General features: G+C 66.2%; 111 protein-coding genes, 4 tRNA genes and 1 other RNA gene (2 of these 116 only partly in view). 79 read left to right on the top strand and 37 right to left on the bottom strand.

All coding sequences use genetic code 11. The features are described from left to right. Together C8J47_RS08980 and C8J47_RS08975 are read left to right on the top strand one after the other, a co-directional pair. Positions 1-491 carry the 3' portion of an SDR family NAD(P)-dependent oxidoreductase gene (locus C8J47_RS08980; protein WP_121885315.1) on the top strand. 280 nt of this gene lie to the left of the window's left edge, so only the last 491 of its 771 coding nucleotides appear in the window; its start codon lies off the left edge, out of view; the stop codon is at positions 489-491. Beyond that, a complete protein-coding gene (locus C8J47_RS08975; protein ID WP_121885314.1) occupies positions 484-834 on the top strand; it encodes a dihydroneopterin aldolase in 351 nt (116 codons plus the stop codon). The genes C8J47_RS08980 and C8J47_RS08975 overlap by 8 nt, the downstream gene beginning before the upstream one ends. 294 nt (positions 835-1,128) lie before the next feature. Here C8J47_RS08975 and leuA read toward each other — a convergent pair whose 3' ends face one another. Next, complete coding sequence (gene leuA / locus C8J47_RS08970; RefSeq protein WP_121885313.1) at positions 1,129-2,787, bottom strand: 2-isopropylmalate synthase; 1,659 nt, start codon at positions 2,785-2,787, stop codon at positions 1,129-1,131. Between the two features lie 260 nt (positions 2,788-3,047). Between leuA and C8J47_RS08965 the strand changes: the two genes are divergently transcribed. Beyond that, a complete protein-coding gene (locus C8J47_RS08965; RefSeq protein WP_121885312.1) occupies positions 3,048-3,386 on the top strand; it encodes a hypothetical protein in 339 nt (112 codons plus the stop codon). Between the two features lie 12 nt (positions 3,387-3,398). Here C8J47_RS08965 and C8J47_RS08960 read toward each other — a convergent pair whose 3' ends face one another. The 5 genes from C8J47_RS08960 to miaA form a co-directional block, all read right to left on the bottom strand. Then, positions 3,399-4,004, bottom strand: a complete 606-nt coding sequence (locus C8J47_RS08960; RefSeq protein ID WP_121885311.1) for a YceI family protein — start codon at positions 4,002-4,004, stop codon at positions 3,399-3,401. 610 nt (positions 4,005-4,614) lie between these two features. Further along, positions 4,615-5,634 (bottom strand): ketol-acid reductoisomerase, encoded by a 1,020-nt coding sequence (ilvC, locus tag C8J47_RS08955; protein ID WP_121885310.1) that lies wholly within the window; start codon positions 5,632-5,634, stop codon positions 4,615-4,617. Between the two features lie 101 nt (positions 5,635-5,735). Continuing rightward, the gene (gene ilvN / locus C8J47_RS08950) at positions 5,736-6,251 is read right to left on the bottom strand and encodes an acetolactate synthase small subunit (RefSeq protein ID WP_056048113.1); all 516 of its coding nucleotides are present in this window, start codon (positions 6,249-6,251) and stop codon (positions 5,736-5,738) included. 1 nt (position 6,252) lies between these two features. Then, positions 6,253-8,001 carry an acetolactate synthase 3 large subunit gene (locus C8J47_RS08945; protein ID WP_121885309.1) on the bottom strand — a complete coding sequence of 583 codons (1,749 nt, stop codon included), beginning with the start codon at positions 7,999-8,001 and terminating at the stop codon, positions 6,253-6,255. 82 nt (positions 8,002-8,083) lie between these two features. Then, entirely contained in the window at positions 8,084-9,031 is a 948-nt protein-coding gene (gene miaA / locus C8J47_RS08940; RefSeq protein WP_404969262.1) for a tRNA (adenosine(37)-N6)-dimethylallyltransferase MiaA, read from the bottom strand. Here miaA and serB point away from each other — a divergent pair. Further along, positions 9,024-9,905 (top strand): phosphoserine phosphatase SerB, encoded by an 882-nt coding sequence (gene serB, locus C8J47_RS08935; RefSeq protein WP_121885435.1) that lies wholly within the window; start codon positions 9,024-9,026, stop codon positions 9,903-9,905. The two genes, miaA and serB, sit on opposite strands and share 8 nt — an antisense overlap. 148 nt (positions 9,906-10,053) lie before the next feature. On the opposite strand, the gene C8J47_RS08930 is transcribed toward serB, so the two are convergent. Next, complete coding sequence (locus tag C8J47_RS08930; RefSeq protein ID WP_121885307.1) at positions 10,054-10,536, bottom strand: hypothetical protein; 483 nt, start codon at positions 10,534-10,536, stop codon at positions 10,054-10,056. 145 nt (positions 10,537-10,681) lie between these two features. Next, positions 10,682-11,761 carry an SPOR domain-containing protein gene (locus C8J47_RS08925; protein WP_310886122.1) on the bottom strand — a complete coding sequence of 360 codons (1,080 nt, stop codon included), beginning with the start codon at positions 11,759-11,761 and terminating at the stop codon, positions 10,682-10,684. Positions 11,762-11,946: 185 nt separating this feature from the next. Between C8J47_RS08925 and C8J47_RS08920 the strand changes: the two genes are divergently transcribed. The 3 genes from C8J47_RS08920 to C8J47_RS08910 are packed head-to-tail and all read left to right on the top strand — an operon-like array spanning position 11,947 to position 14,504. Further along, positions 11,947-12,651 carry a ParA family protein gene (locus C8J47_RS08920; protein WP_056048126.1) on the top strand — a complete coding sequence of 235 codons (705 nt, stop codon included), beginning with the start codon at positions 11,947-11,949 and terminating at the stop codon, positions 12,649-12,651. Between the two features lie 4 nt (positions 12,652-12,655). Beyond that, entirely contained in the window at positions 12,656-13,135 is a 480-nt protein-coding gene (locus tag C8J47_RS08915; protein WP_121885306.1) for a hypothetical protein, read from the top strand. Between the two features lie 16 nt (positions 13,136-13,151). Continuing rightward, positions 13,152-14,504, top strand: coding sequence for an SPOR domain-containing protein (locus C8J47_RS08910; protein WP_121885305.1), 1,353 nt, complete (start codon positions 13,152-13,154; stop codon positions 14,502-14,504). A gap of 150 nt (positions 14,505-14,654) precedes the next feature. Here the strand turns inward: C8J47_RS08910 and C8J47_RS08905 are convergent, their stop codons facing one another. The 4 genes from C8J47_RS08905 to C8J47_RS08890 all read right to left on the bottom strand — a co-directional run bounded on the left by C8J47_RS08905 (position 14,655) and on the right by C8J47_RS08890 (position 18,594). Further along, positions 14,655-15,875, bottom strand: coding sequence for a dihydroorotase family protein (locus C8J47_RS08905; RefSeq protein ID WP_121885304.1), 1,221 nt, complete (start codon positions 15,873-15,875; stop codon positions 14,655-14,657). Beyond that, a complete protein-coding gene (locus C8J47_RS08900; RefSeq protein WP_121885303.1) occupies positions 15,872-16,858 on the bottom strand; it encodes an aspartate carbamoyltransferase catalytic subunit in 987 nt (328 codons plus the stop codon). The genes C8J47_RS08905 and C8J47_RS08900 overlap by 4 nt, the downstream gene beginning before the upstream one ends. A gap of 165 nt (positions 16,859-17,023) precedes the next feature. Next, the gene (gene ruvX, locus C8J47_RS08895) at positions 17,024-17,491 is read right to left on the bottom strand and encodes a Holliday junction resolvase RuvX (RefSeq protein WP_121885302.1); all 468 of its coding nucleotides are present in this window, start codon (positions 17,489-17,491) and stop codon (positions 17,024-17,026) included. Next, entirely contained in the window at positions 17,488-18,594 is a 1,107-nt protein-coding gene (locus tag C8J47_RS08890; protein ID WP_121885433.1) for a DUF3089 domain-containing protein, read from the bottom strand. Before C8J47_RS08890 ends, ruvX begins: the two co-directional genes overlap by 4 nt. Positions 18,595-18,736: 142 nt before the next feature. On the opposite strand from C8J47_RS08890, the gene gatC reads away from it, so the two are divergent. From gatC to gatB, 3 genes are read left to right on the top strand one after another with little or no spacing between them, the layout of a single operon-like run. After that, positions 18,737-19,039, top strand: coding sequence for an Asp-tRNA(Asn)/Glu-tRNA(Gln) amidotransferase subunit GatC (gene gatC, locus C8J47_RS08885; RefSeq protein ID WP_056048145.1), 303 nt, complete (start codon positions 18,737-18,739; stop codon positions 19,037-19,039). After that, a complete protein-coding gene (gene gatA / locus C8J47_RS08880) occupies positions 19,039-20,523 on the top strand; it encodes an Asp-tRNA(Asn)/Glu-tRNA(Gln) amidotransferase subunit GatA (protein ID WP_121885301.1) in 1,485 nt (494 codons plus the stop codon). Before gatC ends, gatA begins: the two co-directional genes overlap by 1 nt. Before the next feature lies 1 nt (position 20,524). Further along, positions 20,525-22,006: an Asp-tRNA(Asn)/Glu-tRNA(Gln) amidotransferase subunit GatB gene (gene gatB / locus C8J47_RS08875; protein WP_121885300.1), complete on the top strand. Its 1,482-nt coding sequence runs from the start codon at positions 20,525-20,527 to the stop codon at positions 22,004-22,006. A 287-nt stretch (positions 22,007-22,293) separates the two neighbouring features. On the opposite strand, the gene C8J47_RS08870 is transcribed toward gatB, so the two are convergent. Continuing rightward, entirely contained in the window at positions 22,294-22,854 is a 561-nt protein-coding gene (locus C8J47_RS08870) for a TIGR02281 family clan AA aspartic protease (RefSeq protein WP_259467444.1), read from the bottom strand. 250 nt (positions 22,855-23,104) lie between these two features. On the opposite strand from C8J47_RS08870, the gene C8J47_RS08865 reads away from it, so the two are divergent. Then, positions 23,105-23,737, top strand: a complete 633-nt coding sequence (locus tag C8J47_RS08865; RefSeq protein WP_147454299.1) for a hypothetical protein — start codon at positions 23,105-23,107, stop codon at positions 23,735-23,737. Between the two features lie 3 nt (positions 23,738-23,740). Here C8J47_RS08865 and C8J47_RS08860 read toward each other — a convergent pair whose 3' ends face one another. Then, on the bottom strand, positions 23,741-23,959 hold the full coding sequence (locus C8J47_RS08860) for a hypothetical protein (RefSeq protein WP_121885297.1): 219 nt from the start codon (positions 23,957-23,959) through the stop codon (positions 23,741-23,743). A gap of 2 nt (positions 23,960-23,961) precedes the next feature. Further along, positions 23,962-24,117, bottom strand: coding sequence for a hypothetical protein (locus C8J47_RS19170; RefSeq protein ID WP_168371595.1), 156 nt, complete (start codon positions 24,115-24,117; stop codon positions 23,962-23,964). 121 nt (positions 24,118-24,238) lie between these two features. On the opposite strand from C8J47_RS19170, the gene C8J47_RS08855 reads away from it, so the two are divergent. The 9 genes from C8J47_RS08855 (at position 24,239) to C8J47_RS08815 (ending at position 32,386) form a co-directional block, all read left to right on the top strand. Next, positions 24,239-24,323 (top strand) — tRNA-Leu (locus C8J47_RS08855). A 68-nt stretch (positions 24,324-24,391) separates the two neighbouring features. Next, on the top strand, positions 24,392-26,047 hold the full coding sequence (gene tig, locus C8J47_RS08850; protein ID WP_121885296.1) for a trigger factor: 1,656 nt from the start codon (positions 24,392-24,394) through the stop codon (positions 26,045-26,047). Between the two features lie 270 nt (positions 26,048-26,317). Continuing rightward, the gene (locus C8J47_RS08845) at positions 26,318-27,244 is read left to right on the top strand and encodes a glycosyltransferase family 2 protein (RefSeq protein WP_060524405.1); all 927 of its coding nucleotides are present in this window, start codon (positions 26,318-26,320) and stop codon (positions 27,242-27,244) included. A gap of 232 nt (positions 27,245-27,476) precedes the next feature. Then, entirely contained in the window at positions 27,477-28,166 is a 690-nt protein-coding gene (locus C8J47_RS08840; RefSeq protein WP_056057974.1) for an ATP-dependent Clp protease proteolytic subunit, read from the top strand. Between the two features lie 123 nt (positions 28,167-28,289). Next, positions 28,290-29,555 carry an ATP-dependent Clp protease ATP-binding subunit ClpX gene (gene clpX / locus C8J47_RS08835; RefSeq protein ID WP_056048170.1) on the top strand — a complete coding sequence of 422 codons (1,266 nt, stop codon included), beginning with the start codon at positions 28,290-28,292 and terminating at the stop codon, positions 29,553-29,555. A gap of 152 nt (positions 29,556-29,707) precedes the next feature. Beyond that, a complete protein-coding gene (locus C8J47_RS08830; protein WP_121885295.1) occupies positions 29,708-30,205 on the top strand; it encodes a hypothetical protein in 498 nt (165 codons plus the stop codon). A 4-nt stretch (positions 30,206-30,209) separates the two neighbouring features. Beyond that, positions 30,210-30,629: a hypothetical protein gene (locus C8J47_RS08825; protein WP_147454298.1), complete on the top strand. Its 420-nt coding sequence runs from the start codon at positions 30,210-30,212 to the stop codon at positions 30,627-30,629. 103 nt (positions 30,630-30,732) lie between these two features. After that, positions 30,733-31,056: a hypothetical protein gene (locus tag C8J47_RS08820; RefSeq protein WP_121885293.1), complete on the top strand. Its 324-nt coding sequence runs from the start codon at positions 30,733-30,735 to the stop codon at positions 31,054-31,056. Between the two features lie 205 nt (positions 31,057-31,261). Further along, the gene (locus C8J47_RS08815; RefSeq protein WP_121885292.1) at positions 31,262-32,386 is read left to right on the top strand and encodes a calcium:proton antiporter; all 1,125 of its coding nucleotides are present in this window, start codon (positions 31,262-31,264) and stop codon (positions 32,384-32,386) included. Positions 32,387-32,388: 2 nt separating this feature from the next. Here the strand turns inward: C8J47_RS08815 and C8J47_RS08810 are convergent, their stop codons facing one another. The 3 genes from C8J47_RS08810 to C8J47_RS08800 are packed head-to-tail and all read right to left on the bottom strand — an operon-like array spanning position 32,389 to position 34,810. Next, positions 32,389-32,775, bottom strand: coding sequence for a cytochrome c family protein (locus C8J47_RS08810; RefSeq protein ID WP_121885291.1), 387 nt, complete (start codon positions 32,773-32,775; stop codon positions 32,389-32,391). Then, complete coding sequence (locus C8J47_RS08805; protein ID WP_259467443.1) at positions 32,772-33,026, bottom strand: hypothetical protein; 255 nt, start codon at positions 33,024-33,026, stop codon at positions 32,772-32,774. The genes C8J47_RS08810 and C8J47_RS08805 overlap by 4 nt, the downstream gene beginning before the upstream one ends. 59 nt (positions 33,027-33,085) lie before the next feature. Further along, on the bottom strand, positions 33,086-34,810 hold the full coding sequence (locus C8J47_RS08800) for a M1 family metallopeptidase (RefSeq protein WP_121885289.1): 1,725 nt from the start codon (positions 34,808-34,810) through the stop codon (positions 33,086-33,088). Between the two features lie 270 nt (positions 34,811-35,080). On the opposite strand from C8J47_RS08800, the gene lon reads away from it, so the two are divergent. The 7 genes from lon to C8J47_RS08765 all read left to right on the top strand — a co-directional run bounded on the left by lon (position 35,081) and on the right by C8J47_RS08765 (position 43,174). After that, entirely contained in the window at positions 35,081-37,474 is a 2,394-nt protein-coding gene (gene lon, locus C8J47_RS08795; protein ID WP_121885432.1) for an endopeptidase La, read from the top strand. Positions 37,475-37,598: 124 nt separating this feature from the next. Next, a complete protein-coding gene (locus tag C8J47_RS08790) occupies positions 37,599-37,871 on the top strand; it encodes an HU family DNA-binding protein (RefSeq protein WP_056048186.1) in 273 nt (90 codons plus the stop codon). 67 nt (positions 37,872-37,938) lie between these two features. Continuing rightward, positions 37,939-38,013, top strand: a tRNA-Val gene (locus C8J47_RS08785). Positions 38,014-38,294: 281 nt separating this feature from the next. Continuing rightward, complete coding sequence (locus C8J47_RS08780; RefSeq protein ID WP_121885288.1) at positions 38,295-38,933, top strand: CerR family C-terminal domain-containing protein; 639 nt, start codon at positions 38,295-38,297, stop codon at positions 38,931-38,933. Next, positions 38,930-40,093, top strand: coding sequence for an HlyD family secretion protein (locus C8J47_RS08775; protein ID WP_121885287.1), 1,164 nt, complete (start codon positions 38,930-38,932; stop codon positions 40,091-40,093). Before C8J47_RS08780 ends, C8J47_RS08775 begins: the two co-directional genes overlap by 4 nt. A 1-nt stretch (position 40,094) precedes the next feature. Continuing rightward, a complete protein-coding gene (locus tag C8J47_RS08770; RefSeq protein WP_107961914.1) occupies positions 40,095-41,711 on the top strand; it encodes a DHA2 family efflux MFS transporter permease subunit in 1,617 nt (538 codons plus the stop codon). Beyond that, entirely contained in the window at positions 41,711-43,174 is a 1,464-nt protein-coding gene (locus C8J47_RS08765) for an efflux transporter outer membrane subunit (RefSeq protein ID WP_121885286.1), read from the top strand. Before C8J47_RS08770 ends, C8J47_RS08765 begins: the two co-directional genes overlap by 1 nt. 308 nt (positions 43,175-43,482) lie before the next feature. On the opposite strand, the gene C8J47_RS08760 is transcribed toward C8J47_RS08765, so the two are convergent. Next, positions 43,483-43,818 (bottom strand): DUF6481 family protein, encoded by a 336-nt coding sequence (locus C8J47_RS08760; RefSeq protein ID WP_121885285.1) that lies wholly within the window; start codon positions 43,816-43,818, stop codon positions 43,483-43,485. A 309-nt stretch (positions 43,819-44,127) separates the two neighbouring features. Between C8J47_RS08760 and C8J47_RS08755 the strand changes: the two genes are divergently transcribed. After that, positions 44,128-45,756: a hypothetical protein gene (locus C8J47_RS08755; protein WP_121885284.1), complete on the top strand. Its 1,629-nt coding sequence runs from the start codon at positions 44,128-44,130 to the stop codon at positions 45,754-45,756. A 106-nt stretch (positions 45,757-45,862) separates the two neighbouring features. Then, positions 45,863-48,670 (top strand): TonB-dependent receptor domain-containing protein, encoded by a 2,808-nt coding sequence (locus C8J47_RS08750; protein WP_121885283.1) that lies wholly within the window; start codon positions 45,863-45,865, stop codon positions 48,668-48,670. Between the two features lie 268 nt (positions 48,671-48,938). Here C8J47_RS08750 and C8J47_RS08745 read toward each other — a convergent pair whose 3' ends face one another. Then, on the bottom strand, positions 48,939-49,595 hold the full coding sequence (locus C8J47_RS08745) for a 2OG-Fe(II) oxygenase (RefSeq protein WP_121885431.1): 657 nt from the start codon (positions 49,593-49,595) through the stop codon (positions 48,939-48,941). 159 nt (positions 49,596-49,754) lie between these two features. Here C8J47_RS08745 and C8J47_RS08740 point away from each other — a divergent pair, with 159 nt between their 5' ends. The 20 genes from C8J47_RS08740 (at position 49,755) to C8J47_RS08645 (ending at position 67,440) form a co-directional block, all read left to right on the top strand. Beyond that, positions 49,755-50,573, top strand: a complete 819-nt coding sequence (locus C8J47_RS08740; protein ID WP_121885282.1) for a type II secretion system protein N — start codon at positions 49,755-49,757, stop codon at positions 50,571-50,573. Next, positions 50,570-52,789, top strand: a complete 2,220-nt coding sequence (gene gspD / locus C8J47_RS08735) for a type II secretion system secretin GspD (RefSeq protein ID WP_121885281.1) — start codon at positions 50,570-50,572, stop codon at positions 52,787-52,789. Before C8J47_RS08740 ends, gspD begins: the two co-directional genes overlap by 4 nt. Then, positions 52,786-54,438: a GspE/PulE family protein gene (locus tag C8J47_RS08730; protein WP_121885280.1), complete on the top strand. Its 1,653-nt coding sequence runs from the start codon at positions 52,786-52,788 to the stop codon at positions 54,436-54,438. Before gspD ends, C8J47_RS08730 begins: the two co-directional genes overlap by 4 nt. Before the next feature lie 171 nt (positions 54,439-54,609). Continuing rightward, positions 54,610-55,836: a type II secretion system inner membrane protein GspF gene (gene gspF, locus C8J47_RS08725; RefSeq protein WP_121885429.1), complete on the top strand. Its 1,227-nt coding sequence runs from the start codon at positions 54,610-54,612 to the stop codon at positions 55,834-55,836. Positions 55,837-55,844: 8 nt separating this feature from the next. After that, complete coding sequence (gene gspG, locus C8J47_RS08720; protein WP_121885430.1) at positions 55,845-56,285, top strand: type II secretion system major pseudopilin GspG; 441 nt, start codon at positions 55,845-55,847, stop codon at positions 56,283-56,285. Positions 56,286-56,289: 4 nt separating this feature from the next. Next, complete coding sequence (locus tag C8J47_RS08715) at positions 56,290-56,775, top strand: GspH/FimT family pseudopilin (RefSeq protein ID WP_274599209.1); 486 nt, start codon at positions 56,290-56,292, stop codon at positions 56,773-56,775. Then, positions 56,765-57,136, top strand: coding sequence for a type II secretion system minor pseudopilin GspI (gene gspI, locus C8J47_RS08710; protein WP_121885278.1), 372 nt, complete (start codon positions 56,765-56,767; stop codon positions 57,134-57,136). Before C8J47_RS08715 ends, gspI begins: the two co-directional genes overlap by 11 nt. Continuing rightward, on the top strand, positions 57,133-57,819 hold the full coding sequence (gspJ, locus tag C8J47_RS08705; RefSeq protein WP_183129064.1) for a type II secretion system minor pseudopilin GspJ: 687 nt from the start codon (positions 57,133-57,135) through the stop codon (positions 57,817-57,819). Before gspI ends, gspJ begins: the two co-directional genes overlap by 4 nt. Next, entirely contained in the window at positions 57,806-58,804 is a 999-nt protein-coding gene (gspK, locus tag C8J47_RS08700) for a type II secretion system minor pseudopilin GspK (protein WP_259467442.1), read from the top strand. Before gspJ ends, gspK begins: the two co-directional genes overlap by 14 nt. Next, positions 58,801-59,886: a type II secretion system protein GspL gene (gene gspL, locus C8J47_RS08695; RefSeq protein ID WP_121885276.1), complete on the top strand. Its 1,086-nt coding sequence runs from the start codon at positions 58,801-58,803 to the stop codon at positions 59,884-59,886. The genes gspK and gspL overlap by 4 nt, the downstream gene beginning before the upstream one ends. Further along, positions 59,883-60,359, top strand: a complete 477-nt coding sequence (gene gspM, locus C8J47_RS08690) for a type II secretion system protein GspM (protein ID WP_056058034.1) — start codon at positions 59,883-59,885, stop codon at positions 60,357-60,359. Before gspL ends, gspM begins: the two co-directional genes overlap by 4 nt. Continuing rightward, positions 60,356-61,081, top strand: coding sequence for a type II secretion system protein N (gspN, locus tag C8J47_RS08685; RefSeq protein WP_121885275.1), 726 nt, complete (start codon positions 60,356-60,358; stop codon positions 61,079-61,081). Before gspM ends, gspN begins: the two co-directional genes overlap by 4 nt. A gap of 66 nt (positions 61,082-61,147) precedes the next feature. Beyond that, a tRNA-His gene (locus C8J47_RS08680) sits at positions 61,148-61,224 on the top strand. Positions 61,225-61,335: 111 nt separating this feature from the next. Next, entirely contained in the window at positions 61,336-62,385 is a 1,050-nt protein-coding gene (locus C8J47_RS08675) for a Glu/Leu/Phe/Val dehydrogenase dimerization domain-containing protein (RefSeq protein ID WP_121885274.1), read from the top strand. Positions 62,386-62,574: 189 nt separating this feature from the next. After that, on the top strand, positions 62,575-63,300 hold the full coding sequence (ccmC, locus tag C8J47_RS08670; protein ID WP_121885273.1) for a heme ABC transporter permease CcmC: 726 nt from the start codon (positions 62,575-62,577) through the stop codon (positions 63,298-63,300). 97 nt (positions 63,301-63,397) lie between these two features. Next, on the top strand, positions 63,398-63,844 hold the full coding sequence (gene ccmE / locus C8J47_RS08665) for a cytochrome c maturation protein CcmE (RefSeq protein WP_121885272.1): 447 nt from the start codon (positions 63,398-63,400) through the stop codon (positions 63,842-63,844). Continuing rightward, the gene (locus C8J47_RS08660) at positions 63,841-65,754 is read left to right on the top strand and encodes a heme lyase CcmF/NrfE family subunit (RefSeq protein WP_121885271.1); all 1,914 of its coding nucleotides are present in this window, start codon (positions 63,841-63,843) and stop codon (positions 65,752-65,754) included. Before ccmE ends, C8J47_RS08660 begins: the two co-directional genes overlap by 4 nt. Next, complete coding sequence (locus tag C8J47_RS08655) at positions 65,751-66,278, top strand: DsbE family thiol:disulfide interchange protein (protein WP_060524957.1); 528 nt, start codon at positions 65,751-65,753, stop codon at positions 66,276-66,278. The genes C8J47_RS08660 and C8J47_RS08655 overlap by 4 nt, the downstream gene beginning before the upstream one ends. A 137-nt stretch (positions 66,279-66,415) precedes the next feature. Continuing rightward, on the top strand, positions 66,416-66,796 hold the full coding sequence (locus tag C8J47_RS08650; RefSeq protein ID WP_121885270.1) for a cytochrome c-type biogenesis protein: 381 nt from the start codon (positions 66,416-66,418) through the stop codon (positions 66,794-66,796). Then, positions 66,796-67,440, top strand: a complete 645-nt coding sequence (locus C8J47_RS08645; RefSeq protein ID WP_121885269.1) for a hypothetical protein — start codon at positions 66,796-66,798, stop codon at positions 67,438-67,440. The genes C8J47_RS08650 and C8J47_RS08645 overlap by 1 nt, the downstream gene beginning before the upstream one ends. Positions 67,441-67,552: 112 nt before the next feature. Here C8J47_RS08645 and C8J47_RS08640 read toward each other — a convergent pair whose 3' ends face one another. Beyond that, the gene (locus tag C8J47_RS08640; protein ID WP_056058060.1) at positions 67,553-67,771 is read right to left on the bottom strand and encodes a DUF3072 domain-containing protein; all 219 of its coding nucleotides are present in this window, start codon (positions 67,769-67,771) and stop codon (positions 67,553-67,555) included. Positions 67,772-67,822: 51 nt separating this feature from the next. Beyond that, positions 67,823-68,929 carry an alanine dehydrogenase gene (gene ald / locus C8J47_RS08635; protein ID WP_056048250.1) on the bottom strand — a complete coding sequence of 369 codons (1,107 nt, stop codon included), beginning with the start codon at positions 68,927-68,929 and terminating at the stop codon, positions 67,823-67,825. Between the two features lie 127 nt (positions 68,930-69,056). On the opposite strand from ald, the gene C8J47_RS08630 reads away from it, so the two are divergent. The 6 genes from C8J47_RS08630 to C8J47_RS08605 all read left to right on the top strand — a co-directional run bounded on the left by C8J47_RS08630 (position 69,057) and on the right by C8J47_RS08605 (position 75,828). After that, positions 69,057-69,497 (top strand): Lrp/AsnC family transcriptional regulator, encoded by a 441-nt coding sequence (locus C8J47_RS08630; protein ID WP_056048254.1) that lies wholly within the window; start codon positions 69,057-69,059, stop codon positions 69,495-69,497. Positions 69,498-69,751: 254 nt separating this feature from the next. Next, positions 69,752-71,683 (top strand): potassium transporter Kup, encoded by a 1,932-nt coding sequence (locus tag C8J47_RS08625; RefSeq protein ID WP_404969261.1) that lies wholly within the window; start codon positions 69,752-69,754, stop codon positions 71,681-71,683. A gap of 143 nt (positions 71,684-71,826) precedes the next feature. Next, positions 71,827-72,348, top strand: coding sequence for a 2'-5' RNA ligase family protein (locus tag C8J47_RS08620; protein WP_121885268.1), 522 nt, complete (start codon positions 71,827-71,829; stop codon positions 72,346-72,348). A gap of 66 nt (positions 72,349-72,414) precedes the next feature. Further along, positions 72,415-72,491, top strand: a tRNA-Met gene (locus C8J47_RS08615). A 179-nt stretch (positions 72,492-72,670) separates the two neighbouring features. Beyond that, positions 72,671-75,043: an FdhF/YdeP family oxidoreductase gene (locus tag C8J47_RS08610; RefSeq protein ID WP_121885267.1), complete on the top strand. Its 2,373-nt coding sequence runs from the start codon at positions 72,671-72,673 to the stop codon at positions 75,041-75,043. After that, complete coding sequence (locus C8J47_RS08605) at positions 75,040-75,828, top strand: formate/nitrite transporter family protein (protein WP_121885266.1); 789 nt, start codon at positions 75,040-75,042, stop codon at positions 75,826-75,828. The genes C8J47_RS08610 and C8J47_RS08605 overlap by 4 nt, the downstream gene beginning before the upstream one ends. Before the next feature lie 31 nt (positions 75,829-75,859). Here C8J47_RS08605 and fdhD read toward each other — a convergent pair whose 3' ends face one another. From fdhD to C8J47_RS08590, 3 genes are read right to left on the bottom strand one after another with little or no spacing between them, the layout of a single operon-like run. Then, positions 75,860-76,651: a formate dehydrogenase accessory sulfurtransferase FdhD gene (gene fdhD / locus C8J47_RS08600; RefSeq protein ID WP_121885265.1), complete on the bottom strand. Its 792-nt coding sequence runs from the start codon at positions 76,649-76,651 to the stop codon at positions 75,860-75,862. After that, positions 76,648-77,133, bottom strand: a complete 486-nt coding sequence (locus C8J47_RS08595) for a molybdenum cofactor guanylyltransferase (RefSeq protein ID WP_259467459.1) — start codon at positions 77,131-77,133, stop codon at positions 76,648-76,650. Before C8J47_RS08595 ends, fdhD begins: the two co-directional genes overlap by 4 nt. Before the next feature lie 26 nt (positions 77,134-77,159). Continuing rightward, positions 77,160-79,448, bottom strand: a complete 2,289-nt coding sequence (locus C8J47_RS08590) for an FdhF/YdeP family oxidoreductase (RefSeq protein ID WP_121885425.1) — start codon at positions 79,446-79,448, stop codon at positions 77,160-77,162. A gap of 126 nt (positions 79,449-79,574) precedes the next feature. On the opposite strand from C8J47_RS08590, the gene trxB reads away from it, so the two are divergent. Continuing rightward, a complete protein-coding gene (gene trxB / locus C8J47_RS08585; RefSeq protein ID WP_121885264.1) occupies positions 79,575-80,543 on the top strand; it encodes a thioredoxin-disulfide reductase in 969 nt (322 codons plus the stop codon). A 103-nt stretch (positions 80,544-80,646) separates the two neighbouring features. Here the strand turns inward: trxB and C8J47_RS08580 are convergent, their stop codons facing one another. From C8J47_RS08580 to C8J47_RS08570, 3 genes are read right to left on the bottom strand one after another with little or no spacing between them, the layout of a single operon-like run. Beyond that, positions 80,647-81,423: a hydrolase 1, exosortase A system-associated gene (locus C8J47_RS08580; protein ID WP_121885263.1), complete on the bottom strand. Its 777-nt coding sequence runs from the start codon at positions 81,421-81,423 to the stop codon at positions 80,647-80,649. Next, entirely contained in the window at positions 81,411-82,088 is a 678-nt protein-coding gene (locus C8J47_RS08575) for a hypothetical protein (protein ID WP_121885262.1), read from the bottom strand. The genes C8J47_RS08580 and C8J47_RS08575 overlap by 13 nt, the downstream gene beginning before the upstream one ends. Before the next feature lie 29 nt (positions 82,089-82,117). Further along, entirely contained in the window at positions 82,118-82,396 is a 279-nt protein-coding gene (locus C8J47_RS08570; protein WP_093397165.1) for an acyl carrier protein, read from the bottom strand. A gap of 93 nt (positions 82,397-82,489) precedes the next feature. Between C8J47_RS08570 and C8J47_RS08565 the strand changes: the two genes are divergently transcribed. From C8J47_RS08565 to C8J47_RS08510, 12 genes are all read left to right on the top strand, one after another. Continuing rightward, a complete protein-coding gene (locus tag C8J47_RS08565; protein ID WP_183129053.1) occupies positions 82,490-84,127 on the top strand; it encodes an acyl-CoA ligase (AMP-forming), exosortase A system-associated in 1,638 nt (545 codons plus the stop codon). Then, entirely contained in the window at positions 84,124-85,350 is a 1,227-nt protein-coding gene (locus tag C8J47_RS08560) for a pyridoxal-dependent decarboxylase, exosortase A system-associated (RefSeq protein WP_121885261.1), read from the top strand. The genes C8J47_RS08565 and C8J47_RS08560 overlap by 4 nt, the downstream gene beginning before the upstream one ends. Before the next feature lie 139 nt (positions 85,351-85,489). Further along, positions 85,490-86,134, top strand: coding sequence for an XrtA/PEP-CTERM system exopolysaccharide export protein (locus C8J47_RS08555; RefSeq protein ID WP_060524577.1), 645 nt, complete (start codon positions 85,490-85,492; stop codon positions 86,132-86,134). An 11-nt stretch (positions 86,135-86,145) separates the two neighbouring features. After that, on the top strand, positions 86,146-87,669 hold the full coding sequence (locus tag C8J47_RS08550) for an XrtA system polysaccharide chain length determinant (RefSeq protein WP_121885260.1): 1,524 nt from the start codon (positions 86,146-86,148) through the stop codon (positions 87,667-87,669). A 6-nt stretch (positions 87,670-87,675) separates the two neighbouring features. Further along, the gene (locus tag C8J47_RS08545) at positions 87,676-88,713 is read left to right on the top strand and encodes an AAA family ATPase (RefSeq protein ID WP_121885259.1); all 1,038 of its coding nucleotides are present in this window, start codon (positions 87,676-87,678) and stop codon (positions 88,711-88,713) included. Next, the gene (locus tag C8J47_RS08540; RefSeq protein ID WP_259467441.1) at positions 88,710-90,422 is read left to right on the top strand and encodes a hypothetical protein; all 1,713 of its coding nucleotides are present in this window, start codon (positions 88,710-88,712) and stop codon (positions 90,420-90,422) included. Before C8J47_RS08545 ends, C8J47_RS08540 begins: the two co-directional genes overlap by 4 nt. Before the next feature lie 13 nt (positions 90,423-90,435). Beyond that, entirely contained in the window at positions 90,436-91,524 is a 1,089-nt protein-coding gene (locus C8J47_RS08535) for an ExeA family protein (protein ID WP_121885258.1), read from the top strand. Between the two features lie 16 nt (positions 91,525-91,540). Beyond that, positions 91,541-92,401 carry an XrtA system polysaccharide deacetylase gene (locus C8J47_RS08530; protein WP_259467440.1) on the top strand — a complete coding sequence of 287 codons (861 nt, stop codon included), beginning with the start codon at positions 91,541-91,543 and terminating at the stop codon, positions 92,399-92,401. Next, positions 92,398-93,438: a FemAB family XrtA/PEP-CTERM system-associated protein gene (locus C8J47_RS08525; protein WP_121885257.1), complete on the top strand. Its 1,041-nt coding sequence runs from the start codon at positions 92,398-92,400 to the stop codon at positions 93,436-93,438. The genes C8J47_RS08530 and C8J47_RS08525 overlap by 4 nt, the downstream gene beginning before the upstream one ends. Next, a complete protein-coding gene (locus C8J47_RS08520; RefSeq protein ID WP_121885256.1) occupies positions 93,435-94,718 on the top strand; it encodes a glycosyltransferase in 1,284 nt (427 codons plus the stop codon). The genes C8J47_RS08525 and C8J47_RS08520 overlap by 4 nt, the downstream gene beginning before the upstream one ends. Continuing rightward, complete coding sequence (gene xrtA / locus C8J47_RS08515; RefSeq protein WP_121885255.1) at positions 94,715-96,217, top strand: exosortase A; 1,503 nt, start codon at positions 94,715-94,717, stop codon at positions 96,215-96,217. Before C8J47_RS08520 ends, xrtA begins: the two co-directional genes overlap by 4 nt. After that, positions 96,218-98,104 carry an XrtA/PEP-CTERM system amidotransferase gene (locus tag C8J47_RS08510; protein WP_121885254.1) on the top strand — a complete coding sequence of 629 codons (1,887 nt, stop codon included), beginning with the start codon at positions 96,218-96,220 and terminating at the stop codon, positions 98,102-98,104. Between the two features lie 3 nt (positions 98,105-98,107). Here the strand turns inward: C8J47_RS08510 and C8J47_RS08505 are convergent, their stop codons facing one another. The 5 genes from C8J47_RS08505 to C8J47_RS08485 form a co-directional block, all read right to left on the bottom strand. Further along, positions 98,108-98,302 (bottom strand): hypothetical protein, encoded by a 195-nt coding sequence (locus tag C8J47_RS08505; RefSeq protein WP_121885253.1) that lies wholly within the window; start codon positions 98,300-98,302, stop codon positions 98,108-98,110. Between the two features lie 67 nt (positions 98,303-98,369). Then, positions 98,370-99,374: an alpha/beta hydrolase gene (locus C8J47_RS08500; protein WP_121885252.1), complete on the bottom strand. Its 1,005-nt coding sequence runs from the start codon at positions 99,372-99,374 to the stop codon at positions 98,370-98,372. A 74-nt stretch (positions 99,375-99,448) separates the two neighbouring features. Then, complete coding sequence (locus tag C8J47_RS08495; RefSeq protein WP_121885251.1) at positions 99,449-99,874, bottom strand: MAPEG family protein; 426 nt, start codon at positions 99,872-99,874, stop codon at positions 99,449-99,451. Between the two features lie 197 nt (positions 99,875-100,071). Continuing rightward, positions 100,072-101,133, bottom strand: coding sequence for a 1,9-bis(guanidino)-5-aza-nonane synthase (locus C8J47_RS08490; RefSeq protein ID WP_056048328.1), 1,062 nt, complete (start codon positions 101,131-101,133; stop codon positions 100,072-100,074). A 161-nt stretch (positions 101,134-101,294) separates the two neighbouring features. Continuing rightward, positions 101,295-102,530 carry a type III PLP-dependent enzyme gene (locus C8J47_RS08485; protein ID WP_121885250.1) on the bottom strand — a complete coding sequence of 412 codons (1,236 nt, stop codon included), beginning with the start codon at positions 102,528-102,530 and terminating at the stop codon, positions 101,295-101,297. Positions 102,531-102,667: 137 nt separating this feature from the next. Between C8J47_RS08485 and C8J47_RS08480 the strand changes: the two genes are divergently transcribed. After that, positions 102,668-103,630: a threonine/serine dehydratase gene (locus tag C8J47_RS08480; RefSeq protein WP_121885249.1), complete on the top strand. Its 963-nt coding sequence runs from the start codon at positions 102,668-102,670 to the stop codon at positions 103,628-103,630. Then, complete coding sequence (locus tag C8J47_RS08475) at positions 103,627-103,806, top strand: hypothetical protein (protein ID WP_121885248.1); 180 nt, start codon at positions 103,627-103,629, stop codon at positions 103,804-103,806. Before C8J47_RS08480 ends, C8J47_RS08475 begins: the two co-directional genes overlap by 4 nt. A 144-nt stretch (positions 103,807-103,950) precedes the next feature. Here the strand turns inward: C8J47_RS08475 and C8J47_RS08470 are convergent, their stop codons facing one another. Next, entirely contained in the window at positions 103,951-104,607 is a 657-nt protein-coding gene (locus C8J47_RS08470; RefSeq protein WP_056048342.1) for an alpha/beta hydrolase, read from the bottom strand. Between the two features lie 81 nt (positions 104,608-104,688). Between C8J47_RS08470 and C8J47_RS08465 the strand changes: the two genes are divergently transcribed. The 9 genes from C8J47_RS08465 to C8J47_RS08425 all read left to right on the top strand — a co-directional run bounded on the left by C8J47_RS08465 (position 104,689) and on the right by C8J47_RS08425 (position 110,699). Further along, positions 104,689-105,720 (top strand): cysteine desulfurase family protein, encoded by a 1,032-nt coding sequence (locus C8J47_RS08465; RefSeq protein WP_259467439.1) that lies wholly within the window; start codon positions 104,689-104,691, stop codon positions 105,718-105,720. After that, on the top strand, positions 105,717-106,802 hold the full coding sequence (locus C8J47_RS08460; RefSeq protein WP_121885247.1) for a cysteine desulfurase family protein: 1,086 nt from the start codon (positions 105,717-105,719) through the stop codon (positions 106,800-106,802). The genes C8J47_RS08465 and C8J47_RS08460 overlap by 4 nt, the downstream gene beginning before the upstream one ends. Next, a complete protein-coding gene (locus tag C8J47_RS08455) occupies positions 106,799-107,104 on the top strand; it encodes a 2Fe-2S iron-sulfur cluster-binding protein (RefSeq protein WP_404969260.1) in 306 nt (101 codons plus the stop codon). Before C8J47_RS08460 ends, C8J47_RS08455 begins: the two co-directional genes overlap by 4 nt. A 110-nt stretch (positions 107,105-107,214) precedes the next feature. Then, positions 107,215-107,535 carry a hypothetical protein gene (locus C8J47_RS08450; protein ID WP_121885245.1) on the top strand — a complete coding sequence of 107 codons (321 nt, stop codon included), beginning with the start codon at positions 107,215-107,217 and terminating at the stop codon, positions 107,533-107,535. A 94-nt stretch (positions 107,536-107,629) separates the two neighbouring features. Next, positions 107,630-107,869 carry a hypothetical protein gene (locus C8J47_RS08445; RefSeq protein WP_121885244.1) on the top strand — a complete coding sequence of 80 codons (240 nt, stop codon included), beginning with the start codon at positions 107,630-107,632 and terminating at the stop codon, positions 107,867-107,869. A gap of 57 nt (positions 107,870-107,926) precedes the next feature. Then, positions 107,927-108,022, top strand: an RNA gene (gene ffs, locus C8J47_RS08440) — signal recognition particle sRNA small type. A 339-nt stretch (positions 108,023-108,361) separates the two neighbouring features. After that, positions 108,362-110,056 carry a DNA polymerase III subunit gamma/tau gene (locus C8J47_RS08435; RefSeq protein ID WP_121885420.1) on the top strand — a complete coding sequence of 565 codons (1,695 nt, stop codon included), beginning with the start codon at positions 108,362-108,364 and terminating at the stop codon, positions 110,054-110,056. Further along, a complete protein-coding gene (locus C8J47_RS08430) occupies positions 110,053-110,376 on the top strand; it encodes a YbaB/EbfC family nucleoid-associated protein (RefSeq protein ID WP_121885243.1) in 324 nt (107 codons plus the stop codon). Before C8J47_RS08435 ends, C8J47_RS08430 begins: the two co-directional genes overlap by 4 nt. A gap of 80 nt (positions 110,377-110,456) precedes the next feature. After that, on the top strand, positions 110,457-110,699 hold the full coding sequence (locus tag C8J47_RS08425; RefSeq protein WP_121885242.1) for a hypothetical protein: 243 nt from the start codon (positions 110,457-110,459) through the stop codon (positions 110,697-110,699). Positions 110,700-110,799: 100 nt separating this feature from the next. Here the strand turns inward: C8J47_RS08425 and mtgA are convergent, their stop codons facing one another. The 3 genes in view from mtgA to rpoH are tightly spaced (at most 9 nt apart) and all read right to left on the bottom strand, a layout consistent with a single transcriptional unit that may run on beyond the window. Then, positions 110,800-111,471, bottom strand: coding sequence for a monofunctional biosynthetic peptidoglycan transglycosylase (gene mtgA / locus C8J47_RS08420; protein WP_121885241.1), 672 nt, complete (start codon positions 111,469-111,471; stop codon positions 110,800-110,802). A gap of 9 nt (positions 111,472-111,480) precedes the next feature. Then, positions 111,481-112,752, bottom strand: a complete 1,272-nt coding sequence (locus C8J47_RS08415; protein WP_121885240.1) for an NAD(P)/FAD-dependent oxidoreductase — start codon at positions 112,750-112,752, stop codon at positions 111,481-111,483. 1 nt (position 112,753) lies between these two features. Further along, on the bottom strand, positions 112,754-113,614 hold the 3' portion of the coding sequence (gene rpoH / locus C8J47_RS08410; protein ID WP_056048373.1) for an RNA polymerase sigma factor RpoH. Its footprint extends 42 nt past the window's final position; 861 of the gene's 903 nt are visible here — the last part of the coding sequence; the start codon falls outside the window, past its right edge; it ends in the stop codon at positions 112,754-112,756.

Genomic DNA, 113,614 nt, shown 5'->3' with positions numbered 1-113,614 from the left:
ATCGCCCGCCCACCGTCGATTCGGTGCTGTTCGCCGAGCTTGGCGCGATCAATTGCGGTGCGCCGGTGCTGCTCGCGTCGGCGCTCGCGTCGCAGGACGACGTCGCGGATGGCGCGGTGGTCAATGTGCTCGATCAGAAGGTGGCGAACCTCAATCCGGACTTCTTCTCGTACAGCTGCGGCAAGATCGCTCTGGAGGGGGCGACGACGATGCTGGCGCAGGCACTCGGGCCGCGCATCGCGGTCAACGCGGTGTCGCCGGGGCTGACCTTGCCGAGCGGGGACCAGAGCGAGGAGGAGTTCGCGGCCGTGGCGAGCGACAATCTGCTGCGGCGACCGGTCGGGGCGGAGGCGGTCGCGGATGCAGTGGCGTGGCTACTGACTGCTAAAGGCGTGACGGGGCAAAACCTGTTCGTGGATTGCGGGCAGCGGTTTCTAGCGCGCGATAGCGACGTGATGTTCGACCGGGATCTCGGGGGGCGACATGGCTGAGTTCACGACGATCCTCGATGGGCTCGAGGTCATGATGCGGCTCGGTATCCATCCGCACGAGGTGGCGCCGCAGCGGGTGGTCGTCTCGGTCGAGATGACGGTGATGTATCCAGGCCCGCTCGGCGAGGATGCGATCGGCGAAGTGCTCGACTATGATTTCGTCCGCACGGGGATTCGAGCGCTGACGGCGGAGCGCCCGTTCGCGTTGCAGGAGACGCTCTGCGAGGCGATCGCCGGGCTGTGCTTGGCGGATGCGCGAGTGAGGCGGGTCAAGGTCCGAACGGTGAAGGCCGATGTCTATCCTGACGCCCGCGTAGGTTGCGAGATCGCCCGCAACCGCTAATCCTCCCCGCACGCGGGGAGGGGGACCAGCGTAGCTGGTGGTGGGGGCGTGCCGCTGTTAAGCATGGGGAGGCCCCCCTCCACCCCCACGCAAGCGCGTGGCGGTCCCCCTCCCCGTGCCGTGGAGGATTACGTATGGCCGCCCTTCAACTTTGGTTGCGAAGGCGCCGCAAGTGATGCACTGCTCCCTCTCCCCTTCGGGGAGAGGGCTGGGGTGAGGGGTTGTTCCGGGCGGAGCACTGCTTGGCTGCCCCTCACCCCGACCCTCTCCCCGAAGGGGAGAGGGAGGTGCGTATCAGGCTCGGTTGGCGGCGGACAGCACCGCGCGGACTGAGGCGGTCGCTATGTCGGTGTCCATGCCGACGCCGAACACCGTCTTGCCCTCGGCGGTCCGACATTCGACGTACGCCGCAGCCTGTGCATCCGCGCCGTGGCCGATCGCGTGCTCGTTATAGTCCACGACGTCGAGCGTCGGTCCGGTCGACTCTGCGATCGCCGCAATCACGCCCGAGATCAGACCGTTGCCGCGTCCGGAGATCGACCGCTCCTCGCCGTCGATCGCCACCCGGCCGATGAAGACTCGCTGCCCCGAGGCGCCGCTCTCCTCATAGTCGCGCAACTCCACGCGGTCGTCCGCCTGAGGCATATATGTCCGCTCGAACAGGCCCCAGATGTCCGCGGCGTTCAGCTCGCGGCTGGTCTCGTCGGCATAGGCCTGGACGTGACGGCTGAAGTCCGCCTGCAATCGCTTGGGCAACTTCAAGCCCTTGTCCTGCTCGATCACCCAAGCGACGCCGCCCTTGCCGGATTGCGAGTTCACGCGGATCACCGCCTCGTAGCTGCGACCGAGATCGGCAGGGTCGATCGGCAGATACGGCACTTCCCACAGCGTGTCGTTCTTCGCCTCCTGCGCCGCGAAGCCCTTCTTGATCGCGTCCTGATGCGACCCCGAAAACGCGGTGAAGACCAGGTCGCCGGCATAGGGCGTGCGCGGGTGGACGGGGATGTTGGTGCAGTAATTGACCGTGTTCACGACGCCGTCGATGTCCGACAGGTCGAGCTTCGGATCGACGCCCTGCGTGTACATGTTGAGCGCGACGGTCACGAGATCGCAATTGCCGGTGCGCTCGCCATTGCCGAGCAGGCAGCCCTCGACGCGGTCCGCGCCGGCCATCATGCCGAGCTCCGCCGCCGCAACGCCGGTGCCGCGGTCGTTGTGCGTGTGCAGCGAGATCGCCACCGCATCACGGTTGCGGATGTTGCGGCCGAACCATTCGATCTGGTCGGCATAGATGTTCGGCGTTGCGCACTCGACGGTAGCAGGCAGGTTGAAGATGATCGGGTTGTCGGGCGTCGGCATCAGGACGTCCATCACCGCCTCGCAGACCTCGAGGCTGAAATCGAGTTCGGCGGTCGAGAACGTCTCCGGGCTGTATTCGAACTGCCAGCAGACGTTAGGCTGCTTGGCGGCTTCGTCGCGCAACACCTTCGCGCCATCCACGGCGATCTGCTTCACCTGCGCACGGTCCATGCCGAACACGATCTTGCGCCATGCCGGCGACACCGCGTTGTAGAGATGGACGATCGCAGTCTTCGCGCCGACCAGGCTGGCAAAGCTCGTCTCGATCAGGTCGCGGCGCGACTGGGTCAGCACCTGGATCGATACGTCGTCGGGGATGCGGCCGGTCTTCACGAGGCCGGAGATGAAGTCGAATTCGGTCGCACCCGCGCTCGGGAAACCGACCTCGATCTCCTTCAAGCCGACCTTGCACAGCAGGTCGAAGAACCGCGTCTTCTTCTCCGCGTCCATCGGGTCGATCAGCGCCTGGTTGCCGTCGCGCAGATCGGTCGAGAGCCAGCGCGGGGGCTTGACGATCGTCTTCGACGGCCATTGGCGGTCGGGCAGGTCGACTTGCGGGAAGGGACGGTATTTGGTCGATGGGTCGCGCAGCATGGCCAGTCTCTCGTGTCGTCGGGAGCGTTCGGGTCAGCCCTTAGGCGCGAGGCGCGGGGCATAGCCACCGCGCAAACGATCGGCGCGCCTAAGGGCGCGTAAGTCGAAGCAGCAGGAGGCGGCCGTGCGTCATTGGTCCAACCGCTATCGCCTGTGCTGCATCGTTGTCCAGCCAAAACGGATCAGCCTGCCGAATACACTGGATCGAGTGCATGATAGCATCTGCGTAGTCCGGTGATCAGCCGGATGGGGAGAGAGACATGACCAAGACGATCTACAGCATCGGATGCGTCCACGTCGAAACGGTAAAGAGTCTTCCGCCGACACTCAAAATAGAGGCCGATGGTTTCGTCAACACCAGCGGCTGGAAGAACCCGACCTTGTCGAAACACATTTACGTCACGCCACCAAAAGACGGCGTGCAAGGATATGACTTCGTCGCCGATGAGCCCGGCGGCATCGTAGCCCCAGTGCTGACGCCGGTAGAGACGGCCTACACCGATCAACAGGACGACTGGGTGACCGCGGTTGCGATCCATTCCGCCACGAACACGGTCACGGTCACGGTCACCCTGTCGGTTCCCGTGGCCGCGTCGTAGCGGGAAGCGCAATCAGTTCGCCGAGAACGCCGCGTTGATCGTGAGGTCGACCTTGTCCGACACGACCGGGGCGTAGGCGCCGAGGTTGAAGTCGCTGCGCTTGATCGAGGTCGTCGCGCGGAAGCCGAAGTTGAGCTTCTTGTTCATCGGGTTCGCGCCGGCGCCGATGAAGGTCGCCTGGAGCACGACGGGCTTGGTGACGCCCTTGAGCGTGAGGTCGCCGGTGATCGTCGCCTTGTCGCCGGTCGCGACGACCTTGGTCGAGACGAACTTGGCGGTCGGGTAGGTCGCGGCGTCGAAGAAGTCCTTCGACTTCAGATGGCCGGCGAACGGCGCTGCGGTGACCGAGAGCTGGTCGATCGCGAAGTTCACCTCGACCTTGGTCGCGTTCGGCTTGGCGGGATCGATCGTGATGCTGCCGCCCGATGCGCCGAGCTGCCCTTCGAGCATCGAGAAGCCCATGTGGTTGACGGCCCACGTGACCTGCGTGTGGTTGGGGTCGACCGCGTAGGTGCCGGCGGTCACGCGCGCCTTGACGGGCGCGCCGGGGATGCCTGCGGTCTGGGCCAGTACGGGCGCGGCGGTGAGGGCGAGGATGGTGGCTAGGACTAGGCGCATGCGGGGTCTCCTGTTTGACGCGCGATGCTGGCGGAGCGGAGGGGGCGCGTCAAATGCGGTTTTGCCAACGCTGCGTTTCGGTTTGCGTGCGCGCGGAAGTTCACGAAGTTCACGCTACCTACTCCCCGCAACGGGCTTCCGGCGAGGTCTGCACCAACGCCGAGTGGATCATGGGCCTACGCGCAGGGCCGGGAGCGCCTTGCGCTGGATGGAAGACGCGGGGGAGGGGAGTCGCGATGGGCATAAGGGAAGGATACACCGGCGGGGCGTGTAGGACAGCGCGGATTGCCCGAGTGGTTGGCGCCCCGGCCGGGGGGCTGGAGTAACAGGGTGGAGTGGGGGCGTGGCTGTGGATGTGGGGAGCGGGCCGGAAAGTTTGTGGCGAAGGAGCACTTACCCCAAAACGTCACCACCCCGGCTAAGGCCGGGGCCCAATGGGGGGGCGTTGGTAACGGAGGACAGTCCTACGTTACTACAGCCTTTCCAATTGGGCCCCGGCCTTCGCCGGGGTGGTCGCGCGCGCGGGAACGCCAGCCCGTCGGCCCCGGCGAAGCCGTGCCCTATGGGCAGGCTCCGTCGTGCCGGCCGCGCTCACGCGCGTTCGCTTCGCTCAGTTGCGCTCGCGATCCACCAAGGCATTCTTCCCGATCCAAGGCATCATCCCACGCAACTCCGACCCGATCTTCTCGATCGGATGCGCCAGCGCCTGCTTGCGCGCCGCCTTCAGCTCAGGCTGCCCAGCACGGTTGTCGAGGATGAAGTTCTTCACGAACCGGCCCGACTGGATGTCGGCCAGCACGCGCTTCATCTCGGCCTTGGTCTCCGCCGTGATGATCCGCGGGCCCGTCGTGATGTCGCCATACTCGGCGGTGTTCGAGATCGAATAGCGCATGTTGGCGATGCCGCCCTCATACAGCAGGTCGACGATCAGCTTGGTCTCGTGGAGGCACTCGAAATACGCCATCTCGGGCGCGTAGCCGGCTTCGACCAGCGTCTCGAACCCGGCCTGAATCAGGTGGGTGATGCCGCCGCACAGCACGGCCTGCTCGCCGAACAGGTCTGTCTCGCATTCCTCGCGGAAGTTGGTCTCGATGATCCCCGAGCGCCCGCCGCCGACGCCCGACGCGTAGGCGAGGGCGATGTCGTGCGCGTTGCCCGACTTGTCCTGGTCGATCGCGATCAGGCAGGGGACGCCGCCGCCCCGGACATATTCGCTGCGCACGGTGTGGCCGGGGCCCTTCGGCGCGATCATGATGACGTCGAGATCGGCGCGCGGCTCGATCAGGCCGAAATGCACGTTGAGGCCGTGTGCGAACGCAATCGTCGCACCCTGTTTGAGGTTGTCGTGCAGGTCGGCAGCGTAGATCGCCGCCTGATGCTCGTCGGGCGCGAGGATCATGACGATGTCGGCCCAGGCTGCGGCTTCCTTGTTCGACTTGACCGCGAAGCCTGCCTCGATCGCCTTCTTGGCGGTCGCCGAGCCCTCGCGGAGCGCGATCGCGACGTCCTTGACGCCAGAATCGCGGAGGTTCTGCGCGTGCGCATGGCCCTGCGAGCCGTAACCGACGATCGCGATCTTCTGGTCGGTGATGAGGTTCAGGTCGGCGTCGCGATCGTAATACACACGCATTGGAATGGTCCTTTCGATAAGGTGTGTCCCTCCGCGAAGGCGGAGGTCCAGGCTGGGCTCCCGCCTTCGCGGGAGAACAAAACTAAAAAAGCGGAGAAGTGTTAAGCCGGCTCTTTGCCGCGGGCGATCGCGACTATGCCGGTACGGGCGACTTCGATCAGACCGACTTCACCCATAAGTTCGACGAACTTGTCGATCTTGTCGATGCCGCCGGTGACCTCGAACACGAAACTCGACGTTGTCGCGTCGACGACGCGGGCCCGGTAGACGTCGGCGAGGCGCAACGCTTCGATCCGGTGGTCGCCGGTGCCGCGGACCTTCACCAGCGCGAGCTCGCGTTCGACGTGCGCGCCCTGTGCGGTGAGGTCGGTGACCTTGTGCACGGGCACGAGCCGGTCGAGCTGCGCGATGATCTGCTCCATCGTCGCCGGCGACGCGCTGGTTACGATCGTGATCCGGCTAACCGACTTGTCCGCGGTGATCTCCGACACCGTCAGGCTCTCGATATTATAGCCGCGCGCGGTGAACAGGCCGGCGATCCGGGCGAGGATGCCCGGTTCGTTGTCGACGATGACGGCGAGCGTGTGCCGCTCGGCCTTTTCCTGGGAAATGTGCATCTTAAACCAGCGCCTTCGCTTCGTCGTCCATCGTGCCGGACACTTCGTTCGCCTGCAGGATCATGTCGGTATGCGCCGCGCCCGACGGGATCATCGGGAAGCAATTCGTCAGCTGCGACACGCGGCAATCGACGATCACCGGGCCGCCATACGCCAGCATCTCCGCGATCCCGCTGTCGAGCTGATCGCGCGTCTCGATCAGGATGCCCTTCCAGCCATACGCCTCGCCGAGCTTCACGAAATCGGGCAGCGAATCCGAATAGCTCTCTGCATAGCGGCTCTCATAGGTGAGCTCCTGCCACTGGCGGACCATGCCCATATACTGGTTGTTGAGGATGAAGATCTTCACCGGCAACCGGTATTGCGACGCGGTGGCCAGCTCCTGGATGTTCATCTGGATCGACGCTTCGCCGGCGATGTCGATCACCAGCGCGTTCGGGTTGCCGAGCTGCGCGCCGATCGCGGCGGGCAGGCCGTACCCCATCGTGCCGAGACCACCGCTGGTCAGCCACTTGTTCGGCTTCTCGAACCCGAAATGCTGTGCCGCCCACATCTGGTGCTGGCCGACCTCGGTCGTGATGATCGGTGACTGGGCGTGCGTCGCATCGAACAGCGCCCGGATCGCGCGCTGCGGCATGATCTCGTTCGGGTCGTTCTCGGGGAAGTCGAGACACTTCACCGCGCGCCAGCCGGCGATCCGACGCTGCCAGTCGGTCGTATCGGGCTTCGGATGCTGGCGACTCTTCCAGATCCGCACCATGTCCTCGAGCGCATGGCCGACGTCCGCGATGATCCCGAGATCGACGCGCACGGTCTTGTTCACCGACGAGCGATCGATGTCGATATGCACCTTCCGCGAGTTCGGGCTGAACGCATCGAGCCGCCCCGTCACGCGGTCGTCGAAGCGCGAGCCGAGCGCGACGACGAGGTCGGCCTGGTTCATCGCCATGTTGGCCTCGTACGTGCCGTGCATCCCGAGCATGCCGAGCCACTGCGGCCCAGACGCGGGATAGGCGCCGAGGCCCATCAGCGTCGACGTCACCGGCGCGCCGGTGATGCGGACGAGTTCGCACAGCAGCTGGCTCGCGGCGGGCCCCGAGTTGATGATGCCGCCGCCGGTGTACAGGATCGGGCGTTCGGCCGCGGCGAGCATGTCGACGAGCTGCTCGATCTGCGACTGGTCGGCCTTCACCTGCGGGCGATAGGTCTTGTGCTGGATCGGCCCCGGCTTCTTGTAGCGCGCGGTCGCGACCTGCACGTCCTTGGGGATGTCGACGACCACCGGGCCCGGACGCCCCGAGGTGGCGATATGGAACGCCTCGTGGATCACGTCGCCCAGGCGGGCGGGATCCTTCACGAGGTAGTTGTGCTTCGAGCAGTGGCGCGTGATGCCGACGGTATCGGCCTCCTGGAACGCGTCGGTGCCGATCAGCGCGGTCGGCACCTGGCCGGTGATCACGACCATCGGGATCGAATCCATCAGCGCGTCGGTGATGCCGGTGACCGCGTTGGTCGCGCCGGGACCGGAGGTGACGAGCACCACGCCGGGCTTGCCGGTCGAGCGGGCGTACCCTTCCGCGGCATGCGTCGCCGCCTGTTCGTGGCGCACGAGGATGTGCTTGATCCGACCCGAGCGAAACAGCGCATCGTAGATCGGCAGCACGGCGCCACCCGGATAGCCGAAGACGACCTCCACACCGAGATCGCACAGCGCCTCGATCAGGATATCGGCTCCACTCTTCTCGGTCATTTCATATCATCCTTTGCGAGAACGCTGCCTTTAGCGTCTCGTGGAGGGGCCGGCTACCGATATAAAAGATGCGTGTCAAACATCATTTGAGCAATATAGTTTCAAATTGCTGCAAGCGCGTTGGCAGGTCAAGCGCTTCGGTGCGGGTCCATTCAGGCGGCGGCTGGTGTCGAAGCCACGTATATTGGCGCTTGGCGTAGCGCCGCGTGGCGAGCGATCCGGCGGCGATGGCGTCGGGTTTCGAGGTCTCGCCGCGGGCTAGGGCAGCGATCTCCGGGACGCCAATCGCGCGACGGATCGGTGCGTCCAGCGGGATGTCGGTGCGGGCGAGGAGCGCGGCGATCTCCTCGCGGCTGGTATCGGCCATCTCGGCGAAACGCTGGTCGATGCGCGCGTTGAGCCAGTCGCGGTCGGGGATCAGGATGAGCGCGCGGACGTCGATCGTATCGCCGATCCCGCCGACCTTCTCTGTCTGCCAGTCGGCAAGCGTGCGGCCGGTGCCGCGGACGACTTCGAGCGCGCGGGCGACGCGGGTGGTGTCGGCTGCGTTCAGTTTCTGGGCGGCCTGCTGGTCGAGTTGCGCGAGCGCGGCGTGCGCTTCGGCGACGGGGAGGGCGCGGACCTCCTCGCGAAGGGCCGGGTCGATCTCGGGAACAGGCGCGATACCGTCGAGCAAGGTGCGGATATAGAGCCCGGTCCCGCCAACCAGGATCGGCAGCTTCCCCTCCGCGAGCGTGTCTCGGATCGCCAGCGTCGCCTCGGTAGCCCAGCGCGCCGCGGAGTAGCCCGCATCGGCGGCGTCCACGTGACCGAAGAGCCGGTGCGGGGCGCTGGCCTCTTCTTCCGCCGACGGGCGCGCGGTGAGGATGCGGAGGTCGGCGTAGACCTGCGCGGAGTCTGCGTTGATGACGACGCCGTCGTGGCGCGCGGCGATGGCGAGCGCGAGCGCGGACTTGCCGCTCGCGGTCGGCCCTGCGATGAGCGCCACCTTCGGGAGAGCGCCCGTTGATTGGGAGATGGGTATGTTCACGGCAACGCTTATAGCCTCGGGCACGCTGACCGCAGGCGATATTTCGACCGCGATGGACCGCTTGCGCGACGCAGGCTGCGCACCGGGCGCGAGCGGCTGGATCGATGAGGGCGAGGCGGCCGACCTGATCTTCGGGATGGCGCCGGACGCGGCTCGGGTTGCGCTCGAGGGGGCATTCCCCGCCACTGACGTCGTCGTGCAATCGAGCCTGACGCGCACGAAGAAGCTGATCGTCGCCGACATGGACTCGACGATGATCACCGTCGAATGCATCGACGAACTCGCCGACTATGCCGGTATCAAGCCGCAGATCGCGGAGATCACCGAGCGCGCTATGCGCGGTGAACTCGATTTCGAGGCGGCGCTCGACGCCCGCGTGGCTCTGCTCAAGGGGCTGGCGGAAAGCGACATCGAACGCTGTCTGACCGAACGCGTGAAGATCATGCCGGGGGCGAAGGCTCTCGTGCGGACGATGCGGTCGCGGGGCGCTCTGGCGGTGCTGGTATCGGGCGGCTTCACGCGGTTTGCCGAGCCCGTGGCAAAAGAGATCGGCTTCGACCGTGCGATCGCCAACGTTCTGGAGATCGAGGGCGGAACGCTGACGGGGACGGTGACCAAGCCGATCGTTGGGTCGAATACCAAGCTGACGACGCTGCGTGCTGCGATCGCCGAGCGGGGGATTGTGGAGGAGGAGTCGCTCGCGGTCGGTGATGGCGCGAACGATCTGGCGATGATCGAGGCTGCGGGATTGGGTGTGGCCTACCACGCCAAGCCAATCGTCGCAGCGGCGGCGGCGGCTCGGATCGATCATGGCGACCTTACTGCGCTGCTCTATGCGCAGGGTATCGCGAAGCAGCACTGGGTTTTGGACTAGCCGTTCTTGCGATCCTCCCCCGCCAGGGGGAGGTGGTGCCGAAGGCGACGGAGGGGGCGGACACGGAACACTGGTTTCGCTTACCTCCCCCTCCGTCTGGCAAGTGCCAGCCACCTCCCCCTGGCGGGGGAGGATCAGAGGTGGCGCGTCAGCCCTTTGCCAACGGCGTACCGCTCGCGTTGCACACGTACGTCGCAAGCTCTTCGCGCAACGGCAAACCCTTGATCGGGCGCAGCGGACCGTCATGCGCCACGTTGGTCTCGACCAGCGCACGGTTCGGACCGACGCCGAGGACGTGGAACAGGCGCTTGCCGCAATCCGTCTCGGTGCGCGCATAAGCGACCTTACCCTCATGCTCCTGTCGCAGAATGGCGATGATGGTTCCGCCTACGGCCTTGCGCTCGCGCAACAGGAAGTGGCGCGACGTCGGATCGGAGGGGGTAGGGATCAGCCGGCCCTTGACCGTCAGCTGCTCGGGCTTGGGTACCGCCACCTCGGTCTCGGCAAGGTTGCGCAACGACACGCCGTTATCCACCATCGCGTCGGTATTATTAGTGGTAGGCTGCTCGCCAGAACACGCGGCCAACAGCGTTGCGCCGGCAAGTGCCAGCGCCAAGGTCTTCGAAATCATTCATCTAGCTCCCGGTCGATGTCGAAACGAAACGACCGGTTCGGCTATTTGATCCCTGCCGCCTCGCAGCGCACGTCTGCTAATGCGGCGGGTGGGCGCAATCTGAGGGCTGAGCCGCGGCACGCCGCGCCACGGCAGTGAAGGTTCAGGGCGCGACGATCACGCACGGCACACCCGCCGCCGAGCAAGCGCGCGTCGCATCCGCCTTGGAGGCAAAGCCGCCGGCCTGGAGCCGCGTCACCTTGCCGGCCTTGGCGTAGAAGGGCTGGGCTCCGCGAAGCTTGCCACGCACCTGGTTCCACAGCGTTTCCGCATTGCCCTGATCGCGGAACGCGCCGAGCTGGACCCGCCAGTTTCCGGTCGCGCGAACCACGGCAGGCTTGGGGGCAGCAGATTTGGTCGCGCTCCGCTTTGCAGCTTCCGATTTGGCCACCTCCGCCTTGGACGGCTTTGCCGGCAACGGCGCGGCGACGGGCTCGCGGACCGGAGCAGGCACACGCGCCGGCAACGAGCTGGCGGGCAGGTTCGCGGGCCGCGGCATGTCGGCGGGACGCGATGCAGGCACGGTGGCCACGCCGACCGTCGACCGCGGCGTCGGCGCCGCTGGCGACGCTTGCGCCTGCAACGCATAATGCTGCGCCAGCGCGGTGCCCTTTTCGCGGTCCGCCGGCGAGATATACTGGTCCATCTGCGTCAGAGTCTGCGAAGCGGACTGGAGCCCCGATGCCGAAGCGCGGCTCATCAACGCATAGGCGCGCGGATAATCCCGCGTCACGCCGTCGCCGTTGAACAGCATCGTCCCCAGCACGAGCTGCGTCCTGGGCTCACCGCGCGCCGCGGACTTCTCGAGCCACGGCAGCGCTTCGGTCTTCTTGCCCGACTGGAACAGCGCCAGACCGTAATTGTCCTCGGCCTGGAAGTGCCCATGCATCGCCGCCTTGCGGAACCAGCTTTCGGCCAGCGTCAGGTCGAGCGGCACGCCGCGACCGAGCTTGTACGCTTGCGCGAGATTGAACTGCGCATCGGCGTCGCCGGCGATCGCGAGCGGACGCCAGACGCCGACGGCACGTGCGAAATCGCCCTTCGCCCAGGCATCAACCCCGGACTTGACGTCGGCCCCAGCCGGCGCGGCCGCCGACACGCGATCCGCCGCCAGCATGCCCCCCGTCGCCAGCATGCTGGTCAGCACCACAGCACCCCAGAAACGTCCGTGCCCAGCCTTCATCGGTCTACCTCGTGTCAATATCGCACCACCATGCCGCCGTTCGTCCGGCAAGGGAAGGCGGGGCAGGAATTCTGCCCCGATCGCATCCATTTCGACTCCTAAATGCACCCATTATGACGTCGCGTTAACCTATTCTTATGCCCGCGCATGGCATTCCCTCGGTCGACAAAAGGGGTTCGGGGACTATGCGCGTTCTAGCGTTCGCATCGCAGAAAGGGGGATCGGGGAAGACGACCTTGACGGGCCATCTCGCGGTCCAGGCCGAGCGTGCCGGACACGGTCCCGTCGTCCTGATCGACATCGATCCGCAAGCGTCGCTGTCCGACTGGTGGAACGAGCGCGTCGCGGACGAGCCCGCCTTCGCGCAGACGACCGTCGCGCGCCTCGCCGCCGATCTCGAAATCCTCCGCCAGCAAGGCTTCAAGCTGGCGATGATCGACACCCCGCCGGCGATCACGATGGCGATCCAGAGCGTCATCCAGGTCGCCGAACTGATCGTCGTGCCGACCCGCCCCAGCCCGCACGATCTGCGTGCGGTCGGCGCGACGGTCGACATGTGCGCCCGCGCCGGCAAGCCGCTGATCTTCGTCGTCAACGCCGCCACGCCCAAGGCGCGGATCACCGCCGACGCCACTCTGGCGCTGTCGCAGCATGGCACGGTCGCTCCGGTCGTCATCCACCAGCGCACCGATTTCGCGGCCTCGATGATCGATGGCCGGACGGTCATGGAAGTCGACGCGAAGAGCCGCTCGACCGCCGAGATCGAAGCGTTGTGGACCTATGTCTGCGACCGGCTCGAGAAGAATTTCAGACGCACCGTCTTTGCAGTGCCGGCCGCCGCGGCAATCCGTCCCGCTGCCGGGGGCTTCGGCCGTCGGATCGTCGGGTGATGCGATGACCCAGCCCAAACCGATGGCATCGCTGTCCCCCTCGCTGCTGGCGCGCAAGGGTACCGCGCGGCCGGCCATGCGGACTCAGGACGTGACCGGCGCAGCACAGGCCGATGTCGGCGAGGATCTCGGCTGGAACGACCTGGGCGAGGGGCCGGACCGCGACGGGGTGCCGTCCGTGCTGATCGAACGCGACGCGCTCACGACCGAACTCGAACAGCGCACGGTCGCCGTGACACCGGTATCGCTTGCGGCCGCATCGCGGATCGGCCGCGAGGCGGCGGCAAAGACTAGCGTTACGAAGGCTGCGTTCACGTTGCGCCTCGATGCCGATCGGCACCTGAAACTCAGGCTGGCGAGTGCCGTCACCAAAACCTCTTCGCAGCAGCTGGTCATCCAGGCGCTCGACGAATTCCTGCGCCGCCTGCCCGAAGTCGATGCGCTCGTCGCGCAACTGCCGCGGGCAAAGCCCCGCAAACGTTAAAACAGGGATTTTCCCGATGAACACGCGTGCACTATTTCTTGGCGGCGTCTCCGCTCTGCTGCTCGGCGGAACGATGGTAGGCTGTGCGGCCAATGGCGGCGGCGTGGCATCGGCCGGCGATCGCAGCGCCGCGCTGGCGGCGAAGGCGGCGGCAAAGGGCGCTGCAAACGGTGCCGCGGGCGACGCGGGCAGGGCGCAGACCGCCTTGGCGAGCCGCAACGGACCGGCCGCGGTCGGCTATGCCGAACACGCGGTGGCGCTGATGCCGCAATCGGCCGCCTACCGGATGCTGCTGGGGCAGAGCTACCTCCAAGCCGGCCGTTTCACCTCTGCGGGCCACGCCTTCGCCGACACGCTTCAGCTATCACCGGCCAACGGAAAGGCCGCGCTGAACCTCGCCTTGTCGCAGATCGCGACGGGGGATTGGCAGGCGGCCCGGCGCACGCTGGACAGCAATGCAGCGATCATCCCGGCAAGCGACCGCGGGCTCGCGATGTCGCTGGCCGGCGACACGGCGGGCGGGATCGCCGTACTCACCGAAGTCGCGCGATCGCCGCAGACGAGCGCCAAGGTCCGCCAAAATCTCGGGCTGAGCCTCGCGCTGGCGGGGCAATGGCAATCGGCGCGCGTCGTCGCGGCGGCGGACATGGCGCCAGCGGATGTCGATGCGCGGCTCGAGCAATGGGCGACCTTTGCACAGCCCGCCAAGGCCTCGGATCAGGTCGCAAGCCTGCTCGGCGTGCGCGCGGCGGCGGATGGCGGTCAACCGGTCGCGCTGGCGCTGAACGCGCCTGTGCCAATGCTGCCCGGAGCGCCGGCTGCACCTGAACAGGCGCTTGCGGCGGTCGATTCGGTGGCGGTGGGGGCTCCGGTCGAGGTCGCTGCCGTACCAACCCCTGCGGCGGTTGCGGGTTTCTCGAAGGTGTCGTTCGGGCCGCGGCAGGAATTCGTCCAGGCCTTGCCGGCGATGATGCTTCGTCCGGCGGGTGGTCCGATCAAGGTCGCCGCAATGCCTGCTCCGTCGGGACGCGGCATGGCGAGCGCGGCCTATCAGGTGAAGGCGCCAGCCGCCGGCCATTGGTACGTGCAGCTCGGCGCGTTCGACAGCGCGGGCGTCGCGCGCGATGCATGGGGGCGTGCCGCCAAGCGGTTCGCGGTGCTCGCCGGCTACACGCCGAACGGCATGAATTTCAAAGCGGATGGCGAGGATTTCTACCGTCTGTCGGTCGGTGGGTTCAGCCGGTCTGCGGCGGATTCGATGTGTCGCCAGTACCGCGCGAAGGGCGGCGCGTGCTTCGTCCGGATGGGCGCGGGCGATGCGATGGCGCAATGGCTGCGGAAACCGGGGATGCAGCTGGCCGCGCGGTAAAGGCGGTGCCCATAGATCGACAACCACCCTGGCGAAGGCCGGGGCCCAAATGGAAAGGTTGGCGTAACGGCGGGTCGCTCTTAGTTGGCGACGTTCCCCAATTGGGCCCCGGCCTCCGCCGGGGTGGAACGGTTGGTTATCGATCCCGCGTTACAGAACCTCGCGGCCACCTTTCCACAATCGCAACACGCGGCCTTGCACCGGCAGACCATCGAACGGCGTATTCCCCGCCTCGGCCTCGAACGCCTCGCCGACGATCTGCCACGGCGCCAGTTGATCGAACAGCATCAGGTCGGCAGGCTTGCCCACCTCCAGCGTCCCCGTATCGAGCCCCAGCACCCGCGCCGGGTTGCTCGCCAGCAGCGCGAACAGCCGCTCCAGCGAGATGCGCTCGTCACGCACCAGCATCAGTGCGAGCGGGAGCAACGTCTCGGCCCCCGCCATCCCGCTGCTCGAGTCCGTAAACGGCAGCCGCTTTTCTTCCGGTCCGCGCGGCTCATGGCCCGAACAGAGCACGTCGATCGTGCTGTCTGCGATCGCCTCGAGTGCCGCGCGACGGTCGCTGTCCGCACGCAACGGCGGCGACAGCAGCGCGAACGAGCGGAAATCACTGACCGCGATCTCCGACAAATGCAGATGCGCGGGCGTGATGCCGCACGTGACGGCAACGCCGCGACGCTTCGCCGCGCGGATCAGGTCGAACCCGGACGCCGTCGTCACCTGGCGAATGTGGAGCCGCGCACCGGTATCCTCGGCGAGCATCAGGTCGCGCGCGATCGCCAGCGCCTCGGCCACCGCCGGTGCGGCGGGGAGGCCAAGCCGGGTCGCCGTCTCGCCCTCGGTTGCAACCGCGCCGGCGGTCAGCCCGCCGTCTTCGGCATGCGCGATCACCGTCACGTCGAGATCGCGCGCATAGGCGAGCACGCGCCGCATCACGCCGCTGTCGGCGATCCAGTGCTTGCCCGTGCCGACCGCCTTCGCGCCCGCCGACAGGCAGATCGCCATCTCGGCGAGGTCATGGCCTTCGAGGCCACGCGTTGCGGCGGCGATCGGGTGAATCCAGAGGTCGGGCTTGCCGATCAACGCGGCGCGCTGGACGATGCCGGGGTCGTCGAGCACCGGCGACTGGTCGGGCATCAGGCCGATCCGCACGATCCCGCCGGCGCGGAACGCGGCACGGTCGACCTTCGCCACGCCGAGATCGACGATCCCGGGCGCGACCGTCTTGCCGCCGCAATCGACGACCGTCGCATCGGCGGGAATATCGACGATTCCGGTCGCGACGATCACGCCGTCGCGGACCAGCAGATTGCCCTTCGTCACGCCGCCGACGGGGCAGGCGAGGGCCGCGTTGGTGAGCGCGAGGATCATGCCCAACCCTCCACGCCGCGCGCTCGTCGGGTCAGCACATCAAGGCACGCCATGCGGACCGCCACCCCCATCTCGACCTGCTCGGTGATCGCCGAGCGGGCGTGATCGGCAACCGCCGAGTCGATCTCGACGCTGCGGTTCATCGGGCCGGGGTGCATCACCAGCGCATCGGGCGCCGCCTTCGCCAACCGGTCGAGCGTCAGCCCGTAGCGCAGCCGATATTCCCGCGTGGAGGGGACGTAGGCGCCATCCATCCGCTCGTTCTGGAGCCGGAGCATCATCACTACGTCCGCACCCTCCAGGGCCTTGTCGAAATCGGTAAACGCCGTGACGCCCATCCGCTCGATCATCGGCGGCATCAGCGTGGAGGGCGCGCAGACGCGAACCTCGGCGGCAAGCGCGGTGAGCGCCAGGATGTTCGAGCGCGCGACGCGGCTGTGCAGCAGATCGCCACAGATCACGACGCGCTGCCCGGCGATCGCGCCCTTGCGACGGCGGATCGTCAAGGCGTCGAGCAGTGCCTGCGTCGGATGCTCGTGGCGCCCGTCGCCCGCGTTCAGCACCGGGCAGTCGACCTTGTCCGCGATCAACCGCACCGCGCCGCTCGACATATGGCGGATGACGATGACGTCGGCGCGCATCGCGTTGAGTGTCATCGCGGTATCGATCAGCGTCTCGCCCTTCTTCACGCTCGACTGCGCGGCGTGCATGTTGACGACGTCGGCGCCAAGCCGCTTGCCAGCGATCTCGAACGACAGGAGCGTGCGCGTGCTGTTTTCGAAAAACGCGTTGATCTGGGTAAGCCCTGCCAGTCGCTTGTCGGGTGTGGCATGCGTCCGGTTCGCGCCGACCCACGTCTCCGCCTCGTCGAGCAGGAACGCGATCTCGTGTGGCTGAAGCCCGTCGATGCCGGTGAGATGCCGGTGCGGAAAGACGGCGCCGCCTTCGATGAGGGCGGCGGGGCGGTGATCTGAGGTTCGCATTAAAGCTGCGGGATAGTGGCGCGCGGGGCGGGGGGCAAGCGCGGCGATGACGATACGTCTCGCCCGTCCCCTCCGTCATCCTGGGGTCGACCCAGGATCCAGAGCCTTAGCAGTGCGCCGTTCTTGGCTCTGGATCCTGACTTTCGTCAGGATGACGGGTGAGTATCAGATTTGCGCGGTGACCAGTGCGTCGATCGCGCCTTGGAGGATGTACGCCGCCGCCATCTTGTCGACGAGTTCGGCGCGTTTGGCGCGACTCGCGTCCTGTTCGATCAGCGTGCGGGTGACCGCGACGGTCGACCAGCGCTCGTCCTGAAGCAGGATCGGCAGGCCCATGTCCTTGAGGTTCTGCGCGAACGCGCGCGTCGATTGCGAGCGCGGGCTCTCGCTGCCGTCGAGGTTGATCGGCAGGCCAATGACGAGTCCGACGACCGCCTGCGCCTTGATGATCTCGGCGAGCGCGGCCTTGTCCTTCTGGAACTTGGTGCGGCGAATCAGGAGCGCGGGGCTCGCGAAGCTCCAGCCAGCGTCGCAGAGCGCGGTGCCGATCGTCTTGGTGCCGACGTCGAGACCGATCAGGCGTCCGCCTTTCGGGAGCGCATCGCGGAACTGCGCGGCGGAGAGCGTGATCATTTGAAAGCCTTCAGGCGGCGGTTGGCGTCGGCGCGGATGTTCGCCCAGAACAGGCTGTAGTCGTAGACGTGGTAATTGTTGCCGGGCAGCACGTACGGCCCGAGGTTCGGGCCCTCGCCGATCAGCAGGAAGCCGCGGTCGGCGCAGCGTGCGGGCACGCTGCCGATCGCGATCGTCGCGGTCGTCAGGTCGGCTGATGGTACGAGCGTGCCGAGGTTGGCGATGGCGGGTGCTGCGGCGTCGGCGGTGCCGGTCAGCGGGTTGGTGCAGACCATCGGCGTGCCCTTGCGCGGCTGGCCGTTGAAGCCGGTGGTCTGGTCGTACGCGTCGACGATCAGCGAGGGGTCGGCGGGCTCGGCGAAACTTTCCCACGACAGGATGCAGTTGGTCTGATCCGGTACGCGACATTCGGGGAGGCCCATCTTCGGCAGATCGGTTGTGCGCGAGACGGGCCAGCCGACGACATACGCCGCCACGATCCGTGCCTTCAGCTTCGGGTCGGTCGCGATGCGGTCGCGAAGCAGGCGGGTGAGATGCAATGCGCCCTGGCTATGCCCGGCGAGGATGATCGGGCGCTTCGGGCCGGCTTCCTTGAGGAAGCGGTCGAACGCCGCGGAGACGTCGCCGTATGCTAGCGCCAGCGCGCGTTCGCTGTCCGCGACGCTGGTCAGGAATGCACCGAACGTCGCCTGGCGGTAGCGTGGCGCCCAGATGTCGCCGGCCTCGTTGAACGCGCTGGCCTGCCCGCGCAGGAACAACTCCGCTCGCGCGTTGGTCTCGGGATCGTCGATCGGCGCGTTCCAGTGGTCGCGGTTGATGTACGACGTCGGGTGGATGAAGAAGATCGCCGCGCCCGTGCCGCGCTTGCCGGGCGTGTAGCCGGGGGGCGTCCAGAGTGCGGGATTGCCGGGCGCATTGGGCCGCGCGAGCCACATGATCTTCCGTGCGTAGATGTTGCGCGGGGCTTCGCGTTGCGCCTGGAACGTCTCGCTAGGGACCATCACCGCGCGCATCAACTGCGTGCCGAACAGGCGGTAGGCGAGCAGGGCGGCGATCGCGAGGACGATCATCGCGGCGACGAAATAGAGAAACTTGCGGGCCAAGCGGGACCTTCCGTGCAGGCGGTCCGGCTCCCGTGCCGTATGCGCGCCGCCGTTGCAATCGCGCACCTTCGTGTTCCCCCGCCTCCGCGGGGGAACACGAAGGGTGTTGCGCCGCCTGCGCGCCCGGTGCTAGCCGCAGCCCATGTCCGTAGATACTGCAACCGTGAAGCGGATCGCGAGCCTTGCGCGCATCGCGATCACCGACGAGGACGCCGCCCGCATGGCGCCGGAACTCGGAAACATCCTTGGCTGGATCGAGATGCTCGAAGAGGTCGACACGACCGGTATCGAGCCGATGACCGCCGTCATCCCCAACACGCTGCGGCTGCGCGACGACGTCGTCAACGCCGACCCGCTGACCGGCGGCGGGATCCGCGAGCAGGTCTTGGCCAATGCCCCGGTGGCAGAGCATGGTTTCTTCGCCGTGCCGAAGGTGATCGAATAATGACCGACCTCACAGATTTCGGGATCGCAGGCATCCGCGACGGCGTCCGCGATGGCAGCTTCAAGGCGCGCGAAGTTGCTGATGCATTCATCGTAAAGGTGAGCCAGGCCAAGGCGTTGAACGCGTTTCTTGTCGAGACGCCCGAGCACGCGATCGCCGCCGCCACTGCTGCCGACACCGCGCGCGCAGCCGGCGAGACGCTCAAGCCGCTGGCCGGCGTGCCGATCGGCATGAAGGACCTGTTCTGCACCAAGGGCGTCACCACGACCGCGGCGAGCCACATCCTCGAAGGCTTCACGCCGACCTACGAATCGACCGTCTCGCAGAACCTGTGGGACGCGGGCGCGGGGATGCTCGGCAAGCTGAACATGGACCAGTTCGCGATGGGCTCGTCGAACGAAACGTCAGCGTTCGGCAACGTGATCTCGCCTTGGAAGCGCAACGACGGCGGTAATGCTTCGCTAGCCCCCGGCGGGTCTTCGGGTGGCTCGTCGTCGGCAGTCGCCGCACGGCTTTGCCCCGGCGCGACTGGTACCGACACCGGCGGCTCGATCCGCCAGCCCGCCGCGTTCACCGGCATCTCCGGCATCAAGCCGACCTATGGCCGCTGCTCGCGCTGGGGGACGATCGCGTTCGCCTCGTCGCTCGACCAGGCGGGGCCGATGGCACGCGACGTCAAGGACTGCGCGATCCTGCTGGAGGCGATGGCCGGATTCGATTCGAAGGACGGCACCTCGTTGCAGCTCGACGTGCCGAAGTGGGAAGCGGGTTTGTCCGGCAATCTCAACGGCCTGCGCGTCGGTATTCCCAAGGAATATCGCGTCGACGGGATGCCCGAGGAGATCGAGGCGCTCTGGCAGCAGGGCATCGACTGGATGAAGGATGCCGGCGCGACGATCGTCGAGGTCTCGCTCCCGCACACCAAATACGCGCTGCCCGCTTATTACATCATCGCACCCGCCGAAGCGTCGTCGAACCTCGCGCGCTATGACGGCGTCCGCTACGGGATCCGCGACCTGCCGACGGGTGCCGGCTTGCAGGACATGTACGCCGCGACGCGCGCCGACGGTTTCGGCCCCGAGGTGAAGCGCCGCATCATGATCGGCACCTACGTGCTCTCGGCCGGTTTCTACGACGCGTATTACACGCAGGCGCAGAAAGTCCGGACGCTGATCGCGCGCGATTTCGCGCGGGCTTGGGAGACGTGCGACGTGCTGCTGACGCCGACCGCACCCTCGGCGGCGTTCGCGCTCGGCGAGAAGTCGGCCGATCCGATCGCGATGTATCTGAACGACGTCTTCACCGTGCCGTCTTCGCTCGCGGGGTTGCCGGCGATGTCGGTACCGGGTGGGCTCGACAAGCAGGGTCTGCCGCTCGGGCTTCAGATCATCGGCAAGCCGCTCGACGAGCAAGGCGTGCTGAACGCAGGGCTCGCGATCGAACAGCGAGCAGGATTTACCGCGCGACCAGAGGCTTGGTGGTAACATGAGCGATTACAGGATCCAGGGCGAAACCGGCGAGTGGGAGGTCGTGGTTGGCCTCGAAGTGCACGCGCAGGTGACGTCGAACGCCAAGCTCTTCTCAGGCGCGGCAACCGCGTTCGGCGCGGAGCCCAACACGCAGGTGTCGCTGGTCGACGCGGCGATGCCGGGCATGCTGCCGGTGCCGAACCGCGAGTGCATCCGCCAGGCGGTCCGCACCGGCATGGCGATCGAGGCGCAGATCAACAAATGGTCGCGGTTCGACCGGAAGAACTATTTCTACGCCGATCTGCCGCAGGGCTATCAGATCAGCCAGCTCTATCATCCGATCGTCGGTGAGGGCGCGATCGACATCAGCCTCGACGAGAAGAATCCGGATGCCGCGGGCAAGCGGATCGGCGTCGAGCGCATCCATGTCGAGCAGGATGCGGGCAAGCTGATGCACGACCAGCATCCGACCCAGTCGTATGTCGACCTCAACCGGTCGGGCGTCGCGCTGATGGAGATCGTGTCGAAGCCCGATCTGGCATCGCCAGCGGAAACAGGGGCTTACCTGCGAAAGCTGCGATCGATCCTGCGCTATGTAGGCTCGTGCGACGGCAACATGGAAGAGGGCTCGATGCGCGCCGACGTCAACGTCAGCGTGCGCAAGCCCGGCGACGAGCTCGGCACGCGGACCGAGACGAAGAACGTCAATTCGGTGCGCTTCGTGATGGCGGTGGTCGAGCAGGAGGCCAAGCGTCAGGTCGAGGTGCTCGAGGCCGGTGGCAAGATCCAGCAGGAGACGCGGCTCTACGATCCCGATCGCAACGAGACACGCTCGATGCGATCGAAGGAAGACGCGCATGATTACCGCTACTTCCCCGATCCCGATTTGTTGCCGCTGGTGCTCGACGACGCGTTCCTCGCCGAGTGCCGTGCGTCGTTGCCGGAGCTGCCGGATGCGAAGCGGGCTCGATACGAGGCGCTCGGGATTACCGCGTATCAGGCGACGGTGCTGACTGCCGAAGTCGAGGCGGCGCGGTGGTTCGATGCGTTGCTGGACGCGGGCGCGAAGCCGGCGGCGGCGGCGAACTGGACGACGTCGGAACTGTTCGGCGCGCTGAACCGGACCGGCAAGGACATCGAGAACTCGCCGGTGTCGCCGGCTCAGGCGGCGGAATTGCTGGGGCTGATCGCCGACGGCACACTGTCGGGTAGTCTCGCCAAGCAGGTGTTCGAGGTGATGCTCGAGACCGGCGACGGCGCGGCGAAGGTCGTCGAGGATCGCGGGTTGAAGCAGACCAGCGATACCGGCGCGATCGAGGCCGTGATCGCCGAGGTGATGGCGGCGAACGCGGACAAGGTTGCGGATTACCGCGGCGGCAAGGACAAGCTGTTCGGGTTCTTCGTCGGGCAGACGATGAAGGCGATGGGGGGGAAGGCTAACCCTGCTGTCGTGAATGAGGTGCTGAAGGGGATGCTCGGGGAGTCGGTGGCTTCCTAAGGCTACCGTCTTCCTCGCTCTCCCGCACCTACCGGTTTCCCGCCCATGTCCGTTCTCCCGCGATGGCGGGAGTCAAGGGTAACGAAACGCAGCGCTGCTTGATTCCTGGGCCCCCGCGTTCGCGAGGGAACTAGCAGAAGTGTAGTTCGCCCGCCTCCAACGCACCCACCCCGGCGAAGGCCGGGGCCCAATTGGGGGACGGTGATAACGGTGAGCAGCGCTTCGTTACTGCAACCTTTCCAATTGGGCCCCGGCCTTCGCCGGGGTGGTTGTGTATGGAGGCAGCCTTACGCGTCCACCTTCTGCGGATGATGCGGCACCAGGATCAGCGTGTTCTCCTCCACCCGCCACGACGCCAGCCGCGACAGGAAATTCATCCCCAGCACGTTCGTCTCGCCAAACGCCGGCGAAACCACCACCTGCAAATCCCGCGCAACGATCGCACCGAGGCGCAAGCTCGCGATCGTCCCCGTCTTCGCCGCGATCGACCCGTTGGCGGTCTGCAAAACCATCGGCACCACGCCGACCCGCGCGTCGATCCCCGCAGCGTCCGCCGTCTGTTCCGAAATCGCGGTGATCGTCGCGCCGCTATCGATCAGCAGGCGACGGCTGACCCCGTCGATCGTCGCGCGCGCCCAGAAATGGCCGTCCGGCGACATTCGGATACGGACCTCGCCACCGACCACCTGCTGGTCCTCGATATTGAGGAAACGGGCGATCTTGCCGACATACGGGTCGAACTGGCGCCGCTGGTCGACCGCGACGAACAGCAAGCCGACCAGCACGAGCGTCATGCCGATATTCACCAGCGTCCGCACGATCGGAATGCGCTGCGCGACGACGAGCACGACGACGGCGATGCCGAGTGCAACATACAGCGTGTGCGGTTGGCTGGGGTTGGGCAGCGTGAAGATCGACGGGTCCTGAAACAGAGGTGAATGCAGTATCTTAGCGTAGTCGCGGCAACCTGTATCGGTGCTGACCGACGCATGGGCGAACGATGCTCGAAAAAGGACCGATCCGAAACTGGCCGAATTGCCGTCCCCGCGGATTGCGCATGTAAGTCGAACGCGCTTCACTGAGACGGGGAGGCGGCAGATGGCGATCAGATGGAGAATAACGGTCGCGATCCTGACGCTCGTCATCGGTCAGGCGTCGGCTGCATCAAGCCGGTCGAGTGGCGAGCGGCGGCTTGCGGCGATGACGCCGGCGCAATTCCAGGCCCGAACGACGCTCCAGGACGACGCTCTGGACACCGTCGCGACGATCACCACGGCGAACGGGTTCGTCGAGCGAAAGCCGTTGCTGGGGCCCGCGCTCGATGATGTCTTTCTTCGGGCCTTTATCGACAAGACCACGGGCCGGGCCTCGTATCAGGCGTATGTCAGGATACGGTATCGCGACTATGGTTGGGCGAACTGGAATACAGCCAATTATGCAACGCCCGCGGGGCCGCGCGCAGTCGCGACGCAACGGATTGCGCGCGTGAGGGCATCATGTTCGAGGGGCTTTGCCTGCCTGAGGTCCGAGACCATCGGATTTGCGATCGCCGCGCCACTATTGAATGCTAATGCCAAACTGTATGCGGGTGAGGGAACACCGTCATGGCCATTCAAGATATCGGCGCAAAACGGCGGTGAACGCTCGTTCCTACTCTCGATGGCGGAAATCGCCGGTCTGTTGATGGCGGTCGATGCGTATCGCACCGACCACCATCTGCCGTCCTCGTGACGCTTACTGCGCGTCGTCGTCCTGGTTCTTGACGACACCACCGGTGCCACCGACGCCATCATGCAGGCCGCTGTCCGTGAACGTCTCGGGCTCGTCGCCGCCTTCGCCGCGCTCGACCGCGTCGGAGCGCGACTCAACCGCCTGTTCGATATCGCTGCGAGTGTCCTCGTCACGATCGTCGGGGAGCGTTTCGGGGTTCGTGCCGGAATGCGGATCGCTCACGCTCAAAACTCCGGCTGGACGGGTGCGGGATCGTTCGACGGCGTTCCAGGCGCTGGCACGTCGATGTCCGGCGCGGGCGGATTGAACTCGGGCGGCGGCGCGGTCGGCTCGACGGGCGACGTCGGGGTCGGGAATTCTGCCGGGGGTTGGGTAGCCATGATGTCTCTCCTTCTGGATGTTCAACGCCTGTAATCGAGCGCGGTTGCGTTGGGAGTTGCCTATGTGCTTGCCCCCGCATGCAACGTTGGTATAGACGCGCCCGCTACGGCGATGTCCTGTGCGGGCGTGGCGGAACTGGTAGACGCGCTTGGTTTAGGTCCAAGTATCGCAAGATGTGGGGGTTCGAGTCCCTTCGCCCGCACCAGCCCGCCGCGCAGGCGAGGCGACCGCCCGAAGAATTATCCTGAATGCTCTTTTAGACAAAGGCCGGACATGCAGACTGTCGAGACGTTGAACGAGGGCCTCAAGCGCGCCTTTACGCTCACCATCACCGCGAAGGATATCGATGCCAAGGTCGATGTCGAGCTGAAGCGCCTCGCGCCGCAGATGAAGATGCCGGGCTTCCGTCCGGGCAAGGTGCCGGCGAACCTCATCCGCAAGATGCACGGCCCGGCGCTGACGCAGGACGCGCTGAACGCGGCGATCCAGGAGAGCGTCCAGACGCTCGTCGCCGAGAAGCAGCTTCGCCCCGCGATGCAGCCTTCGGTCGAGCTCGAAGACGGCTATGATCTCGGCAAGGACGCCGTGGTCAAGGTCGAGATGGAGGTCCTCCCGCAGGTTCCGGCACCGGCGATCGACGGCCTGAAGCTCGAGCGCCTGACCGTGCCCGTCGCCGACGACGCTGTGACCGAGCAGCTCCAAAAGTTCGCCGACCAGCAGAAGAAGTGGGACGACGCGGCTGACGATTATGTCGCCAAGATGGGCGATCTCGTCACCGTCGACTTCGTCGGCAAGACCGCCGACGGCGTCGCGTTCGAGGGCGGCACGGGCACCGACATGGGCGTCGAGCTCGGTTCGGGGCGTCTCATCCCCGGCTTCGAGGATCAGCTCGTCGGCGTGAAGACCGGCGACGACAAGGTCCTGAACGTGACCTTCCCCGAGGAGTATCAGGAGAAGTCGCTCGCAGGCCAGCCGGCGACGTTCGACATCACCGTCAAGTCGGTGAAGACCGCGGGCGAGAGCAAGATCGACGAGGATCTGGCCAAGTCGCTCGGTCTCGAGAGCCTGGAGCAGCTCACGGGCCTGCTCAAGGGTCAGATCGAGCAGGAGCATAACGGTCTCACGCGCACGCACATGAAGCGCAAGCTGCTCGACCAGCTCGCCGAGGGGCATGACTTCGAAGTGCCGCCGTCGATGGTCGAGGCCGAGTTCAACCAGATCTGGTCGCAGCTCCAGCACGAAGCCACGCACGAGGCCGATCCCGAGGCCGCGATGGCCGAGATGGAAGGCGAGCGCGACGATTACCGCAAGATCGCCGAGCGTCGCGTGCGTCTGGGTCTGCTCCTGTCCGAGATCGGCCAGGCGAACGGCGTCGAGGTTTCGAACCAGGAAATGCAGCGTCTGCTCGCCCAGGCAGCGCAGCAATATCCCGCCGAGCAGCGCCAGCAGTTCATGCAGTACGTCCAGCAGGAGCCGATGGCGGCTGCCCAGCTGCGTGCGCCGCTGTACGAGGACAAGGTCGTCGACTTCCTGTTCGAGAAGGCCGAGATCACCGACCGCGAAGCCACGCGCGAGGAGCTGGAAGCCGCGATCGAGAGCGAGGACGGGTTCGCCAGCGGCACGCACACGCATGACCACGACAACCACAAGCCGAAGAAGAAGGCCGCGGCCAAGAAGGCCAAGCCAGCTTCGGACGAGGCTGCTTCGGATGACGCCGTGACGGACGAGGCACCGGCTTCGGACGCGACGGAAGAGGCCAAGCCTGCGAAGAAGGCGCCCGCCAAGAAGAAGGCGGCTCCGGTCGAAGCGGAGACGGCCGTGACGGAGTCGTCGCCGGTCGCTGCCGAGAACGCAGAGGGCACCGAAGCTGCCGACGCACCGGTGAAGAAGCCGCGCGCGAAGAAGGCTCCGACCAAGACCGAGGCGTAAGCTTCGCATCCGTCATGCCGGGCTCGTTCCGGCATCCACCGTTCCGCACACTTTCAACCCGGTGAGCATGTGGGACGGTGGACCCCGGGACAAGCCCGGGGTGACGGGTGGATGGGGATCGGTAAGGGATTGTTTCCCCGCGAAGGCGGGGACCCAGACTGGGCTCCCGCCTTCGCGGGAGAACAAGGAAGTGAAGAGGCGTCCGTGCCCGAGGTGTTCAGCCTGAAGGCGCCGTACGTCGATTGTGGCGTTTCAATGCAAGGGCAGGGCATGACCGAACCTAGAATCGCCGTCCTGCTCCCGTGCTACAACGAGGACGCTGCGATCGCGCAGACGATCGCGGGCTTCCGCGACGCGCTGCCGGGCGCCACGATCTACGTCTACGACAACAACAGCGCCGATCGCACGATCGAGGTCGCGCGTGCCGCCGGCGCCGTCGTCCGAACCGAGCGCATCCAGGGCAAGGGCGCGGTCGTCCGCCGCATGTTCGCCGACATCGATGCGGACATCTACGTCATGGCCGATGGCGACGCGACCTACGACGCCGCCTCCGCCCCGAATCTGGTGGCTCGCGTGCTCGACGAGCAGCTCGACATGGTCGTCGGCTCACGCATCAGCCAGGTCCAGGAATCCTACCGCCGCGGCCACCGCTTCGGCAACGCGCTGCTCACCGGTATGCTCGCCCGCCTGTTCGGCCGCAGCTTCACTGACATCCTCTCAGGGTACCGCGTCTTCTCGCGCCGGTTCGTGAAGAGCTTCCCGTCGCTGTCCGCCGGGTTCGAGATCGAGACCGAGATCAGCGTCCATGCGCTCGAACTCAAGATGCCGATCGGCGAGGTCGAGACGCCCTATTACGCGCGCCCCGAAGGCTCCGAATCGAAGCTCAGCACCTACGGCGACGGCTGGCGCATCCTCCGCACGATCATGACGCTCTACCGGATCGAGCGGCCGCTCTGGTTCTTCGGCGCGATCGGCAGCGTGTTCGGTCTGCTCGCATTGATCCTCGGTATCCCGCTGGTGTTGACCTATATCGAGATCCACCAGGTCCCCCGCTTCCCGACCGCGATCCTGATCACCGGCCTCGGCATCTTCGCCGCGCTCAACGTCTTCACCGGCCTGATCCTGGACACGGTCGTAAGAGGCCGCCGCGAAGTCCGCCGCCTGGCATACCTGGCCTACCCCGCCCCAGGCATCTGACTCCCTCGCCCCTCCGGGGAGAGGGCAGGAGGGGCCACCTGGCGACGGGAGGGTGAGGGGCGGTTGGCGGATCTCAACCGCCCCTCACCCTCCCACCCGTAAGCGCAGGCGGGCCCCTCCCTCTCCCCGGAGGGGCGAGGGTAAGCCGTCCCCATACGGCGATGCGAAGGGCTTGAACTCCCCTCTCGGACCGCCGATGTTAGCGGTTCACTGGGGCATAAGAGAGATTTCCATGCACAATCCGTTCGAGACCGGCGATTTCGCGAGCCCGTTGGCCAGCGCCGGGCTCGGCCTGCAGCAGACGCACGCAGGCCTGGTTCCCATCGTCATCGAGCAGTCGAACCGCGGCGAGCGTTCGTTCGACATCTTCTCGCGCCTGCTCCGCGAGCGCATCATCTTCGTGACCGGTGGCGTCGAGGACGGCATGGCCTCGCTGATCACCGCACAGCTGCTCTTCCTCGAGTCCGAGAACCCGAAGAAGGACATCTTCATGTACATCAACTCGCCGGGCGGTGTCGTCACGGCGGGCATGGCGATCCACGACACGATGCGGTATATCCGTCCACGCGTCGGCACCGTCTGCATCGGCCAGGCTGCGTCGATGGGCAGCTTCCTGCTCGCGAGCGGTGAGCCCGGCATGCGCGTCGCGATGACCAACGCGCGCATCATGATCCATCAGCCATCGGGTGGTGCACAGGGCATGGCCAGCGACATCGAAATCCAGGCTCGCGAGATCCTGCGTATTCGCAAGCGCATGAACGAACTGTATTCGCAGTATACCGGCCAGCCGATCGAAGAGATCGAGCGCCGGATGGACCGCGATACGTTCCTCGAAGCGAACGAAGCGAAGGATTTCGGGCTGATCGACGAGGTGTTCGACAAGCGTCCGGCGGTATCCGAGGATGCCCCCAAACCCGCTTGAACGACACTGGCATGGGGTGAATCGTAAACCCCGCCGGTTTATTTGATTGTAGGAACTCCGGGGTGCGTTACGGTAGCGGCCCCGGAAACGGCACGTGCACCGACATGCGCGAGAGGTGATTGAATGACGAAGCTGAGCGGTGGCGACTCGAAGAGCACCCTCTATTGCTCGTTCTGCGGGAAGTCGCAGCACGAGGTCCGCAAGTTGATCGCCGGGCCGACGGTCTTCATCTGCGACGAGTGCGTCGAGCTATGCAACGACATCATCCGTGAGGAGACGAAGTCTGCGCTGGTGTCCAAGAAGGACGGCGGCGTGCCGACTCCGCAGGAGATCTGCGATGTCCTCGACGATTATGTGATCGGTCAGAAGCGCGCCAAGCGCGTGCTGTCGGTAGCGGTGCACAATCACTACAAGCGGCTCAACCATGGCGCCAAGGGTGCCGATGTCGAACTGTCCAAGTCGAACATCCTGCTGGTCGGGCCGACCGGTTGCGGCAAGACGCTGCTCGCGCAGACGCTCGCGCGCATCCTCGACGTGCCATTCACGATGGCCGATGCGACGACGCTGACCGAAGCGGGTTACGTCGGCGAGGATGTCGAGAACATCATCCTCAAGTTGCTCCAGGCATCGGACTATAACGTCGAGCGGGCGCAGCGCGGGATCGTCTACATCGACGAGATCGACAAGATTTCGCGCAAGGCCGAGAACCCCTCGATCACGCGCGACGTGTCGGGCGAGGGCGTGCAGCAAGCGTTGCTGAAGCTGATGGAAGGCACCACAGCGTCGGTGCCGCCACAGGGTGGCCGCAAGCATCCGCAGCAGGAATTCCTGCAGGTGGATACGACCAACATACTGTTCATCTGCGGCGGTGCGTTCTCGGGTCTCGAGAAGATCATCGGTGATCGCCTACAGGGTAAGTCGATCGGTTTCGGCGCGTATGTCGCCGGCCCGGACGAGCGCAAGACCGGCGAGACGCTGAAGTCGGTCGAGCCTGAGGATCTGCTCAAGTTCGGGCTCATCCCCGAGTTCGTCGGCCGTTTGCCGGTGATTGCGACGCTCGAGGATCTCGATGTCGACGCGCTGGTGAAGATCCTCAAGGAGCCGAAGAACGCGCTGGTCAAGCAGTACCAGAAGCTGTTCGAGATGGAGGACGTCGCGCTTGGCTTCACCGACGACGCGCTGGTGTCGGTCGCCAAGAAGGGTATCGAACGCAAGACTGGCGCGCGCGGGCTGCGCTCGATCCTGGAGAGCATCCTGCTCGACACGATGTTCGACCTGCCCGGCATGGACGGTGTCGACGAGGTGATGATCGACAAGGACGTGATCGAAGGCCGCAAGGAACCGATCCGGGTGTATGCCGAGAAGAAGAAGACCGGCGACGCCGCCTGATCCCTCCCGACGCTAACGAAGTGGGCGCCAGCGCGGATTGGATGTCGCAATAGGTCGAATAGTATCGCATGGTAGGTGTTGGGGGAGCGATGTTTTTCGTATCAGGACGATCGGCTTGGCGATGGGAGACCTCGGGCGGCGGCGGATTAAGCTTGGATGTCGTCGCGGTCTCCGGCGGCGTCCTGAAGCTGTTCGATCCGAACGCCAAGCGTCAGGTGTTCCACTATGGCGGTGTCGGTGCGGGGCTCAGCACCCCGGGATTGAAAGTACCGAAATTGGGTGGGACGATCGGTCGATGGCTGTCCGGGCGGGCCTTCAACGGCAGCGGCGCTCCCACCTCGCTCTGGAATGATGGCTTTATCATGAAGGGCGCCGCTGCCGCTCACCGTGAACTCACCCGGGCAGACTTCATCGGGCCGTGCATCATGGGCGACGTCGGGATTTCATCGCCGATCAAGGGACGTAGTTTCGGCTTCTTCCTTTGCGGATTGAACCCACAAGCCTTCATCGATCTGACCAATCCGGCCTTGCTGATCATCGACACGCTACGCGGGGTCGGTCCGCTGAACCCCAGCGCTGTGATCGGATGGCAGGGGGATACGCGGGGTCTGGTTGCGGGCGGCACGGGGTATCTCGGATATATCGGGTGAGCAGATGCGGGTAACCCTCTTCTTTATACTCTGTCTCGCGGCAGTCTGCTTTGTGTCGGCGTTCAAGATCGCGACAAGCCCGCCCACGGTCGATCGTGCGACCATCACGGCGCCTGGAGTGGTGACGACGCTGGCGGATGGGCCACATCATGCGATCGTGACGGTGGCACCACGCGGAGGATCGCCTTTCACCTTTCCGGCGAACACGCAGGCGGGCCTGGACAAAGGTCAGCAAGTGACCGTGCGGTATCAACCTGGTGAAGCCGTCGCGACGGCACACGTCGTCGAAGCCGGCGCCACCGGTAATGCGACAACTGTCTGGTCGCTCGTCATCGTGGGGGTGCTGCTGCTGGCCGCTGCCGGAATTGGCCCTTACGTAGTGCGGTTGTATCCGGATGTGTTCGCCTTCCGCATACGACCGTGAGCCTTCGCTCCCGTACGACTAAGGTCGATCAGTTGAGCAGGTGGCATGTAGTACGACGTTGCCGGGCTCTCTCGAACGCGTGACGAGAACAGGTTCCGACTACGTGCTGTTCAGGCTCGGCGGCGACCGGGCGATCGATCCGATACGGCGCGTAGCAGCACAGATACTCAGCTTCTATCAGCGAGCGCCGATCCATATCTTGGCCGATGCGGTCTGGGGCGAGTTTGACTGGATGATGTCGTCGCTGCTCCGGTGCGCCCTGCTACGGCTTTGTCGCCGACGCGCACACTATTGGCTTGGGCAGGCTGGCACGAAATTGCCTTCATCGGGTTGGCCGGGGAGCCTGTTCGTGGCTGCAATATGGCTGGGTTTGGTGGTGGCCGTATATCAGGTGTTTCCGATTCTGCCGGACGCGTTGATCCGTTAGACGAACGGGCGACTGGCGAAGGCCGGGTCGACCGGCGAAGGTGAATGAGAAAGCCGGATATCCTCGGCCGGATGAAACACGCCGACCAACCTTCAATGCCCTTTGGCGCCGACCTTGTGGCGAGCTTGCTGCGCACGAAACACTGTCACGCGGACCCATCGCGCCCCTCGCGCATTCGTTATTTAAGTGGAACGAGGGAGCATGCATGACGATCGAAGTGGCCGACCGACCGAACGAACACGTGGCGGAGACGATGCCGGACCGTCTGGCGCTCCCGATCTGGACGCTGATCGCGCCGGGCCTGGGGCTACTCGCCGTCCTCGTCGGCCTCGCCAAGATGGGTACGCTCGGCACCGCAGCCGCCGTGATCGTGTTGATCGGCAGCGTGCTCGCCGCGGTGCATCACGCGGAAGTCATCGCGCACAAGGTCGGCGAACCGTTCGGCACGCTGGTCCTCGCGATCGCGGTCACCGTGATCGAGGTGTCGCTGATCGTATCGCTGATGCTCTCCAACGCCGGCGACGCGACCACGCTTGCGCGCGACACGGTGTTCGCGGCGATCATGATCATCCTCAATTTCATCATCGGCATCTGCCTGCTCGCGGGCGCGGTGCGGCATCATGAGCAGCGGTTCACGCTGAAGGGCATGACCGCCGCCCTCGGCGTGCTCGCGGCGATGGCGGTGCTGTCGCTGATCCTGCCGAACTACACGTCGTCGACACAGGGCCCGACCTACGCATCGTCGCAGTTGATCTTCGTCGCGGTCGTGTCGCTGATCCTCTACGGGACGTTCGTGCTGGTCCAGACGGTACGCCACCGCGATTATTTCCTGCCGTCGACCGACGACAAGGACGATCACGCTGCGCCGCCATCGGGCCGCGCGACGGGCATCGCCTTCGCCGCGCTGCTGGTGGCGCTCGTCTCGGTGGTGCTACTCGCGAAGACGCTGTCGCCGACGATCGAAGCCGCGGTGCTCGGTGCCGGCCTGCCGCTGACGGTGGTGGGCGTGGTGATCGCAGCGCTGGTGCTCGCGCCGGAAAGCCTTGCAGCCTACAAGTCGGCGCGGCGTAATCGGTTGCAGACCAGCCTCAACCTCGCGCTCGGCTCGGCATTGGCGACGATCGGGCTGACTATCCCGAGCGTGGCGATCGTGTCGCTGGTGCTCGACCTGCCGCTTGCGCTCGGCATCGACGCGAAGAGCATGACGCTGTTGGCGCTGTCTCTGTTCGTCGCCACGCTATCACTCGGCACCGGGCGGACGACGGTGTTGCAGGGCGTCGTTCACCTCGTGATCTTCGCCGCCTATCTGTTCACGACGGTGGTGCCGTAAGCTCAGGGGCCCTGCGTCGATAGGTAGGCGATGACGGCGGCGCGGTCCTTTGGGTCGGGAAGGCCAGCGAACGCCATCGTCGTGCCGGGCACCATCTTGCGCGGGTTGGTGAGCCACGCGTCCATGCGCTTGGCATCCCAGTTGCCGCCGAGTGCTTTCAGCCCGGCGGTGTAGGAGAAGCGCGGGCGTCGCTCGCCGATCGGATTGCCCATGACCGCGTAGAGGTTCGGACCGTCGGTATCGCCCGCATATTGCCCGATCGTGTGGCAGGCGGTGCAGCGGCGGAAGACGCGTTCGCCGCTGGCGATCTGGCTGGTCGTGCCAGCGTCAGGGCTCGAACCGCAGCCGGCGAGCGCCAATGCCAGCAGGGGCCACCCCGGCAGGGTCATCGTTTCTGGCGTGCGGCCAAGGCGAGGCCGGCGGCGATCTGCGCGACGGCGTAGAGGCGACGGCGGCCTGGGCGGTCGACGAACGGCTTCACGAGTTTCTCGGTCCCGAGCGCATCGTCCTTCCAGAGATCGACGTGGCGGCGGGGTTGGAGGAGGCCGATCAACCCGTCCCCAACCATGAAGATCGCTGCCATCTCCGCCGCGCGACACGCCCAAATGTTCTCCTGCGCACGCAGGAGGCCAGGAGCCACGGGCGTTGTCTCTCGGGACCCTGGGCCCCCGCCTTCGCGGGGGAACACGGACGAGTCGCTCATTGGGGCTTGGCCTTCGCAGCTTGCGCGGCCTTCCAGGCGGCCACGTCTTCCAGTGCCACACTACGCCGCAAGACCAGCGCGTCAGGATCAATCACGACATGCGCGCCCGCCGGGACGGACAAGATCGCCTTCCCCCCAGTCATCGGCAAAGTCCGCGTCTTGCCATCGATCTGCACCTGCACCGGCAGCGGGAACGCGCCGTTCCCCGGCACTTTCCACGCCAGCGCCAGCGTATTCCCCGTCCGCGTCTCGACCAGTTCAGGCAAAGCTGCCTGCCTGAGATACACGTCGAAGAACCACGCATAGTTCTTCCCCGTCACCTTCCGGACGAGCGCTTCATATTCCTTCGTCGACCCGAACCGCGGCGCGAAATTCCCCGGCTTCGGGTCCGCGCGCCCGTACACCGCCAGCCGGGTCACGTCGAAGAACGCCTTGTCGCCGATCAGGCTCCGCAGCGTGTGGAGCATCCACGACCCCTTGTAGTAGATGTCCTGCCCCGCACCGCCCTTGTCGAGTTCGTACACCTCCTCCTCGGTGGTGACGCGCTGCTGCGTGATCGGCTTGAGGTTCATGATCGAGGTGCGTTCGCCCTGCATCATCGCCGCATACCGCGCACGCCCCTCGCGCCACTGGCCATAGAGCGGCTGCATGTACGTGCCATACCCCTCGTGCAGCCAGTAATCGTCCCAGTTGGCGGCGGTCAGCTGATTGCCGAACCACTCGTGCGCGAATTCGTGCTGGAACAGCCAGTCGAACCCCTCCGGCGCCTTCTCGTAGCCATTACCGTAGGCGTTGATCGTCTGATGCTCCATGCCCTTGTGCGGCGTCTCGACCACGCCGAGCTTCTCGTCGCCGAACGGGTAGGGGCCGATCATGCTCTCGAAGAAATCGAGCGTCGGCGCGAACTCGGCGAACAGCTTTTCGGCCTGCACCTTCTCGCCCGGCAGATACCAGTAATACATCGGGATGCTGTTGCCGAAGCGGCTCTTGTACGCGCCGCTGATCTCCTCATACGGCCCGACGTTCAGCGCGATGCCATAGGTGTTGGGATGCTTGGCGCGCCAGTTCCACGTCGTCCGGCCGTCCGCGAGCGTATCGACGCCGAGCAGCACGCCGTTCGACGGTGCCTTCAGCCCCTTCGGCACGGTGATGTGGAGCGTCACCAGCGCAGGCTCGCCGGTCGGGAAGTCGAGGCACGGCCAGAACAGGTCGCAGCCATAGCCTTCCGCGGTCGTCGCGAACCACGTCCGGCCATCGGGCGTCTTCGACCAGACCAGGCCGTCGTCCCACGGTGCCTTCACCGCGACGTGCGGCGTGCCGCCATAGGTGATCTTCGCCGTGACCTTGCCGCCGGCTGCGACCGGCTTGGGCAGCGTGATTGTGAGCCGTCCCTCGGGATTGCTCCACGCCGACGAAGCGAGTGGCACGCCGTCGATCGCGATCGCGCTGACCGGCAGATTGCGGTCGAGGTCGATCGGCAGGCGGGTGAGGGGGGCCTTCGCCGTAAAGACCAGCGTAGCCACGCCGTTCAGGCTCTCCGTCTCGGGCAACACTTCGAACGCCAGGTCCGCGCTGTCGAACCGTAGCGCGGTCTGCTCGGGCGTGAGAACCCCCCCCGAACGCTGCGTCTGCGCAGTGATCGCCGGCTCTCCCTTTTTCGGAAGCGGGGCGGCGGCGAGAAGCGCGGTGGCGCTGGCGGCGAGGAGAAAACGCGAGATCATGCCGCGTTCTCGCGCGTAGCTAAGGGCGACACAAGTCCTGCCGTGCCTCCGTCATGCCGGACTCGTTCCGGCATCCACCGTTCCGCACGCTCGACAGACGTGAGTTCGCGGAACCGTGGACCCCGGAACAGGTCCGGGGTGACGGGGTCTTTGTGGCGTCGTTTTGGACCGGATCGTACCGATCCCATCGCCAAGCAATTGATGGACGGTTCATCCTCACCATATAAGCTGTTAGATTATGCCCCCATGCAGGCACCCACCGGAGCGTTCATGACCCAGTACCCCGTCCTTCCCCTTCGCGACATCGTCGTGTTCCCGCACATGATCGTGCCGCTGTTCGTCGGCCGCGATAAATCCGTTGCCGCGCTCGAAGCGGCGATGGCGGCGGACAAGGAGATCTATCTCGTTGCGCAGGTCGACCCGGCCGAGGACGATCCCTCGCGCGACGACCTCTATTCGATGGGCGTCACCGCGACCGTGCTCCAGCTGCTGAAGCTCCCCGACGGCACGGTTCGCGTGCTCGTCGAAGGCAAGGGACGCGCGACTCTGGAAACGCTCGACGAAAGCGGCGACTTCCTGACCGCCACGGTCGAGCCGGTCGCCGATGCCGAGGTCGAAGGACCGGAACTCATCGCGCTGATGCGCTCGGTGGTCGACCAGTTCGAGAACTACGCCAAGCTCAACCGCAAGCTCTCGTCGGAAACGTCGGTGCAGTTGTCCGAGATCGAGGACGCGTCGAAGCTCTCCGACGCGGTGATCGCGAACGTCCAGATCAAGGTTGCCGAGAAGCAGGCGATCCTGCTCGAAACCAACCCGTCGAAGCGCCTCGAGATGGCGTTCGCGGCGATGGAGGGCGAGTTGGGCGTCCTGCAGGTCGAGAAAAAGATCAAGAGCCGCGTCAAGCGCCAGATGGAGAAGACGCAGCGCGAATATTACCTCAACGAGCAGTTGAAGGCGATCCAGCGCGAACTCGGCAACGAGGACGGCGAGGGCGAAGGCGACGAGATCGCCGAACTGACGCAGAAGATCGCGACGCTCAAGATGAGCAAGGAGGCGCGCGGCAAGGCGACGTCGGAGCTGAAGAAGCTCAAGACGATGGCGCCGATGAGCGCCGAGGCGACCGTTGTGCGCAATTATCTAGACGTGCTGCTCGGGCTCCCATGGGGCAAGAAGTCGAAGATCAAGAAGGACATCGCCGCCGCACAGGTGACGCTGGACGAGGATCACTACGCGCTCGAGAAGGTCAAGGATCGGATCGTCGAGTATCTCGCCGTCCAGGCGCGCACCAACAAGCTCAAGGGGCCGATCCTGTGCCTCGTCGGCCCTCCGGGTGTCGGCAAGACCTCGCTCGGCAAGTCGATCGCCAAGGCGACGGGGCGCGAGTTCATCCGCCAGTCGCTCGGCGGCGTGCGTGATGAAGCCGAGATTCGCGGGCATCGCCGCACCTATATCGGTTCGCTGCCGGGCAAGATCGTGACGAACCTGAAGAAGGCCGGCACGTCGAACCCGCTGTTCCTGCTCGACGAGATCGACAAGCTCGGTCAGGATTTCCGCGGCGATCCGGCGTCGGCGCTGCTCGAGGTTCTCGATCCGGAGCAGAACGGCAAGTTCCAGGATCACTATCTGGAGGTCGATATCGACCTGTCGGACGTGATGTTCGTCTGCACGGCGAACTCGCTGAACCTGCCGCAGGCGCTGCTCGACCGGATGGAGATTATCCGTCTGGAGGGCTATACCGAGGACGAGAAGGTCGAGATCGCCGAGCGTCATCTGGTCGAGAAGCAGATCGAGGCGCACGGCCTGAAGCCGGGCGAGTTCACGCTGACGCAGGAAGGGCTTCGTACGCTCATCCAGCAATACACGCGTGAGGCCGGCGTGCGTACGCTGGAGCGCGAGATCGCCAAGCTGTGCCGCAAGGCGCTGCGCCAGATCCTCGAGAACAAGACGACCAGCGTCACGATCACGCCCGAGAACGTTGGCGAATATGCCGGCATCCAGAAGTATCGTCATGGGCTCGGCGAGACCGAGAACCAGATCGGTGCGGTCACCGGGCTTGCCTGGACCGAGGTCGGCGGCGAGCTGCTGACGATCGAGAGCGTGACGGTCGCGGGCAAGGGGCAGGCCAAGCTTACCGGCAAGCTCGGCGACGTGATGAAGGAGTCGATCGAGACCGCGTTCAGCTTTGTCAAGGCACGCGCGCCGAGCTATGGGATCAAGCCGAGCCTGTTCGCGCGGAAGGATATCCATATCCATCTGCCTGAGGGTGCGGTGCCGAAGGACGGTCCGTCGGCGGGTATCGGCATGGTCACGTCGATCGTCTCGACGCTGACCGGCGTGCCGATTCGGCGCGAGGTGGCGATGACCGGCGAGGTGACGCTGCGTGGTCGCGTGCTGCCGATCGGTGGTCTCAAGGAGAAGCTGCTCGCCGCGCTGCGTGGCGGGATCGAGACGGTGCTGATCCCCGCGGAGAATGAGAAGGATCTCGCGGAGATCCCGGCGAACATCAAGGCGGGGTTGAAGATCATCCCCGTTTCGCATGTCGACGAGGTTCTTCGTTTGGCGCTGACCGAACCACTCGAAGCGATCGAGTGGACCGATGCGGATGAGCTGGCGGCGCTGCCACCGGCACCGATCGCGCCGGTCGGGGGTGGCCTTCACCACTGATCCATGTTTGGTAAGCCATGACGCGGCGGTTTCGTTTGACAGCAGACGGGGCCGCCGCATTATTGCGCGCTGAGTGCAGTCGCGAGTCCATCGTGGCTGATTCGAGTTTTTTCCGGGGGATTATATGAACAAGCAGGAGCTGATCGCGACGGTTGCCGACACGTCCGGGCTGGTAAAAGCCGACGCGGTCAAGGCAGTCGAGGCGGTGTTCGACGCGATCGAGGCATCGCTCAAGAAGGGCGACGAGGTTCGTCTGGTCGGTTTCGGCACGTTCTCGATCTCGAAGCGCAAGGCGTCGACCGGCCGCAATCCCCGGACCGGCGAGCCGATGACGATCAAGGCGTCGACCCAGCCGAAGTTCAAGGCCGGCAAGGGCCTGAAGGACGCGGTCAACTAGGACCGGTGTCGATAGGGCTGGACAGGTGGACGGGGTCTGCCTAAAGGCCCGCTTCCGAACGAGTTTCGGGCGCGTAGCTCAGTGGTAGAGCACACCCTTCACACGGGTGGGGTCGCTGGTTCAATCCCAGCCGCGCCCACCAGATTTACGCCGGTCCCTTCGCACGAAGGGGCCGGCGTTGCTGTTTCGGGCGTGGGTCGGGGTAGCGTGATCACGCAGCACGCACCATTAACCCTCGTCCGTCATCCTGACGAAAGTCAGGATCCACGGTAATCAAGCGCAATCATTCTTGGTACTGGATCCTGACTTTCGTCAGGATGCCGGGGGGGGGGCGTGGCGGGGCACCCGGCAAAGATCACTCCTTCGCACAACATGACAGCTTCTTCATTAGGCTGGTTCGTTCGATCGAACTAAACGCCCTCCGTGGTCCAGTCCCGACTCCTCGACATCGCGATCAGCGAATTCGGCACCAAGGGGCTGGAGGGGGCGAGCACGCGCGGGATCGCCGCCGCCGCGGGCACCGCGATGTCCTCGATCACCTATCATTACGGCGGCAAGGAGGGCTTGTACCTCGCGGCCGCCGACCGGATCGCCGAGCGCATGTCCGCGGTGATGGGCGACCCGTCCGAGTTGTCGCACGACGTCGCAGCGGACGATGCCAGCGAAGCCCGCGCCCAGATCCACCGCATCTTCGGCCGGCTGGCGGACAAGATGGCGAGCAACGAAAGTGCCGACTGGACGCTGTTCGTCCTGCGCGAACAGATGAAGCCGAGCGAAGCGTTCGAGCGCATCTACGGCGGCGTTATGGGCCAGATGGTGCGCCGGCTCAGCGACCTCGTCTGCATCGCAACCGGCTGCGCCGAGATCCGCACTGGCAGGATCGCGACGATCACCTTGATGGGACAGGTCATCACGCTGCGGGCGAACCGCGCGACCTGCCTCAAACTGCTCGAGCGGGACTCGCTCGAACCCCAAGACATCTTCGATATCAAGGCGCGGATCGACGCCAATATCGACGCCATTCTCGATTCGATGCGTGCTGAAGAACAGGGCCAGGCATGACCGACCAGACGAACCACTCCGACACCGACCACGACGACGAGGATCGCAAGGACGATCCGAACGGCGAGGACCAGCAGTCCGACACCGAACAGCAGGACGAGTCCGAGGACGACAAGAAGCCGTCGGTGTTCAAGAAGCCGCTGTTCTGGATCATCCTAGTCATCGTCGTCGGCGGGCTGATCATCGGCGGCGTGCTTTATTGGCTGCACGCGCGGCAGTTCGAGTCGACCGACGATGCTTTCGTCGACACGCACATCGTCCGCCTCGCGCCACAGGTCGCGGGCACGCTGATGCAGGTCGCCGATATCGACAACCGTCACGTCGAAGCGGGCCGCCTGCTTGCGGTGATCAAGTCGTCGGGCCGCCATGCGCAGGTCGTCGAGGCGCAGGCGAACGAATCGCAGGCCCGCGCACAGTTCGCGCAGGCGCAGGCGCAGGTCACCGCCGCCGAGGCGCAACGCCAGCAGGCGGCCGCCCAGGCGCGCGTGCCGATGGCGGCGGCGGTAAAGGCCCAGCAGGATCTCGCGCGCTACGAGGCGTTGCTGCGGCTCGATCCGAGCGCGGTCGCCGGCCAACAGCTCGATCAGGCGCGCGCTACCGCTCGCCAGACCGCCGCCGATGCCGCTGCCGCGCGCGAACAGATCGACACCGCCACTGCACAGATCAGCGTCGCCAGGAAGCAGGTTGGCGCGGCCAAGTCGGTGATCGACGCCCGTCGCGCGCAGGTCGACCAGGCGAACGTCACGATCGGCGATCTCCGCGTGACCGCGCCGGTCGCAGGGCAGGTGGTCAACCGCTCGGTCAATGTCGGCTCCTATGTCGCGCCCGGCACGCAGCTGATGGCGATCATCCCCGACAAAATGTGGGTGACCGCCAACTTCAAGGAAACGCAGCTTACCCTGATGCGGATCGGCCAGCCCGTCGACATCCACGTCGACGCGTATCCCGGCGTCGACTTCAAGGGCCATGTCGACTCGATCCAGCGCGGCGCCGGCCAGGCGTTCGCCCTGCTGCCGCCGCAGAACGCGACCGGCAACTACGTGAAGGTGGTCCAGCGCGTGCCGGTGCGGATCGTGTTCGACGCCAAGAACGGCCCCGATCCAAAGCGCTATCCGATCGGCCCGGGCATGTCGGTGGTGCCGACCGTCAAGGTCCGCTGAGGTGGCGAAAGCTCCTGCAAAAGCCGATGCGGGAGGCGGCCATACTTGGTCGCCGAGCCGGTCGGCGGCGGGCAAGTACAGCCCGTGGCTGATCGTCGCGATCATCTCGATCCCGACCTTCATGGAGGTGCTCGACACCTCGATCGCCAACGTCGCGCTCGATCATATCTCGGGCGGGCTGTCGATCACCACCGACCAGGCGACCTGGGTGCTGACCAGCTACCTCGTCGCCAACGCGATCGTCATTCCAATCTCGGGCTGGCTGTCGGACGCGATCGGCCGGAAGCGCTATTTCCTCCTCTCGATCGCGTTGTTCACGCTCGCCTCGCTGCTCTGCGGCCTCGCGCCGAACATCGGCACCCTCGTCGTCGCCCGCGTCTTACAAGGCATCGGTGGTGGCGGATTGGCACCAGTCGAACAGTCGATCCTCGCCGACACCTTTCCGCCCAAGCAACGCGGGATGGCGTTCGCCGCGTTCGCGATCGTCGTCGTCGTCGGCCCCGTGCTCGGGCCGACGCTGGGCGGATACATCGTCGAATATTCGAGCTGGCACTGGGTGTTCCTGATCAACGTCCCCGTCGGCATCGCCGCGTGGTTCCTGGTCGAGACGTTCGTCGACGAGCCGGACCAGGTGAAGAAGGACCGAGACGAGCGGTTCAAGAACGGCCTGACGATCGACTATGTCGGCGTCGCGCTGGTCGCGCTCGGGCTCGGCTTCCTCGAACTCACCTTCGATCGCGGCGAGCGTGAGGACTGGTTCGCGAGCGGCTTCATCGTCATGTCGGCGATCATCGCCGCGGTGTCGCTGGTGACGCTCGTCGTCTGGGAGTTGAACCATAAGGACCCGGTGATCGACCTCAAGCTGATGAAGAACCGCAACTTCGCGCTGACGATCGGCGTGATGGGCGTCACCGGCATGATTCTGTTCGGCACCACGCAGCTCATACCGCAGATGCTGCAACAGGTGCTCGGCTACAGCTCGCTCGACGCCGGCCTCGCGCTGACCGCGGGTGGTCTGGCGACGCTCGTCATGGTGCCGTTCGCAGGGCGGCTGAGCGGGCTGGTCGACGTCCGTTTCCTGCTGTTCCCGGCGTTGCTGGTGCAGGCGTTTGCGCTGTGGAACATGAGCCACCTGACCGCCGACATCGCGTTCTCCGATGCGGCGTTCGCACGGCTGTTCCAGGCGATGGCGCTGCCGTTCCTGTTCGTGCCGATCAACGCGATCGCCTATGTCGGGCTCAAGCAGACGCAGACCGCACAGGCGTCGAGCCTGCTCAACGTCTCGCGTAATCTCGGTGGGACGATCGGCATCTGCTTTGCACAGACTCAGCTCGCAGGCGGGTTGCAGCGGCACCAGTCGGAACTGACGCAGACGCTCAACCCGCTCGATCCGAATTACAATGACTGGATGCAGAAGGCGACAAGCGTGTTCGGCGGGCAGGGCGATGCGACGACGCCGTTGGCCGTTCTCTACAGCCAGATGCAGCGGCAGGCGACGATGCTTGCGTTCCTCGACGTGTTCCGCGCGATGATGGTGGTCGTGCTGTGCGTCGCGCCACTGGTTCTATTCATGCGCTCCGGCAAGACCGGCGGCGCGCCCTCGGGAGGGATGCATTGATGCGTGCGCGGTTCATGGTGGTTGCGGTTGCGGCCCTGCTCGCGGGGTGCACCGTCGGCCCGAATTACGTCGCCCCCGAGATGGCGGTGCCGCCGGCGTTCGTCGGTCCGCAAGCCACAGTGGGTGCGACCGTCGATCCGGCACGCTGGTGGTCGGCGTTCGACGATCCGCAACTCGACGGCCTCGTCGAGCGCGCGCTGAAAGGCAATCCCGACATCGCGATCGCCGCCTCGCGCGTGCGGCAGGCACGGTTGCAGGAGATCGTCGCGCGCTCGCAAGGATTGCCGAGCGTCAACGCGAGCGCCAGCCCGAGCCATATCGAGTTCAGCAAGAATGCCGGCCTCTCGTCGATCGCACGCGCGTTCAGCGGCGGCACGGGGGCAGGCGGCACCGGCTCGACCGGCGGCATCGCTTTGCCTGGCAGCGGGATCACGACTTACTCGGTCGGGTTCGACGCAAGCTGGGAGCTCGACCTGTTCGGCGGCGTCCGGCGCAGCACCGAGGGCGCGCGGGCGCGGACGGAAGCGGCGGTCTGGTCTAAGCGCGACGCGGCGGTGACGCTCGCGGCGGAAGTCGCGCAGGCGTATTTTGCGCTTCGGCTCGACCAGGCGCAGCTTGCGACGATCGAGGGCGAGATCGCCAACCAGCAACGTGCACTGACGATCGCGGGCAACATCGCGAAGGTCGGCCTCGTCCCGCCGATCGACGTCACTCGCCAACGCGCTTCGATTACGTCGACACAGGCGCGCGCCGAGCCGGTCCGCGCCGATGTCGACGTCCGCATGCACGCACTGGCGATCCTACTCGGCGAGCCGCCCGCGACGCTGATGGCCGAACTCGCGGCGCCTTCGGTCGCCCCGCTCGGCGTGCCGACGATCCCGGCCGGGTTGCCTTCCGAACTGTTGCGCCGTCGCCCCGACATCCGCGGGGCAGAGCGCGATCTGGCTGCCTCGACCGCGGATATCGGCGTGGCAGTCGCGGATATGTATCCGAAGTTCAGCCTAACCGGCATGAGCCAGCTGATCTCGACCGCTTTGGGCAATCTGTTTTCGGGTGACAGCCTCCAGCTGACCGCTTCGGGCGCTGCGCAGTTCCCGTTGCTCGACTGGGGCCGGCGTAAGTCGGTCGTGAAGTCGCGCGAGGAAGACCGCGAGCAAGCGTATCTCCGCTATCGCTCGACGGTGTTGCAGGCGTTGCGCGACGTCGAGGACCCGCTTGCGCAGATCGCTGCCGAGCGGCGTCGGAACGCGGCGTTGCAGCGCGCGGTGATCGATGCGCAAAGCAGCGCGAACGCGGCGGAGTCGCAGTACCGGACCGGCTTCGTGGCGCAGACGACGCTGCTGAATGCGGAGACGGATGTGCTGACGGCGCGCGAACAGCTGGTGTCGAGCGATGCGCAGTTGCGGCAGCTGACGGTAGCGCTGTTCAAGGCGCTGGGTGGGGGTTGGGAGCAGGCGGAGTAGGAGCGCGCTTCACCTCGTCCGCTACCCACACCTAATTGTTCTCCCGCGAAGGCGGGAGCCCAGACTGGACTCCCGCCTTCGCGGGAGAACAAGCTAGTTAGTGGACTGCACCCGTTCCACGAGCACCACCCCGGCGAAGGCCGGGGCCCAATTGGGAAACGTCGGTGACCTAGGTGTGCGCTTCATCACTGCGACCTTGCCAATTGGGCCCCGGCCTTCGCCGGGGTGGTAGTCTTTTTGGGCAGGTGCTTTCAGCGAGCAGGCGTTATTCAGAAAACAGGGGCGGCCACACGACCGCCCCGCGAAAATCACTTCTTCTTATTCTTCCGCGCCGCATACTTAGCGTCACGAATCGCCTTCTTCTCGGCGTCGGTCAATTCGACCTTCGCCTCGGCCTCGCGCTTCTTCGCAGCAGCGGCCTCGGCTTCAGCCTTCTTCAAAGCCTTCGCCTCGTCTTCGGCAGCACGCTTGGCAGCGCGCTTCTCGCGCTCGGCCAATTCCTTGGCCTCGCGTGCGGCAAGGCGCTCGGCAACGACCGCTTCGTCGATCGGCGGCTTCGCCTTCAGCGCTTCGAGCGCCTTCTGCTTGGCGGCGGCTGCGCTGCTCGTGCGGTCCTGGAAACTGGGGTCCTTGAAAGAGGCCATTGTCGTCGAATAATCCTGTAATGAAGGCCTGACCGCTCGGACGCAGGGTTGCGCGAACGGTGACGCTGGCAGCGCCTGTAAATCATCGCGCGCCGGATCGGAAGAGATGTGTTCGATAGCGCGGTTTTCAACCCCGTATGGCGGCAGCATCCCGATCGGCCGTCATCGAACCGTCACATCATAGTCATGCAAGCGTAACCCAAATCGCATCGCAGCGTCATCTGGCCAGCCTAACCGCCATGTCACGGTCGGCAGGGGGGAGCCTGGGTCGATCCGAACAATCAACGGTACGACTCGGGAGTCCTTCGCATGACCAGCTTTACTCGCCTCGGCACGATCCTGCTGACCGGCACGGCCTGCCTCGCACTCACCGCATGCGGTGGCGCCGACGATGTCGCATCGCCAGGCGCAGGCACGGTGATCATCACGCCGCCCGCCACGCCGACGCCAACACCGGCAACCCCGACGCCCACGCCGACGGCGATTACCGCCGCACAGTTCGCCTCGACCTCGGGCGGTCGCTCGGACGGCACGATCACGATCAGCGCCGACGAGCAGCTTGCGATCGTCAATGCCGGCACCAACAACAATGTCAGCGGCACCAACGTCCTGACCGGCGTGTACCCGACCGCCGCGACGTCCGCTACGACCGCGACCGACCCGTCGTCGATCAACCCGTTCTTCACCAGCACGAACTTCGTCGGCGCGCTGAACGGACCGTCCGACACCGCGTTCCAGGGATGGACCTGCAACTCGACCTCGGCACAGTTCGGCGGCACCACGACCGCTAGCTGCACCGCGGTTCCCGCTGTCGGCACTGGCGGTTCGGCCGCAGCATGCCCGACCGGCACGATCGACGACGGCCTGGTCCAGACGTTCCGCGCCTGCCGCCTGCCGACCGTGATCTCGTCCAGCCTGACGCTGCCGAAGATCGCCGGCGTGTTCTACCGCCTGCGCGGCCAGACCGAAGTCGGTGCCGATGTCGGCACGACCGGTGCCGATACCGGCGTGACGCTGACGATCGCGCCGGGCGTCATCGTCGCGGCGGACTCGACCGAAGTCACCGCCGACCTCCTGCTCGTCAACCGCGGGTCGAAGATCAGCGCCGTCGGCACGCGCGACGCGCCGATCATCTTCACGTCGCAGCAGAACCTGACCGCCAACGGCGTCAGCGACGCGACGCAGGGCCAGTGGGGCGGGATCATCCTGCTCGGCCGCGCCCCCGTCGCGGTCTGCGCCACCGGCACCGGTCCGAACAATGCGGGCGGCACCAGCACGACCTGCCAGCAGGCGATCGAAGGCGTCACCGGGCGCTTCTACGGTGGCCCGACCGCCGCGGACAACAGCGGCACGATGCAGTATGTCCAGATCCGCTACAGCGGCATCGCGATCAGCGACGGCAACGAGCTTCAGGGCCTGACGCTGGGCGGCACCGGTTCGGGCACGACGATCGATCACGTCCAGAGCCACAATTCGGCCGATGACGGCATCGAGATCTTCGGCGGCACCACGAACATCAAGTATTTCGCGGTCACCGGCGCGGACGACGACGGCTACGATATCGACAACGGCTATCGCGGCTTCATGCAGTTCATCATCGCCGCGCAGCGTCTGCTGGGTGCGACCGCCGACTCGTTCTCGACCGAGATCGACTCGAACGGTGCCGAGGATCTGCTGCCGCGGACCTTCGGCCAGTATTCGAACTTCACGTTCGTCCAGACCGCGCTTGCGCCGGCCGCGATCCGCCAGCGTGGCGGGTCGGACATGCGCTTCATCAACGGTATCGTGAAGACGCCGGCGACCGTCGCCTGCCTCAACCTGATCGCGCAGGAAACCAGCCAGGCCGATCGCTCGACGATCCGCGCCGCCGATGCGTCGAAGCAGGACGTTGGCCCGCCGATCTTCACCTCGGTCTACTTCAACTGCAACGGCCGGTAAGCCTCCGGTCGGCTCTCCGCAGTCGATGATGTGAGCAGCGATGCCGGGGCGGTTCCAAAGACCGCCCCGGCATTCGCCCATAGACCCCTGATCTGGATATTCGGCCATGCAAACGCGCTTCGGCTATGCCACCTTACTTCTCCTGACCTCGCAGCTGGTCGCGCCGGCCGTGCTGGCCCAAACCGGCGGCGCCGCACCGGCCCCCGCCGCATCGCCACCCGCCTCGACCACACCGACGGGGCCTACCTCGACGCCGGTGGACACGTCTGCGCCACAGGCCGAAGGTGCACAGGCCGCAGGTGCGCAGGCCGAAGTGTCGACGCCGGGCTATGATCCCAATGGCGGCGAGGATATCGTCGTCGTCGGCCGCAACATCCCGAATTTCGTCCGTGCGACGCCGCAGGTCGTGTCGATCCTGTCGACCGAGGACATCGCCCGCACCGGCGAAGGCGACATCGCCGGCGCCTTGTCGCGCGTCACCGGTCTCAGCATCGTCGGCAACGGCTTCGTCTATGTCCGCGGTCTCGGCGATCGCTACTCCTCGTCGCTGCTGAACGGTTCGCCCTTGCCGAGCCCCGAGCCGCTACGCCGTTCGGTCCCGCTCGACATCTTCCCGACCACGATCGTCGGATCCGCGCTGGTCCAGAAGACCTATTCGGTGAACTATCCCGGCGAATTCGGCGGCGGCGTGATCAACCTCACGACCAAGACGATCCCGGACAAGAACTTCCTGTCGTTCGGCGGCTCGGTTTCAGCCGACACCGCGACGACCAGCGAGCTCGGCTACACCTATTACGGCGGCGATAAGGACTGGATCGGCTACGACGACGGCACCCGCAAGGTGCCGAGCTTCATCAAGGATGCGCCAAAGGGCAACGGCAACATCTCCGCCGCGCAGGCCGCGACGCTCAGCAACGCCTCGACCTCGCTGCTCCAGCGCAACAACCAGCTCCCCGCCAATTTCTCGGGCGAGATCAGCGGCGGTACGGTGTTCGACATCGGATCGGGCCGGCTCGGCGTGATCGCATCGGTCAGCGCGAGCAACACCTTCCGCACGCGCAACATCACGCAGCAGGATTCGGTGACGCCCGAGGGCTTGCTGCGCAACGATTTCCAGACGCTGCTGACCGACAACCGCATGGTCGCCAACGGACTGCTCGGCATCGGCTACGAGTTCGGCGAGAACAGCGTCAAGCTCACCAACGTCTACATCCACGACACGCTCAAGCAGGCGCGCGGGTCGGCGGCGACCACCTACAACAACTCGAGCGGTCTGCGCTTCCAGCAGAATACCAACTGGTTCGAACGCCAGTTGTTCGAGACTCAGCTGGTCGGCGCGTTCAAGCCGGTGGACGCGCTGACGCTCGACGTCCGCGGCGCCTACGCAAATTCGAAGCGCAACGCGCCGTATGAGCGGCAGTTCGATTACCTCTGCTCGAACACCACCACGACGGGTCTGCCGATCACCGTGCAGGATCCGAACGGCACCGGGGGCGCGCAGTGCAACGGCGCCTACCAGGTGACCCAGCGCTTCTCGCCGTTCGCGTCGATCATCTTCAGCGAACTGAAGGAGGACCTCTACAGCGGGCAGGCTGATCTGGCCTACAAGCTGTCGACCGCGCGGCCGGTAACGCTTTCGACCGGCTATTTCTTTTCGGACACGAAGCGTACGTCGTCGCGTCTTCAGTTCAATTACCAGACGCCACGCGGTGGTGGCACCGCGCCGGGTTATCCCTACAATCTTCTGCGCCCGGACTATCTGCTCGCGATCGACACGAACGATCCGAACAACTCGCTGGAACTGCAGTTCAACACCCCGCTCGGCGCGTACCAGTATGACGCGTCGCTGCGCATTAATGCAAGCTATGTCCAGGCCGAAGCCGAGGTCGCCGACGGTATCCGCGGGACGATCGGCGTCCGCTACGAGACCGCGGACGAGCGGGTGACCCCGATCGATTCCGCGACGACGCGCCTGAAGAACGACTATTTCCTGCCGGCCACGACGTTGACCTGGAATTTCGCGCCTGACATGCAGTTTCGCGTCAGTGGATCGAAGACGATCTCGCGCCCGCAGTTCCGCGAGCTTGCGCCGCAGCAGTTCCGCGATCCCGAGTCGGATCGCCTGTTCTTCGGTAACCCGCTGTTGCAGGATACCAAGCTGTACAATCTCGATGCGCGGTACGAATGGTTCTTCGCGCGTGACCAGCGCTTCACGCTCGGTGCGTTCTACAAGCGGATCGACAAGCCGATCGAGCAGGTCGGTTTCTACACCGGCGCCGACGATCGTCTCCAGACCGGCTTCACCAATCTGCCCAAGGCCAAGCTGTACGGCGGCGAGGTCGAGTTCCAGAAATACGTGCCGCTCGACACGCTCGGCAGCGATTTCTTCGCGACACGGCGCCTGCTGTTCATCGCCAATTACACCTATACGAACTCGTCGATCACGGTGGACGACACCTGCGTGCCGAACGTGGTCGACCAGACCACGAAGGTCGCAGGGTGCGATACCGGGTTTGCGCCCGCGACGGGCAATTTCCGTGACGGCGCGCCGCTTACCGGTCAGTCGGATCACTTGGTCAACGTCCAGCTTGGGCTGGAGGATACCAAGCGGCTGTCGCAGATCACGCTGCTGTTCAACTATGCCAGCGACCGCGTAACGAACCGCGGCCCGTCCAACCTCGGTGGCGCGGGCTTCCTGCCCGACATCATCGAAAGGCCCGGCATCCGCCTCGATCTCGTCGCGCGCCAAGGCATCGAATTGCGCGGTGCCAAATTCGAGGTCAAGGCCGAGGCGCGCAACCTCACCAAGACGTGGTTCAGCGAAGGTCAGACGTTCGAGAACGGCAACAAGGTGTACATCAACCGGTACAATCTGGGTCAGGTGTTCACGCTGGGTATCAGCACGACGTTCTGAGGAAGGGGGCGGTCGTTCAGGTTGCGCTCCAGTGGCGAGCGCAGTCAGAGCGACCGACCTCCCAAGAAGAGGACCTCCCCGGCGAAGGCCGGGGCCCAGTTGGAAAGGTCAGCGTAACGTAGCGCCGTCCTCCGTCAGCAACGTTGTCCAACTGGACCCCGGCCTTCGCCGGGGAGGTGCTTTAACGGGGCTAGGTACTGAGGCGCTGGCACCGCCGCTGCGCCTATCCACCCGTTCTCGTCCGACCGATCATGGCCCTAGACCAAGCCTAGCCCCATGCCTTCTCACGAAACCATTTGGTGATCACATACTTGACCCCCGACCGTACCTTCATCCCGTGATGCAGCGTCGCAGGGTTGAGGCTGCCATCCGCGCGCCGGTTGTTCCACGCGAGCAGCTTGCCCGTCTCCGGCTGGACGATCTTGTCGATCGCCTTGAAGCGCGTCGCGCCGCCTGCGTCCGGCCGGTTCAGGTAGATCATGACGGTCCACGTCCTGTTCCCCGCGACGCCGCAATAGCGCGTATAGTCCACCCCGTTCGGCTCGAAATAATCGGTATGTCCCTTGAACTCCTGGCCGACCGCATAGCGTTGGCCCTGCAGCGGCTCGCCATGCACCGGGTCGAGTCCGGTCAGTGCCGCGATCCGGCGCTCGACGTCGATCGCCACCGGATCCAGCGGCGAAAGATCGCCCGTCTCACTCGTCCGATAGCTCGCATCACCGTTCGAATCGGAGATCGTCGACGGCCGCCGTACCGCATCGATCCGCTCGATCAGCGCCGCACACAGCTCGGGCGGCAGGAAGTCGCGCCGCACGAACAGGTCGAGCTTGGGGCTCGGTACGCGCTGCACGCCGGGCACGGACAGCCGCGCCAGGATCGCTTCGGGGGGCAGGCCGGAGCCGCTGGAGGGGAGAGTATCGGACATGCGCGTCTTCTGCCCATCGCCGACGCGATGCGCTACCCTGTCCGTCATCTCAGCGCGGCCGGCACCGGATTGCGCATATTCGGCGGGCAAGCCATTGACGCGGAATTGTAACATGGCATGCCTACGCGACGGGATGCGGGAAATTGGGGTGGGTCGCGGATGCGGTTGAAGCTGGACGCGCGGGCGCGCCGTATCTTGCGGCGTATGCCGGTGGTGAATGTCTATAGTGTCGTCGAACTCGCGCTGCTGGCCGGGCTGGCCACGCAGTGCGCGCGGCTGGCGTGGACGATCGTGACGCCGATCACGCCGCTCGGCGACTGGCGCCCCGCCGCGCCGATGGTCGTCGGATCGCCCGCCGATATCTTGCGCGGGTTCGATCCGTTCTTCCGCCTCGGTGGCGCGGCGGGCGCACCCGCCACCGTCACGTCGCTCCAGCTGACCCTGTTCGGCACGCGCATCGACGAGGCGATGGGGCGCAGCTCCGCGATCATCGCCGGTCCCGATGGTCTCCAGCAAAGCGTCGCGGTTGGCGACGAGATCCAGCCCGGCGTACGCCTCAAGTCGGTCGCGTTCGATCATGTCACGATCGACCGGGGTGGCGCCGACGAAGACCTGTTCCTCGACCAGTCGGGCGCAGTCACCCCGGTCGTGCCCGGAGCGCCCCCCGGTGGCGCGGCATCCCCGGCGGTCGGCATCCCCGTCGCGCAGTTGCGGAGCGAGATCGGCTTCATCCCGCGGATCGACGGCGGCCGCATCAGCGGGCTCACCGTCCGCTCGCAAGGCTCGGGCAACGCGTTCCGCTCCGCCGGGCTCAAGGACGGCGATGTCGTCACCTCGATCGGCGGGCGCCCCGTTTCCGGCCCCGGCGATCTCGACCGCATCGCCAAGGATTTCGCGGGCGGCGGCAACGTCCCCATCACCGTAGAACGCGGCCAGGATACCCTGCCGCTCGCCATCACGATCGCGCCACCCCAATGAAAAAACTGTTTCTCGGTCCCGTCGTCGCGCTCGCGCTGGCGGCAGGCGTCCACGCGCAGACCACGCTCAACGTCCGCGATGCCGACATCCGCGCATTCATCGCCGACGCGGCCAAGGTCACTGGGCGCACGTTCATCATCGACAACCGCGTCGCCGGCAAGGTGACGGTGGTCACCGATCGCCCGCTGTCGCGCTCCGAATATTTCGAGATCTTCCTCTCGACCCTGCGCGCCAACGGCCTCGTCGCGGTGCCGACCTCCGGCGGTGCGTTCCGCGTCCAGCCGCTCGACAACGCCGCCTCGCAGCCGAGCCGGATCGGCGTCGCAGGCGCCGCACGCAACAGCTATGTCACCGAGATCATCCGCCTCCGCGCGATCGACGCGCAGTCCGCGGTCGAGACGGTTCGCCCGCTGGTCAGCGCGCAGGGCTCGGTCAGCGCGAACCGCGGCGGCAACAGCCTCGTCGTGGTCGATTTCGCGGACAATATCCGCCGTATCCGCGAGGTCCTCCGCCGGATCGACACGGACACGTCCTCCACGCGCGTCGTCGCGCTCAAGAATGCGAGTGCCAAGGAGATCGCGACGGCGCTCCAGGGGCTGATCGGCACGGGTACGGGCGGCGGTCAAGGCGGGCAGGGCGGCGGCGCAGGCTCCGGCCCGAGTGCATCGGTGGTCGCGGTCGAAGGCTCGAACGCGGTCGCCTTGCGCGGCGATCCGACCACCGTCGCCCGCCTCGCGCAGGTCGCCGCAGACCTCGACCAGAAGGCGCGCAACGGCACCGAGATCAAGGTCGTTTTCCTCGAGAACGCCGACGCTGAGCAATTGCTGCCAGTGTTGCAGGAACTCGTCGGCCAGACTCCGACGCAGCCGGTGCAGACGGCGCTGTCGCGCTCGAACTTCGGGTCGAGCAGCACCAACGGCGCGTCCGGCGGCCAGTCGAACTTCTCGCAACCACAAATCCCGCAGTCCGGCCCCTCGTCGAGCGGCGGGGGCGGCGGATCGGGCCAGGCGGCGATCACCGCGGCCGGCGGCAAGACCGCTGCGGTCGTCACGCGCTTCGCCGGCGCCAACGCGATCGTCATCGCCGCACCCGCCGAGATCCAGCGTCAGCTGAACGAGGTCGTCCGGCAGCTCGACACGCGCCGCGAACAGGTACTCGTCGAGGCGATCGTCGCCGAAGTCTCCGATTCGACCGCGCGCACGCTCGGGGCGCAGTTCATCGTCGGCGATCCGAGCGGCGGTGCGTTCGGCGCGTCGACCTTCTCGAACTCCGCGCCCAACATCCTGCAGATTGCCGGCGCGATCGGCGCGCGCTCGATCGGCGGCAACGGCACGACGGTCGTCGCGCCCGATGGCACGCGCACCGAAACGAACACCCCCAATGCCGCGGCGGACGCGCTGCAGCAGTCGGCGATCGCGTCGATCCTCGCGGCCACCGGCGGGTTTGGCGGGTTCGGCGGCAAGATCGGCAGCACGTTCTTCGGCGCGATCATCAACGCGGTGAAGAGCGACACGACCTCGAACCTGCTCCAGGTCCCGCACCTCGTCACGCTCGACAACCAGGAGGCGCACAGCCTCGTCGGGCAGGAAATTCCGATCACCACGGGACAGGCGCTCAGCACCAATTTCGACAACGCGTTCCGCACCACGCAGCGCCAGAATGTCGGGATCGAGCTGACCGTGCGTCCGCAGGTCAACTCGTCGGGCACCGTGAAGCTCAACCTCCGCCTCGAAGTCAGTTCGATCGCCGGCCCGGTGTCGAGCGACAATAGCGACCTGATCCTCAACAAACGCGAGGTCGAAACCGTCCGCACCGTCGACGACGGCCAGATCGCGGTGATCAGCGGTCTGCTCGACGACAACGAACGCCGCACGATCGAGAAGATCCCGCTGCTCGGCGACATTCCCGTGCTCGGCCACCTGTTCACCTCGAAGGCGAAGCAGCGGTCGAAGACCAACCTGATGATCTTCATCCGCCCGACGATCCTGCGCACCGCCGAGGACAGCCGCAAGCTGACCGAGCAGCGTTATGGGTATGTCCGCCTGCAACAGGGTCTGCAGGAGCCGGGCGCGGAGCCGTCGATTGATCAGCTCGTCCGCGACTATATGGGCGCCGCGCCGCCGATCCCGAGCGCACCGATCCCCGGCAACATCGAAGACCCGCGCATCGCCGTCCCGGTACGCACCTCGACGATGGTCGTGCGACCAAAGAAATGATCATCCGCGAAGGCCACGAGATCGACGCTTCTGCTCCCCTCCCGCTTGCGGGAGGGGTCGGGGGAGGGCCTGTCTTACTCCCGGCCGACGCGATCGAGGGGTATGTCATTCCCTCCCCCAACCCCTCCCGCGAGCGGGAGGGGAGCAGTGACCTCCCTCAGATCACCATCCCCTACGCCTTCGCCCGAAAGTTCGGCGTCGTGATCGACCACACCGACACCGACTCCCACCTCACCATCGCCATGCGCGCCGGCGCAGACCCGAAAGTCCTGCTCGAACTTCGCCGCTACCTCGCCCGCCCGTTCGACGTGACCTTCGTCGAACAGGTCGCGTTCGATCGCCTGCTCTCGAACGTCTACGCGATGGACGGCCAGGCCAACGCGCTCGCCGCAGTCGGCATGGGCGACGAGCTCGACCTGCTCGCCGGCGACATGCCGACCGCGGAAGACCTGCTCGACACCGCCGACGACGCCCCCGCGATCCGGCTGATCAACGGCATCATCGCCGACGCCGCGCGCAACGGCGTGTCCGATATTCACATCGAACCGTACGAATCCGGCCTCGTCGTCCGCATGCGCATCGACGGCGTGCTGCGCGAAACGCTGCGCATGCCGCCGAACGTTGCCCCGGTGGTGGTCAGCCGCATCAAGGTCATGGCGCGCCTCGACATCGCCGAGCGCCGCGTCCCGCAGGACGGCCGCATGGGGCTGACGTTAGGCGGCAAGCTGCTCGACGTCCGCGTGTCGACGCTACCGTCGCGGGCGGGGGAACGCGTGGTGCTGCGTATCCTCGACAAGGAAAACGCCGGTATCGATCTGGAGGCGCTCGGCCTGCCGCCCGCGCTATTCGCGCTGCTCAACGAAGCGCTCAGCGAGCCCAACGGCATCATCCTCGTCACCGGGCCGACCGGCTCGGGCAAGACCACCTCGCTCTATGCCGCGCTCCGCCTGCTCAACGACGGCAGCCGCAACATCCTCACCGTCGAGGACCCGGTCGAGTACGCCGTCGACGGCGTCGGCCAGACCCAGGTGAACCCCAAGGTCGGCCTGACCTTCGCGGCAGGGCTGCGCGCGATCCTGCGCCAGGATCCCGACGTCGTGATGGTCGGCGAAATCCGCGACCGCGAGACCGCCGAGATCGCGGTGCAGGCATCGCTGACGGGCCATCTCGTGCTGTCGACGGTCCACACCAACGACGCGATCGGCGCGATCACCCGCATGCGCGACATGAAGGTCGAGAGCTTCCTGCTCGCTTCGACGCTGCGCGCGGTTATTGCGCAGCGCCTTGTTCGGCGGCTCTGCCCTACGTGCCGCAAGGCCGTGCCTGCTTCGGATACGGTTGCCCCGCTGCTCGGCATCGCCTCCGACGCGGTCGTCTACGTCGCGCAAGGCTGCGAAGACTGCAACCAGACCGGCTACAAGGGCCGCATCGGCGTGTTCGAAGCGGTCCGTATCGACGACACGATCCGCCGCCTGATCAACACCGACGGTCATGAGTCGGAGATCACCGCCCACGCGTTCGCCAAATCGCCGAACTTGGCGCAATCGGCCCGCGACCTCGTCCTCTCCGGCCAGACCACCGCTGAAGAAGCAGTCCGAGTATCCCGTCGCGACACCACGGAAGTTGTCGAGGATACAGTAGTTGCGTAGCGCGCGGCAATTCCTCCCCGGAACGGGGAGGGGGACCAGCGAAGCTGGTGGAGGGGGCTCACCACGCCCGCACCACCAGCCGTACGCCGCCAGCAGCGCAACGCAACGTTCGCGGCACGCCCCCTCCACCACCGCTTCGCGGCGGTCCCCCTCCCCTTGCAGGGGAGGATGATGGCGGACTTCGACTACATCGCGATCGACACCAAAGGCGCCGAACGCCGCGGCCACGTCGCCGCGTCGGACATCGACGTCGCGCGCGCCACGCTCGACGCGCGCAAATTCTATGTCGTCAAGATCACCCCCGGCGCACCGCCGCAGGCTTCGAAGGGCCGCCCGCTCTTCGGCCTCCAGCTCGGCGCGCCGAAGATGTCAGGCAAGAACCTCACGCTCTTCACCCGCCAGCTCGCCACGCTCAACCGCGTCTCGCCTCTGGAAGAGTCGCTTCGCACGATCACTCGCCAGACCGAACAGGACAGCGTCCGCACTATAGTCCAGCACGTCCACGCCGGCGTCGTCGAAGGCCGTCGCCTCGCCGACGCAATGGCGCGAGAGCCGAAAAGCTTCCCGCCGCTCTACCGCGCAATGGTGTCCGCCGGCGAAAGCTCGGGCTCACTGCCGACGATCCTCGACCGTCTTGCAGCCCTGCTCGAACGCCAGGCCGAGATTCGCGGCAAGCTCATCACCGCGCTCGCCTATCCGTCGATCCTCGCGCTCGTCGCGTTCGGCGTCGTCACCGCGCTGATGATGTTCGTCGTGCCGCAGGTGGTCGAGCAATTCGACACGGTCGGCCAGCAACTCCCGCTGCTGACTCGGATGGTGATGGCGTTCTCGGCGTTCCTCGTCGGATACTGGTGGGTGATGCTGCTGATCGTCGTCGGTGGCGGCCTGGCCGGTTGGCGGGCGCTGAAGGACCCGACGCTGCGGCTTGCGTTCGACGGCTGGTTGCTCCGCATTCCGCTACTCGGCCGCCTGATCCGCGACCTTCACGCGGCGAGAATGGCGCGCACGCTCGGCACGATGGTGGCGAGCCGCCTGCCGCTGCTCGACGGCCTCAACCTCACCGCCAGCACGATCCACAACCGCCGCCTCCGCCTCGCCTCCGACCAGATCGTCGACGCGATCCGCGGCGGTGGCTCCCTGTCCGCCGCGATGCGTCGCGCCGGCGTTTTCCCACCACTGCTGACCTATCTTGCAGCGAGCGGCGAAGCGGCGGGCCGTCTCGACGAGATGCTGGAACGCGCCGCCGACTATCTCGAGCGCGAGTTCGACCGTTTCACCGCCACCGCACTCTCGCTGCTCGAACCGCTGATCATCGTCGTGATGGGCGGCATCGTCGCGACGATCGTGCTATCCATCCTGCTCCCGATCCTCCAGCTCAACACGCTGGCCGGACAATGAGGTTGTTCATGCGTCCCGAAGATAAAAAGAAGCGCCGCGAGGCTGGTTTTACCCTCGTCGAGCTGATGGTCGTGATCGTCATCATCGGCCTGTTGGCGACGATCGTCGCGCTCAACGTGCTGCCCTCGGGCGACACTGCGCGGATCCAGAAGGCGAAGGCCGACATCGCCCAAATCGAGGGCGGGCTGGAACTCTATAAGCTCCAGAACATGACCTTCCCCAACACCACGCAGGGGCTGAACGCGCTGGTCTCGGCGCCCGCGGGCCTGACCGATCCGTCGCGCTATCAGCGTGGCGGGTATCTGAAGAAGCTGCCGAACGATCCCTGGGGTCGCCCGTATCTCTATGCCTCGCCCGGCGCACACGGCGAGGCCGACGTCTGGACCTTCGGCGCCGACGGCAAGGAAGGCGGCGAGGGGATCGATGCCGATATCGGCAGCTGGCAATAGGTCCTTGGACTGGGTCCCCGCCTGCGCGGGGACACTTTCGCGGAGACGCGAAAGTGGTTTCACGCTGGTCGAACTGATGGTCGTCGTGACGATCATCGGCTTGGCCTCCGCTGTGGCCGTGCTCGTCATGCCGGACCCGCGCGGCCGCGTGCTCGACGAGGCGACGCGCTTCGCTCTGCGCACCCGCGCCGCGCATGACTCGGCGATCGTCGAGGCGCGTCCGGTGAGCGTCTGGATCAGCGGTGGCGGCTACGGCTTCGACCGTCGACTCGCTGGCGGCTGGACGCCGATCGCCGAGAAACCCATGCGCGTCGAGCGCTGGAACGAAGGCACCAGGGCCAGCATCGGCGACACCACCGGCCGGATGCGCGTGACGTTCGACCCGACCGGCCTCGTCGATCGCCCTGCGGAGATCCGGCTCGATCGTGGCGGCGTCGCGGCGACGGTCCACATCGACGCCGACGGCAGCGTAAGAGCCGATGCAGGCTGAGCGCGGCTTCACCCTAATAGAGATCATGGTCGCGCTGGCGGTGTTCAGCCTTGCGGCGATGGCGCTCGTGCGTCTGGAAAGCGCGACGATCCGCGGCGCATCGATCCTCGACGAAACGCTCGTCGCGCAGATGGTCGCGCGCAACGTCGCAATCGACGCGGTCACCAGCGCGCAACCGCCGACCGCAGGCCGCGTCACCGGTGTCGAGACGAACGGCGGCCAGCCCTGGACATGGACGCGACAGGTGAGCGCTCTCGGCGGATCGAGCGTGCTGCGGATCGACGTGGTGGTCGCCGACCGGACCGGCACCCAACTCGGCCGCCTGACCATGGTGCGACCCGCGCCGCGGATGGTGATGTGACGCATCCGAAATCCGAGGCCGGCTTCACGCTCATCGAAGTCATGGTGTCGCTCATGATCTTCGGCATGATCGCCGCCGCAGGTGTCGCGATCCTGTCGTTCAGCGTTAAGGCGCAGAGTTCAACCGGCGCCAAACTCGATGACATCAGCGCGCTCACGCGCACCATGTCGATTCTGTCCGCCGACCTCGCCCAGGCGTCGAACCGCGCCACCCGCGACGAGGCGGGCACCAGCGTCCCCGCGTTCATCGGCGAGAGCGGGTCGGGCGTCACGCCGATGCTCCGCCTCGTCCGCGCCGGCTGGAGCAACATCGACGGTGCGGCGCGCTCCAGCATGCAGAAGGTCGCCTACCGCGTCGACGGCGGCACGCTCCAGCGGATCGCGTATCCGATGGTCGACGGCGCGCAAGCGCTGCCGCCTGCCGCGTTGCTCACCAAAGTTCGTCAGGTCGGACTGCGCTATCGCATCGCGGGGGCCTGGAGCGATCGATGGGACGGCGCGAGCGGCAGGCCTTTGCCCGACGCGATGGAACTCACCGTCCAGCGCGATGACGGTACGCAGTTCCGCCAGATGTTTCTCGTCGGCACCAGCTACGTGCCCGCGCCCTCGGACGGAACCGGTCCTGTCATAACGCCACCTGCGGGCACCCCTTCGGGACAGGAGACGCCCGGTGCGCGAACCTGATCTCGGCATTCGACGCGGGCAAGAACGGGGCGCCGCGCTGCTCACGGTGCTGATGCTCGTCGCGATCATCGCGGTGATGGCCGGCGCGGCGCTGGAAAAACTCCGGCTGTCGACCCGCCTCGCGAGCAACGCCGCGACCGGCGAGCAGGCACGCGCCTATGCGCTCGCGGCGGAGACGATGGCGCTGACCCGCGTCTCCAACCTGCTCGCGCCAAAGCCTACGCGAGTCACGTTGGCCGGCGGCTGGAGCAACACCCCGTTCGGCCTACCGGTACCCGGAGGCTTCGCAACCGCGCGCGTCCGCGACGGCGCGAACTGCTTCAACCTGAACTCTCTCGTCGGCATGACGACCCCGGGCGTATACGTCGCGCGTGGCGACGTCCGGCCGCAGTTCGTCCGCCTGATGCGGCTGCTCGACGTGCCGGTGCAGGTCGCGGAACAGGTCGCGGCGGGCACGACCGACTGGATCGACAGCGATCAGGACCAGTCACCGATGGGGGCCGAGGACGGCGCGTATCTCGGTCGCGTGCCGTCGTACCGCACCGCCGGCACGCTGATGAGCGACCCCAGCGAACTGCGCGCGATCGCCGGGATGACGCCTGAGATCTACACGAAGGTCCGGCCGTGGATCTGCACGCTGCCCTTCGCCAAGCCATCGCCGATCAACGTCAACACGCTGCTGCCCGAACAAAGCGTGCTGCTGGCGATGATGTATCCCGATACGCTGTCGGTCGGTGCTGCCCAGCAATTGCTGCTGCGGCGACCGGTGCAGGGCTATGCGACCTTCGACGAATTGCAGAAGGGCGCGTCATTGCTCGGCGCCGCCAATATCGCGCCCGGTGTGGACGCGCAGGTGCTGTCGAAATGGTTCACGCTCGATATCGACGTGACGCTCGGCACGACACAAATGCAGGAACGTGCGCTGATCGACGCGAACCGGCTTCCCGCGCAGCTCGTATCGCGGCAATGGGGCGAGCCATCATGACGACTTTGCTGTTCCTTCCCGCCGGCGAGACCGGATATCGCTGGATGCGCGTCGCGGACGCGCGCGTGGTCGAGGAGGGGGAGGGTATCCCCGATGCGATCGACGACGAGACGATCGCGGTCGCGCCCGCCGATGCGGTGACGCTGCACTGGGCGGAGCTGCCGTCGCGGTCTGCGGCGCAGGCGACGGCGGCTGCGCGTATCCTGGCGAGCGAGGCAAGCGCGTCGCCGCTCGCCGAACTCCACGTCGCGGTCGGGGACGAAGGCGCGAGCGACCGACCGATCGGAGTCGTCGGTGCCGCGACAATGCGCGACTGGCTGCTGATGCTGGCGGAGGCAGGCGTCGATCCGGTCGCGGTCATTCCTGCGCCGATGCTCCTCCCGCGACCCGAAGAGGGCTACGCGCGGGCGGAGCTTGCGGGCAGCGGTGTCGTGCGCGGCACGTCCAGCGGGTTCGCCGACGAAGCGCGGCTGACGGAGTTGGTGACCGGCGGCACCGCGCCCGCGACGATCGACCGCGATATGCTGGAGGCAGCGATCGTTGCCGCCGTCGCGTCGCCCCCGCTCGACCTACGGCAGGGGCCGTTTGCGCGGCGGCGACGGTTCGCAATCGACTGGGGGCTGATCCGTCGGCTGGCGCTATTGTCGCTGACGATCCTGGCCGTGACCCTCGCGATCTCGCTCGTCCGCATCGCGAAATACAGCTTCGGCGCGGATGCGTTGGAGGCGGAGGCCAATACGGTGGCGGTCACCGGCCTGCCGCGCGGCGAGACGGTGGTCGACGCCAGCCGCCAGCTCGACGAGCGCCTGTCGCGCGTGCGGGGACCCGGGCTGGGTTTCACCAGCACGACCGCGGCGGTCTTCGCAGTGGTGCGTGCGACGCCCGGCACCGAAGTCACCGCGCTCGATTTCCAGGCGAACGGCGACCTGCGCCTGTCGGTGGCCGTCGAACGCGAAGCCTTGGCGACCGACCTCAAACGAGCGCTCGAAGCCGCCGGCTTCTCGGTCCGCGCGGGCGTGTTCCAGGCAGCAGCCGGCCGGGTGACGGGTGAACTCACGATCAGCCCGGAGAGCGGACGATGACCGGACTGAAAACGTGGTTCGAGGGACGCTCGCTGCGGGAGCGGCGATTGCTGCTCGTGATGGCGGGGCTCGCGGTCCTCACGTTGCTGTGGGCGCTGATCATCCGCCCGGTCGGCGACGGCCTGTCGAGCGCGCGCGAACGTCATGCCGATGCCGTCACGCGGCTCGGCGAGACGCGCGCGCAGGTCGCGACGTTGCGCGATATCCAGCGGACGCGCGCCACGCCGCTGACCGGCACGCTCGCCGACGCGGTGCGCGCAGAGGCGGACCAAGCCGGCTTCGCGCTCGCCTCGCTCGATCAGGACGGGGCGAGCCGGGTGCGGGTCGGCATCCAGTCGGCGCGCCCCGCGGCGCTGGTCGCGTGGCTCGCACGGCTCGAACGGCTCGGCATCCTCGTCGATTCGGTGGCGATGACCGACAAGGGCGACAAGACCGTCGGCGTCGCACTGACGTTGAAGGCACGCGCGGCATGAGGCGGATTCGTTTGCGTACCGGTCCCGCCGCGCTGTTCGGCGGGATGCTGCTGATCGCGCTGATCGTCTTCCTGCCTATGCGTGCGGTGCTCGGTTGGGTCGGCATCGGCGACGAAGGGCTGGTCGCGCGGCGCGTGTCGGGGACGATCTGGGGCGCGACGCTGACCGAAGCGCGGTTCGGCGATCTCGCGCTCGGCGATCTGCACGCGCGGGTATCGGCCCTACCGCTGCTTGTCGGCCGCGCGACGATCGTCTTCGCCGGTCCCGAATCGGTGTCGGCCAAGCCGTTGCGCGGGTCGGCGAGCGTTAGCCGCCACGGCTTCGGCGTCGACCACATGACCGCCACGGTCGCGACCGGCCGGCTGTTCGCGCCGGTGCCCGTATCCACGCTCGACCTCGACGACGTCTCGGTCCGCTTCCGCGATGGCCAGTGCGAAGCCGCCGAGGGCCGCGTCCGCGCGACGCTGGCGGGTGACGTCGGTGGGATCACCTTGCCGCAGTCGGTGAGCGGTACCGCACGGTGCGACGGCACGGCGCTGCTGCTCCCACTGGCGAGCCAGGCCGGGACCGAGAGCATCGCACTCCGGATCGAGGGGGCAGGGACCTATCGCGCCGAACTGTCGCTGCGTCCATCCGATCCGCTGGCGGTGCAGAAGCTCGAGCAGGCAGGCTTCGTGAGCGGCCCGAACGGGTACAAGCTCGCCATCGAAGGACGTTTTTGACGTCTTTTTGGCAAGTCGACGGTTGACGCCGCCCGGCGACCCCCGCTAGGGGGCGATGCCTACGCGGCGGTCGTAGTTCAATTGGTTAGAGCGTCGGCTTGTGATGCCGGATGTTGCGGGTTCAAGTCCCGTCGGTCGCCCCATTTTCCCATTATTTTTCCGAGCCTCGCCAACGTGAGCGCTTTGGGCTGGTAAAACCGGCTGGAAAATAATATTTCGCTTCCCGGTAATTTTATTCTCCTCAGGAGCCGGCGATGACAGCGGTTTGGGACCTTCCCGATTTCGACGACCACGAGGGCGTTCATGCCTTCACCGATCCCGAATCGGGCCTGCACGCCGTGATCGCGGTGCACTCGACCAAGCTCGGGCCGGCAGCCGGCGGCGCACGCTTCTGGCATTACGCCGACAACGGCCGCGCGGTGACCGACGCACTGCGCCTGTCGCGCGGCATGAGCTTCAAGAACGCGATGGCGGGCCTGGAGCTTGGCGGCGGCAAGGGCGTGGTGCTCGCAGCGAAGCCCGGCGACGTCATCACGACCGCCCAGCTTGAGGCGTTCGGCCGCGCGGTTGATTCGCTCGGCGGGCGCTATGTGACGGCCGAGGACGTCGGCATGTCCGAAGACCGCATGAAGGTGATCGCCAGCCAGACGCGCTACGTCTCCGGCCTGCCGGTCGCGAGCGGCGCTGCTGGCGGCGATCCCGGGCCGTACACCGCGCTGGGCATCTATCTTGGCGTGAAAGCGGCGGCCCAGCGTGGCCTCGGCGCGACCGACATGAAGGGCGTGCGCGTCGCGATCCAGGGCGTCGGTTCGGTCGGCGGCGGGCTCGCGCGGTTGCTGGCCAAGGACGGTGCGGTGCTGACGCTGGCCGACGTCGACGAGGGCCGGGCGCAGAAGCTGGCCGGCGAACTCGGCGCGACCGCGGTGGCGGCCGAGGCGATCCTGACGACCGAGGCGGACATCTTCAGCCCGAACGCGCTGGGTGCGATCCTTACCGAGATGTCGATCGCGGCGCTGAAGGCGAAGGTCGTCGCTGGCGGTGCGAACAACCAGCTGAGCGTCCGCGAGGACGGTGCTCGGCTGCATGCTCGCGGCATCCTGTACGCGCCGGATTACGTGATCAACGCAGGCGGGATCATCAATGTCGGCCTGGAGTATCTGGGTCACGGCGACGAGGCCGAGGTGAAGGCCCGGATCGCGCGCATCCCCGAGCGTTTGATCGAGGTCTGGAACGAGAGCGACCGTACTGGCCAGCCAGCCTCGGACGTGTCGGACTCGATCGCCAAGCGCCTGATCGGGAGATAACGGTCCTTCTCCCCTCCGGGGAGAAGGTGGCACGAAGTGCCGGATGAGGGGCTGTTGGGGTAAACGACCTAAGCCTCACGCCCCTCACCCTCCCACCGCAAGTGCGGCGGGCCCCTCCCTCTCCCCGATGGGGAGAGGGGCTCAAGTCCAAGGTGACAGCCTCGTATTGTTGCCATAGTGGTGTCCACAGTGGCCACCCTACACGCCTTCGCAAACCCTGCGCGCTTCCTGAAGATCGCCAAGCCGTTGACGCCTGCGCTCTTTTGGCTTGGCGTTGCATTCATCGTGCTCGGTTGCTGGGCGGGCCTCACCCAGACCCCGCCCGATTACCTCCAGGGCGAGACGGTCCGCATCCTCTACATCCACGTCCCCGCCGCCTGGCTCGGCATGGGCGGGTGGAGCGGGATCGCGATCTCCAGCATCGTGTTCCTAGTCTGGCGCCACCCGCTCGCCAGCGTCGCCGCGCGCGCGATCGCGCTGCCCGGCGCCGTGTTCGCCGCACTGTGTCTCATGACCGGCTCGATCTGGGGACGGCCGACCTGGGGAACGTGGTGGCAATGGGACGGCCGGTTGACCTCGATGCTGCTGCTGTTCTTCGTCTATCTCGGCTACATGGCGCTCGCGAAGGCCGACGCGGATCGTGGCGGCGACGGCCGCGTGCCGGCACTCTACGGGATCGCCGGGTCGGTGCTGCTGCCGATCATCCGCTATTCGGTGGTGTGGTGGAACACGCTGCACCAGGGGCCGAGCATCGGGCTGACGCAATCGACGATCGATGGCTCGATCCTGTGGCCGCTGCCGATCATGCTGGCCGGCTTCACCTTCGTGTTCGCCGGGATCGTGTTGATGCGCATGCGGACGATGCTTGCTGTTGCGAAATCCGAAGCTCGGATGCGCAGAATGGCGAGAGCATGAACCCCTGGCCGTTCGTGACTGCCGCGTATGTCGTAACGCTGGGCGGCGGCGCGATCATCGCGTTGTTGAGCTACCTCGCGATGCGCAGGGCCGAGAAATGAAGGCCAAGCATCAACGCCTGACGCTAGCGCTGCTGGCGCTCGGCGCGGTCGTGGTCGCGGGTCTGCTCGCTCTGTCGGCGCTGAAGGACCAGGCGGCGTTCTTCTACGCACCGTCGGACGTGCGTCGCGACGGCTTGCCTCTCGGCCGCGCGGTGCGGCTCGGTGGGATGGTCGAGGGTGGCTCGGTGAAGCGCGCCGCGGACGGCGTTACCGTGCAGTTCGTCGTCACCGACGGACAGGCGACCACGCCGGTAGTCTTCGCGGGCATCGTCCCTAACCTGTTCCGCGAAAAATCGGGCGTCGTCGCCGAGGGCCAGTTCCAGCCCAACGGCAGCTTCGTCGCGTCGAACCTGCTCGCCAAGCATGACGAGAAATACATGCCGCCGGAGATGGCCGGCAAGATGCACGAGACGAAGACGCTCGAGCCGGACGCCAAGCAGTGATCGCCGAAGCAGGCCTCGCCGCGCTCTGGTTCGCAGGCGCGCTGGCGGCGTTGCAGCTCGTGATGGCAGCGATCGGCATTGCACGCGGTCGTGAAGACGTCGCAGCGGCGGTCCGGCCGGTGGCGATCGTCCAGGGGTTACTCGCACTGCTAGCGATGGCGCTACTGATCGAACTGTTCCTCGACTCCGACATGTCCGTCAAACTGGTCGTCGAGAACAGTCATTCCGCCAAGCCGTGGCTCTACAAGTTCGCCGGTGCGTGGGGAAATCACGAAGGCTCGATGCTGCTCTGGGTGACGATCCTCGGGCTGGCCGGTGGCGCGGTGGCGATCTTCGAGCGCTCGCTGCCCGAACGCACGCTCACCGCGACGCTCGGCGCACAGGCGACGATCGCGCTCGGCTTCTACGCGTTCCTGCTGTTCTCCTCGAACCCGTTCGCGCGACTCAATCCGGCTGCCGCCGACGGTCTCGGCCTCAACCCGCTGTTGCAGGATCCCGGCTTGGCGTTCCATCCGCCTACGCTTTACACAGGCTATGTCGGCCTCTCGGTCGCGTTCTCGTTCGCGGTTGGTGCGCTCGTCACGCGCGACGTCGGCCCGGCGTTCGCGAAGGCGATGCGCCCCTGGGTGCTGATCGCATGGATATTCCTGACGCTCGGCATCACCGCGGGATCCTATTGGGCCTATTACGAGCTCGGTTGGGGCGGCTGGTGGTTCTGGGACCCGGTCGAGAACGCCTCGCTGATGCCGTGGCTCGCCGCCACCGCATTGCTCCATTCGGTGACCGTGCTCGCGACGCGCGACGGCCTGCGCGCGTGGACGATCATGCTGGCGGTCGTCGCATTCTCGATGTCGATGATCGGCACCTTTTTGGTGCGCTCGGGCATCCTGACGAGCGTGCACGCGTTCGCGGTCGACCCGGAGCGCGGCGCGTTCATCCTGGCGTTGCTCGCAATCTACATCGGCGGAGCGCTCGCGCTGTTCGCCGCGCGGATCGGCACCGTCCGCGCGGGCACGACCTTCGATCCGGTCAGCCGCGAGGGCGGGTTGGTCGCGAACAACCTGTTGTTGTCGGTGATCCTCGGCATCGTCCTGATCGGCACGCTCTATCCGATCGTCGCGGCGAGCTTCGGCGTGCAGCTGTCGGTCGGTCCGCCGTTCTTCAACAAGGCGGCGGGGCCGATCGCGTTGCTGCTGGTCGCGGTGATGGCGGTCGGGCCGCTGCTGCGCTGGCGGCGCGACGATTCAAAGGCAGTGGTGCGTCGCGTGATGCTGCCAATCGGCGCGACACTGCTCGCGGCAATCGCGTTGCTGTTCGTCTGGCCGGGCGCGCTCCCCTGGGCCGGGCTTTCGCTGGCCGCGGGGCTCGCCGTCGCCAGCGTCGCGCCGTTGTGGAAGCGCAACCTCAGGCGCACGCCGCTGTTCACGTATGGCATGGTCATCGCGCATCTCGGCATCGCGATCAGCCTCGCCGGGATGGCGTCGGACAGCGCCTTTACCAAGGAAACGCTAGTCGCGGTCCGCGCGGGCGAGCCAGCGCGGGTCGGGCCGTACACCGTGACGCTCGACGGCATTTCGCCAGTGATCGGCGAGAACTGGTCGGCACTGGAAGCGCGGCTCACCGCGACACGCGGTGGCAGCCAGAGCATCCTGCGCCCGCAACTCCGCTTCTTCGCCAACCCGCCGACAAGCACCAACGAGTCCGCCATCCTGACGGTACTAGACGGCCAGCTCTATACCGTGCTCGGCCAACCGGACGGGCAGGGGCGCTGGCAGCTTCGCCTCTGGTGGAAGCCGTTCGTAACGTTGATTTGGTTCGGCGGCGTGCTGATCGCGCTCGGCGGTATGCTGTCGCTGCTCGGCCGGGTGCGGCGCGAGCGACGTGCCGCGATACGGGCTGAATGGGCATGAAGCGGTTCGCACTCTGGGCACCGCTGGCGATCTTCGCGCTGCTGTTCGCGGTGGTGGCGAGCGGGCTGTTCCGGCCGGCGGAGAAGGTGGTGCGATCGGCGATGGTCGGCAAGCCGCTCCCCGACTTCGCGTTGCCGGCGATGGTCCCCGGCAAGCCCGGCCTGACCAGCGCATCGTTTCGACAGGGCAAGCCGCGGTTGCTCAACGTGTTCGCGAGCTGGTGCATCCCATGCATCGCCGAGGCGCCGCAGTTGATGCGGTTGAAGGCGATGGGCGTGCCGATCGACGCGATCGCGATCCGCGATACGGCACCGGCGATCAGCGGGTTCCTGCGGCGCAATGGCGATCCGTACGAGCGTATCGGCAGCGACCGGGCCAGCCAGGTGCAGTTGGCGCTGGGCTCGTCAGGCGTGCCGGAGACGTTCGTGATCGACGGCCGCGGGATCGTCGTGAAGCAGATCATCGGCGATATCCGGCCTGAGAATGTGGCCGAGATCGTCCAAGCCGTGAAGGACGCGCGGTGAGGAGGCGGCTGTCTGTTCCCCTCCCGCTCGCGGGAGGGGTTAGGGGAGGGGCTTCTCCTCCAGCATCACCCGCACGCGCGCGTCATGCCCTCCCCCGACCCCTCCCGCGAGCGGGAGGGGAGGTCGTTGCTGCGCTTTTGCTCTGTATCTCGCCGGCCTTCGCCCAGCCGGTCACTCCACCAGCGCATTACGCCAACGTGCAGCTCGCCGACCCCGCCAAGGAGGCTTCCGCCCGCGCACTCATGGAAACGCTACGCTGCCTCGTCTGCCAGGGGCAGTCGATTGCCGACAGCGACGCGGACATGGCGGCCGACATGCGCGCGCTAGTCCGCGAGCGGATCGAGCATGGCGAAAAGCCTGCCTCGATCCGAGACTGGCTCATCGCGCGCTACGGCGACTATGTTACGTACGATCCGCCGCTGTCGGGACTGACGTGGCCGTTGTGGCTAACGCCAATCCTGCTGCTGGCGATAGGCGGCTGGGTTGTGCGGTCGAGCTTCCGGCGGAGGACACGCTGATGGGTTACGTCTGGCTGGCCGCGATCGGAGCCGGTGCGTTTGCGCTGCTCGCGGTATTGAACGTGAACCGCGTCCTGTGGTCGATGGTCGCATCTGCGCTGATGCTCGGCGCGGCGGGGTATGCGTGGCAGGGGCAGCCGGGGCTTTCCGGCCATGCGGTGTCGACCGGACTCGCGCCGGCGCCTGACGATGGCGCGATGCTGGAATTGCGCGACCAGATGCTCGAGCGGTATACGGGCGCGGCGGCGTATCTGGTGGCGGCGGATGCGATGACGCGGATCGGTGATCGCCGTGCGGCGGTGCAGGTGCTGTTAGGCGGTATCCGGATCGCACCGAAAAGCCTCGTGTTATGGACTGGCCTTGCCAATGCGCTTGCTGCGCACGACGCGAACCAGGTTTCTCCACCCGCGCTGTTCGCATTCCAGCAGGCGACGCGACTGGCGCCGAAGCATCCGGCCCCGCCGTTTTTTCTCGGGCTAGCGTATGTGCGGGCCGGGGAGTTCGCGACGGCTCGGCCGTATTGGGCAAAGGCGCTTGCCTCGACGCCAGCCAACATTTCGTATCGGGGCGAGATCGCCACGCGACTGGCTATGCTGGATCGGTTCCTGGCTATGCAGGACGTGCCGAACGCAGGCCAAAAATAGTCCCGTCATCCTGGGCTCGACCCAGGATCCAGAGCCAAAAACGTTAGGCTATTTGGCTCTGGATCCTGACTTTCGTCAGGATGACGCGAAAAGGGGTAACGAGAAGAAGGGCTTACTGCCCGCGGCCGGTCTTCGACTGCAGTTCGTCGATCTTCTTCGACGCATCCGCCTTGGTCAGCGTCTCATCGAATTCCTCGTGTGCTTCCTCGGACAGCGTCTTGAGGTAGCTTGCCTGTGCACCGGTCATCTTCTCATCGCCGGTGGTCCAGTCGTCCGGGTCCTTCTCGGCGTTCGAGAAGGGTTCGGACTTGGGGTTCGGGGTGTCGGACATTGGAAATTCCTTTCCCCTGTCCAACACCCATGTTCCGTATCCGTTCCCGAGTCAGCCAGCCCATGCTTCGTAAGGTAAACCTAGATCATCGGCGACCGCCTTGTAGGCGATCTTGCCCTTGTAGACGTTCAGCCCGTTGGCGAGATGCGGGTCGGCCTTCATCGCGGCCTCGGCGCCCAGGTTGGCGAGCTTCAGCGCGAACGGCAGCGTCGCATTGTTGAGCGCAAACGCGGAGGTACGCGCAACTGCACCCGGCATGTTGGCGACGCAGTAATGGATCACGCCGTCGACCTCGAACACGGGGTCCTCATGCGTCGTGGCGTGGCTCGTTTCGAAGCACCCACCCTGATCGATCGCGATGTCGACCAGCACCGAGCCGCGCTTCATCGTCTTCAGCATCTCGCGCGTGACGAGCTTCGGCGCAGCGGCCCCCGGCACCAGCACCGCGCCGATCACCAGATGCGCGTTCTTCACCGCCGCCGCGATCGCCGCCTTCGACGCGTAGGCGGTCTTGATCTGGCTGGAGAAAAACATGTCGAGTTCGGCAAGGCGATCGTTCGAGATGTCGTAGATCGTCACGTCGGCGCGCATGCCGACCGCCATCTGCGCGGCGTTGACGCCCGACACGCCGCCACCGAGAATCGCGACCTTGGCCGGCGCGACACCGGGGACGCCGCCGAGCAGCACGCCACGTCCGCCCTGCTCCTTCTCGAGATAATGCGCACCGACCTGCACCGACATGCGGCCCGCGACTTCCGACATCGGCTTGAGCAACGGCAGCCCGCGACGGTTGTCGGTGACCGTCTCGTACGCGATGCAGGTCGCGCCGGATTTCATCAGCCCCTCGGCCTGCGGCTTGTCCGCGGCGAGGTGGAGATAGGTGAACAGCAGATGGCGCGGCTCGAGCATCGCGATCTCGCTCGGCTGCGGCTCCTTGACCTTCACGATCATGTCGGCGCCGGCGAATACCGCGGCGGCGGTCGGCAGGATCGTCGCGCCTGCGTCGACATAGTCCTGATCCTCGAAATCGATCCCCGAGCCGGCCTGCGTCTCGACGACGACCTCGTGACCGGCCGCGACCAGTTCGGCGACCGATGGCGGGGTCAGGCCGACGCGATATTCGTGGTTCTTGATTTCCTTGGGGACACCGACGCGCATTGATTCCACTCCATTATCGTTTGCGCCATATTAGCGCGCCTTGGACGGGAAGGGTTCGCAAACTGGTCTCGGTGCGATACCGCATCTGCAAGATGATTGCATCCATCGCCCTTGAAACGGGATAATCTTGAGCATCACGATCGAACGCAGGATCCTGGACCTGCTCGCCGCCAATTCCGACCTGACCAGCGCCGAGCTTGGCGACGCGGTCGGCCTGTCGGCGAGCGCTGCGCATCGCCGGGTAGCCCAATTGCGCGAAAGCGGCGCAATCGTCGGCTATCGTGCGGTGTTGTCGCAAGCGGCGCGGGGCGACCCCAGTATCGTCCTCGTCAACGTCACGCTGCGGGATCAGCGCAAGGAGACGATGGCAGCGTTCGAGGCCGAGATCGTCGAGTGTCCGCAGGTCGTCCAATGCTTCCTGATGAGCGGCGAGGCGGACTACATGCTCCACGTCGAAATCCGCCACGGCGAGACGTTCGAACGCATCCACCGAGAGACGCTGTCGCAACTACCGGGCGTAACGCGGCTCGCGTCACACTTCGTCATTCGCGAGGTCATCAGGCGATAGTGTTTTCCTGCGAACGCAGGAATCCAGGGTCAGAAAGAACGGCGCCTGTGACCCTGGGCTCCTGCGTTCGCAGGAGAACGGAAGCGGGGGCGTTCTCACCTCACGCGTCGGTCCGATCAGCCCCAGTTAATCCACGTTGCCCGCCCCGCCGTTGCCGCATTCCGGCCCGCATGCTAAATGCGCGCGCTTGGGGCACAGGGTGAAATCGGAAATTCGATGAGTATTGCTGCACTTCCGGGCCGATTCACCGTCCAGTGAGCGTCGACCAGACCGCCGCGGCCTCGACCGTACCACCCGCCAATCTCGATCTCGAGACGGGGCATCACAACTCCGACGGCATGCTGAAGCTCGCCTTCGGTGCGATCGGCATCGTCTTCGGCGATATCGGCACCAGCCCGCTCTACGCCTTCCGCGAGACCTTCGCCGGCCACCACAAGCTCGCGCTCGATGCGGCGCACATCATGGGCGTCATCAGCCTGATGTTCTGGTCGATGATGATCGTCGTGACGGTCAAGTACGTCATCATCATCATGCGCGCCGACAACAAGGGCGAAGGCGGCAGCCTCGCGCTGCTCGCACTCGTCTCGGGCAAGACCAAGACGAAGCGCTGGAGCAAGGGAATCATCCTGCTCGGCGTGTTCGCGACGGCTTTGTTCTACGGCGACAGCATGATCACGCCCGCGGTGTCGGTGCTGTCCGCGGTCGAGGGCCTCGCCGTCGCCGCGCCCGCCTTTGCCGGACTGGTGCTGCCGATCGTGATCGTGATCCTGATCGCGCTGTTCTGGGTGCAGAAGAGCGGCACCGCGCGTATCGGGCTCGTGTTCGGGCCGATCATGCTGGTGTATTTCAGCGTCATCGCGGTGCTCGGTATCCTCAGCATCGTCCAGACCCCCGAGGTGCTCTGGGCGCTGTCGCCGCACTACGCGGTCGAGTTCTTCATCATCGATCCCGAGCGGGCGTTCCTCGCACTCGGCTCGGTCGTCCTCGCTGTCACCGGTGCCGAGGCGCTGTACGCGGACATGGGGCATTTCGGCCGCAAGCCGATCGGCCTGTCGTGGCTGTTCTTCGTGCTGCCCGCGCTGATCCTCAATTACATGGGGCAGGGCGCGCTGCTGTTCCGCGACGGTCGCGAGGCCTTGGTCAGCCCGTTCTACAACCTCGCCCCCGAGAGCCTCCAGCTCCCGCTCGTCATCCTCGCGACGATGGCCGCCGTCATTGCGTCGCAGGCGGTGATCTCCGGTGCGTTCTCGGTGACGCAGCAGGCGATCCAGCTCGGCTTCATCCCGCGCCTCCGGATCGAGCACACCAGCGCCTCGACCGCGGGCCAGATCTACATCCCGCTCGTCAACGGCGCGCTGATGGTGATGGTGATCCTGCTCGTGCTGTTCTTCCGCACCTCGTCGAACCTGACGAGCGCATACGGCATTGCGGTAACCGGCGCGATGTTCATCGACACGTGCCTGCTCGGCGTCGTGCTGTTCCGCCTCTGGAACTGGCCGAAGATCGCCGCGATCCCGCTGCTGGCTATCTTCTTCACGGTCGACGGCGCCTATTTCGCGGCGAACCTGACCAAGGTGCCGGCTGGCGGCTGGTTCCCGCTGCTGGTCGGGTTCATCATCTTCACCTTCCTGACGACCTGGTCGAAGGGGCGGCAGCTGATGATCGACCGGATGCACGAGGCGGCGATGCCGATAAAGGTGTTCATCGGCTCGGCAGCGAGTTCGGCGTCGCGCGTGCCGGGGACGGCGGTGTTCATGACCTCGACCGCGGACGGCGTGCCCCACGCGCTGCTCCACAACCTCAAGCACAACAAGGTGCTGCACGAGCGCGTCATCCTGCTCACCGTCAAGATCGTCGGTCAGCCTTATTGGCCCGCGCACGACCGCGCGGTGCGCGAGGAGCTCGGCGACGGCTTCCACCGCCTCGTGCTGCGCTACGGCTTCATGGAGGACGCCGACGTGCCCGCCGCACTGCGCCAAGTCCATAATTGCGGCGCGGACTTCAAGATGATGGACACCAGCTTCTTCCTGTCGCGACAGACGCTGCTCGCATCGGACAAGCCCGGCATGATGATCTGGCGCGAGAAGCTGTTCGCCTGGATGCTGCGCAATGCGGAAAGCGCGATGGAGTTCTTCCGCCTGCCGACCAACCGCGTCGTCGAGCTAGGCAGCCAGGTCGAGATTTGATGATTTACGCCTCCTGCTTCGCCAAAGTCGCACCCCCCCGGCGAAGGCCGGGGCCCAATTGGAGAGGTTGCAGTAACGGCGTGCTACCCTCGTCATTGACGTTTCCCAATTGGACCCCGGCCTTCGCCGGGGGGGGGGGGGCCATGACGACCGGCCCGACCGAAGTCGCCCCGATCATCGTCACGGCCCTGTTCGGCCGCAAGGACACCGCGTTCTTCGATTCAATGCGTCGCGAGCATTTTCCGCCCGAGCGCAACCAGCTCGACGCACACCTGACGCTGTTCCACCACCTGCCGCCCTCGGGTCTCGACGAGCTCAAGCACCGCCTCAACCAGGAAACGCGTGGCATCCGTGCCCCACAGGCGCGCGTGGGCGGCCTGATGTCGCTAGGACGGGGTGTGGCCTACCGGATCGAGTCCCCCGACCTCGTCGGCATCCGTGCGCGCCTCGCTGACGCGTTCACCGGCATGCTTACCCCGCAGGACGCCGGCGGCTGGCGTCCTCACGTCACGATCCAGAACAAGGTCAGCCCGCAGGTCGCCAAGCTCCTGCTCGGCAATCTGCAGCGCGATTTCACGCCGAAGGACGTCGAAATCGCGGGTCTTGGCGCGTGGTGGTATCGCGGCGGACCATGGGAAGCGATTTCCCGGCACATGTTCGCTTGACCGCCTTGAAACCGCTTCCTATAGGCCGCGCCTCGCAGGGAAGAACGCTTCCCTGACGGACGGTACGGCGAAGTAGCTCAGTTGGTTAGAGCACGGGAATCATAATCCTGGGGTCGGGGGTTCAAGTCCCTCCTTCGCTACCATTTCAGACCTGGCGCACGGCGCTCGTGGTCCAACTCCCGCGACAGACGCAAGCGATCACCAAGTGCGGGAAACTCGTCTTCGCAATCGCAAAATGCCGTTCTATTGCCTTGGGTTAATGGTCGGGCATCGCGCTGCGTATCGGTGTTCGCGTCGGTCCGGCCTTACGGGAGAGACGAGCATGCGTGACAAACGCCCTGATGGGATCGCCGACTATACGGGTCCGGCCGGTGGCTGGGGGGCGCTAAAGGCGGTTGCCGTCTCGCTCAAGGCGCAGCAGATCGTGGTGCGCGGCGGCCAGACACTGCTCAAGTCGAACCAGCCCGACGGTTTCGATTGCCCGAGCTGCGCATGGCCCGACCCGAAACATACCTCCTCGTTCGAATTCTGCGAGAACGGCGCCAAGGCCGTCGCATGGGAATCCACCGCCAAGACGATCGGCGCCGAGTTCTTCTCCACGCACAGCGTGTCCGACATCTGGAAGCAGAGCGATCACTGGATCGAGGACCAGGGCCGCGTCACCGAGCCGCTCCGCTACAACGCCGCCACCGATCACTATGAAGTCGTGAGCTGGGCGGATGCGATGCGCGAGATCGGCGCAGGTCTCGCGGCCGTCCCCGATCCCAACCAGGCCGAGTTCTACACCTCGGGCCGCTGCTCGAACGAGGCGGCGTTCCTGTTCCAGCTGTTCGTGCGGCTCTACGGCACCAACAACTTTCCCGACTGCTCGAACATGTGCCACGAGGCGACCTCGGTCGGCCTGCCGAAGTCGATCGGCATCGGCAAGGGCACCGTCAGCCTCGAGGATTTCGACCACGCCGACCTGATCCTGTCGATCGGCCACAACCCCGGCACTAACCATCCGCGGATGATGGCGACGCTCCGCGAAGTGTCGAAGCGCGGCGGCAAGATCATCGTATTCAACCCGCTCAAGGAACGCTCGCTTGAACGCTTCGAATCGCCGCAATCGGTGGTCGAGATGGTGACAATGTCGGCAACCCCGATCGCCAGCAGCTATTATCAGGTGAAGGTCGGCGGCGACGCGGCCGCGCTGAAGGGCATCGCCAAGGCGCTTATCGCGCTCGACGAGGCGGCCGAGGTCTCCGGCGGCGAGCCCGCGCTAGATCACGCGTTCATCGCCGAGCATACCGCGGGCCTCGACGACTATATCGCCGATCTCGCCACCACCGAATGGGCCGATATCGAGCGCTCCAGCGGGCTTTCGCGGAAGGACCTCGAAGAGGTCGCGCTGGCGTATTCGAAGTCGAAGTCGACGATCTGCTGCTACGGCATGGGCGTCACGCAGCACCGCACGGGCACGACCAACGTTCAGCAGATCGCGAACCTGCTCCTGCTCCGCGGCAATATGGGCCGGCCAGGCGCGGGCATCTGTCCGCTGCGGGGCCACAGCAACGTCCAGGGCGACCGCACCGTCGGCATCACCGAGCGCCCGATGCCTCTGCTGCTCGACAACATGCGCGACGTGTTCGGGTTCGAGCCGCCACGCGAGCATGGCCATTCGGTGGTCGAGAGCATCGCCGCGATGCGCGACGGCCACGCCAAGGCGATCGTCTGCCTCGGCGGCAACCTCGCCATCGCCTCGTCCGATCCGCAGGCATGCGCGGAGGGCTTCCGCAACCTCGATCTCGCGGTCCACATCACCACCAAGCTCAATCGCACGCAGTTGCTGATGGCGAAGGCAACGTATGTCCTGCCGTGCCTCGGCCGGACCGAACTCGACATGCAGGCGACCGGGCAGCAGGCCGTTACCGTCGAGGACTCGATGTCGATGGTCCACGCCTCGCGCGGTTTCCTGATGCCGCCGGGCGACAACGTGAAGTCGGAGATCTGGATCGTCGGCGAGATCGCCAAGGCGACCTTCGCCGCGAAAGGCAGCGCGCCGATCGAGATCGACTGGGATGCCTATGTCGGCGACTACAGCCTGATCCGCGACAAGATCGAGGCGGTGTTCCCCGCGTTCGCCGACTACAACGCGCGGATCCGCAAGCCGGGCGGCTTCCACCTGCCGAACTCGGCGGCAATGCGCGAGTGGAACACGGACAGTGGCAAAGCCAACTTCATCGTCGCCAAGGGCGTCGAGGAGGACGAAAGTGCGGGCGATCCGACCGTGCTGCGCTTGACGACGCTTCGCGCGCACGACCAGTACAACACCACCGTCTACAGCCTCGACGATCGCTATCGCGGCGTGTTCGGGCGCCGCGACATCCTGTTCATGAACGAGCGTGACATGGCGCGGCTCGGGCACAAGGAAGGCGACGTCGTCGACATCGCCACCGCGCTCCAGTTCGCGCGTGCCGACCGTGTCGTCCAGAAGCTGATGCTGGTCCGCTATGCGCTGCCCGATGGCTGCGTCGCCTCCTACTACCCCGAGACGCAGCCGTTGATCGCGCTCGAGGATCACGACCCGCAAAGCTTCACCCCTTCCTACAAATCTATCCCGGTGACCGTCCGTCCCGCCGCCGCCGACATGGGTTCGGATCGCGGCGTGGTGCGTGCCGGGATCGTCGGCCACGAAAGCAAAGTCCCCGCATGAGCACCGGCTATTCGTCGACTATCGATACCTACGCGACCCTCGCCGCGACCAAGGCCGAGGCGTTGCGGCGCTCTCCCGCGGGGTTCTTCGCAGGCGCGATCCTGGCGGGAACGTATATCGGCATCGCGATGATCCTCGCGCTCAGCACGGGGTCGGGGCTGGAACCCGGTGTGCGGCCGCTGGTAATGGGCGCGACCTTCGGGCTCGGGCTGATCCTGACTGTCTTCGCGGGTGCCGAGCTATTCACCGGATACGTAATGTATCTGGGCTTCGGCCTGGCGAAACGGACGATCACGGTCGCAGAAGCCGTGAAGCTGACCATCGTTGTATGGGTCGGTAACCTGATCGGTGGATTAGTCCTGTCGGCAGTGTTCGCGGCTGGCGGCGGCGGCGCGGTGTTCGCCAACGCGGACACGATGTTCCATGCCTATGTCCAGCACAAGGTCGAGGCGAGCGCGGTCGCCCTGCTGGCGCGTGCGATTCTGTGCAACTGGCTGGTGTGCCTGGCGATCTGGACCGCGGCCCGGATGACGGGCGACGCGGCGAAGTGCATCGCGATGGCGTGGATACTGCTCGCCTTCGTCGCGGCCGGGTTCGAGCACTCGGTCGCCAACATGACGGCCCTGACGCTTGGTCTGATGGTGCCCAACCCGTCGATCGATATCGCCGGCATGGTCCGCAATCTTGCGATCGTCAGCGTCGGCAACATCATCGGCGGGCTGGTGTTCGTCGTCGGCGGCTACCTCGCCGCGGCAAAGACCGACGCGGTTCTCGCTGCGAAATAAGCTACCCTTCGCCTGACCGCATCACCCGCGGCTAGGCGAAGATGTCCCACGGATCGTTGACCACCAGGATCGCGTCGCTGCGGGCGAGCGCGAGCAGCGTCAGGCCGTGTTCCCGCGCATGATCGATCGCGAGGCTGGTCGGCGCGGAGATGCCCACCAGCATCGGCGCACCGGCGATCAGCGCCTTGTCGACCATCTCGAAACTGATCCGCGAGGTGACGAGGATGAAGCCGTCGATCGGCTGCCCCGTGATCGCGATGCCGCCGACGAGCTTGTCGAGCGCATTGTGACGGCCGACGTCTTCATACGCCGCAACGATCCGACCCTCGCGGTCGCCGGCAGCCGCGGCATGGATCGCGCCCGTAGCCGCGTTGAGAGGCTGGTGAGCGCGTAACCCGCCCAACGCCGCGAACAGTGCGTTCACAGGCGTATCGGGCTTTGGCGGCGTCCTCGGGACCGGTTTGCGGAGCTGCTCAAGCCCAGATATCCCGCACAGCCCGCAACTTGTGTCGCTGGTCCGGTGGCGGACGCGGTCGTGGATGCGGCCCTTGCAGCGCTCGGACAGCCCGACCCTCACGATCCAGCCCGCCTCCGCCTCGAAGATATCGATGTCGCGAACGTCGTCGGCGCTGTCGGCAAGCCGCTCGGTTAGCAGGAAGCCGGTGGTAAATTCGGCTAGGTCGGCCGGTGTCATCATCATCACCGCATAACCGAGGCCGTCGATCTCGATCGCGACCGGGACTTCGACGGCGATGGCGCGCTCGCCCACGGTAATCGAATCAGGCCGCAGGATCTTGATCGCTTGCGTGCGCGAGGTGGTCATAAGGTATCGAGGTCCTGCGGCGTGTTGACGTTCGGGATAGGCGCACCCGCCGGGATCGGGATAGCTCCGATCGCCTCCGCCCAACCGCGCACCGATCGCCGTGGCACGGTCTCGATATGGGTCAGCAAATTGCCGAGCAATCCAGTCTCCCAATGCCCGAGCACCGGAGCGTCGGGGCAATAGGCAGAGGCACGTCGGGACAGCGCCGTCAGCAACCCATCCGGCAACCAAGGCATGTCGCACGCGATCGTCAGCACCGACGTGAACCCGTTCGAAGCCGCATAACCGAGCGCGCCAGCGATGCCCCCCAATGGCCCGATATCCGCCTTCGGCAGGTCAGGGATCGCCCCGTCGCGTCCCGCGATCACCGCGGTCTCGACATGAGGCGACAACAACGCCCGCGCATGCTCAGCCAGCACGCGCCCGTCCAACACTGCCATTGCCTTGTCGGACCCGAAGCGAGACGACCGCCCGCCCGCCAGTACGACGCCGAGAATACGCTGCTCGGTCAGCGCGTCTTCTCGATCCGCACCGGCACGGATTTCGCTGCCGGAACATGGCTTTCGCGGGCGTGGTGAGCAACTGGTATGAGCAGGTTGCACTCGGGGTAATAGGCACCGAGGCAGCCCTCGGGGATCGCGTATTCGACCACGCGAAGCTTGTTCAGGCGACGGTCCGAATTGTCGCCTGCGTCACCGACCAGATCGACGTCGTCGCCATCGGTGATCCCCATCCGGATCATGTCGCTGCGGTTCATGAACACGATGTCTCGCGTGCCCTTCACGCCGCGGAAGCGGTCGTGATAGCCGTAGACGGTCGTGTTGAACTGGTCGTTCGACCGCAGCGTCATCAATCGAAAACGCCCCTCAGCCTCTTCGAACCCGGTCACGTTCAGCGCCTGCGGAACGTTGATCTCCGCCTTGCCGCTCTCGGTTTTCCACTCGCGGTGTGCCGCCGGAACGCCCTTCCAGAACCCGCCGGGCGTGAACATCTGGTCGTTGAAGTTCTTGAACAGGTCCGGATACGTCACCTCGATGGCATCGCGGACGCGAGCATAATCGCGCACCCAGGCATCCCAATCGAGCTTAGGATTGGGCGCGAGCGTCGCTTTGGCGATTCCCGCGACGATCGCTGGCTCGGACAGCAACGTCTCGGACGCTGGCGTAGCCTTGCCCTTCGAGCCGTAAATCTGGCTGAACGAATCCTCGATCGACACGCTCTGCGGCCCGGTGCCCTGCATGTCGGTCTCGATCCGGCCGAGGCAGGGGAGCAAATACGACGTCTCGCCAGGCAGCAGGTGCGAGCGGTTGAGCTTGGTCGCGATATGCACCGTCAGGTCCAACGCGCGCCACTTCGGCTCCATCCGCGCATGATCCGGGATCGCCCGCACGAAATTGCCGCCAAGCCCGACGAACGCCTGCGCGCTGCCGTCGAGCACCGCTTCGCACGCCTCGACCGTATCCCAACCCTTCTCGCGCGGCGGCTCGAAGCCATACTGCTCGGCAAGCTTGTCGAGCGGCGCGAGTTCGGGCTTCTCGGTGATGCCCACGGTGCGCTGGCCCTGCACGTTCGAGTGGCCACGGACCGGGCCCATGCCCGCCCCAGGCTTGCCGATGTTGCCGCGCAGCAGCATCAAATTGACGACCATGTGGACATTGTCGATCCCGCCAACGTGCTGCGTCAGCCCCATGCCGTACACCGCGATAACCGCCTTCGACTTGGCATAGACCTTCGCCGCCGCCTCGATCTCGGTGCGGGGCAGGCCGCTCTCATGCTCGATCGTTGCCCATTCGGTTGCACGCGCGACCTCGGCGAACGCCTCGAACCCGGTCGTGTGCTCGGCGAGAAACGCGTGATCGAGCACGGGCAGGCCATTGATCCGCTTGGCGTTGTCGTCGGCCTCGATCAGGTATTTGCACATCCCCATGATCGCGCCGACGTCGCCGCCGGTCTTGAGCTGGTGATATTGCGAGGCGATCGGTGTCGACTTGCCCGTTACCATCTCGATCGGGTTCTGCGGATCTTGGAATTTCTCCAGACCGCGCTCCTTGAGCGGGTTGAACACGACGATCTCGACGCCGCGCTTCGCGCAATCGCGCAACGGATGCAGGAACCGCGGGCTGTTCACCCCAGGGTTCTGCCCGAAGTAGAAGATCGCGTCGCACTTCTCATAGTCCGACAGGTGGATCGTCCCGACCGCCGAACCGATCGCCGACTTCAGCCCGACCGAGGTCGTCTCGTGGCACATGTTCGAGCTGTCGGGCAGGTTCTGGCTGCCATACATCCGCGCGAGCAGGCTATACATGTACGACGTCTCAAGGCTGGCGCGGCCCGACGCGTAGAAGATGACCTTGGTCGGGTCATAGGTCTTCAGCTTGGCGCCAATGCCCGCGAACGCCTCGTCCCAGCTGCACGCTGCGTATTTGTCCGTCGCGGCATCATATTTCAGCGGATGCGTGAGCCGCCCGGCCTGCTCAAGATCGAAATCCTTCCAGCTGATGAGTTCGCTGACCGTATGCTGCTCGAAGAACGCAGGCGTCACCCGGAACGAAGTCAGCTCCCAAGCCGTCGCCTTCGCACCATTCTCGCAGAACTCGGCGACGTGCGGATGCGCGGGCTTGCCCCATGCGCAGCTTACGCACGCAAAGCCGTCCGGCTTGTTCTGGCGGGCGAGTTCACGGATCACTTCCGGGCCGACCTTCTCGCGCGCGGAAATCTCGACGAGCGACTTCATCGAACCCCAGCCGCCTGCCGGTGCGGTGTAATCCTCGATCTCTACGGTCCGGTCGTCGCTCATGCTCATCTCCGCTTTTGTCGTCCAACGCAGTGGCAAAGCTTTCGATGCAGGCGGCACAGATTTACCGGCGGTTCAAATCCGGCCGCGCATCCCCTAGATGCAGTCTCGAATCTCCAAGGAACTCTGATGACGACGCACACGACCCGCATGCTTATCCTCGGCTCGGGCCCCGCCGGGCTCTCCGCCGCGATCTATGGCGCGCGTGCCGGGATGGCGCCGATCGTCGTGCAGGGCATCCAGCCCGGCGGCCAGCTCACCACGACCACCGATGTCGAGAATTATCCCGGCTTCAAGGACGTCATTCAGGGCCCGTGGCTGATGGAGCAGATGACCGCGCAGGCCGAGCATGTCGGCACGCGGATGATGTGGGACACCGTCACGCAGGTCGACCTAACCAGCCGCCCGTTCCGCCTGATCGGCGACAGCGGCGACGTGTATGAGGGCGACACGCTGGTGATCGCGACCGGTGCGCAGGCGAAGTGGCTCGGGATCGACAGCGAGGAGCCGATGAAGGGCAAGGGCGTCAGCGCCTGCGCGACCTGCGACGGGTTCTTCTACCGCGGCAAGAAGGTGGCCGTGATCGGCGGCGGCAATACCGCGGTCGAGGAGGCGCTGTACCTGACCAACCATTCGCCCGACGTGACGCTGATCCACCGCCGCGATTCGCTGCGCTCGGAGAAGATCCTCCAGGAGCGGCTGTTCGCGCACAAGGGCGTGACGGTGCTCTGGAACAAGGAGGTTCGGGAGTTCGTCGATGGTGGCGGCAACGCAGGGCTGGTCGCGCTGGAGCTCGAGGACACGGTCACCGGCGAGCGCTCGCGGCTCGCGGTCGATGGCGGGTTCGTGGCGATCGGGCATCACCCGGCGACCGAGCTGTTCCGCGGCCACATCGATCTCGATTCGGACGGGTATATCTCGGTCGAGATCGGGTCGACCCGGACCAGCGTCGAGGGCGTGTTCGCGTGTGGCGATGTCGCCGACAAGGTATACCGGCAGGCGGTGACGGCGGCAGGGACAGGCTGCATGGCGGCGCTGGACGCCGAGCGCTTCCTCGCGGCAGCCGAGTTTGCGGAGCTGGCGGAAGCGGCGGAATAACGCTCGCGTCCTTCATCATCGTCATCCTGACGACAGTCGGGATCCAGGTTTCCAAACGATAGCGGTTATGGCTCTGGTCCTGCGTTCATCAGGACCAGAGCAGCTACTCTTGCGCCATCCCGTCGACGATCGCGGCGTGGAGCGCTGCGGCGTTCTCCGCCCCGGCAAAACTATGTGACGCCGTGTCGAACCGCTTCACTTTCGCGTTACCGCGATACCGGGCGGCAAAGGTGATCGCGGTCGCGTCGCCAGTCGCGAGGACGACGGCGGCGTCGTCGTGCCAGCCGTCAAGTGCGGTAAAAACATTGGTTGCCAGTGAAGTACGCTCTTGAGTCTTGGCGGTCACAACCCTTCTCAAGCCTTTGAGAAGCTTGGCAATGCTGATCCGTCCCGTCAGCGCGCGTCGCCAGGTTGCGGGGTCGCGTAGCGCGCTGTGATAGCGAGCCCGGATCGCGGCGGCAGGGGGGAGGTCGTCGATCGGTTGCACGACCCAGGGGTTGGCCACGATGATCCGGTCGATCCCCGCCGATCGTCCGAACAGCGCGAGCGTGCTGGCCGCGTCGCAATTGCCGAAACCGACCAACTGGCAGACTTTCGGCGCCACGCGGCGGAACGCGGATGCGGCTGCGATCAGGTCAGGCTCGGCGCTGAGGAAGGCCTTATTGTCGCCCGTCGAATCGCCCACGCCGCGGCGGTCGTAACGGAACACGGGTATGCCAACGGCCGCCAGTCGATGCGCCAGCATCGCCATCCCGCGATGTGCACCGCTGCGGATTTCATTGCCGCCGGACACGATGAGCAGTCCTGTCGACCCGTCTGCCTCGTCCAGCGTTGCGGCAAGGCTTTCGCCTTCGCAAGCGAACGCGATCAGCTTTCGCACGATGCGATCCAGTGCGAGATATCGCCGGCAAGTATTTCAGCTAGCGCAGTATCGTTGTCCGGCTCTGACCGGCGCCACAGCGGTGATGCAGCATATTTCACGTCTGCGTCGCGCGGATCGGATTCGAGCCTGACACCTCGCAGGGGGCCGATTCCATCATAGGGTGTGGCGTCGCTAAGGTCGGCCAGCATTTCGCGGGACAGCGTGTTGCCCGCATAGTCGGTGTCGCTAGCGCGAGCGGAGCGAGAGGCCACTCGCACGCGGTCCAGTTCACGCAACAGGTCTTCGCCCGTTTGCGGGGACAGCTGCCATCGTCCGGCGAGGGCCGCGTCGGTATCGAAGAGCGCGCCGCTTCTTATCGAAATGCCGTAAGTATTCCGGCCAAGTTGCTGAGCAAGCTCGGTATAGACTGTCCGCTGGTCGCGGAGTCGCGCTTCGCCGGTGACGACGATGCTTTCGCCGGTCCCGGGAAGATCGGGGAGCACGCTGCCGATCCCAAGAACCGCGAGTGCGCGTAAAATCGTGACGAGGAACTGGCGCGTCCGGTTCGCTTCTTCGAACAGCGGGAGGGCGGCGATGACGATCGGGCCGGCATCGGGACCAAACCGCAGCAGCGTTTCGCGGCCGCCGCTCCAGTCATAGGTATCGAAGCGCAGGGCGGTCATCCCGGGTGAGGCTAGCCCCCCAGTTAAGGCTAGACCAGTGCCTTGCTGGCGGCAAACTGGACGAGCGCGCCGAACGTCTCGAGCATCTCGCCGTCGATCTCGTCGTCCTCGATCAGGATGCCGAGGCGGTCCTCGAGTTCGGTCAGGACGCTCGCCACCGCCATCGAATCGAGTTCGGGCAAAGCTCCGAACAGCGGTGTGTCGGCGGTGAACGCGGCGACGCGGTCGGCGCTGAGACCGAGGATATCGGCGAGGACGGCGCGTACCGTCGTTTCGACTTGGGAAGTGCCTTCGAAGATCACGAGCATCGCCTGAACGGTTAGGAACCCGGCCCCGCTAGCGTGTGGGGGTGAATTCGGCAACGGGTTCGCGCTAACGGGGCTTGGCGCTATTAGGGGCACATGATCGCGCTCGACCCCAAGCCGTACCCTATCGACCACATCGCGCTGCGTGGTGCGCCGGATGCCATCGCACTGGTCGACAAGGCGGGCGCGGTGACCTTTGCCGAGCTCGAGGCAGGGGTCGGCGCATTGGCGGAGTGGCTCGCTGCCCGGGGGCTGTCGGCGGGGGACCGCGTTGCGACGTGGCTACCGAAGACGCACGTCGCTTGCCTGATGCCGCTCGCGACAGCGCGGGCAGGGCTGGTGCATGTGCCGGTCAACCCGCTGCTCCGGCGAGCGCAGGTCGCACATATCCTCGCAGATAGCGGCGCTCGGTTGCTGGTGAGTCAGAGCGCGCGGGCCGGGACGCTAGACGACGGCGACGTACCGGATGGCTGCGCGATCGTGGACGAGACGGAGCTACGCTCGTTCCCTCGCGAAGGGGGGGGGGCAGGAATCCCAAACGTTGCGATTTGTAACCCTGGCCCCCCGCCGCTGCGGGGGAAAGGGATGATGAGTCCCACCGACGCCGACCCCGATACCTTGGCCGCAATCCTCTACACGTCCGGCTCCACCGGCCGGCCGAAAGGCGTGATGCTAAGCCACGCAAACCTGTGGCTCGGAGCGATCTCCGTCGCGCACTATCTGAAGCTGGAGCCCGAAGACCGCGTGCTCGGCGTCCTGCCCTTGTCGTTCGACTACGGCCAGAACCAACTATTCTCCACATGGGCAGCCGGCGCGTCGGTAGCGCCGCTCGACTACCTGGTCGCACGCGACGTGGTGAAGGCGGTCGAGCGGGTCGAGGCGACGACGCTGGCAGGTGTGCCGCCCTTGTGGGTTCAGCTACTGGAAGCGGAGTGGCCGATGGAAACCGCCGCGCGGTTGAAACGGTTGACCAACTCGGGCGGCGCGCTGACGCCGCGACTCGTGCGGGGCCTGCGCGAGCGGTTCCCGGCGGCGGACGTGTACGCGATGTACGGGCTGACCGAGGCGTTCCGGTCGACCTATCTCGATCCGGCGCTGATCGACTCGAAGCCCGATGCGATGGGGCAGGCGATCCCGTTCGCCGAGGTGTCGGTGGTGAAGCCCGACGGCACGCGCGCTGCGCCGGGGGAGGCGGGGGAACTCGTGCATTCGGGGCCGCTCGTTGCGCAGGGCTATTGGCAGGACACGGAGCGGACGGCGCAGCGGTTCCGATCGGCCCCCGATGGCAACGGCATGGCGGTGTGGTCGGGAGATACCGTCGTCGAGGGCGAGGACGGCCTGCTCCGGTTCGTCGGTCGCGACGACGAGATGATCAAGAGCGCGGGCAACCGGATCAGTCCGCTCGAAATCGAGGAGGCGGTGCTGGCAGACGGCGAAGCGCGCGAGGCAGTCGCAGTCGGTGTGCCGGACGAGCGGCTGGGGCAGGCGATCGTCGTAATGCTGGCCGGGGATGCGAGCGGAGAGGGGGCGTTGCGGGCGCGGTTGCGGACGGCTTTGCCGAGCTTCATGCAGCCGGGGATATACCTCTGGCGGGAAGAATTACCGCGTAATGCCAATGGGAAGCTCGACAGATCTGCTATAGCGCTGGAGGTAAAAGCTTGTTCTCCCGCGGGGGCGGGAGTCCAGTCTGGGCCCCCGCCTTCGCGGGGGAACATGGAAGGGAGTGCGTCATGAAACCGATGGGTGCTCTTCCTCCTGAGTTTGCTGCGCAGTCGGGGGCGCTAACGATCGGCGGTCGGCCTGCCGATGGTTGGGCTGTAGAGGCCAGTGACACTCCGCTGTTCGTCTACGACATGGCGATCGTCGCCGCGCGCATCGCACGGTTCCGCGCCGCGATGCCGGCGATCGACCTCCATTACGCCATCAAGGCCAATCCGCACGCCGACCTGCTGACCGCCATCGCGCCGCTAGTTGACGGGCTCGACGTCGCTTCCTCGGGCGAGCTCGCGAAGGCAATCGTCGTCAAACCGGCCGCCTCGATCAGTTTCGCGGGTCCCGGCAAGCGTGACGACGAACTCGCCGCCGCGATCACCGCCGGCGCCACGCTCAACGTCGAATCGGAAGGCGAGGCAGCGCGGGCGTTCGCGATCGGCGACCGCCTCGGCCACAAACCGCGCATGGCGGTCCGCGTGAACCCCGACATCGAACTCCGCGGCTCGGGCATGCGAATGGGCGGCCGCGCGTCGCCGTTCGGGGTTGATGCGGTGCGTGCGGCTGCGCTGGTCAAGGCGATCGTTGCGGCGGGGGCGGACTGGCGTGGCTTCCACATCTACGCCGGCAGTCAGGCGCTCGATCCTGCCGCGATCATCGAGACGCAGGCCGCGACGATCGCGCTTGCCGCACGCTTGGCGGATGAGGCCGGCGTCGCTCCCCCGCTGGTCAACCTCGGCGGCGGTTTCGGCGTTCCCTATTTCGCCGGCGACGTTGCGCTGAACGTCGAGCGTGTCGGCGATGCACTGGCCGAAGCGCTCGCATCCTGTCCCGCAGTCCTCGCCGAAACGCGGTTCGCGATCGAACTCGGCCGCTGGCTCGTCGCCGAAGCCGGTGTCTATCTGACCCGCGTCATCGACATAAAGCAAAGCCAGGGCGAGACCTTCGTCGTCGTCGACGGCGGTCTCAACCACCAGCTCGCCGCCAGCGGCAATTTCGGCACGGTCGTCCGCCGCAACTATCCGATGGCGGTTGCCGCACGCATGGGCCATGCGCCAACCGAAACCGTCTCCGTCGTCGGCCCCTTGTGCACGCCGCTCGACAGGCTCGGCGACAAGGTCGCGCTCCCCCCCGTCGACGTCGGCGACCTGATCGCGATCTTCATGGCCGGAGCCTATGGTGCGAGCGCCAGCCCGGCGGCGTTTCTCGGGCATCCACCCGCCACCGAGATCGTATCTGTGCTATAGCGACGCGGTGCTGACCTATCGGAGCATGGTTACGGGGCGCTCCTAACGCTATCTTCACCTGTTCCCTCCATAGCGAAGGCCGAGTTTAGCCGACTGTCGGGCTGCCGATGGGCGGTGTGACACCAGGAGAAAATTGCCAATGCGTTCCGGATCCGTTTCGAAATCCCTGCTGACCCTTGGCGTGGCCGCGACCACGCTCGGTGCCTGCACGAGCACCGGCGGTCGTCCCGAACTGCCGCCTGCCGCCTATGTTGCGAACAAGGAGCTGCCTGGCGAGCAATACGTCATCGGCCCGCTTGATCAGCTCAACATCTTCGTCTGGCGCAATCCCGAATTGTCGTCGAAGGTCCAGGTGCGTCCCGACGGCCGGATCACGACGCCGTTGATCAACGACATGCCCGCGGTCGGCAAGACCCCGGCGATGCTGAGCGACGACATCAAGAAGGCGCTCGCGGCCTATATCAAGGATCCGATCGTCTCGGTGATCGTCGAGAATTTCAGCGGCACCTACAGCCAGCAGGTCCGCATCGTCGGCGCGACCGAGAAGCCCGCCTCGATCCCCTATCGCGCGAACATGACCTTGCTCGACGCGATGATCGCGGTCGGCGGTCTCAGCCAATATGCCGCGGGCAACAAGGCACGGCTGGTCCGCTACGACCGCGCGACCGGCAAGCAGACCGAATACGGGCTGCAGATCGGCAATCTGCTCAAGAAGGGCGATTCCTCGGCGAACGTCCGGCTCGAGCCGGGCGACGTGATCATCATCCCCGAATCGATGTTCTGAGGCACGCCCAGATGAACGGGATCTACGACGAGGTGCGCATCGCGCTCCACACGATCTGGACGCGGCGCTGGCTGGCGCTCGGCGTGGCGTGGGGCGTGTGCGTGCTCGGCTGGCTGGTCGTCTCGCAGATCCCGAGCCGGTATGAGTCGACCGCGCGCGTGTTCGTCCAGATGCAGACGATCCTGCCTGCGGGCATGGACGGCGTGCCGCAGAGCGTGCCGATGAGCGTCGATGCGATCCGCACCACGCTGACCTCGGCAGTGACGCTCGAAAAGGTCGTGCGCGGCACCGATCTGGCGGCGACCGTGTCGAGCGATCGCGACGTCGCTGACCGCGTGTCGAGCCTCGCACAGAATATCAAGATCGTCTCGCAACAGGATAATCTGTTTCAGATTACCGCCACCGCTTCCAATCCCAAGCTGGCGCGGCAGGTCACGCAGAAGCTGATCGACCTGTTCGTCGAGCAGAATCTCGCGGGCGATCGGTCGAAGACCACGCAGAGCCTGACCTTCCTCGACCAGCAACTCGCGGCACGGCAGAAGCAGCTCTCGGATGCCGAGGGCAAGCGCGCCGATTTCCAGAACCGCTATCTCGGCGCATTGCCGGGGACCGGGTCGATCAGCGATCGGATCGGTGCGGCGCGGTCGCAGATGTCGCAGGTCGATGGCGATCTGGCGGCGGCGCAGTCGAGCCTCGCCGCGGTGCAGGGCCAGATGGCGGGAACCCCTGCGACCGTTGCCGGCGTCGGCGGTGTTGCGGGCGCGGCGGGGCCAGCACGTGCCCGCTTGCAGGCGATTCAGGGCCAACTCGCCGATGCGCGCGCGCGCGGCTATACCGAGAACCATCCCGACGTGGTGGCGTTGAAGAGCCAGCTTGCGGCAGCGACCGCTGCGGCGCGGAGCGAGCCGCTGTCCGGTGGCAGCGCCAATGGCAGCGCGCAGAACCCGCTCTACGCCTCGCTCCAGTCGATGGTGGCGGACCGTCAGGCGACCGTTGCGTCGCTGCGGATGCGGAAGAGCCAGTTGCAGGGCGATCTTGACATGCTCAACTCGAAGCTCGCGGGCGATCCCGAGGTCGCCGCCGAACAGGGTTCGATCGATCGCGACTACCAGGTGCTCAAGGACCAGTACGACACGTTGCTGACGCAGCGCGAGCAGACCGCGCTCATGGGGCAGGCGCAGTCGCAGAGCGATCACGTGAAGTTCAGCGTCATCGATCCGCCGACCATGCCGCGGACGCCGAGCGCGCCGAACCGGATGCTCCTGCTGTCGGGTGTGCTGGTCGCTGGACTCGCGGCGGGGATCGGCGCAGCGTTTGCGATGGGGCAGTTGCGGACGACGTTCGCGACCACGACGCGGCTCGAAAAGGCAGCGGGGATGCCGGTGATCGGGTCGATCGGCGAAGTCGTGACGCGGGTCCAGTCGGACCAGCGGCGTTCGAAGTTGAAGATGTTCCTGGGCGGCACCGCCGCTTTGGGCGCAGCCTATGTCCTGCTGCTGGGGGTCGAGATCCTGCAGCGCGGGCTGGCGGCATAAAGGGGGATGACCGTGACGAAACCTGATCGCGAACCCTCGCTGCTCGAACGCGCAGCCAAAGTCTACGACTTCAACGCGCATCTGCGCGCGCGAAGCGCTCCGCCCGCGCCGGTCGAGGATTCCCGGTCTGCGGACGTCCCTGCCGTCGATGATGTCCCGACCGGGGCACCGGACCGCGCTCCGCACGGTCCAGCCTTCGACGCTACGTTCGAGGACGCCAGCTTCCTCGCAATCCCCGAAGAACTGCGCGCGCCGATCGGCAGTGAACTGTCCGACGAATTCTACCTGCCGCCGGACCATTCCGACGATACCGCGCGGATCGATCGCGGCATGCTGGCAGCTAACGGCATGATCGTGCCCGGCGCGCCGGTCGGCCCGCTCGCCGAAGAGTTTCGCCTGATCAAGCGGCAATTGCTGATCGCCAGCGCGCGGATCGCCGAGAGCGACAGCCCCGAAAAGGCGCGCATGATCCTGGTCTGCTCGGCGCGGCCCGAGGACGGCAAGACCTTCTGCGCGATCAACCTTGCGCTCTCGATCGCCGCCGAGCGCGACACCGAGGTTCTGCTCGTCGATGCCGACGTCGCCAAGCCCGATGTCGCCAACCAGCTCGGGCTCAGCGCCGGCGCCGGACTGCTCGATGCGCTTGCGGATTCTGCGATCGACGTCGAGGATCTCGTGATCCGGACCGACGTGGCGCACCTCTCGGTGCTGCCCGCGGGGACGAAGACCGCGATGGACACCGAACTGCTCGCCAGTGCGCGGACCAGAACCGTGATCGCGCGGCTGCTCGCGGCCAACCCCCGCCGCATCATCATATTCGATTCGCCCCCCGCGCTCGCGGCGTCGCCTGCGTCGGTGCTGGCGATGCGTGTCGGCCAGGTGATGCTCGTCGTCCGCGCCGATCGCACGCCCGAAAGCGAACTCCGCGCCGCGGTCAACCTGCTCGACGGGTGCGAGCATATCCAGCTTGTCCTGAACGCCGTGTCGTTCGTGCAGGGCGGCGCGCGGTTCGGCAGCTATTACGGTCATGAGGTGTCGCAGTGAGCCGGCATGCGTTCCGGGCGCTCGCGCTGGCGGGCACGACGCTGACGCTCGGCGCGCCGGCGGCGGCGCAGGCTGTGCAGTCGGGGCAGGCTGCACCGACCGACCAACCCGCGCAACTGGAGCAGACCGCGCAGTCCGGCCAGACCCAACGACGCGTGTCGGTCAGACCCTATATCGAGGCGAGCCAGATCTTCGACGCCGACCTCAACGGCGGCGACGTGCTAACCTACACCAGCCTGGCCGCCGGCGTAGATGCGGCGATCGCGACGCAGCGCGTGTCGGGGCAGGTCAGCTACCGCTACGAGCACCGGTTCGCCTGGAACAAGAACGCCGTCGACAACGACATTCACTCGGGGCTCGCGCGGGTCGACGCCCGCGTGACGCCGAACCTGACTCTCGAGGCAGGCGGCATCGCCACGCGCACCCGCTCCGATATCCGGGGCGCCGCACCGGGCCTGCTGATCGGCAATATCGACAACGTGTCGCAGCTCTACTCGGTCTATGCCGGGCCGAGCCTGACCACCCGTGCCGGACCGGTCACGTTCGATGCGAATTATCGCCTCGGCTACACTAAAGTTCAGACGCCCAGCTTCGGCGGATCTACCCTCGCGGGCCAGCGGCTGGACTATTACGACGATTCGATCGGCAACACCGTGACCGCGCGCGCGTCGACCGCGCCGGGCAGCGTGGCGCCCTTCGGCATCACCGTAAGCGGTGCCTACGACCGCGAGACGGCCAGCCAGCTCAAGCAGCGGTACGAGGGCTATTACGGGCGTGGCGATATCCTCCAGCCGATCTCGCCCTATGTCGCGCTGACCGCGGGCGTCGGCTACGAGAAGATCGAGACCAGCCAGAAGGATGCACTGGTCGATGCCGCCGGTGCGCCGGTGCTCGACAGGGACGGCCGGTTCGTCACCAACGACGCGTCGCCGCGGCGGATCGCGTATCGCACCGACGGCCTGTATTACGATGCGGGCGTGATCTGGCGACCCAACCGCCGGACCTCGGTCGAGGGGCATCTCGGCAAGCGCTATGGATCGCTCAGCTTCACCGGCACCGCGACGTACCAGGCGTCGAAGTCGGTCGGCATGGCGGTCAACGTCTATGACGGCATCCAGACCTTCGGCCGACAGCTTCGCACTGGCCTCGGCAATCTGCCGACCAGTTTCATCTCGGGCGGGCAGCAGGGCTTCGGCCAGCAGTTCAACGGCTGCGTGTTCGGCACCAGCGGCGCGCAGCCGGGTGGTTGTCTCGACAACGTGTTCCAGTCGATCTCGACCGCAAGCTACCGCGCACGCGGGGTCGACGGCGTGATCGTCGCCACCCGTGGTCGTTCTAGCTGGGGCGGCGGCGTAGGCTACACCAATCGCCGCCTCTATGCGCCCGACGGTGCGCCTGGGCTGGTCGTCACCGGGCTCGAAGACCAGAGCTATTACGCGCAGCTCTTCTATGCGCGGTCGCTCAGCCAAGTCTCGGGAATCAACGCGGACCTGTTCGCGAACTATTACGAGCCGGGCGTCGCCAACATCCCTCTCGAGGCTATCTCGGGTGACGACAGCGTCTGGTCCTACGGCGCGACCGGCACCTATTATCGATATTTCGGGCGACTTGGCACCACCGCGTCGCTCGGACTTTACAGCTTCAAGGTCGGTGATCTCGACAGCGACTGGTCGGCGCAGGCGCTGATCGGTGCGCGGTACCAGTTCTGAAGGCGAGTAAGATATGTACGACGAGCATTATGGTCTGACGGGTCGGCCGTTCCAGCTGACCCCCGATCCCAAATTCTGGTTCGAGACCGCGACTCACCGCAAGGCGATGGCGTATCTCGGCTATGGTCTGGCGCAGGGCGAAGGCTTTATCGTCATTACCGGCGATATCGGCGCGGGCAAGACGACGCTGGTCGGCCATCTGATGGATACGATCGATCACCAGCGCCTGAACGCGATCCGGCTCGTCTCCACCGCGATCGAGGCGGACGATCTCCTGCGGATCGTCGCCACCGAACTGAAGGTCGATCCTGCCCGGCTGACCAAGGCCGAGCTGCTCACCGCGATCGAACGCGGGCTGCACGCGGTCGCGCGGACCGGCAAGCGGACGCTGCTGATCGTCGACGAAGCGCAGGCGCTGCCGATCTCCGCGCTCGAAGAATTGCGGATGCTGTCGAACTTCCAGGCCGGCGGCCATGCGCTGCTCCAGATCGTCCTCCTCGGCCAGCCCGAGTTCCGCGATCGGCTGCACGGCTGGGACCGGCTCGAACAGCTCCGCCAGCGCGTGATCGCGATTCACCATCTCGATCCGATGGAGGCTGACGAGGTTTCGGAATATCTGGCGCACCGTCTGTCGGTGGTCGGCTGGACCGGCAATCCCGATTTCGCGGACGATGCGTTCGCCGCCTTTTACGCCGGGTCGGCTGGCGTGCCGCGTCGCTTGAACATGCTAGCCGGCCGCGTGATGCTGCATGCCGCGATCGAGGACCTGACCGTGATCGACGCTGCCGTCGTGCGCGCGGTCCAGCGCGATCTGGAGGGTGACCTGCCGACGATCGCGACCGACACTAAGGGCGCGCGTGCGACGGAAGCCGTGACCGATCGTCAGGCCGCGCCCGCCGTCCCCACAATGGCACCCCTCGATCCCGCGCCCCTCGATCCGGCGATCGTCGACCGGATCGCCGATCTGGAGGCGCGCGTCGAATTGCAGGACGAGGCGTTGCGTCGCGTGCTGACCTTGCTCGTCGACTGGGTCGAGAGCGATACCGACAAGCCCGACTATTCGCCGATCCGCGGCGTTGCTGCCTGGCATGATGCGGCCTGACGTGACTGTCGGAAAGATGCCCGTTCTCGATGGCCGTCTCCTCAACGGTATGTCCGTCGATGTCGAGGACTGGTTCCAGGTTGGGGCGTTCGAGAAGGTTATCGACAAGGCGGACTGGGATTCGCTCATGCCGCGGGTCGAGGCAAACACCGACGCGGTCCTCGCGCTGTTCGCCGAGCGCGATACCAAGGCGACGTTCTTCACGCTCGGCTGGGTCGCACACCGCTATCCCGCGCTGATCCGGCGGATCGTCGATGCTGGGCATGAGATCGCCAGCCACGGCTGGGATCACCAGCGCGTCTTCACGATGACGCCGGAGGTGTTCCGCGCCGATCTGGTGCGTGCACGCAAGGCGATCGAGGATGCGGCGGGCACCAACGTCACCGGGTACCGTGCGCCGAGCTTCTCGATCGATCAGCGGACGCCCTGGGCGCATGTCGAACTGGCCGAGGCGGGCTATGCCTATTCCTCGAGCGTCGCGCCGGTGAAGCACGATCATTATGGCTGGCTCGACGCGCCACGCTACGGGTTCAAGCCGCTTGCTGACAGCGCGCTGATCGAGGTGCCGGTGACAGTGGCCAAGCTCGGCGAGCGCAAGCTGGCCACGGGCGGCGGGTTCTTCCGCCTGCTCCCCGCGGCGATCACCGATTTCGCAGTGCGTCAGGTCAATCGCGAAGACCGGCCGGCGATGTTCTACTTTCATCCCTGGGAGATCGATCCGTCGCAACCCCGCGTTGCCGCGGCACCGCTGCGCTCGAAAATCCGCCATTATTCGCGATTGGGCGCGATGGCGGGCAAGTTGCGCGGGCTGCTCGGGCGCCACGCCTGGGGCCGCGTCGATACGGTCGTCGCGCGCGAAGCGGCCCGGCTGGCGTGACCGCGCCGATGCCCGTCGGCGTGCGCGAAGCGGACCTTCGCGATCCGGCGGCGTGCGCGCGGATCGAAGCGTTCGTCGCGATGACCGACGGCGCCACGCCGTTTCACCTGCCCGCATGGAGCCGCGCGGTGCAGGAAGGCTGTGGCCAGCACGCACGCTATCTGCTGTCGGAGGACGCGCGCGGTGCGATCGTCGGCGTGCTGCCGCTGACCGAGATGCGCTCGCCGCTGTTCGGACGCGCGCTGGTGTCGACCGGGTTTGGCGTCGATGGCGGTGTGCTCGGGGATGCGGTCGAGCCGCTCGCGGCGGGGGCGTGGAACCTCGCGCTGCGGATCGGCTGTCCGTCGGTCGAACTGCGCGGCGGTCGGGCGCCTGAGGGTTGGGCAAGCGACGACACAAGTTATCTCGGCTTCGCGCGCGATCTGGCGGTGGACGACGACGCCGAACTGCTCGCGATCCCGCGGAAACAGCGCGCCGAAGTCCGTCGGTCGCTCGGGTTCGATCTGGAGATCGTGACCGGCAACGACCGCAAGCTGCTCGCGGAGCATTATCGTGTTTACGCGGAGTCGGTCCGCAATCTCGGCACGCCGGTCTTTCCCGCCAAACTTTTCCGTAGCGTCGTGAATACTATGGATGCCGATGTTCTGACCGTCCGGCATGAGGGCAGGGCGGTGGCGAGCGTCCTCAGCCTGTATCATGACGGCATCGTCTATCCCTATTGGGGCGGCGGCACCGACGCCGCGCGGGGGCTGCGCGCCAACGACCGGATGTATTTCGCACTAATGGCGCACGCGCGCGGGCGGGGCTGCACGCGGTTCGATTTCGGGCGGTCGAAGACCGGCACCGGGGCGGCGGCGTTCAAGAAGAACTGGGGGTTCGTGCCCGAGCCGCGGCTGTACGCCAAGCGCAGCAACGGACCTGCGCGCGAGGTCAATCCGCTCAACCCCAAATATGCGCTGATGGTGCGGACGTGGAAGCGGTTGCCGCTGTGGGCCGCCAACGCCGCCGGACCGTGGATCTCCCGAGGTCTGGGGTGAGCTTGCTGTTCCTGGCGCACCGCGTGCCGTTCTCGCCCGACCGCGGCGACAAGATCCGCAGCTTTCACATCCTCCAGTATCTGGCGAAGCGCGCGCGCGTGCATCTAGTCGCGTTTGCGGACGACGCGACGGACATCGATCCACCCGCGGCGTTCACCGACATGCTGGCGAGTTGCACGATCGTGCCGCGCACCAAGTCGCAGAAGCGCGCGGCTGTCGAGGCGCTGGCGACCGGCAGGCCGGTATCGCTGACCGCGTTTGCTAGCCCGGCGATGCAGGCGACGGTGGACCGCATGATGCCTAACGTCAGCGGTGTCTACTGCTTCTCGGGCCAGATGGCGCAGTATCTGCCGGTCGACGCGCCGCCGGTCGTGATGGATTTCGTCGATGTCGATTCCGCCAAATTCGCCGGGTTCGCCGAGGAGTCCCGCGGGCCGATGCGCTGGATGATGCGGCGTGAGGCTCGGCTCTTGGGGGCGTTCGAACGCGAGGTTGCGGGGCGGGTCTCGGCGAGCCTGTTCGTCAGCAACGCCGAAGCCGCGATGTTTCGCGACGGCGGTGCGACCGGGCGTGTGCTCGCCGTCGAAAACGGCATCGACTCGGTAAAGTTCGATCCGGCCGCGCTGTTAGCCAATCCTGCCCCCCTCCCTGGAAGGGAGGGGCCGGGGGTGGGTCGGTTTCCCCAAGCGCGAACGCCAGTGGCAAAAGCCAGCCAACCCACCCCCAACCCCTCCCTTTCAGGGAGGGGGGCAGAAGCGGTGGCAGAAGCGCTGATCGTCTTCACCGGGCAGATGGACTACCGTCCCAACATCGACGCGGTCACGTGGTTCGCGCGCGACATTCTGCCGCTCGTCCGCCAGCACACCCCCGCGCGGTTCGCGATCGTCGGCCGCGCGCCCACGTCCGCGGTTCACGCGCTCGCCAGTGACCACGTCACCGTCACCGGCGAAGTCGACGACGTCCGCGGCTGGCTCGCTGCCGCCGACGTCTGCGTCGCGCCGCTAAAACTCGCGCGCGGGATCCAGAACAAGGTGCTCGAGGCGATGGCGATGGCGCGTCCGGTCGTCGCCTCGACCGCCGCGGCCGAGGGGATCGACCACGCCGGCACGATCCGCGTCGCCGAAACCGCGCGCGACTTCGCCGGCGAGGTGATAGCACTTCTTGAGGCACCCGAAACCGCCGCCACGCTCGGCACCGCCGCTCGTGCGCAGGTGATCCGACGCTACGGCTGGGACGCACGCCTCGCGCCGCTCGACGCATTACTCGACCTCGAAGCATGACCGATTGGCGCCGCCACGGGATCGCGCTTGGCGTGGTGGCGGCGATCATCCTGCTGATCTTCCGTAGCGACGTCCGCGATCTCGCGCGGATCTGGTGGACCAGCACGACCTTCGGGCACTGCCTCTTCATCGGCCCGGTGATCGCCTGGCTGGTATGGCAGCGCCGGACCGAACTGACGCAGCTCGTGCCGACCGGCTGGTGGCCGGGTCTCGCGCTGATCGCGATCGGCGGGGTCGGCTGGCTGATGGGCGACGCCGCCTCGGTCGGTTTCGCGCGCCAGCTCGGGCTGGTGATGATGCTGCAAGGCGCTGTGCTGACGATTCTCGGCCCCAATGTCGCCCGCGGGCTGCTGTTCCCCCTGTGCTACGCATTCTTCCTCGTGCCGTTCGGCGAAGGCCTCGAACCGCCGCTCCAGACCGTGACGGTCGCGATTGTCATGCCGTTGCTACACCTGGTCGGCGTGCCCGCGGTGGTCGACGGCGTGCTGATCCACGCCGGCCGCTATTATTTCGAGGTGGCGGAAGCGTGCTCGGGCGCCAAGTTCGTCATCGCGATGGTCGCATTCGGCGTGCTCGTCGCCAATCTGTGCTTCGTTTCCAGCCGACGCCGCGCGATCTTCCTGATCGTCTCCGTGGTCGTGCCCGTCATCGCCAACGGCTTCCGCGCGTTCGGGACGATCTGGGCGGCCGACCTGACCTCGGTCGAGGCGGCGACCGGGATCGACCACATCATCTACGGCTGGGTGTTCTTCGGCGTGGTGATGGCGGGCGTGCTGGCGATCGGCTGGCGGTGGTTCGACCGCGCACCCGATGATCCCGCGTTCGATCCCGCAACGCTCCAGGCGGCGCCCCGCCATCGTACCGGCGCGGTGCTCGCCGCCTGTCTCGCGGTGGCGACTGTCGCGGTGTTCCCCGCCTGGAGCGCTGCGGTCGCCGGGCGGGCCCAGCGGCTCCCGGCGCATATCGACCTGCCCGAGATCGCCGGCTGGCACCGCGTGCCGGTCAGCACGCGCGCGCCGTGGATGCCCTATTATCCCGGCGCGGACCATTATCTGTTCGGTCGCTATGCCGACGCCTCGGGCGCGACCGTCGACATGAGCATCGCGGTGTTCGGCAGCCAGCACGAGGGCAAGGAACTGATCGCGTTCGGCACCGGCGTGCTTCGCGAGGAGGATCGCTGGGTGCGCGTCGCCGATCTTCCCGACATCGTAGATCAAGCGGGCGCGGGCGGCAGCGTCATGCGAATCACAGCGCCCGGCCCCGTGGAGCGGATCGTCGCGACGTGGTACCGGGTGGGCGACGCAACCACCCATGACGAGACGCTGGTGAAGATCGAGACGATGAAGGCGCGGCTGCTCGGCGGTCCGCAACGCGCAGTGGCGATCCACCTGTCGACCGAGGGCGCCGATCCGCGCCCGATCGCGCGCTTCCTCTCCGCGCTCGGGCCGCTCGACCGGATCGCCGATCGCGCCGCGGGCCAAATCGCGGGGGCACGCTAGATGTGCGGCATCGCCGGGATCTTCCACCCGGGTACCCCCAAGCCGGTCGAGCCCAATCGCGTCCTCGCGATGATCGCCGCGCAGGCGCATCGTGGCCCCGATGGCGATGGCATCTGGACCGCGCCGGGCGTCGGCCTCGGCCATCGGCGCCTGTCGATCATCGATCTCGCGGGCTCGCCGCAGCCGATGTCGGACGGGTCGCTGACGATCACGTATAATGGCGAGATCTACAACTTCGCCGACCTCCGCGCCGAACTGACCGCCAAGGGCGCGATCTTCCGGACCGGGGGCGACACCGAAGTCCTGCTGCACGGCTGGCGCGCCTGGGGGCCGTCGATGCTTGATCGGCTCAACGGCATGTTCGCGTTCGCGATCCACGATTCGCAGGCGAACACGTTGTTCCTCGCGCGCGACCGGATGGGGGTGAAGCCGCTCCACTATGTCGAGCTCGCGGACGGGTCGCTCGCCTTCGCGTCCGAACTGAAGGGCCTGCTGGCCCATCCGCAACTGCGCCGCGTGCCCGATCTGGGCGCGGTCGAGGACTATCTGGCGTTCGGCTACGTGCCAGATGACGCATGTATCGTCGCGGGCGTGAAGAAGCTCGCGGCCGGCCATTTCCTGCTGGTCGAGCGCGGACGTCCGGTGCCGCAACCGCGCAAATGGTGGGACATCGATTTCTCCAACCGCGCGACCGGCTCGGCCAAGGCGCTCGGCGAGGAACTGGTCGACCGGATGCGCGCCGGCGTACGCTCGCGAATGGTCGCCGACGTTCCGCTCGGCGCGTTCCTGTCGGGCGGCGTCGACAGCTCGGCGGTGGTCGCCTTGATGGCCGAGGCGAGCCCGAAGGCGGTTCGAACCTGCACGATCGGGTTCGACGAGGCGGGGCATGACGAGCGCGCATACGCTGACACGGTCGCCCGCCGGTTCGCGACCGACCACCGCGAACGCGTCGTCGCATCGGGCGATTTCGGCCTGATCGACACGCTCGTCGCCAGCTTCGACGAGCCCTTTGCCGACGCCTCCGCGCTCGCGACCTATCAGGTCTGCGCGCTGGCACGCGAAAGCGTCACCGTGGCCTTGTCCGGCGATGGCGCGGACGAAGCGCTCGCCGGCTATCGTCGGTATAAATTCCAGGCGGCGGAAGAGCGGGTCCGCGGTCTGCTCCCGTCGCATCTTCGTACCGAGGTCTTCGGAACGCTGGGCCGGTTCTATCCCAAGGCCGACTGGGCGCCGCGTCCGCTGCGCGCCAAGTCGACGCTGCTCGCGCTCGCACAAGGTGGCGGCGAGGCGTATGCGCGATCGGTCGGCGTGACCGGACCTGAGCTTCGCGCGCAGCTGTTCACTGGCAGTGCCCGCGCGCAGCTCGGCGGTTATCGTGCCGAGGATCGCTATGTCGCGACGATGGCGAACGCGCCCGCGCGCGATGCGATCGACCGCGCGCAATATGCCGATATCAAGCATTGGCTGCCCGGCGATATCCTCACCAAGGTCGATCGCACCAGCATGGCGGTTGGGCTGGAGGCGCGCGAGCCGCTGCTCGATCACCGCCTGATCGAATTCTGCGCGACCTTGCCGGCGAACATGCGGCTCCGTCGCGGCGAGGGCAAATGGCTGATGAAGAAGGCGATGGAGCCCTATCTGCCGCGCGAAATCCTCTATCGTCAGAAGATGGGCTTCGTCACGCCGATCAGCGCGTGGTTCAGGGGCGCGCTGGCGGGCGAAGCGGTCGCGCTCGCCAAGTCGCGAACGCTGGGCGAAACCGGGTGGTTCGACATGGCCACGATCGCCCGGATCGCCGACGAACACCGGGCCGGACGGGCCGAGCATGGCCGCACGCTCTGGCAGTTCGTGATGCTCGAACGCTCGATGAAACGGGTGTTCGGCTAGGCTTCAATGCGGCTGCATGGGCTCGACGCTGGTCCTTGCGCGCGCGATCAAGGCCTCCAGCGCGGCATCGTCGAGCCGACCCGCGGTTCGCAGCGCCGCCTCGGGGGTCATCGCGATCACCGCGCCGCCGGGGCCATCGATGATGACCTCGCCCTCCTCCTGAAAAACGTCGCGGGGCTGGTCGTGCGGCTGGGTCATCGTGGCTCTCCCGGTATCGTAGGATAACGCCGGACCCCGCGACTTGCTCCCTAGACGCCCGGCGACGCTAGCCCGCGACGAGTTCACCCATCCAGCGATCGAACAACTGTGGCCACAAGGATCCCGGCGAGCGCGGCGACAGGCGTGTGCCGAAACCGTGTCCGCCATGCTGGAGGAAATGTGCCTCCGCCGGGATTAGGGCGCGACGCGCGGCGGCGAGCGTGTCGACGCTGTTGGCGACGGGCACGGTGTTATCGTCCTCGGCGTGGACGAGGAACAGTGGCGGGTCGCCGGCCTTCAACTGGCGGTCGACCGCGTAGCGTGCCTGTACCGCGGGCAGCGGGTCGGGGCCGAGCAGGTTGGCGCGCGATCCGCCGTGGCTGCGGCCGGGATCCATGTTGGAGACCGCGTACATGAGCCCCGCCCAGGCGGGGCGTGCCGAATGGCGATCGGTGGCGTCTATCGGGCGGTAGGCCTTGAAGTCGTGCAGCACGGCGACCGACCCGGCGAGGTGGCCACCGGCGGAAAAGCCGAGCACGCCAAGTTTCTCCGCCCTGATCCCGTAGGTGCGTGCGTTGGCGCGGATCAGCCGCATCGCGCGCTGCGCGTCGGCAAGCGGGACGTCGGCGCGGTCAGCCCAGCCTTCGCCGGGCAGGCGGTAGCTCAACACGAATGCGGTGATCCCGAAGCCGTTCAGCACACGCGCGACGTCGATGCCCTCGTTGCGGAGCGAGGTGATCGAATAGCCGCCGCCGGGAACGATCAGCACGGCGCGGCCGTCGGGCCGGGCTGGCCGAAATACGCCGACCTCGGGCCGCACCACGCCGCGCATCTGGAAGTCGCGATAGTCGTCCGGGTAGCGCGGCATACGCGGCTGCGGGACCGGTAGCGGGTTCGGCGCGCCTGCCGGGATACCGGGCCAGAGCGCGAACCGCTCTGCGGGCGGCCACATCGGCATGTCCGTCGTGCGCAGCTGAGCGGCGCTGACCTGTGCACCGCTCCGCGCGAATGCGGGAAGCGCCAGCCCGGCGGCGAGGGGGAGGGTGAGGAGCGAACGGCGATCGAAGGTCATATGAGAATTCTAGACGATCGAACCGGGTTCGGGGAGAGGCGGCCGCCGCGATCAGCGATTATTCGCAAGCGTTCTCAAAACACGGCGAGCGCGGCATGCAGCGTGAGCGCGATGAGCATCAGGCTCGACAGCATAAAGAAGACAAAGCGGGCGCGAACGCGATTGCTGGTCGACTGGACGATGCTGTGAACGATCCGCAGCCCGACATAGGCCCAGGCGATCCAGGCATTGATGCCGTTGCCCGTGCCGCTCAGCGCCAGCACGGCGCAGACCGCGTAAAACAGCGTCGGCTGCTCCATCAGGTGATTGTGATTGTGCGCCTTCCACTGAATGTGCGGCGGGAGCGCGCGGTCAGCATCCGCCGCCTTGGTACCGACGAGCGTCCGCATGTCGACCCCGGCCGCCTTCATCGCCGGCAACCGCGTTGCGAGCGTCCATCCCAGCATCACGAGCGTCCACGCGATCAGCACGACCATCGGTCGCAGGATCTCGCTATGCATGAAAAAGCCTCCCCCGGTTACCCGGAGGAGGCTGCATCAATTGCCCGGAAGGGGCAACGGCATCTCTAATCCTCCCCCGCTAGGGGGAGGTGTCGCGAAGCGACGGAAGGGGAGGCGGCGATAACGTCGGTTCCGCGTCCTCCCCCTCCGTCAGGCAAGCGCCTGCCACCTCCCCTGGCGGGTAAGGATCGTAAGGTTCAGGCCTTGTCGAAGCTCGCGCCCCACTTGCGGACCGGACGGTCCTTCCAGAGGCCACGGTGATACGCATCCGACGCCAGCAACGGCATCACCGAACCGGCCTCAGCGAACACCATCTGCTCGATGCCCGTGTTCACCTTGCCCCACGAAGCCGCTTCCTGCAGCGTCGACGACGAGCATGCACCGTCGCGAACGTCGGCAACCGTGATCTGCACCGCGTACTTATGGACCTGGACGTCGTCGTGACCGAGAATCTCGGCGCAGACGACGGTGTCTTGGATAAAGTTCTTCGGCACGCCGCCGCCGATCATCAGCAGCCCGGTGGTGCCCGCCTTGATCTTGATCTCGGTCAGCTCGCGGAAGTCTGCGATCGCGTCGAGGACCATGTACGGCTTGCCCGCCTTCACCGCGTCGACCTGGTGCTTGACCAGACCGAAGCCGGCCGACGAATCGACGAACGCGGGGCAGAAGATCGGCACGTCATGCTCATAGGCGAGCTTGACGAGGCTGTTTTCCTTCTTGCCATGCTCGACGAGATACTTGCCCATCTCGCGGATGAACTCGCGGCTCGAATAGGCGCGCGGCTCGAGCGTTTCGGCGATCTCGAAGATCGTGTGGTCGACGTGCTGGAGCTCTTCCTCGTCGATATAGGTGTCGTAGATCCGGTCGATCATCAGCGAGCGCAGCACATCGTCGTGCGGCACTTCGAGCGCCTGGTAATGCTTGTGGCCGAGGCCCTCGAAGAAATCCATGTCGACGATCGTCGCGCCGGTCGCGACGATGCCGTCGATCATGTTGTTGCGCAGCAGCTCGGCGTACAGGTCCATGCAACCGCCGGCGCTCGTCGAGCCCGCGATCACGAGGAAGATCGTGCAGTCCTTGTCGGCGAGCATCTGGTTGTAGATGTCGGTCGCACGGCCGAGATCGCGGCTGGTGAACGACATCTTCTTCATCGCGTCGACGATCGGCCGCGCGTCGAAGCTGGTGATGTCGATATGCTCGACGGTGGTGGAAAGGAGTTCCGCCTTGCGCTGCGCGTCGATGCGGGTGTCTTCGGTCATGTCTAATTTCTCCTGATCTCCCCTCCCGCCTGCGGGAGGGGGCTAGGGGGTGGGCGCGCGCTCACCGCGAACGCGCCGGATGTGGAAAACGCGCGCCCACCCCTCGGTCCCCTCCCGCGGCGGGAGGGGAAGACGAAGAGCGAACGATTACTTAGTGTTGGTTACAGCTTGACGACGTTCGACGCACGGTCCTCGAACCGCTCGCCATACAGCGAGACCATCGGCTCGTCGGCAACGATCACCGTCTCGTCCGATCCGAACCCGTTGAACGCGGTCCGCATCGCCGAGCCATACGCGCCGAGCATGCCGATCTCGATGTAATCGCCGGCCTGCGTGTCCGCGGGCAGCATGAACGGGCCGACCATATAGTCCATGTCGTCGCACGTCGGACCATAGAAGCTGAACTCCATGTCCTTCGCACGGCTGTCCGGCTCGCGGAGCAGCTCGGTCGGGAAGCGCCAGCCGATATGCGCCGCATCGAACAGGGCGCCGTACGCGCCGTCGTTGATATACAGCTCGGTCCCGCGACGCTTTTCGACGCGCACGATGATCGACGAATATTCCGCGCACAGCGCCCGGCCCGGCTCGCACCACAGCTCGGACGAATAGCTGACGGGCAGCGATTCGAACGCACGATGGATCGTCTCGAAGAAGTGCTCGAGCGGCGGGGGCTCCATGCCGGGATACGACGACGGGAAGCCGCCGCCGACGTCGATGACGTCGACCGTGACCGCAGCCTCGACGATCGCCGCACGGACGCGTTCCATCGCGTTCGAATAGGCCTCCGGGGTCATCGCCTGCGATCCGACATGGAAGCAGATGCCGAGTGCGTCCGCAGCCTGGCGGGCGGCGAACAGCAGCTCCTTGGCTTCGTGCGGGGCCGCACCGAACTTCGACGCCAGCGACAGCTTCGAATGCTCGGAAGACACGCGCAATCGAACGCAGAGCGTCAGGTCGGTGGCTTCGCGGGTAGCGCGAACGACCTTGTCGAGCTCTTCGAGGCTGTCGAGGCTGAAGGTGCGGACGCCGTGCGTGAAATACGCCTCGGCGATCGCTTCCTCGGCCTTCACGGGGTGCATGAAGCACAGCGTAGCCTCGGGAAGCGTCCGTGCGACCAGGCGCACTTCGGCGATCGACGCCACGTCGTAATGCGTGATGCCATTGTCCCACAGGATCTGCAGGAGTTCGGGAGACGGGTTCGCCTTCACCGCATACATCGAGCGGCCCGGGAACTTCTCGACGAAGAACCGAGCGGCGCGCGCAGCAGCGTGCGGACGAACGAGCGTGACCGAATTGACCGGACGCCCTTTAGCGATGTCGATGCCGCTCCCGATGTGGGAGGTGTCGGCGGTCGAATGGGCTTTCGCTAACCCCAGCGCGATATGATGCTTGACCAATTCAAGGGACCTCCAATGTCCTGAGACAAATTACGAAAACACTGCCTTGCGGTTGGAAGTCCCATGGGGCAGCGGAAGCGCGATCTAGGGTTACGCGCCCCCCATGTAAATAGCGTTTGGCGGATAGGAGACGGCGTGTGACGATTTTGCGACAACCGACGCGGGCGGGTGCGCGGGACGCCGCGGAAAAGATCGCCCGCATCCTCCCGCCGACGCCATTGTTCGTCAGTGAAATCAAGGGCGTACCGGTGGCTTTCAAGGCCGAGTCGTTGCAACCAATCGGCGCGTTCAAGATTCGCGGCGCGTGGCATCGGCTCACCGCATTGGACGAGGCGACGCGACAAAAAGGTGTCGTCGCTTTCTCGTCGGGCAATCATGCGCAGGGGGTGGCGTGGGCGGCGAAGCGGCTCGGCATTGCGGCGACGATCGTGATGCCGTCGGACGCACCGCGACTGAAGCGCGAGTCGACGTTGGCGTTGGGCGCGGAGGTGGTCACCTACGACCGCGCGACCGAGAGTCGCGAAACGATCGCCGCAGGGCTGGCCGAGGCGCGCGGCGCGACGCTGGTGCCGAGCTTCGACGACCCGTGGATCATCGAGGGGCAGGGGAGCACGGGGATCGAAGCCGCTGCGCAGATGGCGGCGCTCGGCATGGGCGTACCGAGCCGCGTCGTCATCCCCTGCGGTGGCGGCGGCCTGTCGGCAGGCATCGCGCTGGCCCTGAAGGACAGCGCGATCACCGTCGTCGAGCCCGAGGGCTGGGACGACATGCGCCGCTCGCTGGAGGCGTCCTGGATCGAACCCGTCGGCCCCAATCCGCCGCCGACCGCCTGCGATTCGCTCCAGACCTTGCGCGTGTCGCCACTGACATTCGATGTCCTCGCGCGCCGCGACGCGACCGGCGTCGCCGTCAGCGAGTCGGAGATCGCCGCGGCACAGCGCTGGGCGGCCGAGAAACTGCGGCTGGTGATCGAACCCGGCGGCGCGGTCGGGTTGGCGGCGGTACTTTCTGGCAAGGTGAAGCTCGAACCCGGCCTGCTCATCATCCTGTCCGGCGGCAACGTCGATCTCGCCGCTTATGCCAAGGCGATGGCCGCATGAACGCCGCGCTGACCTCGATCGCCTCGGCGGCGCCGGCGATCGCGATGCTGGGCATGTTCGCCTGCCTGATCGGCGGTGCCGTGCTTATCGTTAAGAAGCGCGACAAGAAGAAGGGCGTGCTAATGCTAATAATGGCCGCAGTCCTGCTAGCCAACGTAGCGATCTGGACGCTCTAACCTCCCTCGCCCCTGCGGGGAGAGGGAAGGGGCCCGCCGCGCTTGCGGTGGGAAGGGAGAGGGGAATTGGCGCGCGCTGGCCCGTCCCAACTCCCCCTCATCCGACGCTGGCGCGCCACCTTCTCCCCGAGGGGAGAAGGGAAATCACCGGATCGGCGAGTTCGGGTCCAAACGCATGTCGAGATACTTGTCCACGCTCCCCATCAACTCCGGCATCTCATGCTCGAAGAAGTGGTTGGCCTTCGGAATCGTGTCGTGATGGATTGTAATGTGCTTCTGCGTCCGCAGCTTATCCACCAGCTTCTGCGTAGCGCCCGGCGTCGCGACCTCGTCGGCCTCGCCCTGGATGATGATTCCGCTCGACGGGCAGGGCGCGAGGAACGTGAAGTCGTACAAATTCGCCGGCGGTGCGACCGATATGAACCCGCGAATCTCCGGACGGCGCATCAGCAGCTGCATGCCGATCCACGCGCCGAAGCTGACGCCCGCGATCCAGGTCGTCTGCGCCTCGGGATGGAAGCTCTGCACCCAGTCGAGCGCGCTCGCCGCATCCGACAACTCGCCAACGCCGTTGTCGAACACGCCCTGGCTCTTGCCGACGCCGCGGAAATTGAACCGCAGGGTGGCGAACCCACGCCGCTGGAAGGTCTTGTAGAGCTGCTGCACGATCGCGTTGTTCATCGTGCCACCGGCCGACGGATGCGGGTGCAGGATCATCGCGACGGGTGCGCGTGGACGTGGTCCCGGCGCAAAACGACCTTCGAGACGGCCTTCGGGACCGGGAAAAATGACTTCTGGCATAGGCACTCGCGAGCTGGGATACGCACTCGGGTGGAGTGCCGGATTATCGACGCTATATAGGGAACGAGCCCCTTTTCGCAATTGGAACCGACCCTGGCCCGTACCGAAGCCCGCATCTACCTCGATCACGCCGCCACCACGCCGATGCGGCCCGAGGCCGTCGCGGCGGTGATGGAGGGCATGGCGCGCTGGGCGAACCCGTCCTCGCCGCATGCCGAGGGGCGGGCGGCAAGGGCTGCGCTGGAGGATGCGCGCAAGCGGATCGCCAAGGCGCTGGATTGGCCGCATCACGTGATCCTGACCAGCGGTGCGAGCGAGTCCGCAACGCTGGCATTGCGTGGCCGTCCCGGTGTTGCGGTGGCGGCGGTCGAGCACGATGCGGTCCTCCGCGCGGCCGAACAGCCTGTAGTGCTGGAGGTCGACGCAGGCGGTATCGTCGCGGACGGAGAGGGTGCCCAGACGATCGCACTTCAATCCGCGAACAGTGAAACCGGCGTCCTTCAGGATCGCCCCACCGGTCTCTGGATAGCCGACTGCTCGCAGACCGCCGGCAAACTTCCGCTCCCCGATGCAGACCTGATCATCGTCTCCGCGCACAAGCTCGGCGGCCCTCCCGGCATCGGCGCGCTGCTGGTCTGCGATCTCGGTCTGCTCGACCCGACTGGCGGGCAGGAGCGAGGCTACCGCGGCGGCACCGAGAACCTGCCCGGCGCGTTCGGGTTCGCCGCCGCACTCGAAGCCCCTCGCGACTGGTTCCCGGGCATGGCCGATCTCCGCGCCCAACTCGACGAAGCCATCCTGGCGAGCGGCGGCGAGATCGTTGCGCAAAACTCCCCCCGCATCCCCACGATCGCCTCCTACCGAATGCCCGGCGTCAGTTCCGCTGCTCAGTTGATCCGCCTCGACATGGCCGGGTTCGCAGTCTCGGCTGGCAGTGCGTGCTCGTCGGGCAGCATGCGCCCCAGCCACGTGCTCGCCGCAATGGGATATTTCCCCGAAGCCGCCGCCGAAGTCGTCCGCATCAGCTTCGGCTGGACCACGACAGCCGAAGACGTCGCAAAGTTCGCCGAAGCCTGGACGCGGATCGCCCAGGACATAAAGCGAGCCGCATGACCTACCTCGACTATCAGGCGACCACCCCGCTGGCGCCAGAAGCGCTCGCGGCAATGCTCCCCTGGCTCGAATCACAGCACGCCAACCCGCATTCCCCTCACCGCGAAGGTCGCCGCGCCAAAGCAGCGGTCGAAGTCGCCCGCGACCAGGTCGCCGCGCTGCTCCCCCCCGGTGGGCGCGTCGCGTTCACCAGCGGCGCCACCGAAGCGCTCAACTGGGCGATCAAGGGCACGACCGGCCCGATCGTCACGCTCGCCACCGAACACGCCGCCGTCCTAGACACGGTCGCAGCGGAAGCGGCGAGGGGGCGCCAAGTCACGATCCTCCCGGTCAACCCGGACGGCGTGGTCGACCTCGACGAAGCCCGCGCCGTAATCCAACCCGGCACCGGCCTCGTCGCGGCGATGCTCGTCAACAACGAGATCGGCGTCATCCAGCCGATCGCCGCGCTTGCCGAGATCGCCCACGCAGCCGGCGCGTTGATGCTCTGCGACGCGGTGCAAGGTTACGGCCGTGTGCCTGTTCCCGACACCGTCGACCTCATCACGATCTCCGCGCACAAGATCCACGGCCCCAAAGGCATCGGCGCACTCTGGATCCGCGACGGCGTCGAACTCGCGCCGCTGATGCACGGCGGCGGGCAGGAAGCCCCCGGCCGCTCGGGCACGCTGTCACCCGCACTCTGCGCAGGCTTCGGCGTCGCCGCACAACTCATGGCCGGCCGCAAGGCCCAGGACGCCGCGCACATCGATCGCCTCTGGTCGCTCGCACTCGATCGCCTCGGTCCCGACTGGACGATCAACGGCTCGACCGAACACCGCTACCACGGCAACCTTAACGTCTGCCGCGCAAACCTCGACGTGAACCGCCTGATGTCCGACCTCCGCGACATCGCTTTTTCCGCCGGGTCCGCCTGCGCGAGCGGATCGGGCCGCTCCAGCCACGTCCTCCGCGCGATCGGCCTCACCGAAGCGCAGGCCCGCTCCAGCATCCGCGTCGGCTTTGGTCGCGACACCACCGAAACCGAACTCCGCGACGCGATCGATGCGATCGTCACTGCGGCCCAGGCGCAATGGCCATGATCGTCCGCTTCATCGCCCGCGACGGCACCGTCAGCACCGTTGCGGCCAACCCCGGCGACCGCCTGCTCGATGTCGCGCAAGCCGACGACCAGCCGCTCGAAGGCACCTGCGAAGGCCAGCTCGCCTGCGCGACCTGTCACGTCATCGTCGATGCGGCCGGTTTCCTCAAACTGCAGCCAGCAAGCGAGGAAGAGGAGGACATGCTCGATCTCGCGCACAGCGCAACGCGCACCAGCCGTCTCGCCTGCCAGATTCGCCTGACCGACGCGCTCGACGGCTTGACGGTGCGGATCCCCGCTTAGGTCAGCAAAGCTTACAGGAAGACAACGGCCGGTTCAGGCAACGTGCACGGCCGGAGGCACACTACTCCTTCATCGCCTCAATGTACGAGGTCTTGAGAGGAGTACCGGACATGAAGATCATCGCAATGTTCGCCGCTGGCGCGCTGGCCGCGGGAACCCTGGCCGCCTCGGCACCCGCCGACGCGCAGCGTTATGGATGGGACGGTCCGCGCGACGGTCCCGGCTGGCACGATCGTGGTCGCCATGAGGGGCGCGGATGGGATGACCGGCGCGGCTGGGATGGTCCACGCCGCGGCTATCGCGGCTACCGCGATGGTTATCGTGGCGGCGGCTACGGTTATCGCGGCCCGCGCGGCTACGGTCGGTCGCGCGTCGTCTGCCGGATCGAGCGCGGCTATTACGGCCCGGTTCGTCGCTGCTTCGAACGGTGATTCCCGCGCCGATGCGGAACCGCACCGACAGCCTCTAGTTTGGTAACATAGGTTGCAGGGGTCATCAGAACCCGCACCCAGCAGGAGAAGTCCCATGAAGTTGTTCACCCTCGCCGCCGTTGGCCTCGTCGCACTCACCGGCCTCGCGCCCGTCGGCATCGCCGCCGAAGCGTCGGCACAGCGCACCGTCGTCCATGAGCGCACCGTCGTGCGTCATGACGATCGTCGCCCTGGCTATCGTCGTCACGTCGTTCGCACGCGCCAGGTCTGCCGCAACGTGTACCGCAACCATCACCGCCAGCGCGTCTGCCGCACGGTCCGCGTTCGTCGCTGATCGGACGGCCGCCACTAAAGCGACTTGATCATCCCGCCCGACCCCGCCATATGCGCCGCGGGAGTCGGGCGGACGTGGTCGTCGCCAACTTGGTCAGATCCGGAAGGAAGCAGCCACAACGACCCAGCCACGGGTCGTCCCGGCTCCCACCGCGAACGTTTGCAGGCAAACGTGAGCGCGGCCAGCGGCGCCAAGCGCCGACTGACGATGCGGCTAAGCCGCAGCGCAATTCTAAACTTCTCAGTTAGACGGTCGCCCAAGCGTAACCGGGCCGAAACCGCGCCCGATGTTCCCGCAACGTTCCAAATCATTATCCTACACCGCGTCGATGTGGCATAAGCCGCGCATGACCCGCATTGCACGCACCACAGGTTCCGACACACCACGCGCCGGCCTCCCGCCGCACCGAAGTGCAGACCCTTCCCAGCGTGTGAACTTTGTGAACTTCCGACCCCTTCGACAGCACGCGCAGCACCCGCTATGACGACCGCAATGTCAGATTCCTTCGACCTGGGCGAACCCCCGCAGCCGGTGAAAACGCCGGACGCCCCCGCCTACCGCGTGCTCGCGCGCAAATACCGTCCGCAGACCTTTTCCGAGCTGATCGGGCAGGACGCGATGGTCCAGACGCTCGGCAACGCGATCAAGCGCGACCGGCTCGCCCACGCCTTCCTGATGACCGGCGTCCGCGGCGTGGGGAAAACGTCGACCGCCCGTCTGATCGCCAAGGCGCTCAACTGCATCGGCCCCGACGGCGACGGTGGCCCGACGATCGATCCGTGCGGCGTCTGCGAACCCTGCCGCGCGATCGCCGAGGGCCGTCATATCGACGTGATCGAGATGGACGCCGCGAGCCATACCGGTGTCGACGACGTCCGCGAGATCATCGACGCGTCACGCTATTCGGCGGTCACCGCGCGCTTCAAGATCTACATCATCGACGAAGTCCACATGCTGTCGAAGAACGCGTTCAACGCGCTGCTGAAGACGCTGGAGGAGCCGCCTCCCCATGTGAAATTCCTGTTCGCGACCACCGAGGTGAACAAGGTCCCGGTGACGGTGCTCTCGCGCTGCCAGCGCTTCGACCTCCGCCGCATTTCCGCCGAACAGCTCGCCAAGCATTTCGCGTGGGTCTCGTCCGAAGAAGGCGTCGTCGCCGATCCCGAGGCGCTGATGCTGATCGCACGCGCCGCGGAAGGCTCGGCCCGCGACGGTCTGTCGATCCTCGACCAGGCGATCGCGCACGCCGGGCTCGAAGGCGGCGGCGTGACCGCCGACGCGGTTCGCCAGATGCTCGGCCTGTCGGATCGCGGTGCGGTGCGCGACCTGCTGACGCTGATCCTCGCCGGCGACGGGGCAGGGGCGCTCGCCTCGATGCGCCGCCAATATGACTACGGCGTCGACCCGCTGTCGGTCCTTCGCTCGCTGCTCGAAACCGTCCACGGTATCACGCTGACCAAGGTCGGCACGCCGCCGGATGCCGCGCAGCCGATGGAGGAGCGCGCGGCGCGAGAGGACTGGGCGGCGTCGCTCGGCTATCCCGCGTTGCATCGCCTGTGGCAGCTATTCCTCAAGGGCCATGATGAAGTCGCCAAGGCCGCGCTGCCGATCGAAGCGGCGGAGATGGCGCTGTTGCGCGCGATATACGCGTCCACGCTGCCCGATCCCGGTGAGTTAGCGCGCCAGATCGCCAGCGGAGCGGCCCCCGCGGCTACACCAACGGCGCCGCCACCACCTGCACCTCCGTCCGGCGAAGCGCCGCCCTGGAACGCTGGAGCTACGGCTAAGGCGCCCGAACCCGTCGCGACCGGCCCGATCCTGCCGCCGACGTTCGAAGCGCTGGTCGATCTGCTCGATGAATCAGGTGGCCTCGCGATCGCCGCGCGTCTTCGTCACGGCGCACGCGTCGTCAGTTATTCGCCGCCAGAATTCGTCCTCAGCGGCAGCCGTCCCGTCTCGGCCGACACGCTCGCCGAGCTCAACACGCTGTTGAAGAGCGTGACGCGGACCGCGTGGAAAGTGTCGATCGTCGACGCCCCCGGCGCGCCGACGCTGCGCGAGGCGCAGGACGCCGCCGACGCCGCGGTGCGCCAGGCTATTCTCGAATCCCCCATCATGAAGGCCGCGGTGGCAGCGTTTCCCGACGCCCAGCTCGAATCGTGGCCTGGTCAAAGGAGCAACGCATGAAGAATATCGATGAAATCCTCGCCATGGCGCAGAACGTTCAGAGCGAACTCGAAAAGGCTCAAGCCAGTCTCGATACGATCGAGGTCGAGGGCGCGTCCGGCGGCGGCCTCGTCAAGGTGAAGGCGTCCGCCAAGGGCCGCATCATCAACATCGCGATCGACGATTCGCTGATGCAGGTGAGCGAGAGGCAGATGCTCGAAGACCTGCTGACGGCCGCGTTCAACGATGCACGCGCCAAGGCGGATGCGGTGTCGGGGACTGAGATGTCGAAGATGACCAGCGGTTTGCAACTGCCACCAGGCTTCAAGCTGCCGTTCTGAACCAAATCGGGTTCGTTTCGGCGCGGGAACAATCGTTCTTCGGCCGGCGTTGCGCTCTCCAGTAATCAGGGAGAGTCAAAATGGCCGAAGAGCGTATCGTCGAAACCCCGACCACCCACACGACGATCATCGAACGCCGCGGCGGCGGCAGCGGGATGCTGATCGGCATCGTCCTGCTGATCGCGGTCCTAATCGGCGGCTATTACCTGTTCAGCCGCCAAGGCGCGCAGAACAGCAAGGATGCCGCGATTACCTCCGCGGCCAAGAGCGTCGGCAGTGCAGCCGACAAGGCCGGCGACGCGGTCGATAAGTCGACGCAGTAAACTAGAGTATTTTCGCGCGAAGGCGGAACCCGGCCTGGGCTCGCGCCTTCGCGGGAGAACAAGGGGGTAGTAGTTTTAGCTGAATATCTCGGCGGTGCCCTTACCGCAGACAGCTATCCAACCCATTGTTCCGGACAACCGAAACCCGCCGCGACAGCGTATTCCCATGCTTTCGCACAAACCCATGCGGATCGATCGCAGCCCGCTTCTTGGGCAACGGCAGGACAGCGGCAATCCGCCCAGCCTCGGTGGGCGACAATCTCGAAGCGTCGTGGTTGAAATACCGGATCGCCCCAGCGTTCGCGCCATAGGTCCCGATCCCGGTCTCGGCGATGTTGAGATACACCTCCATGATCCGCCGCTTCGGCCACATCGCTTCGATCAGCACGGTAAAATACGCCTCGAACGCCTTCCGCACATAGCCTCCGCCCTGGAACAGGAACGCGTTCTTCGCGGTCTGCTGGCTGATCGTCGAGCCGCCCCGGATCCGCCCCCCTTGAGCATTGCGCGCCGCTGCCCCCGCCATCGCCTTGAAATCGAAGCCGTGATGCGAACAGAACCGCGAATCCTCACCCGCGATCGCCGCCCGCGCCATGTCCGGGTCCATCTCGGACAGCGGCATCCAGTCCTTCGTCACGCCGTGGCCGTTGAGCACGTCGCCCATCATCGTCCAGGTGAACGGCACTGGCACGAAACGGTAGATGCCGACCCACGCGACCGTGATGAGGACGAAAGCGAAGACGATCTTGGCGGCGATGCGGATAAGGCCCATCGCCGCTCCTTATGCGATCGTCGCGTCCTCGCCAATGATTGCGCGGGCCGCGGTAACGCCGGTTTCGTACGCGCCGTGTGCGGTGGAAAAGTCGAACGGGTGGCATGCTTCGCCAGCGAAGTGGATACGGCCGTCGACCGACGCGGCTAGGACGGCGCGCTCGCTGGCCCGGCCGATGCGCGCATGGCTGTAGCTGCCGCCGATATAGGGTTCGTAGCGCCAGCGGGTCGCAGCCAGCGGCGTGAAGCGCTTACGCCAGTCGCTTCCCAGAAGTCCGACGAGTTCGTCAATCGCAAACTGTGCTGCATCGCCGTCCTCCAGCATCTCCGCGCAATCACCGCCAAAGAAGCTCTCGACGATCGGCCAGCCGAACGGCGACAGGCGGTGGCTCGCCGTGCAGGCGATGTACGGGTCGCCGATCAAGTGCGCGTTGGTCGGCCATTCGGGGTGGTCGACGTGGAGGAACACCTTGTCTGCGAGCCCGAGCGGGAGGTCGGCGGCGGCGGCGTGCTTGTGGGGGAGCGGCGGGTCGAACACGATCTGTGATCTGGCGAGGACGGTGGTGGGGACGCAGACGATGACGTGGTCGGCTTCGATCGTGCCGGTCGGGGTGTCGAGTTTAAGGCGACGACCGCTGTGGTCGATGCGCGTTACCGGGGTCGAGAGGCGGATGTTCAGGCCAGCGGTGTAGCTGGCGACTAGCGTCCCGTAGCCTTCTTTGACCGTCCAGTTGTCGTCGGTGGAGGCGTCTTCGTAGGCGGCCCAGTCGTGGAGCGAGACTTGCGCGAGGTTGGCGCCGTTGGCGTAGCCGGAGATCGCGTCGATCTTTGGGCGCCACTTGTCGTCGGGGGCGATGAAGTCGGAGAGGGGGCGGTCGGGGCCTTCAAGGGCGGCTAGCGCTCGCTCGTTCCAATCTTGGTAAGCTGTGGCAGAGGCCGACTGGTCTTCGGGTGGGAAGCCGAGATCGTGCCATTGCGTGCGCCAGTTCGCGTCAGAGCGGTCTACGGTGAAGCCGGTTATCTCCGCGATGGCCGTCCAAGGATTGCGCTGGGCAGAATGCAGCCAGCCACAACCAGCGTCTACATGTTCCCCCGCGAAGGCGGGGGTCCAGTCTGGGCCCCCGCCTTCGCGGGGGAACAAGGAGGCGAGGGGCAGACTGTGGGCTCGGCCACCTAAGCGGTTGCTGGCCTCGACCAACAGGACCTCTCGCCCTGCATCGTGCAGCGTCCGCGTCGCAGCAATCCCGGCCGCACCGCCGCCAATGACGACGGTGCGCACCATGTTACGCTGCCAGCAGGCGCTTCTCGCCGGCAATGCGCATCATCGCCTTCTGCAGCTTCTCGAACGCGCGCACCTCGATCTGCCGCACGCGCTCGCGCGACACACCATAGACCTGCGACAATTCCTCGAGCGTCTTGGGATCGTCAGTCAGGCGACGCTCGGTGAGGATATGCTGCTCGCGCTCGTTGAGGTCGTCCATCGCCGACACCAGCATCGAGTGGCGAACGTCCGCTTCCTGCGCGTCGGCGACGATCTTGTCCTGCAACGGCGCGTCGTCCTGCAGCCAATCCTGCCACTGGCCTTCGCCGTCCTCACGCATCGGCACGTTGAGCGACGTATCGCCGCCCATCGCCATGCGGCGGTTCATGCTGACGACGTCGGTTTCGGCCACACCAAGATCTGTCGCGATCTTGGTGACGTGCTCAGGGCGCAGATCGCCGTCCTCGAACGCATCGAGGCGGCTCTTCATCCGGCGCAGGTTGAAGAACAGCTTCTTCTGCGCGGCGGTGGTGCCCATCTTCACGAGGCTCCACGACCGCAGGATATATTCCTGGATTGAAGCACGGATCCACCACATCGCATAGGTCGCGAGACGGAAGCCACGCTCCGGCTCGAACTTCTTCACGCCCTGCATAAGGCCGATATTGCCCTCCGAGATCAGCTCCGACGTCGGCAGGCCATAGCCGCGATAGCCCATCGCGATCTTCGCCACGAGGCGGAGATGCGAGGTCACCAGCTGCGCCGCAGCCTCCGTGTCGCCATGCTCCTGGAAGCGCTTGGCGAGCATATATTCCTGCTCGGGTTTCAGGAGGGGGAATTTCTTGATCTCGGCGAGATAGCGATTGAGACCCGCCTCGCTGCC

This window comes from Sphingomonas sp. PP-F2F-G114-C0414, assembly GCF_003688595.1.
In the GTDB taxonomy this organism is placed as follows: domain Bacteria; phylum Pseudomonadota; class Alphaproteobacteria; order Sphingomonadales; family Sphingomonadaceae; genus Sphingomonas.
The sequence above is the reverse complement of the archived record's forward strand: the minus strand, read 5'-3'. Positions and strand labels throughout refer to the sequence as shown.

Coding starts and splice junctions, on each gene's coding strand:
- C8J47_RS08975 (WP_121885314.1), top strand. CDS start 484: ATGGCTGAGTTCACGACGATCCTCGATGGGCTCGAGGTCATGATGCGG.
- leuA (WP_121885313.1), bottom strand. CDS start 2,787: ATGCTGCGCGACCCATCGACCAAATACCGTCCCTTCCCGCAAGTCGAC.
- C8J47_RS08965 (WP_121885312.1), top strand. CDS start 3,048: ATGACCAAGACGATCTACAGCATCGGATGCGTCCACGTCGAAACGGTA.
- C8J47_RS08960 (WP_121885311.1), bottom strand. CDS start 4,004: ATGCGCCTAGTCCTAGCCACCATCCTCGCCCTCACCGCCGCGCCCGTA.
- ilvC (WP_121885310.1), bottom strand. CDS start 5,634: ATGCGTGTGTATTACGATCGCGACGCCGACCTGAACCTCATCACCGAC.
- ilvN (WP_056048113.1), bottom strand. CDS start 6,251: ATGCACATTTCCCAGGAAAAGGCCGAGCGGCACACGCTCGCCGTCATC.
- C8J47_RS08945 (WP_121885309.1), bottom strand. CDS start 8,001: ATGACCGAGAAGAGTGGAGCCGATATCCTGATCGAGGCGCTGTGCGAT.
- serB (WP_121885435.1), top strand. CDS start 9,024: ATGTTCACGGCAACGCTTATAGCCTCGGGCACGCTGACCGCAGGCGAT.
- C8J47_RS08930 (WP_121885307.1), bottom strand. CDS start 10,536: ATGATTTCGAAGACCTTGGCGCTGGCACTTGCCGGCGCAACGCTGTTG.
- C8J47_RS08925 (WP_310886122.1), bottom strand. CDS start 11,761: ATGAAGGCTGGGCACGGACGTTTCTGGGGTGCTGTGGTGCTGACCAGC.
- C8J47_RS08920 (WP_056048126.1), top strand. CDS start 11,947: ATGCGCGTTCTAGCGTTCGCATCGCAGAAAGGGGGATCGGGGAAGACG.
- C8J47_RS08915 (WP_121885306.1), top strand. CDS start 12,656: ATGACCCAGCCCAAACCGATGGCATCGCTGTCCCCCTCGCTGCTGGCG.
- C8J47_RS08910 (WP_121885305.1), top strand. CDS start 13,152: ATGAACACGCGTGCACTATTTCTTGGCGGCGTCTCCGCTCTGCTGCTC.
- C8J47_RS08905 (WP_121885304.1), bottom strand. CDS start 15,875: ATGATCCTCGCGCTCACCAACGCGGCCCTCGCCTGCCCCGTCGGCGGC.
- C8J47_RS08900 (WP_121885303.1), bottom strand. CDS start 16,858: ATGCGAACCTCAGATCACCGCCCCGCCGCCCTCATCGAAGGCGGCGCC.
- ruvX (WP_121885302.1), bottom strand. CDS start 17,491: ATGATCACGCTCTCCGCCGCGCAGTTCCGCGATGCGCTCCCGAAAGGC.
- gatC (WP_056048145.1), top strand. CDS start 18,737: ATGTCCGTAGATACTGCAACCGTGAAGCGGATCGCGAGCCTTGCGCGC.
- gatA (WP_121885301.1), top strand. CDS start 19,039: ATGACCGACCTCACAGATTTCGGGATCGCAGGCATCCGCGACGGCGTC.
- gatB (WP_121885300.1), top strand. CDS start 20,525: ATGAGCGATTACAGGATCCAGGGCGAAACCGGCGAGTGGGAGGTCGTG.
- C8J47_RS08865 (WP_147454299.1), top strand. CDS start 23,105: ATGGCGATCAGATGGAGAATAACGGTCGCGATCCTGACGCTCGTCATC.
- C8J47_RS19170 (WP_168371595.1), bottom strand. CDS start 24,117: ATGGCTACCCAACCCCCGGCAGAATTCCCGACCCCGACGTCGCCCGTC.
- tig (WP_121885296.1), top strand. CDS start 24,392: ATGCAGACTGTCGAGACGTTGAACGAGGGCCTCAAGCGCGCCTTTACG.
- C8J47_RS08845 (WP_060524405.1), top strand. CDS start 26,318: ATGACCGAACCTAGAATCGCCGTCCTGCTCCCGTGCTACAACGAGGAC.
- C8J47_RS08840 (WP_056057974.1), top strand. CDS start 27,477: ATGCACAATCCGTTCGAGACCGGCGATTTCGCGAGCCCGTTGGCCAGC.
- clpX (WP_056048170.1), top strand. CDS start 28,290: ATGACGAAGCTGAGCGGTGGCGACTCGAAGAGCACCCTCTATTGCTCG.
- C8J47_RS08825 (WP_147454298.1), top strand. CDS start 30,210: ATGCGGGTAACCCTCTTCTTTATACTCTGTCTCGCGGCAGTCTGCTTT.
- C8J47_RS08815 (WP_121885292.1), top strand. CDS start 31,262: ATGACGATCGAAGTGGCCGACCGACCGAACGAACACGTGGCGGAGACG.
- C8J47_RS08810 (WP_121885291.1), bottom strand. CDS start 32,775: ATGACCCTGCCGGGGTGGCCCCTGCTGGCATTGGCGCTCGCCGGCTGC.
- C8J47_RS08800 (WP_121885289.1), bottom strand. CDS start 34,810: ATGATCTCGCGTTTTCTCCTCGCCGCCAGCGCCACCGCGCTTCTCGCC.
- lon (WP_121885432.1), top strand. CDS start 35,081: ATGACCCAGTACCCCGTCCTTCCCCTTCGCGACATCGTCGTGTTCCCG.
- C8J47_RS08790 (WP_056048186.1), top strand. CDS start 37,599: ATGAACAAGCAGGAGCTGATCGCGACGGTTGCCGACACGTCCGGGCTG.
- C8J47_RS08775 (WP_121885287.1), top strand. CDS start 38,930: ATGACCGACCAGACGAACCACTCCGACACCGACCACGACGACGAGGAT.
- C8J47_RS08765 (WP_121885286.1), top strand. CDS start 41,711: ATGCGTGCGCGGTTCATGGTGGTTGCGGTTGCGGCCCTGCTCGCGGGG.
- C8J47_RS08760 (WP_121885285.1), bottom strand. CDS start 43,818: ATGGCCTCTTTCAAGGACCCCAGTTTCCAGGACCGCACGAGCAGCGCA.
- C8J47_RS08755 (WP_121885284.1), top strand. CDS start 44,128: ATGACCAGCTTTACTCGCCTCGGCACGATCCTGCTGACCGGCACGGCC.
- C8J47_RS08750 (WP_121885283.1), top strand. CDS start 45,863: ATGCAAACGCGCTTCGGCTATGCCACCTTACTTCTCCTGACCTCGCAG.
- C8J47_RS08745 (WP_121885431.1), bottom strand. CDS start 49,595: ATGTCCGATACTCTCCCCTCCAGCGGCTCCGGCCTGCCCCCCGAAGCG.
- C8J47_RS08740 (WP_121885282.1), top strand. CDS start 49,755: ATGCGGTTGAAGCTGGACGCGCGGGCGCGCCGTATCTTGCGGCGTATG.
- gspD (WP_121885281.1), top strand. CDS start 50,570: ATGAAAAAACTGTTTCTCGGTCCCGTCGTCGCGCTCGCGCTGGCGGCA.
- C8J47_RS08730 (WP_121885280.1), top strand. CDS start 52,786: ATGATCATCCGCGAAGGCCACGAGATCGACGCTTCTGCTCCCCTCCCG.
- gspF (WP_121885429.1), top strand. CDS start 54,610: ATGGCGGACTTCGACTACATCGCGATCGACACCAAAGGCGCCGAACGC.
- gspG (WP_121885430.1), top strand. CDS start 55,845: ATGCGTCCCGAAGATAAAAAGAAGCGCCGCGAGGCTGGTTTTACCCTC.
- gspI (WP_121885278.1), top strand. CDS start 56,765: ATGCAGGCTGAGCGCGGCTTCACCCTAATAGAGATCATGGTCGCGCTG.
- gspL (WP_121885276.1), top strand. CDS start 58,801: ATGACGACTTTGCTGTTCCTTCCCGCCGGCGAGACCGGATATCGCTGG.
- gspM (WP_056058034.1), top strand. CDS start 59,883: ATGACCGGACTGAAAACGTGGTTCGAGGGACGCTCGCTGCGGGAGCGG.
- gspN (WP_121885275.1), top strand. CDS start 60,356: ATGAGGCGGATTCGTTTGCGTACCGGTCCCGCCGCGCTGTTCGGCGGG.
- C8J47_RS08675 (WP_121885274.1), top strand. CDS start 61,336: ATGACAGCGGTTTGGGACCTTCCCGATTTCGACGACCACGAGGGCGTT.
- ccmE (WP_121885272.1), top strand. CDS start 63,398: ATGAAGGCCAAGCATCAACGCCTGACGCTAGCGCTGCTGGCGCTCGGC.
- C8J47_RS08655 (WP_060524957.1), top strand. CDS start 65,751: ATGAAGCGGTTCGCACTCTGGGCACCGCTGGCGATCTTCGCGCTGCTG.
- C8J47_RS08645 (WP_121885269.1), top strand. CDS start 66,796: ATGGGTTACGTCTGGCTGGCCGCGATCGGAGCCGGTGCGTTTGCGCTG.
- C8J47_RS08640 (WP_056058060.1), bottom strand. CDS start 67,771: ATGTCCGACACCCCGAACCCCAAGTCCGAACCCTTCTCGAACGCCGAG.
- ald (WP_056048250.1), bottom strand. CDS start 68,929: ATGCGCGTCGGTGTCCCCAAGGAAATCAAGAACCACGAATATCGCGTC.
- C8J47_RS08620 (WP_121885268.1), top strand. CDS start 71,827: ATGACGACCGGCCCGACCGAAGTCGCCCCGATCATCGTCACGGCCCTG.
- C8J47_RS08610 (WP_121885267.1), top strand. CDS start 72,671: ATGCGTGACAAACGCCCTGATGGGATCGCCGACTATACGGGTCCGGCC.
- C8J47_RS08605 (WP_121885266.1), top strand. CDS start 75,040: ATGAGCACCGGCTATTCGTCGACTATCGATACCTACGCGACCCTCGCC.
- fdhD (WP_121885265.1), bottom strand. CDS start 76,651: ATGACCACCTCGCGCACGCAAGCGATCAAGATCCTGCGGCCTGATTCG.
- C8J47_RS08590 (WP_121885425.1), bottom strand. CDS start 79,448: ATGAGCGACGACCGGACCGTAGAGATCGAGGATTACACCGCACCGGCA.
- trxB (WP_121885264.1), top strand. CDS start 79,575: ATGACGACGCACACGACCCGCATGCTTATCCTCGGCTCGGGCCCCGCC.
- C8J47_RS08575 (WP_121885262.1), bottom strand. CDS start 82,088: ATGACCGCCCTGCGCTTCGATACCTATGACTGGAGCGGCGGCCGCGAA.
- C8J47_RS08570 (WP_093397165.1), bottom strand. CDS start 82,396: ATGCTCGTGATCTTCGAAGGCACTTCCCAAGTCGAAACGACGGTACGC.
- C8J47_RS08565 (WP_183129053.1), top strand. CDS start 82,490: ATGATCGCGCTCGACCCCAAGCCGTACCCTATCGACCACATCGCGCTG.
- C8J47_RS08560 (WP_121885261.1), top strand. CDS start 84,124: ATGAAACCGATGGGTGCTCTTCCTCCTGAGTTTGCTGCGCAGTCGGGG.
- C8J47_RS08555 (WP_060524577.1), top strand. CDS start 85,490: ATGCGTTCCGGATCCGTTTCGAAATCCCTGCTGACCCTTGGCGTGGCC.
- C8J47_RS08550 (WP_121885260.1), top strand. CDS start 86,146: ATGAACGGGATCTACGACGAGGTGCGCATCGCGCTCCACACGATCTGG.
- C8J47_RS08545 (WP_121885259.1), top strand. CDS start 87,676: ATGACCGTGACGAAACCTGATCGCGAACCCTCGCTGCTCGAACGCGCA.
- C8J47_RS08535 (WP_121885258.1), top strand. CDS start 90,436: ATGTACGACGAGCATTATGGTCTGACGGGTCGGCCGTTCCAGCTGACC.
- C8J47_RS08530 (WP_259467440.1), top strand. CDS start 91,541: ATGCCCGTTCTCGATGGCCGTCTCCTCAACGGTATGTCCGTCGATGTC.
- xrtA (WP_121885255.1), top strand. CDS start 94,715: ATGACCGATTGGCGCCGCCACGGGATCGCGCTTGGCGTGGTGGCGGCG.
- C8J47_RS08510 (WP_121885254.1), top strand. CDS start 96,218: ATGTGCGGCATCGCCGGGATCTTCCACCCGGGTACCCCCAAGCCGGTC.
- C8J47_RS08505 (WP_121885253.1), bottom strand. CDS start 98,302: ATGACCCAGCCGCACGACCAGCCCCGCGACGTTTTTCAGGAGGAGGGC.
- C8J47_RS08500 (WP_121885252.1), bottom strand. CDS start 99,374: ATGACCTTCGATCGCCGTTCGCTCCTCACCCTCCCCCTCGCCGCCGGG.
- C8J47_RS08495 (WP_121885251.1), bottom strand. CDS start 99,874: ATGCATAGCGAGATCCTGCGACCGATGGTCGTGCTGATCGCGTGGACG.
- C8J47_RS08490 (WP_056048328.1), bottom strand. CDS start 101,133: ATGACCGAAGACACCCGCATCGACGCGCAGCGCAAGGCGGAACTCCTT.
- C8J47_RS08475 (WP_121885248.1), top strand. CDS start 103,627: ATGAACGCCGCGCTGACCTCGATCGCCTCGGCGGCGCCGGCGATCGCG.
- C8J47_RS08470 (WP_056048342.1), bottom strand. CDS start 104,607: ATGCCAGAAGTCATTTTTCCCGGTCCCGAAGGCCGTCTCGAAGGTCGT.
- C8J47_RS08460 (WP_121885247.1), top strand. CDS start 105,717: ATGACCTACCTCGACTATCAGGCGACCACCCCGCTGGCGCCAGAAGCG.
- C8J47_RS08455 (WP_404969260.1), top strand. CDS start 106,799: ATGATCGTCCGCTTCATCGCCCGCGACGGCACCGTCAGCACCGTTGCG.
- C8J47_RS08450 (WP_121885245.1), top strand. CDS start 107,215: ATGAAGATCATCGCAATGTTCGCCGCTGGCGCGCTGGCCGCGGGAACC.
- C8J47_RS08445 (WP_121885244.1), top strand. CDS start 107,630: ATGAAGTTGTTCACCCTCGCCGCCGTTGGCCTCGTCGCACTCACCGGC.
- C8J47_RS08435 (WP_121885420.1), top strand. CDS start 108,362: ATGTCAGATTCCTTCGACCTGGGCGAACCCCCGCAGCCGGTGAAAACG.
- C8J47_RS08430 (WP_121885243.1), top strand. CDS start 110,053: ATGAAGAATATCGATGAAATCCTCGCCATGGCGCAGAACGTTCAGAGC.
- C8J47_RS08425 (WP_121885242.1), top strand. CDS start 110,457: ATGGCCGAAGAGCGTATCGTCGAAACCCCGACCACCCACACGACGATC.
- mtgA (WP_121885241.1), bottom strand. CDS start 111,471: ATGGGCCTTATCCGCATCGCCGCCAAGATCGTCTTCGCTTTCGTCCTC.
- C8J47_RS08415 (WP_121885240.1), bottom strand. CDS start 112,752: ATGGTGCGCACCGTCGTCATTGGCGGCGGTGCGGCCGGGATTGCTGCG.